Here is a 115,343-nt window from a genome sequence, read left to right as displayed (position 1 = left end):
ATGCGAGCTTGACCAGGACGAACGACAGCGGCATGAAATGGCCCTGGTGAACCCGGAAATACCAGGCCGCGTCGTCCTGATCGGTGGCGATGTCCGAGAGAAAGTAGAAGTCGTCGACCAGGAACCAACTCTGGCTGACGTAGATCGCCCGCCAGGCGACTTGCGCAGCGATCAGCCCCAACGCGACGATCGTGACCCAGCGTCCAGCGGGAATGTGCCGAGCGCGCGCGATCGTGGCCGTCAGGAACCGCGGCGCTGCGGGGGGAGTCACGGGGTCAGATCCTGCCACATTGACGGGTCAGGGCCCGGCGAATTATGACGCCGAAAGTCTCGTGAGAATCGTCATCAAACGGCAACGTTCGTATGGGCAAGTAGTGACCCCCCTCACTGGTAAAGTTGTGCTGATTAATACAGGTGGAGGGAGCCCACTGTGGGAAAAAAATTCGGGACGTCTGCGCTTTTTCTGGGCGCATTTTTGCTGGCACTCGCCGGCTTGTCCAAGTTCTACATGTATGACCGCCTCGCGGTCGTACCTCTGAACACTGAAACGACCAGTCACTCAAGCACGGCGCCAGGGGCCGACGCTGAGTACCTTGACGTCGCTGCAGGTCTCAAGATCACCAACGGCCCGTTGGCCAACACCAAGGTCGTCACGGGTGACGTGGAGGCCAGCAAGAAGGCCAGCGAAAAGCTCGGCAAGGACGTTGCAGTCTGGAACATCTACGACTGCACCGACACACCGGACTTCAACTGTGGCAGCGGTGAGACACCGCTGAGCGGCACAACTGACCGCGTGGCGTTCGATGCCAACACGGGCGAGACCGTGGAGTACGAAGACACCAGTAGCGAGGCCGACGGTGAAATCACCAAGCCGTTCTCGTTCGAGGGTCTCTACTTCAAGTTCCCGTTCGATGCGCAGAAGAAGACGTACCAGTTCTGGGACGGCACACTGCGCGAGGCAACCCCCGCCACGTACGTCGGCGAGGGCAAGGTCAAAGGCATGAAGGTCTACAAGTACGAGCAGGTCATCGAGCCGGTCAAGACCGGCACGATCGATGTGCCCGGCGACCTTGTCGGATCTGACGAGGCCACCGTCACCGCTGATCGCATCTACTCGAGCATCAGCACGTACAGCGTCGACCCGGTCACGGGCGTAGTCATCGTGGGCCAGACGGCGCAGGACAGCTACCTCGAGCTCAACGGTGAGCGTGTTCTGACGACGACCAAGGCAACACTCGGCTACACCGATGCACAGACCCAGAAGGTCGTCGACGAGTACAAGAGCAAGGCAATGCTGCTCACGGCCGTCAAGACCTGGATCCCCGTCTACGGCGGAATCCTGAGCCTCGTGCTCATCGCAGTTGGTCTGATGAGCCGTCGCGGCAACGCCGCTGGCGCTCGCAAGGTCGAAAAGGGAGAGCTCGTCGGCTCACGCTGACCCGATTTCCTTCCACCACTGGTGCCGCGTCCCCTAAGGGGCGCGGCACTCGTGCGTCCGGCGCATCTAGGGTGGTGCCATGGTTCTCGCCGCTGCCGCCGATTTGTGCACCTTCGTTGACCAGTCGCCGACGCCGTTCCATGTCTGCGCGACCGTGGCAGCCCGGCTCGATGCCGGGGGATTTGTGCAGCTCGACGAGCGTGACGAGTGGCCTGCTGACCAAGGTCGCTACTACGTCGTACGCGGCGGTTCGCTCGTCGCGTGGTCGACTGAGGCGAGCACCGCTCCAGCGGATGGCTTTCGAGTGGTCGGCGGTCATACCGACAGCCCCAATCTCCGCCTCAAGCAGCACCACGACCTGACAAGCGATGGGCTCGGCGTCGTCGCGCTCGAACCGTATGGCGGGGCGTGGCTCAACTCATGGCTCGACCGTGACCTCGGCATTGCCGGCCGGCTGGCTCTGAAGGACGGCAGCTTCGCGCTCGTGCACGTCAACGAGCCGATCCTGCGGGTCCCGCAGCTTGCGATCCACCTGTCGGCCGAGCGCAAGAGCGTCGAACTCGATCCACAGCGGCACGTCAACGCGATCTGGTCGACAGCAGCTGGGACGTTCCTTGACTGGGTCGCCGACCAGGCTGGCGTCGCGAGCGATGACATCGCCGGATTCGAGCTGATGACCCATGACACCTCGCCCAGCCGCCTCACGGGATCCGAATCGGGCCTGGTGTCGGCCCCACGCCTCGACAACCAGGTGACCTGCTTTTCCGGCCTCCAAGCGCTCCTCAGCGCTGAGCCGGTGGCAGGAGTACGCCCAGTGCTCGCGCTGTTCGACCACGAAGAGGTCGGCAGCGTGTCTGAGCGTGGCGCTCAGTCCGATCTGCTCGCGACCGTCCTCGAGCGGATCGTGTTGGCAGCAGGCGGCACCCGTGACGATTACCACCGCGCAATAGCCGCTTCTGTGTGCGCATCCGGCGACATGGCCCACGCGACGCACCCCAGCTACGCCGACCGTCACGAGCCGCTGCACCGCATCACGGTGGGCGGGGGACCAGTACTCAAGGTCAACGTCAACCTTCGGTACGCCACCGACGCCGCTGGCGCTGCCTCATTCGTTCGGGCGTGCGAGCAGGCAGACGTGCCATTGCAGCGGTACGAACACCGCGCCGATCTCCCGTGCGGATCGACCATCGGACCGCTCAGCGCGGCTCGCACGGGCATGTTGACGGTCGACGTGGGGGCACCACAGCTGGCGATGCACTCGGCACGCGAACTGATGGGTGCCGACGATGTTGACCTGTACGCACGTGCCCTCGCTGCTTTCCTTGCCCCGACTTCGCGCTGAAGGCCCTCGTCCCGTACGCTTGTAGGTGCGCTGAACGTCTGTATAGACCTCGGACCTAGCGGGTTTGTACTCGTCGCCCTGTCGGGCTCATCTCCTCGGCATCACGATCCAAGGGCTTTCATGCGTGCCCAACAATTCCACCCATCCAACGGAGCAATTCCTATATGACAAGCAGCATCGCAACTCCACCTGCACCGCAGGTTGCGGTCAACGACATCGGCTCTGAGGCAGACTTCCTCGCCGCTATCGATCTGACCATCAAGTACTTCAACGATGGCGACATCGTCGAAGGCATCATCGTCAAGGTCGACCGGGACGAAGTCCTCCTCGACATTGGCTACAAGACCGAGGGTGTTATCCCCTCCCGCGAACTTTCCATCAAGCACGACGTCGATCCCAATGACGTCGTCTCGGTTGGCGACAGCGTCGAAGCCCTCGTTCTCCAGAAGGAGGACAAGGAAGGTCGTCTCATCCTGTCCAAGAAGCGCGCACAGTACGAGCGCGCCTGGGGCGACATTGAGAAGATCAAGGCTGAAGACGGCGTTGTCGAAGGAACCGTCATCGAGGTCGTCAAGGGCGGCCTGATCATGGACATCGGTCTGCGCGGCTTCCTGCCTGCGTCGCTCGTCGAGATGCGCCGCGTGCGCGACCTCGACCCGTACATCGGTCAGAAGATCGAAGCCAAGATCATCGAGCTCGACAAGAACCGCAACAACGTGGTCCTGTCGCGCCGTGCCTGGCTCGAGCAGACTCAGTCGGCCGTTCGCCAGAACTTCCTGACCGAGCTCACCAAGGGCCAGGTCCGCAAGGGCGTCATCTCCTCGATCGTCAACTTCGGTGCCTTCGTGGACCTCGGTGGCGTCGACGGACTCGTCCACGTGTCGGAGCTGTCCTGGAAGCACATCGACCACCCGAACGAAGTCGTTCAGGTTGGCGATGAGGTCACCGTCGAGGTTCTCGACGTCGACATGGACCGCGAGCGTGTTTCGCTGTCGCTCAAGGCGACGCAGGAAGACCCGTGGCAGCACTTCGCCCGTACGCACCAGATCGGTCAGATCGTGCCCGGCAAGGTCACCAAGCTCGTTCCCTTCGGTGCGTTCGTTCGCGTCGAAGAGGGCATCGAAGGCCTGGTGCACATTTCCGAGCTCGCCGAGCGTCACGTCGAGATCCCCGAGCAGGTCGTCCAGATCGGTGACTCGGTCATGGTCAAGATCATCGACATCGACCTTGAGCGTCGCCGTATCTCGCTGTCGCTCAAGCAGGCCAACGAGACCGAGGCTTCAGTCGGCGACGACTTCGACCCGACGCTCTACGGCATGACGTCGTCCTACGACGCCGATGGCAACTACATCTACCCCGACGGTTTCGATCCTGAGACCGGCGAATGGCAGGACGGCTTCGACGAAGCCCGCGCTGCCTGGGAGAAGCAGTACGCCGAGGCTCACGAGCGCTGGGAAGCGCACAAGAAGCAGATCGAAGAGGCTGAGAAGGCCGGAGTTGAAGCCAGCGAAGCTGCCAACTACTCCTCCGACACAGCTGCCGGTGAGGACGCTCCTCAGCAGGAGGGCTCGCTTGCCTCCGATGAGGCCCTGCAGGCACTTCGCGAGAAGCTCACGGGCGGCGCTGAGTAAGCACCGTTCCAAAAACAAGAACCCCCGATCCACTGGATCGGGGGTTCTTGCGTTCCGGAGGTTGGTCAATTCGTGAGGGAGTTGGCCTCGAAGTAGTCGTAGTGGCTTCGAGGAGCGGGGCGGGAGCCATACCCGTCTTTGCGGATCTGTGCAGTGAGCACAGCTCCAGCGGCAGTCACCAGGAGGACGATCAGCACGATGTTCATGGCAGTAATTCTGCTCCTGTACAGATACCGCCACCAGTGGCAGTAATGCCAGTGTCCGTTGATTTACTGCCACATCTGTGGAAGGCTCGGCGCATGAAGACAGTTGCCGTGATCGTCCAGGACGGTGCCGAGCCCTTTGGCCTCGGATCGATTTGCGAGGTGTGGGGCGAGCCCTATCACCCAGAGGACGACAATCCCGTGTTCGACTTCCGCGTGTGCACGCCTCGCCCCGGACGGGTGCGAGGTCGGGCCGGCTTCGATCTGCACGTCGAGCTGGGCCTCGAGGCGACGCTGGACGCCGATCTCGTGTGCTTCTCGCCCAAGCACGAGTTCCTCGAACACGATCCATTGGTCATGGACGTCGCCAACGCTGCGTTTGATCGGGGCGCGATCATCTACGCCCACTGCTCGGCGGCATTCATGCTCGGCGAGGCAGGTTTGCTCGATGGACGCGAGTGCACAACCCATTGGCGCTATGGCGACCGTCTTGCGCGGATGTACCCGAAGGCGATCGTGCGCCCCGAAGTCCTCTACGTCCAGGACGGCAGCATCCTGACTGGTGCTGGAGCTGCAGCCGGCATTGACGCTTCTCTGCACCTGATGCGACAGACGTTCGGTGCCAAGGTTGCGGCAACGACAGCGCGCCGCATCGTCGTACCCCCGCACCGTGATGGCGGACAGGCACAGTTCGTGCGGACACCGATGGGACAGACCGAGTGCGACACCCTCTCGCCTCTGCTGGCGTGGGCGGTCGACCACCTTGAGGAGCCACTCTCGGTCGAACGGCTCGCAGCTCAGGCCCACATGTCGCCGCGTACGTTCGCGCGACGCTTCCGCGACGAGACCGGAACGACGCCATTGCAATGGCTCACGACACAGCGTCTACACCTCGCAGAGGAGATGCTCGAGAACTCCAATCTCGCGGTCGAACAGATTGCCACCCGGGTCGGATTTGGCAACGCAGCAACGTTGCGACACCACTTCACTGCTGCGCGGGGGACCACCCCGCAGCAGTACCGCAAGACGTTCAGCAGCATCGAGCCCGTCGGGGTCGGCGCGTAGGTGCGCGCCGTACCCACGCTGCAACTCGGACGCCAAAACGGTTACCCTCGAGTCGTGCGCAGAACAGGTCTAGAGCTCAGTAGCGCGCTGGCGGTTGCGAGTTTCATCGCAGCGGCGATGGTTGCGTGGTACTGCGACCTACCGCTGCGCGACCCTGATGGCTCGACTGGCCCGACCTTCATTCGACTGCCTGCCATCGTCCTGCTCGCACTGCTTCTCGACATCGTGCCGCGCGCGATCATCCGTGCTTCTACATGGCGATCCATCCGCGAATCCGTTGTTGAGGTCGCGCGCGAGCGTTGGCAGCTCGCGAGCCTGCGGTTCATGCTCGTGGGACTGATCGGCTGGTACGTCACGTACGCCTCGATCCGCAACCTCAAGGGCATGGTGCCGTTCGCCAACGGCGAGCTCTATGACACACAGCTCGATCGACTCGACCAAGCAATGTTTGCCGGTCATCGTCCGGCCGTGCTGCTCCATGATGTGCTCGGCACCGACATTGCGGCGCACGTGCTTTCGTTCTTCTACATCGTGTGGATCGTGGCGCTGCCGGCATCCCTGGCCGTCGCACTCGTATGGGCTCGTCGGGACCGCGTCAGCTCATGGTGGGTCACGGCGGTTTCGCTCGACTGGATCATGGGCGTCATCCTCAACTTTGCGCTGCCAACGCTTGGTCCGATCTACGATCGGCCGGGAGACTTCGCAGGACTGGCAGAGACCGGCACTACGTCGCTCCAGCAGTCGATGTGGACAGAACGACTCCAGGTTCTCGCTGATCCCGCCAACACGCATACGGTCCAGAACATTGCAGCGTTTGCCTCGCTCCACGTCGCGATCGCGACGACCGCGTGCATCGTCGCCCATCGCGCCGGACTGCATCGAGCGCTCGTCCAGGCGCTGCGCGTGTTCCTGGTGATCACCATGATTGCAACGGTCTACTTCGGCTGGCACTACGTGTCAGACGTGATTGCCGGACTGCTGGTCGGCATCGTTGCCGCGTGGGTTGCCGAGCGTTTCGCAGCTCCAGAGGAAGCCGAACGGGACGATCCAGCGGGCGAGGCAAGCCCAAAACGGGCCACCGCGCAAAATCTTGCTGCCAAACCGGGCCGTTCGTGACCTCTGTCACCCGCTACACGGGCGATGTTGCGATGAATGTGAACCGCCCGACGAAGTATGGTTCACTCGATAGTTGATCCGACAGTCGTCAATCCCTAGGTGGTCATACCGTGGCAGTTTCACGCCACAGGCATGCTGCAAGGCCCGCAATCGGGCGACGCGTTGCTTCGCACATCATCCCGACAATCGGGATGATGGCCGTTGTTACGGCCGGTACGGCAGCCGCACTCAGCGATGACCTTCCCTCGATTTCTTCGTCCAAGCCTGATCTGATCGCCGCGTCGATCGACCAGGGCGCTCCGGACGTCAGCCGTAGCGCTGACCGCGCACCGGTGCTGAACGAAGCCGCTGCCGACGAGCTCGTCAAGGATCACCAGTACGCACAGCAGGTCCTTGAGGTCCATGCCGCGGCTGGCGAGAAGTCGCCCGTCCTCGCCAAGCTGGCAGTTGGCGACAAGGTCGGCGTCACTGGCGTCACCGATGGCGACTGGGCGCAGGTCATCCACAAGGACCTGCCTCGTTGGGTTCTTGCCAAGGGGATCGCCAAGGACATGCCGCTGGGCACAGCCCCGTGTGCTTCCGGATCCGGTTCTGAGCGCGGTTTGCGCCCGGACACGATCAAGGTCCACCGCGCCGTATGTCTCCTGTTCCCGAGCGTCACTCGCTACGGCGGCGTCGCCGGCCGCGGCGAGCACGCCACTGGCCAGGCGCTCGACATCATGGTCGGTACGGGCAACCCGATTGGTTACGAAATCGCCGAGTTCCTGCAGGCGCACCGCGCCGAGCTGGGCATCGAATACATCATCTGGCACCAGCACATCTGGCGTCCGTCCACTTCTGGCGCCTGGCGCGCGATGAGCAATCGCGGTGGAGCCACGGCCAACCACATGGACCACGTGCACGTCACCACCTACGGCAACGCTGCACAGTAGGGATCTGCGCGTGCTGACGGTCGGGCTCACCGGTGGAATTGGCTCGGGCAAGAGCAGTGTGAGTGCGCTCCTGGCGTCTCACGGGGCCGTGATCATCGACTACGACAAGCTCGCTCGTGACGTCGTGGAGCCTGGCAGCCCTGCCCTTCAGGCAATCGCTGATCGATTCGGTCCAGGCGTGATTGCACCCGACGGAACTCTCGACCGTCCTGCCCTCGGTGCCGTTGTGTTCGCTGACGCCGATGCGCGCAAGGACCTCGAAGGCATCACCCACCCCGCGATCCGTGACCTCGCAGTCCAGCGACAGGTTGCTGCGGGCGAGGATGCGATCGTCATTCACGACAACCCGCTACTTGTGGAAATGGGCGCTGCCGCCTACTGCGAGGTTGTGATCGTCGTCGACGTACCGGTTGAGGTGCAGGTCGAACGGCTCAAGTCGACGCGTGGCATGACCGAGGATGAGGCGCTGGCTCGTATCGCCACACAGGCCTCCCGAGAAGTACGGACCGGTGCCGCCGATCTGGTGATCGACAACACCGGTCCGATTGACGAGCTCGACTCCATCGTCGGGGGGATCTGGGACGAGCTCGTGCTCAGAGCTGCCGGCAAGGACAGCACGTCCAACTAGGCAGCGATGTCCGGATCAGCGATTCGGCGCAGGGTTGCCAGGGCTTCACGCTCGAGCTGACGTACGCGCTCGGCTGAGATGCCGTGACGCTTGCCGATGTCAGCAAGCTTCTGCTGACGTCCGTCAAGCAGGCCGTAGCGCGCTCGTACGATGTCGGCTTCGCGCTCGCCAAGATGATCGACCAGCGTCGCGATGAGCTGGCGTGACTCGTCGTCGAGGACGGCGAAGTCAGGGCCGGGTGATGTCTCGCGGGCAATCAGGTCACCGAGCGATGTGTCGCCGTCCTCATCCACGGGGGAGTCGAGGCTGACGTGGTCACGTCCCCAGGCCATCAGGTCGATGACGCGGTCGATATCCATGCCGAGCTCGAGAGCGATCTCCTGCGGCTCGGGGTCGTAGCCGAGCTGGCGCTCGAGGTTGCGGCGAGCAGCCGTCACCTGGTTGAGCTCCTCGACAACGTGCACCGGGAGGCGTACGACGCGTGCCTGCTGGGCAATACCGCGGGTGATCGCCTGACGTACCCACCAGGTGGCATACGTGGAGAACTTGAAGCCCTTCGCGTAGTCGAACTTCTCGACGGCGCGGATCAGGCCGGTGTTGCCCTCCTGGACCAGATCAAGCATCGGCATGGCCGAGCGCCCGTACTTGCGGGCGATCGACACGACGAGTCGGAGATTGGCCTGGATGAACTCCTGTACGGCCAGATCGCCCTGCTCGGCAAGCCAGGAGAGCTCTTCCTCGGTGGCGAACTTCGGCGCTCCACCCTTGCGACGGCCAACGCGGCCCTCGGCAAGGAGGTGGCGGGCGAAGAGTCCGGCCTCGACGGTCTTGCTGAGCTCGACCTCACGTGCGGCGTCGAGCAGGGGAGTGCGAGCGATTTCGGCGAGGTACATGCCGACGCTGTCCTTGCCTTCGGTCTTGGTATTCAACTGAACGCCTCCCATCAGAGTCTGTACTGATGTGAACGGGCAACGAGCACCAAGAATTCCGCTCTCAGGTGGTTCTTACTTACGTTTGTTGGCCCCTGCGGTTTCGATGATCCAGGCGAGCTCCCACGCACGCTCTTTCCAGGAGGCGTAGCGACCGCTGACACCGCCGTGACCTGCGTGCATCTCCGTCTTGAGCAGAATCGGCGCATCGCCGGTCGCGGTGGCCCGCAGGCGTGCCACCCACTTGGCCGGCTCGACGTAGAGCACCCGGGTGTCGTGCAGGCTCGTCACCGCGAGGATTGCGGGGTAGGGGTGCTCGCCGACGTTCTCGTAGGGCGCATACGACTTCATGTAGGCGTAGACCTCGGGATCTTCGAGCGGGTTGCCCCACTCGTCCCATTCGATGACCGTCAGCGGCAGGCTCGGATCGAGGATGGTGGTGAGGTTGTCGACAAACGGCACGCTCGCCACGATGCCGGCGAACGCATCGGGCGCAAGGTTGGCAATGGCGCCCATCAGCAGGCCGCCAGCGCTGCCGCCCTCGGCGATGAGCCGGTCGGGTGACGTCCATCCCTCATCGACCAAGTGGCGGGCGCTCGCGATGAAGTCTGTGAACGTATTGCGCTTGCGGAGCATCTTGCCGTCGTCGTACCAATGGCGGCCGAGCTCGCCGCCGCCTCGCACATGGGCGATCGAGAACACGAATCCGCGATCCAGCAGGGACAGTCTGGCGATCGACATACCGGGATCCATGCTGGCTTCGTAGGAGCCATAGCCGTAGATGAGCGCCGGCGCAGTGCCGTCGCGAGGCGTGTCCTTGCGGCACACGACGGAGACGGGCACACGTACGCCGTCGTCCGCGATGGCCCAGCTGCGGTGCTGCTCGTAGTCGGCCGGGTCGTAGCCGCCGAGTACGGGCGCCTGCTTGCGCAGAATCAGCTCGCCGGTCGCGACGACGTAGTCGTAGACGGATGCGGGGGTGATGAATGATCCGACACCGACGCGGATCAGCGGCTGCACCCATTCGGCGTTGGCGCCCACTCCGCACGTAAACAACTCTTCGTCGAACAGAATCTCCTGCAGCGGGCCGATGCCGTCGGGGATTCGCTCGTCGATCAGCATGATGCCGATCCGCGTAAGGGCATCGCGGCGGTAGGAGAGGACGAGTTGTCCTTCAAACACGTCGACGTCCTCGAGTCGTACGTCATCGCCTCCTGGGATGAGCACCGTTCGAGTAGTCGGGTCGTTCGCCGGAACGGAGACCAGCTCGAAGTTGATCGCGTCTTCGTTGTGCAAGACAAGGAAGACGTCTTCGCCGGAGATCACCGCGTGCTCGAGGGAGTACTCGATTCCATCGCGGCGGGGGAGCACCACCCTGAACTCGCCCTCGGGATCGTCGGCTTCGAGCACGCGAACTTCACTGGTGATCTTGGACGACAGGCCGATGACCAGGTACTTGTCGGACTGCGTACGGCCGACGCCAACGAAGAAGCGTTCGTCGGGCTCTTCGAAGACCAGCACATCATCGCCGGTCGTGCCGAGCGTGTGGCGCCACACCTTGTGGGGTCGCCACGCCTCATCGACCGTCGTATAGAAGAGGTGTGTCGCGCCGATGGACCAGGTGGCGCCGCCACTGGTCGCCGTGATCTCGTCGGGGAGCACCTCGCCGGTGCGGAGATCCTTCACCTTGATCGTGTAGCGCTCGTCGCCCTGAACGTCGACGGACCAGGCGAGGAGGTTGCCATCGTCGGTCACGCTGAACGCGCCGAGTGAGAAGAATTCGTGGCCGTCTGCCTCGACGTTCGAGTCGAGCAGCACCTGCTCACCGGCAATCGCCGTCTCGGCGTCGAGCGACGGTGGGTTCCAGTCTTCGACGTCGTCGATGGGGCATCGACAACGGATTGAGTACTGCTGCCCTTCGACCGTACGCGCGTAGTACCACCAGTTGCCGCGTCGAACGGGCACCGACAGATCGGTCTCAAGGGTGCGGGCCTTGATCTCGTCAAAGATCTGCTGACGCAACGGTTCGAGGTGTGCCGTCGACTCGTCAGTGTAGGCGTTCTCGGCCTCGAGATAGGACAGCGTCGCCGGGTCTTCCTTGTCACGCAGCCACTCGTAGTCGTCAACGAAATCGTCGCCGTGGTGACTCCGGATGATGGATCGGATTTCGGCTTGGGGAATCGGCGCGCTCATGCCGCAAACGTACCGGTGTGACCCGCACCGAGAGCGGGGTCGTCGTACTGGAACGTGTGGACCGGACCGGGCGGTGTGTGGCGCGTCTCGAACCGTACGGTGACCTGACCCAAACCGGAGCCCCAGACCCACCCGTCGCCGTGCTCAGCGTGGTGCACGTCCATGCCGGGATACCAACGTGTCGGTCGCGCGGCTTTGGCCGCCTCAGCTGCTTCGTCCTCCTCGAAGTCGTCGTCTTCGGAGGCGAACAGATCTTCCTGGACCCAGTCAGCGAGACCGCTCACGCCGACGCCGAGAAGGCGGAGTCCATTGGTGACGTCTTCGGCTTCAAGCAGGGCTCGAGCGGTCGCGCCAAGAATGCGGGCGTTGTCAGTCGGATTGGCCAGGGTCGACGACCGTGTGTGGGTCTCGAAGTCGTGGTGGCGCAGCTTCAGCGTGACAGTGCGGCCCGACAGTCCGTTCTTGCGAAGCCTCCCGGACACCGACCGAGCCATCCGGTCGACGATGACCTCGAGCTGAGCGCGGTCAGAGATGTCCTGCTCGAAGGTGTCCTCGACGCTCACCGACTTCGTCTCACGGTCGGGCTCAACGGTTCGCTCGTCATCTGCACGGGCCAGTCGAAAGAGTGAGCGGCCCGACGATTGGCCGAGCAGGCGTACGAGTTCGTCCTCGCTGGGAGATCGCAGATCCTCAACAGTGGCAATGCCGATGCGCCGGAGCTTTTCGGCTGTCGCAGGCCCGACACCCGGGATTGCTGTCGCCTGCATGGGGCCGAGTACGTCGGCCTCTGTTCCTGGAGCGACGATGAACACGCCGTTCGGCTTGTTGATCTCGCTGGCGATCTTGGCCATCAGCTTGGACGAGGCGACGCCGACAGAGGCTGTCAGCCCGCCGGTGAGATCGGCAATGTCGCGGCGGATGTCAGCCACGACCTGCTCGACAGCGTCTGGGTCGAAGTCGGGTCCCGCGGCCAAGTCGACGAATGCTTCGTCGAGTGAGAGCGGCTCGACGAGTGGCGAAGCCTCGCGCAGCCGGGTCATGACCAGGAGGCTCGCCTCCCGATAGGCATCGAAGCGCCCTCCGAGGAACGCGGCGTGCGGGCACCTGGCGCGCGCCTCGGCCGTGCGCATCGCGGAACGAACTCCATGCACCCGCGCCTCGTACGAGGCCGTGGCAACGACGCCGCGAGGTCCAATGCCACCGACGATCACCGGTTTGCCGCGCAGCGATGGCTTGTCTCGCTGCTCAACGGAAGCGAAAAAGGCGTCGAGATCGAGATGCATGATCGATGCCGTGGACCGCATGGACACAGTCTGTCGTGCCGCGGTGACAGGTCTGTGCACAGATCCGGCGTGGCTTGGACGCGCTCCACAGGAGTTCTTCCGGAGGGCGCAGCTGTAGGTGGCGTCGTACGAGCGTTGCCCGCATGACTGACGCGCCGACGATCTTCACCGCCCACGACATCCCTGACCTCCTCAACGCGCTGCCGACGCTGTTCGGCTTCCGGCCGAGCGAATCGCTGGTCGCAGTCGCAACACAGGGACCGAGACGTCGGTTCGGGTTCCGCCTGCGCGTCGACATTCCGCCCGCTCACCACACCGAGGAGCTGGCCGAGCTCGTTGCAGGACACCTGCGCCGCCAGGGCGCAGAGGGCGCGATCCTGGTCGCCGTCACGGAGGAGCAAGAGATCGCACGTACGTTGCTCGCCGCTATTGATTCGTATCTGCAGGACGTTGAACTGGTCGTCGCCGTACGTGCAGACGGATCGCACTACTGGGTCGACGTGCCGGACTTCCCTGACGAGGGGATCGCGTACGACACCTCCGATCACCATCTTTCGATCGTCAAGGCTGTCGCGGCCGGACAACAGATCCTTCCCGACCGCGCGGCGCTGGCAGCTCGCTTCGCGCCGGTGGACGGGGAGCGCAGACACGAGATTCAGAAGATCACAGACGCGGTCGTGGCCGAGATCGGGCAGACACCCGAACTCAGTCGCATCGTCGAGAACGGCGAGCGTCTGACAGACATGGATGCGGTCCGACTGGCGGTGTGGGTTTCCGACCAGCACGTACGCGACGCGTTTTGGGCGTTGATCTCTCGCGACAACGCGGCCGAGATGTTGGCGATCCTGACGCGAGTCTCGAACGTGGTCGTGCCACCGTTCGAGCCGGCGGTGCTCAGCCTGACGGCGTTCGCGGCGTGGTTGTCGGGTGACGGCGCTCAAGCGCTGATTGCGGTCGAGAGGGCCCTCGAGGCCGACCCGTCATATGGCATGGCGCGCGGCGTTCTGGCGTTGCTCGAAGGGGGAGTGTCCCCAGTGCACTGGGGCGAATTCTGAGCCGACTCTTCCACTCGCCCCTAGTGTGGACGCATGGGACAGGACGTCGAGGCACGGGAGTTCAGCCGCGAGGACCGAACGCTTTATCGCGCCAAGGTCCGGCGCTGTCTCGATGTGTTCGCGCGCATGCTTAGCGATCGTGACTTCTCCGTCGAGCACACCCACGTCGGCATCGAGATCGAGTTCAACCTGGTCGACGACGGCGCGGACCCAGCGCTCAAGAATGTCGAGACGCTCGAGGCGATCGCCGATGACGCCTTCCAGACCGAGCTTGGACTGTTCAACATCGAGATCAACGTCCCGCCGACCTTGGTCGAGGGCAGTGGACTGGACGAACTCGAGTCGACGCTTCGTGATGATCTGAACGCAGCGCAGGCGAAGTCGTCTGAGGTCGGTGCACATCTGGTGATGATCGGTATTCTCCCGACGCTCCAGGACGGACACCTGAGCCGAGACTCGCTGTCGGCCAACCCTCGCTACCACTTGCTGTCTGACCAGATCCTGGCCGCGCGGGGTGAGGACATCGAGATCGTGATCGAGGGTGTCGACCGGTTGAGCACAACAGCGGACACGATCATCCCCGAGGCAGCATGCACCAGCACGCAGCTACACCTGCAGGTTGAGCCCGAGGACTTCGCGCCGATGTGGAACGCTGCGCAAGCCATCTCCGGCACACAGGTGGCAATCGGGGCCAACTCCCCATTCCTGCTGGGTCAGCAGCTCTGGCACGAGACCCGCATCGCGCTGTTCGAGCAGGCGACCGACACGCGTAGCGAAGAACTGAAGGCGCAAGGCGTACGACCGCGAGTGTTCTTCGGCGAACGCTGGATCACTTCGGTATTCGACTTGTTCGAGGAGAACGTCCGCTACTTCCCGGCCCTACTGCCGATCGTTGACGACGAGGATCCGGTCGAAGAGCTGGAAGCCGGCCGAATCCCGAGCTTGTCTGAGCTCCGTCTCCACAACGGCACGATCTATCGCTGGAACCGGCCGATCTATGACATCGCCGACGGCCGCCCGCATCTTCGCATCGAGAACCGTCTCCTGCCGGCAGGACCGACGGTCGTTGACACCATGGCCAACGCAGCCCTGTTCTACGGCCTGGTCAAGATGCTCGGGACCAGTGAGCGCCCCGTGTGGTCCCAACTGTCCTTCAAGACAGCGGAGGACAACTTCCACGAAGCGGCTCGATTCGGGATCGAGACAGAGCTCTATTGGCCCCTGGTCGGCCAGGTCCCGGCGCGTGACCTCGTATTGCGCCACCTGCTGCCCCAGGCACATGCCGGCTTGGAACTACTCGGCGTCGACCAGTCCGTACGCGATCGCCTGCTGGGGATCATCGAGAGCAGGTGCACGACGGGGCGAAATGGCTCCACCTGGTTGATCCAGGAATTTGAGCACCAGAAGCGCAGCGCGGCCGATCGTACGGCGGCGATGCGGGCGACAACGCGGGCCTACGAAGAACTGATGCACGCGGGCGAACCGGTGCACAGCTGGGCGACACGCGGCTGAGAGTTGCCCTGAGTCGCGAACCCTTGGTCGTACGTGTCACACTTGAGCAAGAGGTTGACCACAGGCCTCATTGTTGCGCCCTTCTACCGATTTGTGAGGCTGACGTGCCGGTGAATCCCGCAGCTGGGTCCCGCCTCAGAGCGGTCACCAAACGCCTGAGCGGCGGCACCAAGGAACAACCCGATACGAAGACGGCAACACCCGCGAAGCCGGCCACGCCGGCCGCCACGTCTGCACCTGCAAAGCCTGCTGCCAAGAAGGCAACTCCAGCCAAGAAGGCGCCTGCAAAGGCGGCTCCAGCCAAGAAGACAGCGGCCACCAAGGCCGCACCCGCTGCAAAGAAGGCACCAGCCAAGAAGGCAGCACCCCAGTCCACGCCCAAGACCACTGCGAAAACAGAAACGACCGTGACGAAGACCGCATCCAGCACTGCCAAAAAGACCACCGCTCCCGCCAAGAAGGCAGCGCCCGCAGCCAAGAAGGCCGCCGCACCTGCCAAGAAGGCAGCGGCCAAGAAGGCTGCACCCGCCAAGAAGGCCGAGGCTGACGCGACCGATGAGTCGCACATCCCCGCTGCTGTTGATCTGACCGACGCCCTGGTCGTCGACGCGGACGGCAAGAAGGTCCTGCCTGACATTCCGGACGAGGAGTTCGAGAAGGATCTGGCAACGGACCCGACGCTGAAGGAGGACGAGAAGTCGTCCTACACGATCTCGGCTGCCGATGAGTCCGACGAGCCTGTCCAGCAGGTCATGGTCGCCGGCGCCACGGCCGACCCGGTCAAGGACTACCTCAAGCAGATCGGCAAGGTCTCGCTGCTGACCGCCGGCCAAGAGGTCGAGCTTGCCAAGCGCATCGAAGCCGGCCTGTTCGCCGAAGAGAAGCTCGCCAAGGGTGGCCGCATCTCGGCCAAGATGCTCGAAGAGCTTGAGTGGATCACGGTCGACGGTCGTCGCGCCAAGAACCACCTCCTCGAAGCCAACCTTCGTCTCGTCGTCTCGCTGGCCAAGCGCTACACCGGCCGCGGCATGCTGTTCCTGGACCTGATCCAGGAAGGCAACCTCGGCCTCATCCGTGCAGTCGAGAAGTTCGACTACACCAAGGGCTTCAAGTTCTCGACCTACGCGACATGGTGGATTCGCCAGGCGATTACCCGCGCCATGGCCGACCAGGCTCGTACGATCCGTATCCCGGTTCACATGGTCGAAGTCATCAACAAGCTCGCGCGTGTCCAGCGCCAGATGCTGCAGGACCTCGGCCGCGAGCCCACTCCTGAAGAGCTGGCCATCGAGCTGGACATGACGCCCGAGAAGGTCGTTGAGGTCCAGAAGTACGGTCGCGAGCCGATCAGCCTCCACACGCCTCTCGGCGAGGACGGCGACTCGGAGTTCGGCGACCTGATCGAAGACTCCGAAGCGATCGTCCCGGCTGACGCCGTGTCGTTCACGCTTCTGCAGGAGCAGCTGCACGCAGTTCTCGACACGCTTTCGGAGCGCGAGTCCGGCGTTGTCTCGATGCGCTTCGGCCTGACCGACGGTCAGCCCAAGACGCTCGACGAGATCGGCAAGGTCTACGGCGTGACGCGCGAGCGCATCCGTCAGATCGAGTCCAAGACGATGAGCAAGCTGCGTCACCCGTCTCGTTCACAGGTCCTGCGCGACTACCTCGACTGATCAGCCTCCGCCAGGCAACAACCTGGCGAAAGCGAAGAGCCCGCCAGTTGCCTGGCGGGCTCTTCTCATGTCTGGGTAGTTGAGATCAGATCTCGTCGACCAGTACGGGTGAGGGCGCGAGCCGCTCGCTTTCGTCGTGGATCTCGGCTGACATCTCACGAAGCTTTTCCTCGTGCTGGCGCGCGTGGTGGGCACAGAACATCAGCTCACCACCGCCGCCCAAGGTCACGCGTACGTAGGCCTGAGCACCACAACGGTCGCAGCGGTCAAGCGAGCTCAGCATGGGGGCTGTCAGTGTGTTCACGGTGACCTTCTCTCTGAGCCTTGGGTCTTCTGGTCTTGTCAACATCCAACCATGAGGCGGTATTCCTCGTGGCCGTTGGTGACCTATGCCATACATACTCCTTGGCGGGTCCAAACGGACGTAGGCGCGCTGTTGGCAGCGTGTCACGGGCGTGTCGCATGGTCGCGATCGTTAGTCTTGGAGAAGGCCACGAACCCGAAAGGCACCTGATCATCGACAGCACGTACGACGCCCGAAATCTCCTCGTCCTCGAGGGTTTGGAGGCCGTCCGCAAGCGCCCCGGCATGTATGTCGGCTCGACCGACACCCGCGGGCTCATGCACTGCCTCTGGGAAATCATCGACAACTCAGTTGACGAGGCGCTCTCGGGATTCGGTTCGCACATCAGGGTCGCTCTCAACGATGACGGCTCGGTCGAAGTGCAGGACGACGGTCGTGGCGTACCAGTCGACATCGAGAAGAAGACCGGGCTCACCGGAGTCGAGGTCGTCTACACAAAGCTTCACGCAGGCGGCAAGTTCGGCGGCGGTTCCTACGTCGCCACAGGCGGTCTGCATGGTGTCGGCGCATCCGTCGTCAACGCGTTGTCGTCGCGTCTCGACGTCGAGGTCGACAAGGGCGGCGCGACCTGGGCCATGTCGTTCCGGCGCGGCGAGCCTGGCGTGTTTGCTGGTGACTCTCCCGACTCGGACTTCACTCCGACCAACGAACTCCGCAAGATCGGCAAGGTCGCCAAGACCAAGACCGGCACCCGGGTCCGCTACTGGGCTGACCCGCAGATCTTCATCAAGGGCGCCAAGTTCGCGTACGAAGAGCTCGTCGCTCGTGCCCGCCAGACATCGTTCCTCGTGCCGGGGCTCGAGATCGTCATCACCGACACCCGAGGCGACGAGCCACACGAGGAGAAGTTCCGCCACGACGGCGGAATCGCCGAGTTCTGTGAGTTCCTCGCACCCGACGAAGCGGTGACTGATGTGCTGCGTTTGCAGGGCGAGGACGTCTTCACCGAGACAGTGCCGCTGCTCGATGACAAGGGGCACATGACGCCGCAGGACATCGAGCGCACGCTGGGTGTCGACATCGCCGTCCGCTGGGGCAATGCCTACGACACCGAGATTCAGTCGTTCGTCAACATCATTGCGACGCCCAAGGGTGGCACTCACCTCAATGGCTTTGAGCGCGGTATGACCAAGACGTTCAACGAGGTGCTCAAGACCACGCGCCTGCTCAAAGCCGGCGATCCAGACATCATCAAGGACGACCTCCTCGAAGGCATGACGGCGGTCGTGACCGTACGTCTTGCCGAGCCACAGTTCGAAGGCCAGACCAAGGAAGTGCTCGGCACTCCGGCGGTCACCAAGATCGTCAACCAGGTCGTGTCCCGTGAGCTCAAGCGATTCCTGACGTCCAACAAGACGGCTGAGAAGGCCAAGTCACGACTCGTCATGCAGAAGGTCGTCGATGCGTCGAGGACGCGTCTGGCGGCACGTCAGCAGCGCGACACCCAGCGTCGAAAGAATGCTCTCGAGTCGAGCGCGTTGCCGGCGAAGCTCGCAGACTGTCGCAGCAACGATGTCGAGCGTTCCGAACTGTTCATCGTCGAGGGTGACTCCGCACTCGGCACCGCGAAGTCTGCGCGCGACTCAGAGTTCCAGGCGCTGTTGCCGATCCGCGGCAAGATCCTCAACGTCCAGAAGGCCAGCATCGGCGACATGCTCAAGAACGTCGAGTGCTCGTCGATCATCCAGGTTGTGGGTGCCGGCAGTGGACGCACGTTCGACCTCGATGCTGCGCGCTACGGCCGCATCATCTTCATGGCCGACGCCGACTCCGATGGCGCACACATTCGTTGCCTGCTGGCCACGCTGTTCTTCCGCTACATGCGCGAGCTGGTCGACGCCGGGCGCGTCTACACCGCCGTTCCGCCGTTGCACCGCATCGAGTTGGTCAATCCCAAGAAGGGCCAGGAGAAGTACGTCTACACGTACTCCGATCCTGAGCTCGTCCGCAAGCTCGCCGAACTGCAGCGCAAGGGCGTCAAGTGGAAGGACCCCGTACAGCGCTACAAGGGTCTCGGTGAGATGGACGCCGGTCAGCTGGCGGAGACCACGATGGACCCGCGCCACCGCACGCTACGCCGCCTGACCGTCGACGACGGCATCGAGGCCGAGGCCGTGTTCGAGCTCCTGATGGGCAACGACGTGCCGCCGCGCAAGGAGTTCATCGTGCAGGGGGCCTACGAGATCGACGCCGACCGCATCGACGCCTAGTCGACGGGCTGGAGCAAGCCAGTTTCGACGTCGTACAGGAACCCGCCGACCAGGACGTCTTCGCTGATCAGCGGGTGACTGCGGACGCGCTGAACGTCGGCGCGGATAGTGGCCATCTGATCGACGATCGCACCCAGCGTCATCCACGACGCGTCTTCGCCGGCGGCTTGGCCGAGCTTGTCCTTGAGCTCGTCTTCGGTCGACTTCGCCATCGCGCAACTGGTGTGCTCGATGACGAGCACACGGTTGACCTTCAGCAGATTGACGCCGAGTACGAGAGCAACCAAGGCCTGGTCGGTGACTCGGCCGCCAGGGTTGCGGAGGATCTTCGCATCGCCAGGAGCCAGACCGATCATGCGCAACGGATCGATGCGCGAATCCATGCAGGTCACCATGGCGACTCCGGCGTGGGCAATGCCATCGAAACCGGACAGCTCAAAGGACTCGGCGAACGTACGGTTTGCGGCAAGCAGGTCGTCAAAGTCGCGCATGGCCGAAATCCTAGTCAGTCAGCGTCGACCGTTCGGTCATTGGTGTCGCGCAGGAGAACGAGAGCCAGCACCGCGGCGATGAGCGCGCACACGGCTGCGCCCACGAAGACCGTGTGAAGCTGGGTGATTCCGGCATCGCGAACGGCATCCTTGTACGCCTTGCAGGCTGCTGCCACACCGTCGCAGAGCTCTTCTGCCGGGGCGATCTTGTCGGACGCGGCGTAAAACGCACGCAAGCCGATCGTGGTGAGCGCTGAGATGCCCAACAGCATTCCGACCATGCGCGCCACGATCAGCAACGCGGAAGTGACGCCGTGCACCGCGTCGGCGGTGTGCGCGAGCAACGCAGCGTTGACGGGTGCGATCGCCAGGCCGAATCCGAGCCCGCCGAGTACGAGTGAGAGCGTCTCCGTCTCGTGGTTGAGCGATGTCGCGTCCCAGGTCGCCATGTGCAGGAACGCCACCGCGCTGAGGACCATCGCGATAGGAGTGAGCACCCAGGCCGGCACACGGCGAAGTAACCACCCGCCGAGCACTGCGCCGATGGGGAGGGCGATTAGGAAACGTACGAGCACCAGCGCGGCATCAAGCTGCGAGTCGCGATAGACCGTCAGGCGGGCAAAGAAGGGGATGTCGACCAAAGCGGCGATGAGAGCCGCGCCGATGAAGAAAGACACGGCGAGAGCGCCCCACGCGGGCCGTGAACTCAGCGCCCCACGCGGAATGAGCGGACGCTCGGCCCGCTGCTGGCGGAGGAAGAAGCCGATGAACGCGGCGGCCGCGAGCGGCAGGAGCCACGGTGCCTGGGACGAGATTGCAGCCTTCTCGGGCTCCGCGGAAGCAAACGTGAGAATGACGGCGCCGAGCCCGACCGTGAGAAGCAGAGCGCCCCAGATGTCGGTCTCACGCGCGAGAGCGCCCCAGCCGCGCCATCCAATGAGCGGATACCTGGCTGTCACCTGCCTCAGCAGGAACAGCAGGAACAGACCCCCGGTCGTCAGGGCCAGGGGAGTGAGCCAGCGAGAGTCGCCCGTGACGGGCAAGAACGCGCGACCGACGGTGACTCCCTGTGTGAGCCGGAGGGGCTCGAGCATGACGAGGGTCAGGCCCGCCAACGTCAGAGCCGCGAGTGCCATCCCCAGGTAGTCGCGGCCAGCGACGCGTACGGCTCCGGGTCCAACCGGATCGCGGTGGCGCAGCATGGCCGCTGCCAGGACGAGACCAATCGCGCAGTTGAGCCAGAAGATGTCGCGCCAGTCCCCGAACGCCAGCACGACCGCACCGTAGAGCGGCCCTACGACGCTGCCGAGCTCCTGGACGGCACCGACGATGCCAAGGGGAAGTCCGCGGCGCTTGGGCGGCCACATATCTGCAACGAGCGCCAGCGTCGGAGGGATGAGCCCGCCACCGCCGATGCCCTGTATCAAGCGGCCGGTGACGATCGTCTCGAGGTTGTACGCCGCTGCGGTGATGAGCGAACCGACTGCGAAGACGGCGAGCGATCCCAGCAGCACCGGCACCCGACCGCGCAGGTCAGAAATGCGCCCGATCAGCGGAAGAACGGCAACATAGCCGAGCAGGAATCCCGAAACAATCGGTGCCGCCCGCTGGAGCTCATCGAGCTCAAGGCCCGTGCTGCTCATCATGTCGGGCAGGGCGAGCACCACGACGTACGTGTCGGCAGCGGCGAACGCAATGGCGACGGCCGCAAGGCCGAGCAGGACCCGAGATGCCGGACGGGTCCCTTCGCCCGTGGTCACGCGCCGCCGGGGCGGGACGGGGCTTCGATCGTCACTGGTGTGTCGGACGTCGTGAGCTTGACCGTGTAGGTGACATTTCCAGCATTGCCATAGAACGGGCCGCTCAGCGTGGCATCGCGCAGTACGTCATTGTCATCGAGTCGGTAGGTCACCTTGAACGCCGCACTGGTGTCAGCCGACGGAATGATCGTCTTGACCACGCTGCCGGGCAGAGTGCCCTTGATCGTGGTGAGGACATCTTCGCCGTCGCGCGACTTGCCGCCGTCTGAGAGCTTGGTCGTCTTGACCAGGATCTGGGTGATGCCGTTGGTCCTGTCGAACAGGGCCGCCGGGTCAGGCGCCTTCAGCGTCGCAGGATCAATCGACAGATAGACCGGAGCGAAACTCGTCTTGGCGAGAACATCGCCGTCGACCGCGATGACGTCGGCGCCGAGGCTGGTGCCGCCCGTGACCACGGTGACCTTGCCCTTGAACGCCGGCGAGTGGTTGCCCTGACCCTTGGCCGACAGCAACCCGCTCACACCCGACGGGATCTTCTCCGTCGCCAGCGAGATGGTGATCGTTTCAGCGCCGTCGAGCGTCGCCTTGGCGGTCGCGAGGCGTGCCTGCAGCTTGGACGTGTCTGCTGGAGAGTCCTTCTTGTCGCCCGAGCAACCACTCAGACCGATGACGGCAGCAACGAGTACGACGGCGAGGAGGGGTTTGGTACGCACAGAGTCAGTCTTGCACGGGGGTGTGTCGCTCGACATCGACTCCGAAGACCCCTGGAAGTGCTGCTGCCGAGGACGAAACCGCGAGGATTGGCTGCGCGGCAGGGACACCTGAACCATCTCGACGATCGGCCGGTTCGGGCAGATCGACAGGTGAACCACTTGTCGCGCACGCCAGCGGGACACCGTCGCCGACCCAGGCGAGCAGGAGCGTGTCCTCGCCCTTGAGTAGGCGGTGGCACCGTACGCCACCTGTCGCACGTCCCTTGGCGGGATAGATCGATAGCGGGCTGACCTTGACGGCACCGTTCTGCGTGCCGGGAAGTGCCTCGCCTGAACCAGCGACGGTGACGACGTATGCGGACTCGATGTCGGCAATCGCGCCGAAGGAGACGGCTCGAGCACCGGGGGACAGCTTGATGCCAGCCACACCGCCGCCGGAGCGTCCCTGCGGGCGTACGAGCGATGCGGGGAAATGCAGCAGTTGAGCGTCTGATGTCACGAAGGCGAGCTCTTCGTTGCCGGTAGCCAGTGCGACCGCTCCAACGACGACATCGCCATCGGCGAGGGAGATGAGCTCCCACTGGTCGCGACTGAGGTGATCGGGCTTCACGCGCTTGACCGTGCCGTCCCGCGTACCCAGCGCGATACCGGGGTTGTTGTCGTCGAGCGTCATCAGCGCCAACGGTGTGCCATCAAGATCGGCGATCTCCCGCAGCGGTACGCCGCCCTGGAGATTGGGCGACTGGGCCGTCGGTGGGAGCGCTGGCAGGTCGAGAACGTTGAGGCGTCGCACCTGGCCCGACGAGGAGACGATGCCGATCTCGCCACGGGCGGTCGTACGTACGGCCGAGATGATCGTGTCGTGCTTGACCCTCCGGTCGACGTCGCCGAGTGGGTTGTCGTCCGAGGTACGTGCCATCAGTCCGGTGGCCGACAGGAGCGCCCAGCACGGGTCGTCCGCGACCTCCAGCGGAGCAGCGGCCGTCGCGGTCTGGCCGGAAGACTCGAGAAGGACGGTGCGGCGAGGTGTGCCGAACTGCTGCGCCATGTCGTTGAGCTCATCGCCCACAACCTTGCGGAGCAGCTGCGCGTCTCCGAGGATCGCGTCAAGCTCCTCGATGATCTTGCGCAACTCCTCGGCCTCACGCTCGATCTCGATCGAGGACAGCCGCGTCAGGCTGCCGAGGGTGCGGTCGAGAATGTAGTCGGCCTGGATTTCAGTGAGGTCGAAGACAGAGATGAGTCGCTCGCGTGCATCGGCCCTGGTGTCGCTCGAGCGGATGAGCTGAATCACCTCATCGATGTCGACCAGCGCGATCAGGAGGCCTTGGAGCAGGTGCAGACGGTCGGCGGCCTTGGCTCGGCGGAACTCGGTGCGTCGGCGTACGACCACGAGGCGGTGCTCGAGGTAGACCTCAAGCATCTCCTTGAGACCGAGCGTGCGCGGCTGTCCATCGACCAACGCCACGGCGTTGATGCCGAAGGAGGTCTCCATCGGAGTTGAGCGGTAGAGCTGCTCGAGGATCGTCTCAGGGATAAAGCCGTTCTTCACTTCGATCACCAGGTGGAGACCCTTGTGGCGGTCCGTGAGGTTCTTGATGTCGGAGATGCCTTGGAGCTTCTTGGCCTGGACGAGCTTCTTGATCGCCTCGATGACCTTCTCGGGGCCGACGTTGTAGGGCAGCTCGGTGACAACGATGCCCTTGCGGCGAGCCGTCACAGAGTCGATGCGGGCGGTCGCACGCATACGGAACGAGCCGTTGCCGGTCGCGTACGCATCCCGTACGCCTTCGAGGCCGACGATCTTGCCGCCCGTGGGCAGGTCAGGCCCGGGGATGAACTTCATGATGTCGTCGAGCGAGGCGTCGGGGTGCTTGATGAGGTGACGCAGAGCCTGCACAACCTCGATGAGGTTGTGGGGGGCGATATTGGTCGCCATACCCACGGCGATGCCGGCCGCACCATTGACCAGCAGATTCGGCAGCGCAGCGGGGAGAACTGAAGGTTCGGTCTCCCGGCCGTCGTAGTTGGGCTTGAAATCAACCGTGTTCTCGTTGATCGACGCCGTCATAGCCTCGGCTGCCGCGTGCATGCGGACCTCGGTGTAACGCATCGCGGCCGGGGGGTCGTCGGGCGAGCCGAAGTTGCCGTGGCCATCTGCGAGAGGCAGGCGCAGCGACCAGTGCTGGATCAGTCGTACGAGGGCGTCGTAGATCGCGCCATCGCCGTGTGGGTGCAAGCGACCCATGACCTCACCCACGACGCGGGCGCTTTTGACGTGCCCGCGATCGGACCGCAGACCGAGGTCGTCCATCGTGTAGAGAATGCGGCGCTGAACTGGCTTGAGGCCGTCGCGCGCGTCAGGCAGGGCGCGCGAGTAGATGACCGAGTAGGCGTACTCGAGGAAACTCGAGCGCATCTCGTCACCGACATCGGTGTCGACGATGTGTTCTTCGAAGTCCTCTTCAGGCGCCTGCTTGCTGCTCCGGGCCATGCATCCTCTTCTGTGTCACGGTTCTGAACCGTCATTTTCCCTCGTGGGGACGTACGTGGACTCGTCGCCACGCCGTGCGCGCCTCCGATAGGTTGTCTTCGTGACCACTGAGGTGCACCCCGTCGCCCACTGGGAGGCCGATGTCCTCCTGAAGGACGGTCGGGTTGCCCAGCTTCGCCCCATTCTTCAGAGCGACGCCGAGCGTTTCGTTGAGTTCTACTCCAGAGTCTCCGAACAGTCCAAGTACTTCCGGTTCTTCTCGTCCTACCCGACGCTGTCCGAAAAGGACGTCGTTCGGTTCACGACGGTCGATCATGACCGCCGCGTCGCCTTCGTCGTGACGCTGCACAACGAGATCATCGGCGTCGGGCGCTACGACGCGGACGGCGACGAAGCAGAGGTCGCGTTCCTCGTCGAGGATGCGCACCAGGGCCGCGGAGTCGGCCAGCTGCTCCTGGAGCATCTCGCTCAGGCCGGACGCGAGCGCGGGATCCAACGCTTCACCGCCGACGTCCTCCCGTCCAACACCCGGATGCAGCAGATCTTCCGCGAAATGGGCTACTTGATCGACGGATCGGTCGACGAGGGCGTTCAGCGCTTTGCGTTCCAGATCGAACCGACTGACTCGGCGATGGGCGTGATGCGAGCTCGCGAGCAGCGAGCTGAAGCCGCATCGATCGAGCGCATCTTCCGCGCACGCAGCATCGCAGTGATCGGCGCCAGCCGTCGTACGGATTCGATCGGCCAGGCGATGGTGCGCAACCTGGTGCTCGGAGACTTCAGCGGCGCTGTGTATGCCGTCAACTCGCAGGCCGAAGCCGTGTCAGGTCTGCCGGCATACAAGACCGTTCAGGACATTCCGGACGAAGTCGACATCGCCATCGTGGCTGTCCCCGCCGACTCGGTGAAGGACGTCGTACTCGACTGCGCGGCCAAGGGCGTGCACGGACTGATCGTGATCTCCGCCGGATTCGCCGAAGAGGGCCCCGAAGGTCGCCAGCGCCAGCGCGAGCTGCTTGGTCTCAGCCGGAGCTACGGACTGCGTCTCGTTGGCCCCAACTGCCTGGGCATCATCAATACGGCACCTGACCTGCAGCTCAACGCCTCCCTTTCGCCGCGAATGCCTCCGCAGGGCCGTGTCGGCTTCTTCTGTCAGTCCGGTGCCCTCGGTACGGCAATCCTCGAGTCGGTGTCCGAGCGTGGACTCGGCCTGTCGACGTTCGTCTCCGCAGGCAACCGTGCAGACGTCTCGGGCAACGACCTTCTCCAGTACTGGCAGGAGGATGACGCAACCGAGGTCATCCTGCTTTACCTCGAGTCGATCGGTAACCCGCGCAAGTTCTCGCGCATCGCTCGGCGCGTATCCCGGACCAAGCCGATCGTGGCCGTGAAGTCCGGTCGGTCCACCCAGGGAGTTCCCGCCGGCCACGCCGTCAAGCGCAGCGCGGCTCCGCAGGCTGCGGTCGATGCGATGTTCCGGCAGGCGGGAGTCATCCAGGTCGACAGCCTTGACGAGATGTTCGACGTTGCCCAGCTCCTCGCTCACCAACCGCTGCCTCGCGGAAACCGGATCTCGATCGTCGGCAACTCCGATGCTGTTGCCTTGATCGTCGCTGACTCGGCAGCAGCATCGGGGCTCCAGGTCGTCGAGGCCGTTTCACTCGGCGCCGACGCCAACTCGGATGACTTCGAGGCGGCGATCGAGTCTGAGCTCGCCAATGACAACGTCGATGCCCTGGTCGCGATCTATATCCCTCCGCTCAACACCACCGGCGAAGATGTCGCCAACGTTCTGGCCGCAGTGGGTGAGCAGTCGGACAAGCCGATCGTCTCGACTTTCCTCGGCAGCCAGGGTGTACCCGTACTCCTACGTGTTCCTGACCTCCTCGGCGGTTCGGCAGGCCGTGGTTCCGTGCCTTCGTACTCCGCGCCCGAAGCGGCCGTACGAGCGCTGGCCCGCGTGGTCAACTACGCCGAATGGGTGGCTCGCGATCACGGAGAGTTCCACATCGCGCTGGACCACCGCACGGGTGACGCGCGAGCCCTCGTACGACAGGTGCTCGCGGCGGCGCCTCGAGGAGCCGTGCTCTCGACAGATCAGGTCCACGCGCTTCTCGCGTGCTACGGGATTGACCTCTGGACCTGGGTCAACGTCCACACCAAGGAAGAAGCGATCGCAGCGGGGGAGTCATTCGGCTGGGACGTCGTCCTCAAGGCGGGCAGTGAGCACCTGCGCACCCGGCCCGATCTCGCGCACGTGTGGCGCGACATCCACAGTGCCGACGACATGGCTGCTGCGTGGGACCACATCAAGGACTGGACCGGCATCCGCAAGGACACCAAGTTCTTCGTTCAGAAGGCAGCTCCAGACGGTATCCACGTGAGCTTCAGCGTCGCGGAGGACCCGCTGTTCGGTCCGCTTGTCTCGTTCGGACTCGCTGGAGCGCCGAGTGAGCTGCTGGGCGATCGTTCGTACGGCATCCCTCCGCTGACCGACCTCGACGCCGAAAACATGATTCGCAACCTTCGGTCTGCTCCGCTGCTCTACGGCTATCGCGGCTCCGAGCCGGTTGATGTCGACGCGCTGCAGGACATCGTCGTGCGTCTCGCCGCCATGAAGGACGACCTCCCCGAGATCGCCGAGCTCGACCTCGAACCCGTGGTTGTGCACGGCAAGGGGCTCACTGCCCTGAGTGCTCGCGCCAAGGTTGTGCCCTCCGCTGATCGGCGTGGTGAGTGGTATGTCCGGCGGCTCAGTCAGCCTGGAGTCACGGGAGATACGCTGGCGTAATGACGATCGATCACACCGACGAGCTCGCGAGCGAGGTTTCCCGCAGCGGCTACTACCCGGAGATCGTTGCCGAAGGTCTCGGCGACGCACTCGCCGGCGAGAGTGTGATGGCGTACGTGCTGCACCACGAGCCGACGTTCGATCGTGACGAGATCCGACGCCACATGACCGTGCTGGCGCTGACGCCGACACGCTTGGTCCTGGTGCACACCGACGAGCATCCCGGCGATGACCTGCTGCCCAAGCCTTATACGTCGACGACGTCCGAGGCGGTGTCGGTGTCGCAGGTGCGATCCGTCGTCGTCACGCGCATGGTGACCTCGACGTCCAAGCAGCTTGAGGAAGCCGTTCTGACGATTGGCTGGGGCGTTGTCTCTCGAGTCGAGCTCGAGCCGGCCCGCTGCTCAGATCCTGAGTGCGAAGCCGATCACGGCTACACCGGCAGCGTCACAGGCGACGACTTCTCGCTTCGCATCAGCGCCGTCGCCGATGGCGGAGCGGCGGTCGAGCGATTGCTGAACTTCGCGCGTACGTTGTCCGCTGCGACGAGCGCTGGAGCGCCAGCCGGGCACACCGGATGACACAGGCCGGTCTGGCACTGCCAGGACTGGCTGGTCGCCGCACGATCGACCAGGTCATGCCGTCCGTCGCGGCAGCACTGGGCAGCCGGGGATTCGCCAACACTCTCGAACTGCCAGAGGCGCCGCGCTACGTCGTCCTTTTGGTCGACGGTCTCGGACAGACTCTGCTCGAGGCTCACGCGGCTGAGGCCCCGTTCCTGGCCTCGCTCGGGGGCGTCAGTGACGTCGTGTGCGGCGTCCCGTCGACCACGGCGACCAGCTTGACGTCGCTGGGAACCGGAGTTTCAGCCGGCAGCCACGGAATGGTCGGCTACACCTCCCGAGACCCAGAGACGGGGCTGCGGCTCAACGCCCTCCGGTGGGATCTGCCAATCGATCCGGTCGTCTGGCAGCCACGGCCGACTGTCCTTGAGTTGCTTCAGGCCGACGGCATTGAAGCATCCTCGGTCAACGACGCGAAGTTCGTCGACACGGGCCTCACGCTGTGCAGTCAACGTGGCGTGCCGTTCCATGGGGTCAATTCGGTGTGGGAGCGACTCGATGTCATCGTCGAGGTCATCGAGGCGGCGCCACGCTCGGTGACGTACGCGTACGAGTCCCGGCTTGACCACACGGGTCACGCCTACGGGTGTGGTTCGGAGAAGTGGCGCGAGATGCTCACGACCGTCGACCAGGAGATTGCCGACCTGCGTGCCGAGCTCCCCAACGACTGCGTTCTGATCGTCACGGCGGACCACGGAATGATCGACCTCCCGATGGAGAACCGTTTCGACGTCAACCAGCACCCGGCGTTGCTCAACGACGTCACGATGTTGGCTGGCGAGGCCCGGTTCCGTCATCTCTACACGCGCAACGGATCTGCGGACGACGTCGCAGCACGATGGGCTGAGAAGCTCGGCGATCGCGCGGTCGTGCGTACGCAGGACGGTATCGAGGACTGGTTCGGTCCGATCGCTCCCGAGGTCCGCGGCCGCATCGGCGATGTCGTGGTGGCATCACTCGGCGACTTCGCAGTGTTTTCCACGGCAGACTTCGTGATCGAGATGAAGATGACCGGTTTCCATGGCTCGATCACCGAGCCTGAGCTGCGCATACCCGTGCTGGTTGCACAGTGACGCTGGCAGGATGGATCCGTGGCTGATCTGAACTTCTACACCGGCACGATGGACTGCGGTAAGTCCACGCTCGCGCTGCAGGTCGACCACAACCACAGGGCGCGCGGACGAGTCGGTCTGGTGTTCACCTCCCACGACCGTGCCGGCAAGTCGACGCTGTCGAGTCGACTCGGTCTGTCCGTCGAGGCGATCGAAGTCGGCGATGAGTTCCACTTTTGGCACTACACGGTCGATCAGCTGACGCAGGGCGGCCGCATCGACTACTTCGTGTGCGACGAGGCACAGTTCTACACCGTCGATCAGATCGACCAGCTCTCCAAGATCGTCGACGAGCTCTCGATCGATGTGTTTGCGTTCGGGATCCTGACTGACTTCCGTACGCAACTGTTCTCAGGCTCAGCTCGGTTGATCGAGCTCGCAGACCGCGTTCATACGCTCCAGGTCGAGGCGCTGTGCTGGTGCGGAGAGCGTGCGACCCACAACGCCCGTACGGAAGACGGCGTGATGGTCATCGAAGGCGAGGTCATCGTCGTCGGCGATGTCGAGCACGACCTCACGCCGGACAGCGATGTGGTCGAGAAGGTCGTGGGCTATGAAGTCCTGTGCCGCCGTCACCATCGCCGCCGCATGACAGCAGCCACGGCCAACGCCGCGGCGATGTCACCCGACGTCCTGCCGTTTTAGCGAGCCGAGTCAGTCCTGCTTGTCGCCGAACATGATCTCGTCCCAGCTGGGGACGCGACGGCGCTCGTGGCGCTTCTTGCGGGGGCCCATCGTGTCGGGCACGGCGACATCGTGCTCGATTGAGTCTTCGAAGTCGTCTTCGTGCTGAGCCTGCTCAACTTGGGGCTGCTCGGCTTCCTCCGCATCGAGGGCGAGCTGCTCGAGAGCCCGACGGTCACGAGCTTCCTTGATCGACGACACAGCTGACGGAACCTCAGTGAGGTCGTCGGTGGACTCGGTGACGCTCTCAACCTCGTCGATGATCTCGTCGACCAGGTCCTCGGTCTCGATCGGAGCCTTGCGCGACGTCGTGCGTACGGCGTCTGCGATCGCCATGTCTGCGGAATCTGGGAGGGCAACGTCGCCGACCAGTCCGTGAGCGAATTCGTCAGCCGGAACGACGTAGCGACCCTTGACGTCGAACAGGAAGCTGGCCGGATGATCGCCATCTGGGGTCACGGTGACGGTCCAGCGGCCGTCCTCGCGTCGCCAGGAGTCCCACGTCGCGGACTCGGGCACGCCTCCGTCTGCTGCAATGTTCTCGCTCACCAGGACGCCAAGCAGCACACCGGTGCCGCCCACATGCTTGCGTCGGATCGTGGTCTTGCGGGCCTGCTCGCACATGTATTCACGCTCCGCGAGGACTGGACCGGCGAACCGGTCGATCTGATCCACGGGCACGCCGGCGGACTCGGCGACCGACTCGACGGTCTCGCCGCGGCGTATGCGCGTCTGGATGTCACGGGGACTGAGCGAACTTTCCATCTTGATCTCCAACTGGCCTGCGGGGATACCGCTGCGGGAAGACTTCGCGACCAGGGAAGAAAGGCGGTGGTCGACTGGGATGTGGAATGCCTCTTGCGTGGCAGAGTCGCGCGCGACGAGGAACCGTCCATCCTCGCTCAGTCCATCGAGACCGAGTTCGCGCATTGGCGCCGCCTCCAATTGCTGTGCATCAGCCCTCGTTCGCGGGGGCTGACTTCATCCTAGGCTTGCCCGTGCCGAACCTGCGGTGACGCGCCGACACCAGATACGGTCGTCGACGTGTCCGACACGCTTCTTCTGATCCTCGACCTTGCCGGAATTGCGGTGTTTGCCGCAACCGGTGCGCTGGTCGGCGTACGCAAGGAGCTTGACCTCTTCGGCGTCATGGTGCTGGCCCTGATCACGGGTCTAGGCGGCGGCGTGCTCCGTGATGTGCTGATCGGTGCCGTGCCGCCCGCGGCACTCGACGACTGGCGCTACCTCGTCGTGCCGGCAGCAACGGCGGTGCTGGTGTTCTACTTCCACCCGACGATCGGGCGCATGGAGAAGCAGATCATGGTGCTCGACGCGATCGGTCTTTCGCTGTTCTGTGTCACGGGAGCCGTGAAGGCAGACGACGCCGGGCTCAACATCCTCGCTGCGTCCGTTCTGGGTTTACTGACCGGCGTCGGCGGCGGCATGATGCGAGACGTCGCAGCGGGGCGCGTACCGGTCATCTTCCGAGGCGAGTTGTACGCGACGCCGGCCTTTGCAGGCGCGTTGATGGCATCGGTCATTGCCCACGAGAACTATGCGTCCGCTTGGTACGGACTCGCCGCTGCGGTGTGCCTGGTGTGGAGGCTCGCTGCGCTGGCGCGTGGCTGGACTGCGCCGATCGCGCCGGGCGCCGATCGCGGTTAGCGGGGGAGAACCCACTCGAACTCGGCATCGCGGTTGCCGAAGCGGTGGTTGGTGATCGAGATGGCCTGCTCCTTGAGGAACGGCAGAGCCTCGACGCGGCCCGACAATGTCACCGCGCCTGCGTAGATCGCGACATCCGGATCGCCACCAACAGCAACGGCGATGTCCTTGGCCTTCGCCTTGGTACCGATGAGGCGTACGCGCGCTGGGCGTTCCGCAGCGACGTACGCCAGCCAGTCGTTGTGCGCCTCGATGCGCGGCCGTTGGACGAGCTTTTCGGGCAGTTCGGTCGGCGAGCTCACGGTGACCTGGGCGCCGGTACGCGCTGCTGCAATGAGTACGCGTACGAGCTCAAAGTTGGATCCTTCGAACCGGATGGTCACCGGAACCGGTACGTAGCGGAACACGTTGCGCTCAACACCGAGAGCCGAGACGTCCTTCATGACGCCGTACTCGCGCTTCCACGCCTTCTCATCCGAGCCGGCAGCTTCCCGCAGCTCGCGGAGTTGCGTGGGCGTGACCAATGACTTCGCTGCGTCGAGGATTGCCTCGACCTCGGGAAGGACCTTTACCTTCGGTGCGCTTCGCAACGGTCGCGACTTCCAGGAACCGAGGTGGGTCAGGTAGTTCGGCCCTCCCGCCTTGGCAGTGGTGCCGACGGACGAACGCTTCCAACCGCCGAAGGGCTGACGCTGAACGATCGCGCCGGTGGTGCCTCGGTTGACGTAGAGATTGCCGGCCTGGACCTCGTCGATCCAGGTGTTGACCTCGTCGGCGTCAAGAGAGTGGATGCCAGCGGTGAGGCCGTAGTCGGTTGCGTTCTGCCATTCGATGGCTTGGGCAAGCGACTTGGCGTGCATGACGCCGAGGATCGGGCCGAAGTACTCCGTCCCATGGAACGTGCTGCCGGGGCGTACGCCGTCACGGATGCCCGGGGTCCATACGCGGGGGTCGCTGCCCTGCTGGTTGGGAGCCAGCAACCAGGTCTCGCCGCGACCGAGCGTGGTGAGCCCTTCGGCGAGCTTGCCGAGCGGCGGTTCGATGATGGGGCCCATCGCGACTTCAGGGTCGGTGGGGAATCCGACCCGCAGCGACGACGCGGCGTCAACGAGCTGACGGCGGAACCGCTCCGAGTGACCAACCGACCCGACGAGGATCACGAGGCTCGCCGCCGAACACTTCTGTCCGGCGTGGCCGAAGGCACTCTTGACGACATCTGCGACGGCGAGGTCGAGGTCGGCGCTGGGAGTCACGATGATGGCGTTCTTGCCGCTGGTCTCGGCAAGCAGAGGAAGCTCGGGCCGCCATGAGCGGAACAGGTTTGCTGTCTCCCACGCACCGGTCAAGATGACCCGGTCAACGTCGGAGTGCGAAATCAGGGCCTTGCTCAGCGGGCCCTCATCGATCGTCACGTAGCGCAAGACATCCCGCGGGACACCCGCTTGCCACAGCGCTTCGACCATGACGGCGGCGCTGCGCGGAGTCTGCGGAGCGGCCTTGATGATGACGCCGCTGCCGACCGCGAGAGCGGCGAGCACCGAGCCGGCCGGGATCGCGACCGGGAAGTTCCACGGGGGAGTGACGACGGTCAGACGGTCGGGTTGGAACTCGGCGCCGTCAACGACGTCGAGTCGGCGAGCCGACTCCGCGTAGTAGTTGGCGAAGTCGATCGCTTCGCTGACCTCAACATCGCCCTCGGCGATGGTCTTGCCGGCTTCGGCTGCCATGACCGAGATCAGGTCGCCGCGGCGCGCACCCAGCGCGCTGGCGGCTTCGTGCAGGATCCACGCGCGTACGTCCGAGCCACGAGCCTGCCAAGCCTGCGCAGCGGCGCACGTCTCCTGGATGAGGGTCTCGAGGTTCGCCGGACCAAGGAGCTTGTTGGACCGCACGGTCTCCGCGCCGAGCTGCGTGTATATCGACCGGCTGAGTGCCAGTCGACCCCACTCGCGGTTCTCGCTGGTGGAAGGGTCTGTGTCGGGAGTGTTGGCGAATGAGTCCGTGCCTGCCGACGGCGTCTCAGTCAGACGGTTCTGGTTGCGATGGGGCGAAGGAACGGTCTCGTCGAGATTCTTGACCGACTCAAGGAATCGCTGAATCTCGCGTGACAACAGTTCGGGGTTGTCGCCGATCTCGAAGGCTGCGGACATGAAGTTGTCGCTGCTGGCGTTCTCTTCGAGCCGCCGTACGAGGTAGGAGATCGCGACATCGAACTCTGCAGGCTTCACGACTGGCGTGTAGAGCAGCAGCTGCTCGATGTCATTGCGAACCGCGTCGGTCGGACCCGTGTCCATACCGAGCAACATCTCGAACTCAACCGCATCGCGTACGCCGCGATCGCCCGCCAGCAACCACGCGTAGGCGATGTCGAACAGGTTTTGACCCGCGACGCCGATACGAACCCCATCGACACGCTCGGAGGTCATCGCCCAATCAAGTACGCGCTTGTAGTTGGTGTCGGTCTCCTGCTTGGTCGACCACGTGGCCAGCGGCCAGCCATGAATGGCTGCATCGACACGTTCCATCGCGAGGTTTGCGCCCTTGACGACGCGGACCTTGATGGGCGCGCCACCGTTGGAGCGACGCTTGGCTGCCCATTCCTGCAGCTCCTGCATCGCGGAAAGCGCATCGGGGAGGTAGGCCTGCAGGACGATGCCAGCTTCGAGATCGGGGAACGAGTCGAGGAGGTGGGTGAACACGGCGACCGTCAGGTCGAGGTCGTGGTACTCCTCCATGTCCAGGTTGATGAACGTCGGTTCGCCCGTCGAGGCACGTTCGTACAGCGGCGTGAGCTGCTTGACGACACGGGTGACGGACTCGTCGAATGCCCACATCGAGAGCTGGCTGGCAACTGAGGAGACCTTGACCGAGACGTAGTCGACGTCATCGCGCTCGAGGAGTTCCATCGTGCCGTCGCGGCGGTGTGCAGCTTCGCGCTCGCCCAGGACTGCTTCGCCGAGGAGGTTGAGGTTGAGGCGATCGCCGCCAGCGCGGAGACGCTTGATCGCCTTGCCGAGCTGCTGTGGGCGCGCGTCGATGACGAGATGGCCGACCATACGGCGGAGGGTGTTGCGAGCGATCTTGACGACCAGCCCCGGAAACACGATTGCGGCGAACGCACCGAGCTTGAGAAGCAGACGCTGGCCCCACGGCAGGAAGGCTGGGGTGTGAGCGGCGAGCGTACGGAGATTGCGGGCAGCAACTCGCGAATCGTCAGGTCGTACGACGCGGTCCACGAACCCGATCGTGAACTCGAGACCTCGCGGATCCTTGAGGAGATTGGCGAGTCGCTCGGCGGCGGGGTCAGTGCGCTGCGCTGCTCGGCGCTGTGGTTCGAGCCAGGTTCGGACGAGCTCAACGCTGCGTTCGGCAAGGGTCAATTCGGTCATCTCATCGCCAAGGCTAATGCCATTCGGGTGCACGTTCACGCCGCGGCTGGTTCGGCCTGCGGTCGCAGGGTGAAGGCGACGATTGAGCCTGCAAGCCCGGCGACCAAAGGCACCATGAAAGCCGCGGAAGCATCGTGATTGTCGACAACCCAACCAGCGATGGCAGCGCCCGGCGCGACGCCAACCATGAGTCCTGTCGTTCCCCACGTGAGGGCCTCAGTGAGCCGTGATGGTGCCACGTACAGCTCGACCAGGCTGGCGCTCGCGATGAGAGTCGGAGAGATCATGAAACCGGTCAGGAACATGCCGACGGCGAGCCAGACGAGGCCTGACACAAAGAGCAGTGGCACGAAAAGCAAGCTCAGTGCGAGCAGCGATGTACGCCAACGCTTCAGCGGATCGCGTGATCTCGGCAGCGCGCCGACCAGCAAGCCGGCAATCAAGCTGCCTGCCGCCCAGATGGCGAGTACGACGCCCGACGCACCGCGCTGACCTTCCTCGGTCGCGAAGGCAACGACGATCACCTCGGCTGAGCCGAAAAGCACGCCAAGACCGACGGAGGCAAAGACGACGCGGCCCAGCAAGAACCACGACAGGTGAGCGCGCGTGGTCGAGGTGTGCTCGGACGCCGCAGGAGCGGTCGCACGCTGTGCCGCGAGCGCCCAGGAGCCGATCGCAGCGGCCACTGCAGCGACCACCAGTCCGGAGAAGTCGGAGACCTGGATCGTGAGGAACGTGACCACGACTGGACCCACGAGGAACACGACCTCATCCAGGATGGCTTCGATCGAGAACGCAGTGTTGAGCTGCGTGCGGTCGGTGACGACATGCGTCCACCGCGCCCGCACCATGCTGCCTGTCTGCGGCATGACCGCGCCGGCCAGAGCCGCGCAGACATGAACCCACGGTGTCTCCCAGTCGCGATCGATGGCGACGAGCGTCAGCGATATTCCGACGGCGTAAAGCGCTCCAACTACAAGCAGAACCGGAGCCTGACCGAGCTTGTCAGTCAGCCTGCCCTGGGTCGGCCCTAACGCGGCGGATGCGAGTACGTACGCCGCCGCAACACTGCCGGCGTGGCCGTACGAGCCGGTGCGATCTGACACCACCAGCACGAGTCCCAGACCGACCATCGAGAGCGGGAAGCGCGAGATCATTCCGGTGAACGAGAACAGCGCTGCACCGGGTCGTGAGAGCACGTCGCGGTAGGTACCAAGCATGGGCTCAGAACCCTATCCGCTGCCGTGAGAAACTAGGAGCATGGATCCCCGGCCATTCGACGCGATCTTGCTTGTTTCCTTCGGAGGCCCGGAGCGCCCCGAGGACGTCGTCCCATTCCTGGAGAACGTCACGTCCGGACGAGGCATCCCGCGTGAACGGCTTGAGGAAGTCGGGCAGCACTATTCGCTGTTCGGTGGGAAGTCGCCGATCAACGAGCTGAACCTGGAGCTTCTTGAGGCTCTGCGCAAGGACTTCGCTGATCACGGTCTTGATCTGCCGATCTATTGGGGCAACCGCAACTGGGACCCGTACCTCCGCGATGCCGCACGCCAGATGGCGTCCGACGGCGTCACTCACGCGGCGTGCTTCGTCACCAGTGCCTACTCGTCGTACTCAGGCTGTCGTCAGTACCGCGAAGACTTGTACGACGCCACCAACGGTCTCGACGTGAAGCTGAGCCGACTTCGCCACTACTTCAATCACCCCGGTTTCGTTGGCCCTCTGACGGAGGCCACGAAGGCGGGCCTCGAGCATCTGCCCGACTCTCACGTCATCTTCGTGACGCACTCAATTCCCGACTCCATGAACGAGGCCAGCGGGGGACCGGGGAAGAAGGCGTACGAGCTCCAGCACCACGAGGTCGCCTCGATCGTCTCGAACGGTGCAGGTGTTGAGAAGTGGTCGCTCGCGTACTGCTCACGCTCTGGCTCGCCCCACACCCGTTGGCTCGAGCCGGACATCAACGATCACCTTCGCGACCTGCACGAGGGCGGCGTCAGGTCTGTAGTCGTCGTCCCGATCGGCTTCGTGTCGGACCACATGGAGGTCATCTACGACCTCGACACGGAAGCCATGGCGACGGCCAAGGAGCTCGGTATGGCATTCGAGCGCGTCGACACCCCAGGCACCCACCCCGACTTCGTGGCGATGGTCCGTGACTTGGTGCTCGAGCGGGCCGCAGCAGAACGAGGCGAGCCCGTGGCGCGACTGACGGTCGGCGACTTCGGCCCGTCGCACGATCGCTGTCCAGCGGATTGCTGCTTCAACGCGCGCGCCGATCATCCGACCATCGCATGAGCGAAGGACTGCTCGAACTCGCTCGTACGGTCGGTCTTGAGGCGGCGGCGTTCGTCAAGGCCAGTAGGCCAGCAGGCCGAGTCGAGGTTGCCGATACCAAGTCGAGCCCGACAGATGTCGTGACGCAGATCGATCGGGCCAGCGAAGAATTGATCAGGGCCCGGATCAAGTCAGCTCGACCCGACGACGGCTTTGTCGGCGAGGAGGGCGCTGACCTGATCGGTACCTCGGGGATTGACTGGGTCGTCGACCCCATCGACGGCACTGTCAACTTCGTCTACGGCATACCGACGTACGCAGTGTCGATCGCCGCGCGCCAGGACGGTGTCGTGGTTGTCGGCTACGTCGTCAATATCGCATCTGGTGCTGAGTGGGGTGCGATTCGCGGGGCCGGATCCTGGCGGTACGAAGGATCCGAGCGGATCACGTTGGCTGCGCCCGCCGTTGCGCGCGTTGATCACGCGCTCGTCGCAACGGGCTTCAACTACGTGCCTGAGGTGCGAACCAAGCAGGCCGAGGCGATGGCCCGCTTCCTGCCGCACATACGTGACATCCGTCGCACCGGGTCAGCCGCGCTCGACCTGTGCGGACTCGCCGAAGGGCACTTCGACGCGTACGTCGAGCAGGGTCTGAAGGAGTGGGATCTGGCCGCTGGAGGCTTGGTTGCCAGCGAATCTGGCCTGCTGTTGAGCGGACTCGACGGGGTACCGAACGAGCGGCTCGTGATGGTGGCTCACCCGTCGATTGCCGAGGAATATTTTGCCCTCGTGCGCGCTTGTGGCTTCTGAGTGTGATTACGCCCTGACTTGTGGCACAATCGCGCCGGTTGTTACGCACACGATGGAGAGTTGATGGCTACCGATTACGACGCCCCCCGCAAGACAGAAGAAGAGCAGTCTGAAGACAGCATTGAAGAGCTCAAGGCGCGTCGCCACGAGAAGAACTCCGGCAAGGTCGACGAAGACGAGACCGAAGCGGCGGAGTCATTCGAGCTGCCCGGAGCCGATCTCTCGCATGAAGAACTGGCCGTACAGGTAGTCCCGAAGCAGCTTGACGAGTTCACCTGCTCGTCCTGCTTCCTGGTTCACCACCGCAGCCAGTTGGCGTCAGAGAAGAAGAAGGGCGTCTTCATCTGCCGCGATTGCGCAGACTGAACTTTCGTACTTTTTGTGGAGCCGGTTCCGTGGGGACCGGCTCCTTTTGATTGTCCGAAATCTTCGCAAGGGGCTTCATACCCGGAGGCAGGTTCCCGGTCGACCTGACCCAGTAGGTCGCCGTACCGCGTCGAACCGCCACCTTCACGAGCTCGATGGTCGCGCCGCCGATGATCGCCCACGCAACGGCGTCCTTGGTGCTGACATCGGGATGGCGTCCGTTGACCGGGGGCTTCTTGCCGGTCGCGGCCTTCCACGTGAGGGCCGAGATCCGGCTGGCCAACGCGCCGGCTGCCACCGAGGATCCGCGATCCATGAGTCTCCAGGCGCTCTTGCCGGGACCTTTGGTCTTGGCCGGAGGCGCGTCGTCGAGCAAGCGCCGCTGTTCAGCCTTCTTGGACTTCTTCGACATGCGTCGCCTCTTCCCCAATATCGGATGCAGCCGTAGGTCCAGTGTGTCCCAGCGCCGCCGCGAGTGCTTCCGGACGACGGCTGGAGAGCAGCCAGTAAGGCGTCGGGTCGCCCGAGTCGTTCACGTGCACCAGTACGCCGCGATCAAGATAGGGGCGCGTCACCAGGTAGGCACGCGCGTCGGCGCCGACTCCAAGGCGGGCTCGGTATTCAGCTCGGTGCAGGATCTCGACGTCACCCAGACTCTTGTCGTCCAGGAGGGCAGAGCCAGCACGAAGGCCGCTGCCGTCAACGCTGAGTCGCAATGATCCGAAGCGCCACACGCCGTACAGGCAGAGCGAAGAGACAATGAGCGCGGTCACGATGGCTATCGTCCACGTCGTTGCAACGAGAAGGATCCAGCCCCATACGAGGCCAAAAGCCAGGGCGCTCAACCACCAGGAGATCGGCGCGGTGAGTCGCTCGTTGTATGTCGTCACGTTCCCAGCCTGCCTCATGCTGTCGACCCTCCACGCGGAGGTAGGGTCGGCGGCATGAACGAGCGCAGCGAGGGAACATCCAGGCTGTCATGCCGGTTCGGCCGTATCGTGCCTTTCCTAGCGGTCGTGGCGGCATGACTGAGGTCAGTGTCACGCGGCTCGACGCGGGGGTACCGCTACCCACGTACGCGCATCCTGGCGATGCCGGTGCCGATCTCGTCACGACAGTCGATGTCACCCTCGCGCCGGGCGAACGTGCTCTGGTGCCGACCGGGATTGCCATCGCTCTGCCCGAAGGCTTCGCGGCATTCGTGCACCCACGGTCCGGCCTCGCTCTTCGGCACGGTCTATCGATCGTGAACACGCCCGGCACGATCGACGCGGGCTATCGCGGTGAGATCAAGGTCCTGCTCGTCAATCACGACCTCAACGACTCGATCCACCTCGCGAGGGGTGATCGAGTGGCCCAGTTGGTGATCCAGCGGGTGGAGCACGTCGTCTTCGCCGAGGTCGCAGAGCTTTCGGACACTGTCCGTGGTGCCGGGGGCTACGGTTCAACGGGTGGTCACGCGGCCACCGCACCCCGCGAAGAGAGAAGCTGATGGCCCGCCTGCGCAAGAAGGACAGACAAGAAGTCGAGGACGTCGTCGTCGCGACTCCTGAGGAGGCGCCAGGCGTACGCGACCAGGGCCCCTGGGACTCGACTGAGAAGTCCGGGACCGAAGAGCAGGGCTACATCGATCTCGGATCACTCCTCGTACGTGGCGAAGAAGGCTTCGCGCTCCAGCTGCCTGCTGACAACGAAGAGGGCGACATCGGATCCGTCATGTTGGTCGCTGAAGATTCAGCGCTTGAGCTTCGTGCCTTTGCTGCCACCCGTTCTGGTGGCCTGTGGGACGAAGTGCGCGCTGACATCCTCGAAGAGGTGTCGCGGCTCGGCGGCGAATACGCTGAAGAAGAAGGTCCGTATGGCACCGAGCTGCAGGTCACGATGCCGGCGACCATGCCCGACGGCGAGACCGGAGTGCAGCCCAGCCGCATCATCGGCATCGAAGGACCGCGCTGGATGCTTCGTGCGACCTTGCTCGGTCAGGCTGCTCTGTTCCCCGAAGAGCACGCGCTGATGGCAGCGCTTCGGGACGTCATCGTCGTACGCGGTGCGGAGCCGCGGATCCAACGCGAACCGCTCCTGCTGACGATTCCACCTAACGCCATCGCGGCCCCCGTCGAGGACTAGAATCGAAGTATGGGACGCATTAGCAAGACGCTCGAGAAGCTTTCGAGCGAGCACCAGGAGTCCAGCGAACTCAAGTTGGATGCGGCGAAGGCCGGCTGCAAGCTCATCGCGAGCCAGCCCGACCGCGCTGTTGTCACCCTCCATGGAGTTCTGCGTTCCGTCACCCTTCGCCCGGTTGATGGCGTCACGGCTCTTGAGGCCGAGCTGTACGACGGATCGGGCAGCGTCACGTTGATCTGGCTTGGCCGTCGCAAGATCGAAGGCATCTCTGCTGGACGCCAGCTCAAGGCCTTCGGCCGTATCGGCACCCGCAACGGATGTCGCGTGATCTACAACCCCCGTTACGAACTCGAGGCATGACGACGCCGCACGAGACCGTCGAGGAGCTCGTACGCGCCAGATTGGCGACAGCACTCGGCGGTCGACGTGGAGTTGCCGAAAGCGCAGCGCCCATTGCGTTGTTCACCTTGTGCTGGATCACGACGCGCAGTCTGAAGTTCTCGCTGACGGCGAGCGTGTCAGTTGCCGTCGCGCTGCTGCTCGTACGAGTGGTTCAGCGATCGAACGTCCAGTTCGTCGTCAACGCATTGTTTGGCATCGGCATCGCAACACTGTTCGCGGCTCGCTCCGGCGAGGCGCGCGACGTGTTCCTTCCGGGAATCCTGATCAACGGTGGCTACGGCGTCGCGTTCATTGCGTCGATCGTGATCGGTTGGCCGATCGTCGGCTTCATGATCGGCAGCCTTGTCGGCGATCCGACTGGATGGCACGACGACAAGCCACTGGTGAAGCTGTGCTCGCAGTTGACCTGGATCCTGGCGCTGCCGTGTGTGCTCCGCGTGGCCGTGCAATATCCGCTCTATGCAACAGACCACGTCGCGCTGCTCGGCACCGCCAAGCTTGCGCTCGGCTGGCCGTTGCAGTTGGCAGCGTTCGCGGCCATGGCCTGGCTACTCGGCCGCAACCGGACGCCAGCAGATGATGAGACCCGCTCAGCCCTTGGGTGAGAGAAGCTCGCCGAGGCGATCTTCGGCGTCCTCGGGAGTCACGAACAACAGTTCGTCACCGGCCTCGAGCGAGCGATCGCTGTCGGGCGTCTGGATCGACTGATCCCGCAGAATTGCGACCAGCACGACATCGTCCGGCCACGGAACTTCGCGGACGCGCTTGCCGACGAACGGTGAATCCTCGGGCATCGTGAGCTCAACCAGGTTGGCGTTGCTCTGCCGGAACGTGAAGAGGCGTACGAGGTCACCGATCGCGACAGCCTCCTCGACGAGGGCCGCCATGAGGCGCGGCGTCGACACGGATACGTCGACTCCCCAGGACTCGCTGAACAACCACTCGTTGCTGGGGTGGTTGACGCGGCCGACCGTACGAGGAACCGCGAACTCGGTCTTTGCGAGCAGCGAGATGACGAGATTGGCTTTGTCGTCTCCGGTCGAGGAGATCACGACATCGGCTGACTCGAGTTGTGCCTCGGCGAGCGACGAGAGCTCGCACGCGTCGGCAAGCAACCACTGTGCGTCAGGGACGATGTCCGACCTGATCGACGAGGGGGACTTGTCGATGAGCAGGACGGTATGACCGTTGTCGATCAGTTCCTGCGCAACGGAACGCCCGACAGCGCCTGCACCTGCGATGACGACGCGCATCAGTCCTCCACCGGTCCAGCCTCGATGGCAGCGTGGGCGCGATCCGCGGCGTCTTCACGCATGAATACGCTCAGGAAGTCGCCCTCTTGGATCACGGTGTCGCCTGTGGCAATAAGACCTGAGCCGAGACGGGTGAGGTATGCGACACGTACTCCGGCGGCCTCTTCGAACCGATCGATCTTCTGACCGATCCAACCGAACGGCACAAACACGGTGTCGAGTCGGACATCGCCGGACTGGTCACGCCAGGCAGGCTCTGATCCGGCGGGTACGAGGCGACGAAGCACCTGGTCGGCTGCCCAGGGGACAGTCGCCACCGTGGGTACGCCGAGACGTTCGTAGACCTCGGCACGGCCCGGGTCGTAGATCCGTGCGACGACGGTGTCGACCTTGAACTGCTCGCGGGCAACGCGCGCGGAGATGATGTTGGAGTTGTCACCACTGGAGACTGCAGCGAATCCGTCGGCTCGTTCGATGCCGGCTTCCTTGAGCACTTCGCGGTCGAAGCCAAGGCCCGTGACTGTGAGGCCTCGGAAGCCTGGCCCGAGACGGCGAAACGCGTCAGGGTTGGAGTCGATCACGGCTGTGGTGTGGCCGCGTTCTTCGAGGCTGTGGGTGAGAGTCGAGCCGACGCGGCCGCAACCCATGATCACGATGTGCACGCAGGCGACGCTACACCGCAGCGAGACCGACTGCGCAGGCAATGTGACGCACACCGCCGAGCTTGTTCGGACGTTGGCGCGGCATTGGCCGAGATGCGGGTCTAGCATCGTCACTCGTGGGCATCATCGAGGCGACAAAACGCGCACTGGTCGGACGCAAACTTCGCAGCGAGCAGCTCGGCGAGACGCTTCTGCCCAAGCGCATTGCGCTTCCGGTCTTCGCCAGTGACGCGCTTTCCTCTGTGGCCTACGCACCCGACGAGATCTTCCTGACTCTGTCCCTTGGAGGGCTCACCGCATACGCCTACAACTGGAAGATCGGCATAGCCGTTGCTCTGGTACTGGCAATAGTTGTGGCGTCGTATCGACAGAACGTGCACGCCTATCCCAGTGGCGGTGGCGATTACGAAGTCGCGACTGTCAACCTCGGGCCGACGGCCGGACTCACAGTTGGCAGTGCCCTGCTCGTCGACTACGTCCTGACGGTCGCGGTGTCCGTGTCCTCCGGAGTCCAGAATGCGGCTTCGGCATTGCCCTGGCTCGACGGCCACGAAGCAGCCGCCGCATCGGCGTTGGTCTTCATCCTGATGGCGATGAACCTCCGCGGGACGAAGGAATCCGGCAAGGCATTCGCCATCCCGTCCTATCTCTTCATGGTGTCGATCCTGCTCATGGGTCTGTGGGGTTACGCGCGGTACGTCTCGGGCAACCTGCCTGAGGTGCCAAGCGCCGAGTTCGATATCTCGGCTGAAGGCCAATATGAGCAGGGGCTGAGCGGAGTCGCGATGGTGTTCCTGCTGGCCCGGGCATTCTCTTCCGGATGTGCCGCGCTCACAGGTGTTGAGGCGATCAGCAACGGAGTTCCCGCATTCAAGAAGCCCAAGAGCAAGAACGCCGCGACGACACTGTTCCTCCTCGGCACGCTGTCGATCACGATGCTGATGAGCATTGTCGTGCTCGCCGATCTGATGAAGTTGCGGTACGTGGAGGATCCCGCGCACCAGCTGCTCAAGAACGGCGTACCGGTAGGCAACTCGTATGAGCAGGACACGGTGATCGGCCAGCTCGCCAAAACTCTCTACAGCGACTTCACCCCGCTCTTCTACTTCACGATCGCGTGCACGGGTGTCATTTTGATCCTGGCTGCCAACACGGCATTCAACGGGTTCCCAGTTCTCGGATCAATCCTTGCGCGTGACGGATTCCTCCCGCGACAGCTTGATACCCGTGGAGATCGCCTGACTTTCAGCAACGGCATCATCCTGCTCGCCGTCGCGGCCATCGTGCTCATCCAGGCATTCGATGCTGAGGTGACAAGGCTGATCCAGCTGTACATCGTTGGCGTATTCGTCTCGTTCAACCTCAGCCAGCTCGGCATGATCAGACACTGGACCCGTCACCTCAAGACGGAGAAGGATCCGGAAGTGCGCTCCAAGATGATCCGGTCGCGCATTGTCAACGCGATTGGCCTGGGCATGACAGCGATAGTGCTGGTGATTGTGCTGCTCACGAAGTTCCTGGCTGGTGCGTGGATCGCGATCGCCGCGATGGTCGCCATCTTCCTGCTCATGCGCGGTATAGGCCGTCACTACGAGCGCGTCTCTACTGAGCTCGCGATCGACGACTCGGACGTCGGTCTTCCGTCGCGCGTGCACGCGATCGTGCTGGTCAGCAAGCTGCACAAGCCGACCATGCGGGCACTTGCTTATGCGCGGGTGTCGCGTCCCAACACGATCGAGGCGTTGACGGTCGAGTTCGATCCAGCCGAGACCGAGAAGTTGATGCAGCGCTGGGATGAGCTTGAGATCCCGGTACCCCTCAAAGTCATCAACTCGCCGTTCCGTGAGCTCGTACGACCGGTGCTCCGGTACGTGAAGGAGCTACGCAAGGCCAGCCCGCGCGACGTGATCACGGTCTACATCCCCGAATACGTCGTCGGCCGCTGGTGGGAGCAACTGCTTCACAACCAGACCGCCCTGCGCCTCAAGGGTCGACTGCTGTTCATGCCCGGCGTGATGGTCACGAGTGTTCCCTATCAGCTGGACTCCGCTGGGCTGGCAAAGGAACGCCTGAGCAAGGAACGACCGGCGGCGGGTGACGTGCGGCGTGGCTTCCGAGGCGACTGACCACGTGGATGATGTCGTAGTCGACGTCGGTCCGATCGCTCACGGAGGTCACTGTGTTGCGCGCGTCGACGGGCAGGTCGTATTCGTACGACACGCGTTGCCGGGCGAGCGCGTGCGCATCCAGATCACTGACAGCTCCAAGTCATTTCTGCGGGCCGACGCTGTAGAAATCATTGACCCCGCGCCAGGCCGGGTGACACCACCCTGCGCGTACGCCGGACAGTGCGGCGGGTGCGACTTCCAGCACGTGGATCCTGCCGTACAACGATCACTTCTCGGCGACGTCGTAAGCGAACAGCTCCAGCGTCTCGCCGGTATCGATTGGGCTGGCGAGGTTGAAGCCGTGGAGCCTGCCGATCTGGGCTGGCGGACGCGGGTGACCTTCGCGGTTGACGGGAACGGCAAGCCAGGGCTGCGCAAGCACCGATCGCACGACGTCGTACCGGTGGACCAGTGCGTGATCGCGCACCCCGGTATCCCGCCAGTCCTGGGTCATACGTGGGACGCCGAGTCGGTTGAGTCAATCGTGTCGTCGACGGGGGAGCGCGTGCTCGTCACGGATGCTTCGATCTCCGACGAAGTAGAAGCCGCAGTGGACGGTGTCGTCGCCGTCGATGGAACGACTCGGGGTGGCCGGGGTGCACTCACCGAGCGGGTGCATGACAAGGATTTCCGTGTCTCCGGGTCGGGCTTCTGGCAGGTGCACCCGGCCGCCGCATCGACCTTGGTCGACGCTGTGCTTGCAGGTGCGGGCGCCAAAGAAGGCGAAGTTGTCGCTGACCTCTACGCCGGCGTGGGACTGTTCACCGCATTCCTTGCCGACGTGGTGGGGGAGGCCGGGACGGTGATCAGCGTCGAGTCCGATCAGCATGCCGCGAAGGACGCACGACGCAATTTGCATGGATCGCCACAGGTCAAGCTGGTGGGAGCCACCGTTGAGCGCGCACTGCGAGAAGGACTCGTGGGTGTGCACGCAGACGTCGTCGTTCTGGACCCGCCTCGAACAGGCGCCAAGAAGGTCGTTCCAGCGATTGTCGAACTCTCGCCCCGCCGAGTTGTCTATGTCGCGTGCGACCCAGCCGCCCTCGCGCGCGACCTCGCCACCTTCGAAGCTCTCGGATACACGCTGGACGGCTTGCGGGCATTCGCGTTGTTCCCGATGACCCATCACGTCGAATGCGTGGCGGTTCTCGTACGGAACTGAGCGAACTCCGTGCCAGAGTGAGGCATGCGCTTCGCCGATCCGTCCGTGTGCCCGAGCTGCGCCGCCCCGATCAGTGGGCGATCGATCTGCACGAAGTGCGGGTTCGACCTCAACTCACAGGCTGCGCGAGAGTTGTGGCAGACGTTGCTTCACGCTGACAAGCTGCTGGAACAGGCGCGCTCAACGATTGCGCCGATTCCAACGCCGGAAATCCAGGCGGTCACCCTTCCCAAGGCGCCTGAGCGTCTGGATCCTCAAGTTCGCCGCAAGATGTCGACTGGTTCGATCCTGTTGGCACTCGGCGCGCTCTTCATCCTCGTCGCGGGGATCATCTTCGTCTCCGTGTCGTGGGGGTCGCTCGGTGTCACCGGTCGTGCGCTTGTGTTGCTGGCGTTCACTGCGGTGGTCGGGCTTCTCGCCACCTTCATCACTCGTCGCGGTCTGAGGGCATCGGCTGAGGCGTTGTGGACGGTGTTCCTTGGACTCGTGACAGTCGACTGGTTCGCGGCTTGGGATCAGGGCCTGTTCGGTCTGGATGCGTTGTCACCGGTTGCCGCGGCAGCTGGCTGGTCGACCGTGATGTTCGCGGTCGGCTCGTTTGTCGTGCATTGGGCCAAGCCGCGCCTCGACGGCACAGATGGGGGTCCCCCCAACAAAGATGGCGTAGCCGTTGGGGGACTGGTCGCGCCGATGGTCCTCGCGGGTGTCGCTCCCTGGGTCGGCGCAGTGGCGATCGGTGTCCAGCTCTTCGATGACGCCGACTGGACCCCGTTCTGGTCAGGCCTGGTCGCCGCTGCATTCGTGGTCGTGTTCCTGCTCGTCGCGCTCAAACTCAAGCACCAACTCACGTCGATCCTGCTCGCGCTCGCGGGTGCTGCTGGCGTGGCTGTTTTGGCGATCTCGGCGTTGGTCGAGGCGTTTGAGAACCCCAGTGCCACGCAGCTCTTCAACGAGCGCCATGGTCTTCCATTGCTTGTGGTCGTCCTGCTCACGATTGCCGTCGGCATCATTGAACGTCGCGCCGCACTCGTTGCCTCTACGATCGCCGTGCTGGGTCTGGCGACGCTGATCATCCTGCCGGTGGAAACGGGCAACGAAGGTCGCGGAGCCATGCTCGCCGTGGCCGGGCTGGTCGTTCTTGGCGGGCTGGTGCTCAGGCGAGTCGACCCGTGGTCGGCCGGTGCACGCGTCGGCACGGGGATTCTCGGCACAGGACTCGCCGTTGCCGCTCTGGCATGGCTTGAGCCATTCGGATCGCTGGTCGGGGAATCCTTCGATTCGATGGACGGGTTGAAGGAGTTTTGGTCGCGTCCAACCAGCATCGACGAGAGTCCAGGCCCGTGGTGGCTCGCGGCGATCGTCTTCGGCGCTCTCACGGTCGGTGTCTTCCTTGTCCGATGGTGGCCAGAGGCCAAGTCCGTACGTACGTGGCTCGCGCCAGCAGCCATGCTCATCGCCCTGATCGGCGCCATGGTTGGGCTGGCCGCGGGCGAGGTGCCTTTCACTGTCACGGCACTCGTGGCAATCGCATTGGGCGCTGCGTTGTCCGAAGCTCCGCCTCGCGACAACCTCGCTTGGAGTCTGGTCGGTCCAACAGTCGTTGCACTGGCTCCCGTGCTGCCACTGCCCTCGCGGTCAGCGACCCTCGTCGTCTGGCTCATCGCTTCCGCCGTGCTCGCCGCAATAGTGATCCGGTCCAAGGACGAATGGCGGCGAGAACTGACTGCGTTCGCGGCCGCTGGTTGGGTTCTCGGAGCCGTTGGCATCGCGACCGATCTGGCAGATCAACCCGATCGGTACATCGCGCTGTCGCTGGTCATCGCCGCCGGCGTCGGTCTCGCTGTTGCTTCCTTGCAGCTGCGGTCGGTGATCGGCCGCCGTGGAGTCGAAGCTGCGACGCTCCTGGTTGCAACCGCCGGCATCGGTATTGCCAGCGTGGGCGATGTGTCCCTCGGCTGGCTCGCCGCAATCTGGACGGTTCTCGGTGCGTCTGTCTCGTTGATCTCGCTGTTCGCCCCGGATCGACCCTACTTCCGTTGGGTCGGATTCGGTGCCCTCGGATTCGCGTACGTACTGCGCCTTGTGGCGAGCGATGTCGAGACGGTCGAGGCCTACACGCTCCCGTTCGGTGCCGTACTCCTGGTGGCCGGTCTGTGGTGGATGCGCGGCAAGCCCGAGGTCACCACAGTCAGAGCACTCGGGTCAGGACTCCTACTCGCTCTGTTGCCGAGCCTTCCGCTCGCGCTGGACGAGCCGACGGGACTCCGAGCGTTGCTGCTCGGCATTGGTGCGTTTGTCTCCCTGGCGATCGGGGTTGCCAAGAAGTGGAAGGCGCCGTTCATCATCGGTGCGGCGATCCTGCTCCTGCTCGTGATCGTGAACGTCGGACCACTTGCACTCGCCCTGCCTCGCTGGGTGCTGATCGCATCGGCCGGCACGCTGTTGCTTGGCGCCGGCGTCACGTGGGAAGACCGTGTCCGCAACGGTCGCGCCGTCACCACATATGTGGCTTCCATGCGGTAGGACAGTTCTATGGACGAGTTCCGTACGACAAAGCAGTTGCGGCGCGACGCGCTCGTGCAGGATGCACTGCTGTTCAGCCTCGCTTTCACGATCGGCGCGCTGCTGTATTTTGCCGGTCGAGGAGTGCATGCTCTGGTCGCCGACAGCACCAGCGACTTCTGGACGATCAGCCTCTCGGACGATCTCCTGCTCAGCGGTCTCATTGCCGGAGAGCTGTTTCTGATCTGGAACAACGGACTGCGCCAGGGCATCCGTGGCCACAGCATCGGCAAGCACCGGATGGGCCTCAAAGTGGTCGATGTCGGCGATGACGCGCCGACCGGTCCGTGGAGAGGCCTGCTCCGTGGACTCGTCATGGCAGCACTGGTCGATCTCTCGGTTGCCGCCATCCCGATCGGCTTGCCCACGGCGTTGCGACGCTTGACTCCGGAGAGTTGGCATTTCGGGGGAGCGGCCTATCTTGCGCTTCTCGTGATCCTGATTCCGCTGCTCCTGCCGACAGGACGAGGGTTTGCCGACTGGGTCACCCGCACCAAGGTCGTACGTGCTGAAGGCGCTGACGCAGTCACAGCTTCGAGTCGGCGCCGTGCTCTGGTTGCGCTGGACGTAGCCGGTGTCGCGGGAGTTCTTGGAGTCGCGCTGCTTTACATCTTCTTCTTCTCGCCGTTCTTGTTGCAGTTCCCGCGCGTGTTCTAGAACATCTCGATATCATGTATCTTGATATCAAGACAGTTCGAATGAGATTGGCTAGTTAGGGCAACCTGACCATGCATTCCGAGCGGATGCTGGGCAGGATGGGACCTGACAGCGCGAAGGAGAAAACCATGGCCGTCGACAGTTTTCAGTCCAAGGACTCACTCAAGGTCGGGGACACCTCCTACGACTACTACCGCCTCGAAGCGGTGACAGGTGAGGGACTCGACGTCTCCACCCTCCCGTTCAGCCTGAAGGTCCTCCTCGAGTCGCTGCTCCGTACCGAGGACGGCGCCGACATCACGAAGGCCGACATTGAGGCGCTTGCCGGCTGGGATGCCAATGCCGAGCCCAGCAAGGAAATTCAGTTCACGCCCGCCCGCGTGATCATGCAGGACTTCACCGGCGTCCCGTGCGTCGTAGACCTCGCCACGATGCGTGAGGCCATGGCAGACCTCGGGGGAGACGCCACCAAGATCAACCCGCTCGCTCCCGCCGAGATGGTCATCGACCACTCCGTGATCGCTGACGTCTTCGGTACGCCGGAAGCGTTCGAGCGTAACGTCGAGATCGAGTACGAGCGCAACCGCGAGCGCTACCAGTTCCTTCGTTGGGGCCAAGGCGCGTTCGACGACTTCAAGGTCGTCCCGCCGGGCACTGGAATCGTGCACCAGGTCAACATCGAGAAGCTGGCCCGCGTCGTGTTCGACAAGAACGGAACGGTCTACCCCGACTCCTGCGTCGGCACCGACTCGCACACCACGATGGTCAACGGCCTGGGTGTCGTCGGCTGGGGCGTTGGTGGCATCGAGGCTGAGGCCGCAATGCTCGGTCAGCCGATCAGCATGCTGATCCCGCGCGTCGTCGGCTTCAAGCTGTCCGGCGAGCTCCCGTCCGGTGCCACTGCTACCGACCTCGTGCTCGTCATCACCGAGATGCTGCGCAAGCACGGTGTTGTCGGCAAGTTCGTCGAGTTCTACGGATCCGGCGTCGGCGCAGTGCCACTGGCCAACCGCGCCACGATCGGCAATATGAGCCCCGAGTACGGCTCCACGATCGCCGTCTTCCCCATCGACGACGAGACCACCAAGTACCTCCGACTGACCGGCCGCACCGAAGACGAGATCGCTCTCGTCGAGGCGTACGCGAGGGCTCAGGGTCTGTGGCACAACGCTGACAACGAGCCGCGCTTCTCCGAGTACCTCGAGCTGGATCTGGGCGATGTCGTCCCCTCGATCGCCGGCCCCAAGCGTCCTCAGGACCGTGTCTCGCTCACTGATTCGGTGTCGTCCTTCAAGACCGCACTCGCGGACTACGCCGGCACCTCCGACGCCAGCAACAAGCAGTCGGTGACGCTCGAGGACGGTACGACGTTCGAGCTCGACCACGGCGCAGTCACGATCGCTGCGATCACGTCGTGCACCAACACGTCCAACCCGTCGGTCATGATCGGCGCCGGACTGCTCGCCAAGAAGGCCGTCGAGAAGGGTCTGCAGCGCAAGCCATGGGTCAAGACGACGCTGGCACCGGGTTCCAAGGTCGTCACGGAGTACTACTCGAAGTCCGGCCTGGACGTCTATCTCGACAAGCTCGGATTCAACCTCGTCGGTTATGGCTGCACAACCTGCATCGGCAACTCCGGCCCGCTGATCCCCGAGGTCAGCAAGGCCGTCAACGATGGCGACCTCGCCGTCACCGCCGTGCTGTCGGGCAACCGCAACTTCGAAGGACGCATCAACCCCGACATCAAGATGAACTACCTGGCCTCCCCGCCGCTTGTCATCGCGTACGCGCTGGCCGGCTCGATGGACGTCGACCTCTACACCGACCCACTCGGCCAGGACACTGACGGCAACGACGTGTTCATGAAGGACATCTGGCCGACGCCGCAGGAGATCGAGGATGTCATCGCGTCGTCGATCGACTCCGACACCTTCAGCCGTGAGTACGCCGACGTGTTCGCCGGTGACGAGCGCTGGCAGAACCTCCCGACGCCCGATGGCGACGTATTCGAATGGGATCCCAACTCGACCTACGTTCGCAAGGCGCCGTACTTCGACGGTATGGGCCTCGAGCCTGACCCGGTCACTGAGGTCAGCGGAGCTCGTGTGCTCCTCAAGCTCGGCGACTCGGTCACAACTGACCACATCAGCCCGGCTGGTGCGATCAAGAAGGACAGCCCGGCCGGGACGTACCTCTCAGAGCACGGCATCGAGCCTCGCGACTTCAACTCGTACGGATCGCGTCGCGGCAACCACGAGGTCATGATTCGCGGCACGTTCGCCAACATCCGCCTGCGCAACCAGCTGGCTCCGGGCACCGAGGGTGGCTTCACCCGCGACCTGCTAGCCGATGGCACGCCGGTCACGACGGTGTTTGAGGCATCTGAGAAGTACATCGACGCAGGCATCCCGCTGGTCGTCCTGTCGGGCAAGGAATACGGCTCCGGCTCGTCGCGTGACTGGGCTGCCAAGGGCACCGCGCTCCTAGGTGTCAAGGTAGTCATCGCCGAGTCCTACGAGCGCATCCACCGCTCCAACTTGCTGGGCATGGGCGTCCTCCCGCTGCAGTACCCGGCCGGCCAGACCGCCGAGTCGCTGGGGCTGACGGGGGAGGAGACGTTCGACTTCACCGGCATCACCGAGCTGAACGAAGGACGCATCCCCAAGACAGTTCACGTGAAGGCCGGGGAGGTCGAGTTCGACGCTGTTGTCCGAATCGACACACCCGGTGAGGCCAACTATTACCGCAACGGCGGCATCATGCCGTACGTTCTGCGGAGCCTTCTCGACTGACATCACCGCAGGTCAGGGGCATCATCGGCGACGATGGTGCCCCTTTTGCGTTGCCCGAATCAGGCCGCGACACGCCTGAAAGAATTTGTTGTCTGCGAGGCTGGACGTGACGGCGATCACGCTATACGTTGTTTCAAACAACAATTGCGCGCCGATGACCAACTCATGTCCATCGCGTGACGCACTACTGGAGAATGAGGAGGCGGTCTGTGTGAAGCGGACACGCAATCTGGTACTTGCGACAGTCATGGGTGCGACCCTCGCGCTCGCTGGCTGTGGCAGCTCTGACAGCGGTGGAAGTGACGGCGGCGGCAAGGCAGACGGCAAGATCGGCGTCATCCTTCCCGACACGAAGTCCTCGGTTCGGTGGGAATCCGCTGACCGTCCGGCTCTCGAGAAGGCATTCAAGGCTGCTGGAGTCGACTACGACATCCAGAACGCTGAGGGTGACGCAGACAAGATGGCCACCATTGCTGACGGCATGATCGCCGACGGCGTGACGGTCCTCGCGATCGTCAACCTCGACTCTGACTCGGGTGCGGCAATCGAGGAGAAGGCGGCCAAGCAGGGCGTCAAGACCATCGACTACGACCGCCTCACCCTTGGTGGTTCGGCCGATGTCTACATCTCCTACGACAACGCGAAGGTCGGCGCCCTCCAGGGTGAAGGTCTCGCCAAGTGCCTCGGAGAAAAGGATGCCAACATCATCTACCTGAACGGCTCGCCGACCGACAACAACGCCACGTTGTTCTCGCAGGGTGCGCACAGCGTTCTCGACAAGATCTCGACGTACAAGAACGTTGCCGAGCAGGCTGTCCCGGACTGGGACAACGAGAAGGCCGTCACGATCTTCGAGCAGCTCTACACCAAGGTCGACGGCAAGGTTGACGGTGTGTACGCCGCCAACGACGGCCTCGCCGGCGGTGTTATCTCGATCCTGAAGAAGAACGGTCAGGCCGGCAAGGTCCCCGTCACTGGTCAGGACGCGACAGTTGAGGGTCTGCAGAACATCCTTGCGGGCACTCAGTGCATGACGATCGCGAAGTCGGCAACGGGCCAGGCTGGTGCGCTTGCTGAGGCTGCCATCGCCATGGTCAACGGCGACAAGGCTGCGACGACTGGCACAGTCAAGGACGACACCGGCAAGCGTGATGTGCCGGCGGTCCTGCTCGATCCGGTTGCTGTCGACAAGTCGAACGTCGGTGCTCCGATCGAGGCTGGCGACATGAAGGCCTCGGACGTGTGCACTGGCGACTTCGCCAAGCTGTGCACTGACGCTGGCATCAGCTAACAGCAACGGGTGTGATCTTCCGGGACACTCCGGAAGGTCACACCCAACGCTGTGAGTAGCATCGCCACGTCACGAACACTGCACTCTCGGAAGGTACGTCATGAGTGAAAAGTCGCCGATCCTTCATCTGCGCGGAATCAACAAAAGCTTCGGCGTCGCCCACGTCCTCCACGACGTCGACCTCGCCATCTATCCCGGTGAAGTCACCGCCCTCGTCGGTGACAACGGCGCCGGCAAGTCGACGCTGGTCAAGGCAATCGCCGGCATCTACCCGGCAGACACGGGCGAATACTTCTTCGAAGGAAAGCCCCAGCACGTCACCAGCGCCAAAGACGCTGCGGCGCTCGGCATCGAGGTCGTCTACCAGGACCTTGCCCTGTGCGAGAACCTCGACATCGTCGAGAACATGTTCCTCGGCCGCGAGAAGAAGAACGGCCTCGTCCTCGACGAGACGACAATGGAGTCCAAAGCCCGCGAGGCACTCACCTCGCTCTCGGTCCGCACCGTCAAGTCCGTGCGCCAGAGCGTCGCGAGCCTGTCAGGCGGCCAGCGGCAGACCGTAGCGATTGCCAAGTCAGTGCTGTGGAACTCCAAGGTCGTATTGCTCGACGAACCCACGGCGGCCCTGGGTGTCGCGCAGACCCGTCAGGTGCTCGACCTCGTGCGTCGTCTCGCCGACTCCGGCGTGGGCGTGCTGCTGATCTCGCACAACCTGACCGATGTGTTCGAGGTCGCTGACCGGATCACGGCGCTCTATCTCGGCCGGGTCGCTGCAGACGTCGCCACCAAGGATGTGACGTCGACGCAGGTCGTCGAGCTCATCACGACCGGCCAGTCCGCTGGCATTGCCGGCCCCGCCACGAAGGCTGTGACCTCATGACCGACATCATCACCGATTCCGAAGAGGCGGGCTTCGCGTCCGACCTCACCCAGTCCAACACGTTGGGTGAGTCCGTGCGCGCCTACATCACCCGCGTGCGTGGTGGCGACATGGGCGCTCTTCCCTCGATCGCGGGTCTCGTAGTCCTGTTCATCGTCTTCAACTTCGCCAACGATCGGTTCCTTTCGAACCTCAACATGGCGAACCTGATCACCCAGTCTGGCTCGATCATCATCCTCGCGATGGGGCTGGTCATGGTCCTACTGCTGGGCGAGATCGACCTGTCGGCCGGCTTTGCGGGCGGTGTGTCCGCATGTGTCATGGGTGTCCTGATGGTGGAGCACACCCAGAACTGGGTCGTCGCGGTGCTCGCGGCAATGCTGTTCGGAGCGGCGATCGGCTTGTCCATCGGACTCCTCGTGGCGAAGCTCGGCATTCCGTCGTTCGTCGTCACGCTGGCGTACTTCCTCGCCCTGCAGGGCGTGGCCCTCTGGCTGATTGGCGAGGGCGGCTCCGTCCGTATCGATCAGGACGTGATTAGCGGCATCGCCAATGACAACATGAGCGTGGCAGCAGGTTGGATCTCCGCCGTTGTGCTCATCGCCGTGCTCACCGTGCTGAGGCTGCTGCAACACCGGCGCAAGGTCTCTCTTGGTCTGCAGCACCAGCCGTTGGCTCTCGTCGCGGTGCAGATCGCTGTCGTAGCGACAGTGCTGCTCGTCGTGACATATGTGCTCAATCAGAACCGCAGCGTCAACCCGACCTTCCCCATCAAGGGCATTCCGTATGTCCTGCCGATGGTCATAGTTCTTCTGGTCTTCTGGACGTTCATGCTCGGCCGTACGAGCTGGGGCCGGCACGTCTATGCCGTTGGCGGCAATCCCGAAGCCGCCCGTCGAGCCGGCATCAACGTCGACCGCATTCGTATCTCGGTGTTCATCATCTGCTCCGCGATGGCGGCGCTGAGCGGCATCGTCCAGGCGTCGTACGTTGGCAAGGTCTCGACCTCGTCGGGCGGTAGCTACACGCTGCTGTTCGCTGTTGGCGCGGCTGTCATCGGCGGAACGAGCTTGTTCGGCGGCAAGGGCAAGGCCAGCGATGCGGTGATCGGTGGTCTCGTGATCGCGACGATCGCCAACGGCCTGGGTCTGCTGGCGCAGAAGTCGTACATCACCTTCCTCGTGACCGGCGGCGTGCTTCTGCTCGCGGCCAGCGTCGACGCGATCTCGCGCAGGCGGCGGTCCGCAACAGGTCTCGGCTGAGTCGCATGCCCTCCGCGGGACGCACTGGCGTCGGAACAAACCAGGAGGATGTGCGGCGACACAACCTGGGCACCGTTCTGGGGCATGTGCACCGCGCAGGGCGCATTTCGCGCGCCGAGCTGACGGCTCGTATGGGACTCAACCGCAGCACGATCGCGGGGTTGGTCACCGAGCTCGAGTCGTTGGGTCTTACTGAGCAGGTCAAGCCGTCCGGCACGCGCATCAGCGCAGGACGACCGTCAGTGGACGTACGTACGCGTGCTGGTGCGTACGTACTCGCCACGGACGTGCGAGTCGACGGATTGACGGTTGCTCGGGTCGGCATCGGCGGTGCCGTCGAGGCGCGAGCGACTGGACCGATCCCGTCTTCGCATGATCCGGAGGCGATTGGAGACTCCGTCGTCGAGCTCATGCGACTCGTCGTCAAGGACGTCAAAGCCGACGCGGCGTTGGTCGGGATCGGCGTCAGCGTTCCCGGCATCATCCGCGCGGAAGACGGACTCGTACGGTTCGCGCCCAACCTCGGCTGGCATGACGTGCCATTCGCCCAGATTCTCGCGGACCGGATCACCACCCCCGGGCGCCCGGTGCTCGGCAACGATGCCGACCTCGGTGCGCTCGCTGAGCACCTTCGCGGTGCAGGAGTTGGCGTCGATGACCTCATCTATCTGTCTGGTGAGGTTGGCGTCGGTGCCGGCGTGATCGTTGGTGGCAGGCCGCTCGAAGGATCCGGCGGCTACGCAGGCGAGATCGGCCACCTGCCGTTCACCCCGGACGGCAAACTCTGTCACTGCGGTAGCCGCGGTTGCTGGGAAACAGAAATAGGTGCTCCGGCGATCGCACTCGCCGTCGGCTGTCCACCCGATCGAGTTGCCGCGCTGGACGAGTTCCTCAACGGCGTCAGCGAAGCCTCGCCCGATCTGCGCACTGTTGGACGCAACCTGGGACGTGGGCTCGCCGCCGCGGTCAACTTGCTCAACCCAAGAGTGATCGTGCTGGGTGGCTACCTGCGTGCGCTCTACCCGCTGGTCAGCGAGGACGTGGATGCGGGACTGGGCGCACATGCACTGACCGCGCCCCGAGAACTGGTGAAGGTGAGCGTTCCTGGCCTGGGCGGTGACTCAGTGTTGTTGGGTGCTGCCGAACTCGCCTTCGGTGCGCTCCTCAGAGATCCCGTCGCATGCCTTGCAACCGCCTGCCACGACGTCGAGAGTGTTCTCGCGTCCTAGACACGCCCTAGATCGACACGGCGCCGGCGTAGACGCCGGCCAGTGATCCCTCTGCGGCCCCGAGTGCAGCGGCGTGAATGCCGAGTGAGCTGAGCCGTATCTCCGGCAGGTGCTTGTCAGCTGCCGGCAGCCGGGCAGCGAGCACCGTCTCGGCCGCGGGCACGACGTACTGGCCAAGCGGTACGAAATAGCCGCCCAGGACGATGACAGACGGATCGATGACAGTCGCCAGCGTGGCGAGTCCGGTGCCGAGGTTCGTGCCGAGCTCGGCCAGGGCGGCACGGATGCCTGCATCCTCAGCTGCGCGCTCGGCGACCGACACGGCCGTACTCAGCGGAGTCTCGCTCTCGTCCATGCCGACTGCCTTGAGCATGGCGCGAAGGCCGACTGAGGCTTCCCAGCAGCCGGTGCGACCGCACCCGCATACCGAGGATTCGTCGCCGATCGGCATGTGCCCGACCTCGCCGGCGAATCCGGCGCCGCCGCGTAGGAGCCTGCCGTCCTGCACGATTCCGGCGCCGATTCCAACCGTTCCGGTGATGTAGAGCGAGTGCTGGACGTCTGTCGTCACTCCGTGGGATGCCTCCGCGAGTGCTGCGCAGTTGGCGTCGTTGTCCACCGTGACTGGGCAGGTGCCGCCGAGCGCGGACTCGAGCTTCGCCGCAAGCTGGACGTTGTCCCAGCCAAGGTTGGGTGCCCACGCGATCGTACGGTTGTCGTGCTCGACGAGGCCGGGCACCGCCACCGTGGCTCCGACGATGCTGTGGCCAGCCGCGAGCATCGAATCGCGTATCTCGGTGACGAGGCTCAACACTTCGTCGATCGTCGGCGGTCCAGCGCTCTCCACCTGGCGAATCGTCGAGATGCGTGCGTTGCCCCCAAGGTCGAGGGCGACTGCGGCGAGGTAGTCGACGTTGACCTCGAAGCCCAGCCCGATGATCGATTCACCCGTAAGGGTGACGGGTCGACCGGGCCGGCCACGACCAGACGGCGCCGACTGGTCCTCGCTGACGGCGCCACCAGTGCCGAGCTCAGCAACGATCGTGCCGATGGTTGCCTTGGCGAGACCGGTGCGCCGGGCGAGCTCCGTACGAGTTGCTGCGCCCTCAGTACGCAGCGAACGAAGCACGAGCGCAGTGTTCTGCCTGCGCAGGTGCTCCGTACCGCCCGGACGGGTGGCCGTCACTAGCCGCGAACTCCGTAGAGGTGCTCGAGAGCAAGCTGGTCGAGCTTCTCAAAGCCTGCGCCGTACGCAGCCAGCTCGTCCGCCGACGGACCGGTCGACGCCTCGAGCTCGCTCCACGTCTCGCCCTCGTTGAGCGTCGGCTTCGCGAGCTCAGGGAGCTTGGCAGCAACCAGCGCTGCCTGGACTTCAGGATCGGCACGGAAGGCAATCGCCTTCTCGCGCAGGATCAGGTAGTTGGTCATGCAGGCTTCGGCTGCAACCCACACGCCGTTGTCGTCCTCGGTGCGCGGCGTCTTGAAGTCGAAGTGCACCGGCCCGTCGTATCCACCAGCCAGTAGCGTGTCGACGACCCAGAAGGCACCGCGGGAGTTGCCGGCGCCGAAGCGGAAGTCCTGGTCGTAGCGCGGTCCGCTCTGTCCGTTGAGGTCGATGTGGAAGAGCTTGCCCTGCCACATGGCCTGCGCGTAGCCGTGCGCTGCGTTGAGGCCGGCCATCTCCTCATGCCCGATCTCCGGGTTGACGCCGACGCCTTCCTTGCGGTCGAGAGTCTCGATGAACGCCAATGCGTGCCCGATGGTCGGCAGCAGGATGTCGCCGCGGGGCTCGTTGGGCTTGGGCTCGATGGCGAACTGGATGTCGTAGCCCTTGTCGTGGACGAACTCGCCGAGGACGTTGAACGCCTCGCGGTAGCGATCGAGTGCGGCAGCGACGTCCTTGGCAGCGCCGGACTCGGCACCTTCACGGCCGCCCCAGCAGACGTAGACCTTGGCACCCAGCTCGGCGGCGAGGTCGATATTGCGCATCACCTTGCGGATCGCGAAGCGGCGGATCTCACGATCGTTGGACGTGAAGCCGCCGTCCTTGAACACGGGATGACCGAACAGGTTGGTCGTTGCAGTCGTCACCACGAGGCCAGTGTCGGCAAGACCCTTCTTCCAACGCTCGATGATCTTGTCGCGGCTCGCGTCGTCGGAGCCGAACGGGATCAGGTCGTCGTCATGGAAGTTGACGCCGTACGACCCGATCTCCTTGAGCTTCTCGAGGGCGTAGATCGGGTCCATCGGCTCACGTGTCGGCTCACCGAACGGATCGCGTCCGGGATAGGCGACAGTCCACAGTCCGAAGGAAAACTTGTCGGAAGGTGATGGGGTGGGGATGCTCATGGCAACACTTTCTTAGATGGTTTCGCGGTCGCGAAGAAGTGCGTAGGCCTCACGCACCAGAGGGGTCGGTTCTGCTTCATACGTCTCGGACGCGACCGGCGCCCAGGCTGGGGGTTCAGGCGTACCGGCGAGTGCCCAGGCTGCCTGACGTGCCGCGCCGAGGGCGACGTACTCGCCAGGGGCTGGGACGGTCACCGGGCGGCCGAAGATTGCGGGCGCGAGCGTACGTATGGCCGGATTGCTTGCCGCGCCACCCACCATCAGGATGCGTTTCGGCGAAGTGCCGGTCGTCGCGCTGAGATGGTCAATCGCATCGGCGAGCGAGCACAGGAGTGCCTCGACCGCGGCCCGGGCGAGGTCTTCGCGGGTCGTGGCGGTCGTCAGACCTGCCCAGGTACCGGTGGCGTCGGGACGACTCGGCGTACGTTCGCCGTCGTAATAGGGGAGCACCGTGAGTCCGTTGGCACCCGATGGGGCGGCGAGTGCGAGGCGCGCCAACTCGTCGTGATCGACACCGAGCAGAGTCGACTGCAGCTCGAGAATGCGGGCAGCGTTGATCGTGGCAACGAGCGGCAGGAAGCGAGAAGTCGCATCGGCAAATCCAGTGACAGATCCGGTTGGGTCGGAGACCGGTTCGTTGGTGATGGCCGAGGCGACACCGGACGTACCGATCGACACGACAACATCGCCGGGCTTCAGGTCGAGGGCGAGTGCCGCCGCCATGTTGTCGCCTGTGCCGGCCGCGACTTTGAGCCCGGAAGCGGTCACCGCGGCCACCTCTGACGAGGCGACAATGCGGGGGAGTTCGACGGGGTGACCGATGGCTGCTTCGGCCAAATCAGGTCGCCAGGCGTCGTCGCGGGTAGAGAAATAGCCAGTCCCGGAAGCGTCACCGCGATCCGTGAACGGGTCACCGCCGCCGACAATGTGGCGGGAGACGTAGTCGTGGGGGAGCAGGACTCGTGTCGTACGAGCGGCGGCATCTGGTTCATGGTCGCGAAGCCACCGCAGCTTGGTTGAGGTGAACGATGCAACGAGCACGCTGCCGACGGCCTCGGCACAGGCGGCCGGGCCACCCATCTCCTCGATCAGATCGAGCGCTTCCTGGCTGGACCGCGTGTCGTTCCACAGGATCGCGTCATGTACGGGGGAGTCGGCGTCGTCGAGCGCCACCATGCCGTGTTGCTGGCCACCAACGGCGATGGCCTCAGCCCGCTCAACCAACCCAGCCGACGCCTTGTCGAAGGCATCGAGCCAGCCCCGTGGATCGACCGAAGTGCCGGTCGGATGTGGCGCATGCTGGCTCTCCAGAACGGCTCCGGAATCGGCGTCCACCAGAAGTGCCTTCGTCGACTGCGTAGAGGAGTCGACGCCGATCACCAAGGTCATAGAACAGGTTTAGTATGAGTCGTGAATTAAGTCAAGAGCGACAGACCGTACGCTGACATCGTGACAATTCATTCTGACCACCCGTTCCTACCGCCCAGTGGAGATCGTGATCCTTTGCGGCAGCTACGAGGACGCATGCCGGCGCCCGTCACGGTCTGGGCAAGCGGCGTGGATGCGAGCCGTTCAGGCCTCACGGTCTCGTCCGTGATCGTCGCGAATGGTGAACCCGCCCATGTTCTGGCAGTCATCGATGCTGACTCCAACTGGTGGACTTCAGGCCCCGAGACTGTGGCCGTCAACGTATTGGCTGAGGATCATCGCTTCCTTGCCGATGCGTTCGCAGGCACGGCTCCTGCACCGGGAGGGCCCTTCACATTGGGCACCTGGACCGAGAGCACCTGGGGCCCAGTCCTCGCTGACAGCGCTGGATGGCTCGGCATACGCCTTCTCGAAGAGACGCGCGAGGTCGGTTGGGGACTGCTCGTCGAGGGTGTCGTGGAGCATGTCGAGCCAGGCGAGGCGGACGCACTGATCCACCTTCGCGGTCGCTACGAGGTCTGAGCCACGACCTTCTTGCCCGTGGCAAGGAGCGCCAGCGCGTACGCGGCGACGATGGCTGCGTGGAAGACCAGGTCGCGTGTCGTCGGCAGGTTGAACAAGCCGAACGGGATCGTGTCGAACAGCATCCAGATCACGACGGGCAGGTTGGTCGCGATGATCAACCAGGCGAACAGCTTGGACAGGTCGGCACGTGGGGCGACTGCGAGGGCCGTGGCCCACAGGAAGATGCCAGAAAGGGCATGCCACCCGTTCCAGTCCATCCAAAGGAAGGTTTCCGCGGTCGCGTTGTCGCCAACAGCGAAGTCGGGATTGACGATCAATCCACCGATCGAGTGCGCGAGGAAGACCACCCCGAGGACGAGGTTCATCTTCTGAAGAAACGTCCAGCTTTTCATGTCGGCTCCGATCCACATTCAGCATAGTGACGTGGCATGCTCGGCGGATGACTCTCATTGATGCCAACGGTGTGAAGATCAACATCACAGACTCGGGCGCTCCTGCGGGCAACGCAGATGCTGCGACGGTCGTGTTCGGACATGGCCTGCTCTTCAGCGGGCACATGTTCGAGGCTCAGATCGAGCGCCTTCGGTCGACGTACCGCTGCGTGACGATCGACTGGCGCGGACAGGGCAAGACTCCCGCCACGGATGACGGGTACGACATGGACACGCTGTCGCTCGACGCAGCTGCAGTCATTGAGAGTCTCGGCGTCGGGCCGGTGCACTACGTCGGTCTGTCTATGGGTGGGTTCGTCGGTATGCGCCTCGCCGCGCGTCGGCCGGAGCTGCTGCGCTCGCTCGCACTCCTCGATACCAGCGCAGGGCCCGAGGACCCGGCGATGGCGAAGCAGGATCGACTGCTGTGCAAGGTCTATCGAGTTGTTGGAATCAAGCCGCTCGCGGGCAAGGTCGGAAAACTGATGTTCGGACCCACCTTCCTCGCTGATCCGGCGTCGAAGCCGGACATCGAACGCTGGAAGGCCGGAGTCTCCGCCGTCGAACGTCCTGGACTCGTGAAGGCGATTCTCGGCGTCGTGGACCGCCTCCCCGTGACGGCCGAGCTCGACAAGATCTCGACTCCGACGTTGATCGTCGTCGGCGAGGACGATGTGGCCACTCCTGTGTCCAGGTCGGAAGCCATCGCAGCCGGAATCAAGGGGTCTGTGCTCAAGAAGGTCAAGGATTGCGGGCATTCCAGCACGGTCGAGCAGCCGGAGATCTTGGCTGACCTGATCGAGGAGTTCCTGACTGCGCAGGACAAGGGCGACTCGATAGACTGACCCAATGGCCGACGCGCAGCAGGATGTTCTTGCGAAACTGACCGGGCCCGCCGATCTGCGCGGACTCGATGAAGCAGCGCTCGGTCAGCTCGCGAAGGAGATTCGTGAGCTGCTCATCTCTTCGGTGGCCTCCAACGGTGGCCACCTCGGGCCAAACCTCGGCGTCGTAGAGCTGGGGATCGCGATCCACCGAGTGTTCGAATCTCCCAACGACCGCGTCGTGTGGGACACCGGCCACCAGGCGTACGTGCACAAGATGCTGACGGGTCGTGCTGGCCAGTTCGGTGAGCTGCGTCGCGAGGGCGGGCTGTCGGGCTACCCGAGCCGTGCCGAGTCCGAGCACGACTGGGTCGAGAACTCGCACGCGTCGACGAGCCTGTCGTACGCCGACGGTATGGCCAAGGCCAACTACCTGCTCGGCAAGGACGACCACGTGGTTGCCGTGATCGGTGACGGTGCCCTCACCGGCGGCATGGCGTGGGAAGCGCTCAACAACATCGCTGCTGACAACGACCGCAAGCTGGTCGTGATCGTCAACGACAACGGCCGGTCCTACACGCCGACTGTTGGTGGACTGGCGAACCGGCTGACCGAGATCCGCACCAACCCGCGCTACGAGCCAGCGTTGGGCGCGATCAAGGATCGACTCAACCGATCCCGGCGTGTCGGGCCCGCGACATACGAGGCCCTCCACGCGATCAAGAAGGGCGTCAAGGACGCCTTGGCCCCTCAGGGGATGTTCGAGGACCTCGGGCTCAAGTACATCGGCCCCGTTGACGGGCATGATCGACCTGCCGTCGAACGCGCACTCACGGCCGCCAAGAAGTTCGGCGGCCCGGTTTTGGTGCACGTGCTGACGACCAAGGGTCAGGGCTACGACATTGCCGTCGCCAACGAGAACGACCAGATGCATCAAGCCAACCCGTTCGACGTACAGACCGGCGAAGCCGTCAGCGTCGCACCGGCGGGCTGGACCTCGGTGTTCCGCGACGAGATAGTGCGTATCGCCGATGAGCGTCCGGATGTCGTGGCCATCACCGCGGCGATGCTCTACCCGGTGGGCCTCGACGCATTCGCCGACAAGTTCCCCGACCGCGTTTTTGACGTCGGCATCGCCGAGCAGCATGCGGTCACCAGCGCGGCTGGACTCGCGATGGGCGGCCTCCATCCGGTCGTCGCCGTCTATGCGACGTTCCTCAACCGCGCGTTCGACCAGGTGCTGCTCGATGTCGCTCTGCACAAGTGCGGCGTGACCTTCGTTCTCGACCGGGCTGGCGTGACGGGCGATGACGGTGCCAGCCACAACGGCATGTGGGACATGTCGCTGATGCAGATGGTGCCGGGCCTCCACCTGGCCACACCTCGCGACGGTGTTCAGCTCCGCGAATTGCTTCGCGAGGCGGTCGACATCGAGAACGCTCCGAGCGTTGTTCGATTCTCCAAAGGTGCTGTGTGTGACGACCTCCCGGCGATCGAGCGCATCGGCACGTACGACGTGCTCTCACGCGACAAGGCGAAGGACGTACTGATCATCGCCATCGGCGCGTTCGGACATCTGGGCGCCGCAACAGCCGACCTGGTTCGCGCAGAAGGCCACGGCGTCACTGTGGTTGATCCCCGGTGGGTCAAGCCGCTCGACCCCAAGCTCGTGCAGTTGGCGGCGGAATACTCGCTGGTCGTGACGATCGAGGACAACGGCCGCCACGGTGGCGTCGGCTCCGCCATCACGCAGGCCGTACGTGATGCCGACATCCTCACCCCGATCGAGGTGCACGGTGTCGAGCAGGAGTTCCTCGACCACGCCAAGCGTGACGTCATCCTCGAGCGTCTCGGCCTCACCCCGAAGGCGATCGCAGATGACACCATCGCAGCCCTCGCCCGGAATACCCGCAAGCTGTGAGTAGTTGATCTAGACGTGGCCTGGAACCCCCGCAACCGTAAGTCCGCTGCCGAGCCCGGCACCGGACCGGTGCTGATTCACGCCCTGGACGGTTTCCTCGGTGCGGGTTCTGCCTCGCGCCTTGCCGCCAATCAGCTGCGTTCTGGCAACGGCAAGATCATGCACGAGTTCGACCTCGACGCGATGTTCGACTACCGAGCACGCCGGCCGATGATCGCGTTCAGCGAGGACCGCTACGTCGAGTACGCCGACCCGACGCTGCAGATCGTCCTCGAGCACGACGCCAACGGCACCCCGTACCTTCTCCTCGCCGGTCCCGAACCTGATTTCGCGTGGGAGGCGTTCATCGCCGAGACCCACGAGGTCATCGAAGACCTTGGTGTCCCGCTGACGCTTGGGCTCGGTGCCGTTCCGATGGGCGTTCCGCACACCCGGCCGCCGATGATCACGGCTCATGGCACTCGTCCGGAACTGGTCGATCGCAAGAACCTCTGGTCCGCGCAGGTCACTGTGCCCTCGTCGGCACAGTCGCTGCTTGAATTTCGACTCGGTCAGTGGGGGCATGACGCGGCTGGCTACGTCGTGCACGTGCCGCACTACCTCGCAGGCATTGACTACCCGCCTGCAGCCATTGCCTTGATCGATGCGCTCGTCGACCGTACGGGCCTCAGCATCGACGTCGAAGGTCTGCGTTCGCGGCAGAACGATGCGATTGCGGAGATCGAGGAGCAGATCGAGCAGCAGGGTGGCGCCGAAGTGCTGTCGGGCCTTGAGGAGCAGTACGACGCGTTCACGCGAGGTGCTGCCGAGTCGCTGCTGGCCAGCGACGAAGAGCTGCCCAGCGGTGACGAACTGGCCGACCAGTTCGAACAGTTCCTTGCGCGTCAGCGCAAGAACGATCAGGGCTGACCCCCGCTAGTCTTGGCCTGTGCCTGGATCCCTGAGTGAAGTTGTCGGCCTGCTTGAGCTCGAACAGCTGGAGGTAGGCCTCTATCGAGGCTCGCAGCCCGAGACATCGTCGATGACGCGCGTCTTTGGCGGCCAGGTGGCTGCGCAGGCGTTGATGGCAGCTCAGTTGACTGTGCCCGAAGATCGCTCGGTCCATTCGCTGCACATCTACTTCATCCTCGGCGGCGACCCGAGCATCCCGATCGTCTACGACGTCGAGAAGATCCGTGACGGCCGTTCCTTCACGACTCGGCGTGTCGCCGCCCGTCAGCACGGCGCGATCATCTTCTACATGACCGCTTCATTCCAAGTGGAGGAAGAAGGGTTCAACCACCAGGATTCGATGCCCGATGTGCCGTCGCCCGAGGACTCAACTCCGCTGATCGACATGATCAACACGAGCGGTCAGGAAGGTCAGGACATCTGGGATCAGGAATGGGCCTCGTTCGACCTTCGATACGTCGGCGACAACCGGGCGCCTGATGACCCGCAGCGTGAGCTCGTACCCGTGGTCCAGCGCATATGGTTCCGTGCCAACGGAGAGCTGCCCGCATCGCCGGCGATCCACAACGCGGCGTTCACCTACATCAGTGACTTCAGCCTGCTCGGCGCCTCACTGCTCCCGCATGGCGTCTTCATCGGCCAGCCTGAGGTTCAGGCAGCGTCGATCGACCACGCGATCTGGTTCCACCATCCGATGAAGGTCGACGAATGGCTTCTGTATGACCAGAAGTCTCCGTCGGCATCTGGCGCACGCGGACTGAGCACCGCCCGGGTGTTTGCCCAGGACGGCACTCTTGTCGCCACCGTGGCGCAAGAGGGTCTGATTCGCCCCGTCACGCCGCGCTGATCACTTGACGGTCGGAAGCGCCCCGACGCTCGGGAAGTTGATCGTCGACGGATACTTCGCCGAGCTGTGAACCGTCATGACCGTCAGTACACCGAGCAGATCCGGCAGCGAGGGCAGCAGGTGTGGCACGTCGAACGCTTGCACCGAAATACGGAGCTTGTGACCCGGCAGGATCTTGGCGCGCGTCGGGAAGATCTCGACGTCGATCGGTGCAACCTCACCGGCGGCGAGCTTCTTCTGCGCTGCCTTGGTGAATGGGTGGAACGGCTGGATCAGCACATTGTCGAGATAGCGCGACTTCGTCTTGTCTAGTGCGCGGTGCGAGATGACCTGCCAACCGCCGGAAAGGCGGCTGACCGTGCCGTCAGGTGCCTCGTCCTCGATCGCGACGGACAACATGCCGTCACCACCGATGCTTGAGGTGTAGAGGCGAGCGTTGATCGGACCCTGGAGCGTGACGGCCTTGGCGAGCGGCTTCGACGAGAAGACCGCACCAAGCTTGTCGTTGTACTGGTTGTCCGAGAAGCAAGGCAGGCTCGCCAGCAACAGGTTCGGGATTCCGGCAGTCCACTGGTTCGCCGACCGTGTGCAGAGACCCTGAACCGGAATCGGATAGATGTCGGAGGTGCCGTCAACGCGCGCGCCGGATGTGATGCCGCCAGGAGCGCCGCCAGTCGCGGATGATCCGCTGACCTTGAGCTTTGCGCCCTCCAGCGACGAGCCGATCCACTTCGAGTCCCGAGCCCACTTGCCGGTGCCCTGTTCGTAGTACGTCAGGTTGGCGATGTCGCTGTTGAGCCGAGCATCGTCCTTGCCCTTGAGGTAGTGGTCAAACCAGCGAAGTTGAACCTGAGCGAGCGAGCCATAGCCCGCCTTGTCGAAGCCAGTGCCGCCAGATGCCTGCAAGTGATCCCACGGTCCGATGACCAGCTTGGTCGGAATCTTGCGCTTGTTGAGGTTCTCGAAGAGCAGGGGAGTGCCGCGCTGGAACAGGTCGTACTCGCCCGACACGAAGAACGCCGGGACCTTGACCTTGTCGATCACGTTCTTGACGGATCGTTCCTTGTAGAAGTCTCCGTCGTACGCGGGCTCGCCGCCTCCGAGTGCCTGGACCAGTAGGGGCACGGTGAACGTACCCGCGCCCGTCAGGTGGTTCAGCAGTTCGGTCATGGCCGACTGCGGATCTGACGCCCCGACTGATGGCGGGATGAGGCCGGTCGCGGTGACCAGACCGAGCCACAAGGGGATGAATCCGACGTCGAGCTGGCCGCCGGAGGCAACGACGTCACGGTAGACATCCGCGCCGGGCACCTGCGGGAAGATCGCCTTGAGACCGGGAGGGTTGGCCGCAGCGGCCCACAGCTGGCTGATGCCCATGTAGGACGGTCCGCTCATACCGGTGATGCCGTTGCTCCACGGGCGCTTCGAAGAGTGCGCCCAGGTCATGACCTCGCCGCCATCCTTGTTCTCGCGGGCATCGAATGCCCGCCAAATGCCTTCGGAGCTTCCAGTACCGCGGGCATCAACCGTGAGCTGTACGTAGCCACGTTTCACGAGGTAGTCGGCCGGGGTGCCACCGAGTCCGCCAGCAGAACCGAGCGCGGTCTTGTTGTAGGCGGTGATGGTCACAATGACCGGGAGCCGCTTGGCGATTGCCTTGCCGTCTGCATCAGCTGGTCGGACGACGTCGCCGCGCAGGATGACGCCATCGGACATCGGGATGGCGACGTCCTTCTCGACAACCGTGTTGGGGTACTGCTCGCCACGAGGCTTCCAGGTCGTTACCGCAGACGCAGAGGTGAACGTCAGCATGCCGCCAACAAGGGCGAACGATGCGAAAAGCGAGAGCAGGCGTGCAAAGCGACGGGTAGTCAACGGAATCCCTCCAGAGTCGTTAGTTGATCAACGACACTGTGCAACTCAGAGTTACGAACCGGTAACAATCCGTCCAACGAGGTGTGTCACGGGCTTCTTGCTGCCCTTGACGCCAAATGCGATGCCCTTGTCATCCGCCTCGGATCCGAAGACAACGGTGCCGGGAAGGAAGATCGGCTTACGGAACTCGACCTCGGCCGTGAAGGCGTCAGGCAGCTTGTTCTGCAGTGCTGACAGGCTCCGAGCGAGAGTCCACATGCCATGGGCGATGTTGGTCTGGAAGCCGAACGCCTTGGCGGTGACGGGGTAGAGGTGAATCGGGTTGCGGTCACCCGACACCGCGCCATAGCGACGGCCGAGGTCGCCAGAGAGCTTCCAGTGCACGACACCGCTGGGGGCATCGATGCCAGTCAAGGGAGCGGCGGTCTTCTCGGCCGCACCACCCTTGTGGCGGGAGAACAGTGTGGTCACTTCGTCCCACACGATCGTTCCGTCGATACGGATCTCGGTGATGAGGTCGACTAGCGAGCCCTTGGGATGTGTACGCAGGTCAGACGCACGTACGGACACGTCGAAGGTTTCGTCAACGCCGATCGGGCGGTGCTGGGTGATGCTGTTGCGCAGGTGCACCAGCCCCATCGGGGCAAACGGGAATGCTGTATCGGTCATCAGGTTCATGTGGAGCCCGAAAGCAGCCATGTGCGGGTAGGTCGCAGGCAGTACGTCGCCGCGAGGGAATCCGCACACTTCGTTGTAGGCCTCGAGGTGTGCGCGATCAGTGGTGACACCGGCGCGCTCAAGGACCAAGTCGGGAACCGAGCCCTTGGCATGCTTGACGCCAGGAAGCCCGCCGATCACCGGAAGTGCCGGTAGGACGGCCTTGAGCATCATGGGCAGCGTCGATGGTGCCTTGCTGAACGTGCGAGTCGTCGTCATGTCAGGCGCCGATCAGAGCCTGGCCGCAGACACGGACGGTGTTGCCCGAGATCGCAGAGGAACCGGGGTTGGCGTACCAAGCAATGGCTTCGGCGACATCGATCGGCAGTCCGCCCTGCGACACCGAGCTCAGTCGACGACCGGCCTCACGGATGCCGAGAGGCATCGTCTTGACCATGTCGGTCTCGATGAAGCCCGGAGCGATCGCGTTGACCGTGATGCCGTCCTTGGCGACGCGCTTCGACAAGTCGTTGACGAAGCCGATGACGCCGGCCTTGGCTGTGCCGTAGCTCGTCTGACCGTTGTTGCCTGCGATGCCGGCAATCGAGGAGATGCCGATGACGCGGCCGCCCTTACCCAGCAACTTCTGCTTGAGCAGTTCAGCGGTGATGCGCTGCGGAGCGCCGACACTGATATCGATGACGAGGTTCCAGTTCTCGGTCTTCATGTTCTTGAGGCGCTTGTCGCGGGTGATGCCCGCGTTGTGAACGACGATGTCGACGCGACCGTGGGCATCCTTGATCGCCTTGGCGATGACCTTGGGGGCGTCGGCGGCGGTGATGTCCTCGGCGATTGAGGTGCCACCGAGCTCAGCCATCACGGCGTCGAGCTCGCTGGACAGCTGCGGTACGTCGAGGCCGACGATCGAGGCGCCATCGCGGTGCAGAGTGCGCGCCATGGCGGCACCGAGTCCGCGCGATGCACCGGTGATGAGTGCAACCTTGCCGGCCAGCGGCTTGGCGGGGTCGTAAGCATCTGCCGTGACCAGCTCGGTCAGGCCGAGGCGGATGACCTGGCCGGAGACGAACGCCGACTTGGGGGAGAGAAGGAACTCAAGGGTCGAGCCGAGCGCGTCCTCGGCGCCTGCACCGACGTACACGAGGTTGGCCGTGCTGCCGTTGCCGCCGACTTCCTTGCCAGTGGAGCGTACGAAGCCTTCGAGTGCGCGCTGTGCGATCGCGGCGGTCTCGGTGGCTGCCTGGTCGGGCAGGGCGCCGATGACGATCAGGCGGCCGGAGCTCTGGAGGCTGCGCAGGGCAGGAGTGAAGAACTGCTGCATGTCGGCGAGGCCTGCGGTGTCAGCAATGCCGGTCGCGTCAAAGACGAGAGCCTTGTAGCGCTTGTCGTCCGCACGTACGCCGACCGTAGTGATGCCACTGGCCTTGAGAGTCGCGTTGAGCTTCGCGCCGAGCGAGCCGCCCTTGGCGGAGCCGATGAGCACGGTGCCCTTGACGAGCGGATCACCTTCGGTCCAACGCTCCAACACCGGAGGGTTGGGAAGACCCAGGCTGTTGACGACGAACTTGCCGATCGGGTTGTGCGCGAGCGACTGGTAACGGTCGGTCATGGCTTGGGTGTGTCCTATCTCTCGGATACCGTGGGTATCTGGAATGCCGTTCTGAACTGTAACGTCGCTATCAGCGCCAGTCCACCAACAGGGTATGCGGCGCTCGTCACGTTCAGAACAACTCGCACACGAACACTGAGAAGACCTGAGGAGACCGCCATGGCGGAGACACCGGCCACAAAGGCACCCGCGAAGCAGACCGTACGACGGGTCGCCGTGATTGGCGGCAACCGCATTCCGTTCGCTCGCTCCAACAGCGTTTACACCAACGCATCCAACCAAGAGATGCTCACAGCAGCACTGGACGGACTCGTAACTCGTTACGGGCTCGAAGGTGAGCGCGTCGGTGAATTCGCCGCAGGTGCAGTGCTCAAGCACAGCCGTGACTTCAACCTGGCCCGCGAGACGGTGCTCGGCTCCAAGCTGTCGCCCGATACGCCCGCGTTCGACGTCCAGCAGGCGTGTGACACCGGCATCCAGGCAGCGATTCTCGTTGCCAACAAGATTTCTCTGGGCAAGATCGAGTCCGGCATCGCCGGCGGCACCGACACAACGTCAGACGCTCCGCTCGCCATCGGCGACAAGCTCCGCAAGATCCTGCTCGAGGCAAACCGCGCCAAGGACACCAAGGGCCGCGTTGCCGCGCTGCTGAAGGTTCGCCCGGCACACCTGGCGCCTGACCAGCCGCGCAACTCCGAGCCGCGTACCGGACTGTCGATGGGTGACAGCCAAGCCATCACAACCCTCGAGTGGGGTATCACTCGCGAGGCTCAAGACGAGCTCGCCGCGACGTCGCACCACAACCTCGCCAAGTCATACGACGAGGGCTGGCAGGACGATCTGGTCACGCCGTTCCTCGGTGTCGAGAAGGACAACAACCTGCGTCCCGACTCGACTGTCGAGAAGCTGGCCAAGCTCAAGCCTGTCTTCGGTCGTGGCGAAGGCGCCACGATGACCGCTGGCAACTCGACGCCGCTGTCGGATGGTGCGTCGGCGGTGCTGCTCGCCTCGGATGATGAGGCCAAGAAGCACGGTTGGACGCCGCTGGCGTACTTCGTTGACTACGAGACAGCTGCTGTCGACTACGTATCCGGCGCCGAGGGCCTGCTGATGGCTCCCGCGTACGCCGTACCGCGCATGCTCGAGCGCCAGGGCCTCACGCTCCAGGACTTCGACTTCTATGAGATCCACGAAGCATTCGCCGGCCAGGTGCTGACGACCCTCGCGGCGTGGGAAGACGCGGACTTCTGCAAGCAGAAGCTCGGCCTCGACAAGCCGCTCGGTTCGATCGACCGCTCGAAGCTCAACGTCAAGGGCTCATCGCTCGCAACGGCTCACCCGTTCGCGGCAACCGGTGGCCGCATCGTCGCCAACCTCGCCAAACTGCTGCACGAGAAGGGTTCAGGCCGCGGTCTGATCTCGATCTGCGCAGCCGGTGGCCAGGGCGTCGTAGCAATCCTCGAAGCCTGATCTACTGCGGCGCGTCGCCTCTGGCCATAGCCACGGCGCCGCGCTGCAGGTAGGCCTTCACCTCGTCGAACGGCACCGCGTCCACAGCTGGCAGTCCGGGGTTCTCGCCGCGTACTGACAGCTGCAGGGTCGCAAGGTTGAGTACGCCGAGCGCCTGCGTATAGAAGATGTTGGCCAGCAGGTACGGGTCGCGTACATGGAACTCGCCTGTGGCCGAGCCGGCTTCGAGTACGCGAACGACGTGGGACAGGCACGACGTCATACCGACGCCGAGCTTGAGCATGACCGACTCGCTGACCTCTTCGAGCAGTTCATCACCACGACGCCGCAGCAGCGCCTGAGCGCAGTCAACGAACGCGGGAAGCCCCGATCCGAAGTCGAGGAAGGCGTCGGTGATCGCTTCGAGCCTTGCGGATGGCGACGTGCTCGGGTCATCTGCTGCTGCCAAGGCCTGATCGAGTTCGGCGAGGTAGTCCACCAGCGTCATGGCGAACAACTCCTCCTTGCCGGAGAAGTGCCGATAGATGATCGCCCGGTTGATGCCGACGGCCTGGGCGATGTCCTCAATCTGGGCGTCTCGTACGCCGCGCTCGTCGAACAGTGCGCGTGTTGCATCGAGGATCTCGCGCTTGCGCTCTGCGCGACGCTGCGATGCTGGCATGAGCGCAATCCTAGAGGCTTTGTCAGTGCCACCACGTAGGCTCGACGGCATGAGGTCCGTGTCTGAACTGCGCCGTCAGGTGGCGCCATTTGAGGTCGTCTCCGACTTCTCGCCCGGTGGCGATCAGCCAGCGGCAATTGACGATCTTGAGCGTCGTATCAACGCTGGTGAGCAGGACGTCGTATTGATGGGTGCGACCGGCACAGGCAAGACGGCCACAGTCGCCTGGCTGACCGAACGGCTGCAGCGTCCGACGTTGGTGATCATGCCCAACAAGACTCTGGCTTCGCAGTTCGCGACCGAGCTGCGCGACCTGTTTCCCAACAACGCGGTCGAATACTTCGTCTCCTACTACGACTACTACCAACCCGAGGCCTACATCGCGCAGAGCGATACGTACATCGAGAAGGATTCCTCGGTCAACGAGGAGGTTGAGCGTCTCCGCCACTCGGCTACCTGGTCATTGCTGACCCGTCGGGACGTCATCGTGGTGGCTTCGGTGTCCTGCATCTACGGCCTCGGATCGGCACAGGAATACCTCAACCGCATGATCGGCTTCAAGGTTGGCGAGCAGCTCCCACGAGAGCAACTGCTTCGCACACTCGTGCAGGCTCAATACGTACGCAACGACGTCGCTTCGACCCGTGGCACGTTCCGGGTCAAGGGCGACACCGTCGAGATCTTCCCGGTCTACCAAGAGATGGCCGTACGGGTTGAGTTCTTCGGCGACGAGATCGAGCGACTCATGACTCTCCACCCGCTGACGGGCGAAGTTCTGAGCGAGGACCAAGAGCTGTTCGTCGGTGCTGCGACCCACTACGCCGCCGGCAACGACGTCATGAAGCGTGCGATCCAGACGATCGGCGTTGAGCTCGAAGAACGGCTGGCCGAGCTTGAGGGCGAAGGCAAGCTGCTCGAGGCACAGCGGCTGCGCATGCGTACGACCTACGACATCGAAATGATGGAGCAGATCGGCACCTGTGCCGGCATTGAGAACTACTCACTTCATATGGATGGTCGCGAGCCAGGTTCGGCGCCCAACTGCCTGCTCGACTATTTCCCTGAAGACTTCATGCTCGTCATTGATGAGTCGCATGTGACGGTGCCCCAGATCGGCGCGATGTACGAAGGCGACATGTCGCGCAAGCGCTCGTTGGTTGAGCACGGCTTTCGACTCCCGAGCGCCATGGACAACCGCCCGCTCAAATGGAACGAGTTCCTTCAGCGCATTGGCCAGACCGTCTACTTGTCAGCAACGCCAGGCACGTACGAGATGGAGAAGGTCAACGAGGACGTCGTCGAGCAGATCATCCGCCCGACCGGTCTGGTCGACCCCGAGGTCATCGTCAAGCCGACCAAGGGCCAAATCGACGACCTGATCGGCCAGATCCGGCTGCGAGTGGAGCGCAACGAGCGCGTGCTCGTCACGACTCTGACCAAGAAGATGTCCGAGGACCTCACCGACTACCTTCTCGAGGCCGGCATCCGTACGCGCTACCTCCACAGCGAGGTCGATACGTTGCGTCGCGTCGAGCTGCTCCGCGAGCTGCGCATGGGCGAATACGACGTGTTGGTTGGCATCAACCTCCTCCGTGAGGGTCTTGACCTTCCCGAGGTGAGCCTCGTGGCGATTCTCGATGCCGACAAGGAAGGCTTCCTACGATCAGGTCGCTCGCTGATCCAGACGATCGGTCGTGCCGCCCGCAACGTGTCGGGCCAGGTCATCATGTACGCCGACCGCATCACCGACTCGATGGAGATGGCGATCGAGGAGACCAACCGACGCCGGGCGAAGCAGGTTGCCTACAACACGGCCAACAACATCGACCCGACACCGTTGCGCAAGAAGATCGGTGACATCACCGACATGCTCGCTCGCGAGGATGCCGATACCGAGAAGCTTCTCGCCGCGACCGGCGATCACCGACGCAGGGGAGCGCCCGTACCGCTTGGGCAGCACACCGCTGACCTCGCCAACCTTCCATCGGGCGAGCTGGCTGATCTGATCGAGCAGCTCAGCGAGCAGATGCGAGCTGCTGCAGCCGAGCTCCAGTTCGAGGTTGCCGCGCGACTGCGTGACGAGATCGGTGACCTCAAGAAGGAGCTGCGCAGCATGCTCCAGGCTGGCGTCTGAGGTCTCGATACATTCGCTCGTCCCGCCCCCGCAAGCGGGAGGTGCCCCCAGCGGAAACCGACCACCGGTAGTGGAGACTGGTCGCGTGACTGACGTCCTCGACAATGGCCGAGTCCAGGCTGCGATCGATCCTTCGCGTGGCGCCCGACTGACCTCCCTGGTCATCGACGGTCACGAATTGCTCGCCGATGACGGCAGTTTCCCGATGGTTCCGTGGGCTGGCCGCGTCCGCGACGGCCTGCTGACGGTCAACGGTGAGACCTACCAGTTGCCGTTGGCCAAGGACGGCAATGCGATCCACGGACTGGGTCGAAACGTCGCCTGGGAACGTACGGCCGAGGGTATCTATCAGTGCGAGATCGGTGATCCGTGGCCGACCACAGGCATCGCAGCGTTGCAATACGAGCTCCTCCCAGGTGGCATCCGTACGACGCTCAGCTGGAATGACGGCACCGACCTACCGTGCTCGATGGGTTTGCACCCCTGGTTCCGCAGGCGTCTCGATGTCGGTGGCGACGTGCACCTGACCTTCGATCCTGACGCGATGGTGGAGCGGGGCGACGATGCGTTGCCCACCGGACGGCTCGTCAATCCGACAGCGGGACCGTGGGACGACTGCTTCCGTTTCAATGGCGCACCCGTGCTCACATGGCCCAACGCGCTGTCCATCAGCTTGACGTCGTCGTCGCCCTGGTGGGTCGTCTACGACATCCCGAACGACACGGTCTGTGTCGAGCCGCAGACCGCACCGGCTGACGCGTTCGGGCATCCCGAGCTGGAGCCAGATGGCCCGTGGCCACGCTCGATGTCGTTCGAGATCAACGCGGTCGACGAGGCACTCTGATCGGTTGGCTGCAACAATGTGTCGCGGAGGGGAGTATTCCCCGATCACAGCGTCGTCATCACGGTGGTTCCCAGCAATCACCCGGTGTTGTGGGCCCGCCAGAAGTCAAGATTGGTGCGGCGGAAGAGACCTCCGGCTCTGACCGGAGGACTCTCGTGTATCTAGCCCAAGCCGCAACAGAGAACGTCAGCATGTCGGTGTCGCAGACCGAATGGTTCGTGACCATCGCTGTCACCGTCGCTGTTCTGCTGTTCGACGTCGTCGTCGTTGCCCGCAAACCCCACGAGCCCACGCTCAAGGAATGTGCGATCTACCTCGCCGGCTATGTCGGCCTGGCCATTGCTTTCGGCATCTGGGTCACGGTTCACCACGACGTGTCCGGCAAGGGTGGCGACTTCGGCCTGCAATTCTTCGCGGGCTGGCTCACCGAATACAGCCTGTCAATCGACAATCTGTTCATCTTCTTGATCATCATGGCGAGCTTCAAGGTGCCCAGGAAGCTCCAGCAGGAAGCTCTGCTCGTCGGCATCATCATCGCTTTGGTCTTCCGCGGAATCTTCATCGCGCTCGGTGCGGTCGCGATCAACAACTTCTCGTGGGTCTTCTACATCTTCGGAGCGTTCCTGCTCTGGACGGCTTGGACTCTCGCCAAGGACACTGACCACGATGACGACGGCGAGAACGGCGTGGTCCGTTTTGCTCGCCGGTTCTTCAACACCAAGAACGAGTGGCACGGTCTGAAGCTGTTCATCAAGGAGAACAAGAAGACCTACATCACGCCGATGTTCTTGGTCATCCTGTCGCTCGGCACGACCGACCTGCTGTTCGCGCTCGATTCGATCCCCGCGATCTACGGCCTCACCCAGGAGCCGTACCTGGTCTTCACGGCGAATGTGTTCGCATTGATGGGACTTCGCCAGCTCTACTTCCTGCTCGGCGACCTGCTCAAGAAGCTCATCTACCTGTCGCAGGGTCTCGCCGTCTTGCTGGCGTTCATCGGCGTCAAGCTCGTGCTGCACGCGTTGCACACCAACGAGTTGCCCTTCATCAACGACGGCAAGCACATCGACGTACCCGAGATCCCGACACTGCTGAGCCTCGGCGTGATCGTCGGAATCCTGTCGATCACGGCGATCGTCAGCCTGACCGTGTCGAGCCGACGCGAGCGCGAAGCACGGGGTTAGTCGACTACTGGGCTAGGGGATGTCATGCGGGGGAATGTCGTCGGGATCTGTGATCTCGAGGTCTTCTCCCTGGCTACGACGGTGCAGGTAGATCGGAACCGAGAGCACCAGGCCGATTCCAAGCAAGATGCCTGCCACCTCGTACTGCTCGCCATCGCGCCCTGACAACGGAGTCACCAAGTAGAGACAGGTGATCGCGCCCAGGACGGCGATCATGGTGCGCGTGCGGAAGTGATCGTGTTCGACACGGTCGTAGCGCAGCACCAACACGGCGACGTTGACCACAGCAAACACGCCAAGCAGCAGCAATGCAGTCGTCCCGCCGAGTACGGCGATGGCGTCGTCGCTGGCGTTCGACACGTACGCGATCAGCCCGTACGAGAGTGCTGTGGTGAAAAGGATCGCGGCCCACGGAGTCCGGTTCTTCTGGTGCACCTTCGAAAGCGACTTGGGCAGCACGCCTTGACGCGACATTCCGTAGAGGAGCCGGCTCGCCATCATCATGTTGATGAGTGCCGAGTTGGCCACCGCAAACATGGAGATGAACGGCAAGATCTTGTCCATCGGGAAGTCTGGTGCGCCGGCCTTGACGACCTCGACCAGGGGAGTGTCGCTCGCTGCGAGCTCACCAACCGGGACGAGTGCGACAGCGAAGATCGACACCAGGATGTAGATGACGCCGGTGATGCCGAGCCCGGTGAGCATCATCTTGGGGAAGATCTTGGCGGGCTCGTGGCATTCCTCGGCCATGTTCACGGAGTCCTCGAAGCCGACCATCGCGAAGAATGCCAACGACGTTGCAGTAGTCACCGCGAGGAACACGTTCTTGTCGTCCGGGGTGTCGAAAGCCACCGCTCGACTGAAGTCGGCATCACCGATTGCGTAGAAGCCAATCAGGATCACGATGAGCAGGCCGGAGAGTTCGACGAGAGTCAGTACGACATTGGCCTTGACGCTCTCGCTGACGCCTCGGAGGTTGATGGCCATCACCAGGGTCATGAAGGCGAGGGCGATCAGCATGATCTGGGTATTGCTGGCTTCCCATTCGATACCCGTCGCCAGGTTGGCCGCAAAGGCACGGGAGGCCGTCGATGCTGACGTGATACCCGAACACATCACCGCGAACGCGACGATGAAGGTGAAGAAGTGGACGCCGAACGCCTTGTGCACGTAGAGCGCCGCGCCGGCAGCCTGCGGGTACTTCGTGACGAGCTCGAGGTAGGAGAAGGCCGTCAGCGTTGCAACGATGAATGCCACCAGGAACGGCAGCCATGCAGCGCCGCCAACTTCCGCAGCGACTTGTCCGGTGAGCGCGTACACGCCAGTGCCGAGGATGTCGCCGACGATGAACAGCAGCAGGAGCTTTGGACCCATCACTCTGCGAAGAGTGGTGTCCTGTTGTCCGCTGCCTGCCGTGTCGACGCTCATGTCCGCTACCCCCAATAAGCCGCGGGATGCCCCGCGTGTTGTTCTCACCTTTAACCGGTTGGCACGGGCTCGCAACCGCTCGGTGTAGTTTCAACTCCGTGATTCAGGTCAAATCTCGCGTCGCCGGATGGGTCGGCAAGCTCGTTGTGCGACGCATTCAGAAGAAGGGGATTGACCTTTCACGCCTGTCCTTCATCCCGGAGAAGACAAAGGTGCCGCTGCAGCGCACGGGTCTCGACCCGGTTCCGCGCATTGCTGAGATCCGCAAGACGACGCCGATGCATCGCCTCGATCTGCCGTTCAACTTCAACATCTACCTGGTGACCGGGTACGAGGAATCGCGCCGGATCCTGACGGACCGCGACTCGTACTCCAACGACATTCGCCACATGTTCCACGGCGACGGCCCAGCCACGTCTGATGACATCGGCGGTCTGGGATTCACCGATCCGCCGCTGCACACCCGTCTCCGAAAGATCGTCACCCCAGAGTTCACGATGCGTCGTCTGGCACGCCTCGAGCCCATGATCAGCGACATCGTCGACAGCCGACTTGATGCATTGGCTGCAGAGGGCTCCGGCGCGGACCTCGCCAAACACGTTGCTTTCCCGGTGCCTTTCCAGACAATCTGTGCGCTCCTCGGACTCGACTACGAGGACCGAGACGCGTTCGAGAAGCTGGGCAGTGCGCGCTTCGACGCCACCAATGGCGGCGCCGCGGCCTTTGGTGCGGTGTCGGAGCAGCGCGAGTTCCTCTTCGCGACGGTCGCCAAGCAGCGCAAGGAGCCGGGTCCCGGACTGATTGGGCAGATCCTGCTCGATGAGGGCGACTTGATCAGTGACGTCGACCTCGCGGGTCTCGCCGACGGCGTGTTCACGGGCGGGTTCGAAACCACAGCCGGGATGATCGCGCTCGGCACGATCGTGTTGCTGCGCGACCCCGCGTACGCAGACATGATCCGCAACGGTTCCCCCGAGGACGTTGACCGGGTCGTCGAAGAACTGCTCCGTTACCTGTCAGTCGTGCAGGTCGCGTTCCCTCGTTTCGCCAAGCAGGACATGTTGCTGTTCGGCAAGAAGATCAAGGCCGGCGACGTCGTGCTTGCGTCGCTGAGTGGCGCGAACCGTGATCCCAAGGTCGTGGGGGAGCGACCTGAGGAGTTCGACCCCTACCGCGTGCCGGAGAGCGGTCACCTGGCATTCGGGCATGGCATCCACCGCTGCATCGGTGCCGAGCTCGCTCGTATGGAACTGCGCATAGCGCTCCCGCGTCTGTTCCAACGCTTCCCGGATCTCGCATTGGCGAAGCCGCAAGAAGAGCTGAGCTTCCGTCAGCTGTCATTCGTGTACGGCGTAGATGAACTCCCCGTCACGTTCTAGGTCAGCGTCTCGTCCGGCTCGTCAATGGGACTGCCATCGGTGCACTGCCCCAGAGTGATCGCCTTATTGCGTGCGAAGTGCTCTGACGAGCGCGCCGCTTCCGGATAGGCGGCCGGCTCGAGATTGGCGTAGTACTCGACGGCATCGAGCAAGGCGTCTGCCTCCGGCTCGGGATCTTCTTTCGCGTTGATCTTCGCCGGCTTCTTGGCCTTCACGAAATGGCGCACGGTCTCGGCGTAGTCCTGCCGGTTGAACGCGTTGATGCCTTTTCGGACCTCTGTACAGACTTGCTGTTGCAGCTCAGCAGGTGTCGGATCGTTGCTGTCGGACCTCCCGGACGAACATGCCGCCAACGTCAACAGCAGCGCGATCCCGAGAGCCCTCATACCTACGACGCTAGGTGCTGGGCGAGGATGCGCCAGTCGAAACCCGTACGAGCTACCAGCCTCGTTCGCGCCATTCGGCGAGCTGCGGGCGCTCCACCCCGAGCGTGGAGTCGTTTCCGTGTCCTGGGTAGAAGTGGGTGTCATCCGGGAAGCGGCCAAAGATCTCAGACTCGACGTCGTTGATCAGGCTGACGAAGGCATCCGCATCGCCGAAAGTGTTGCCGACGCCGCCGGGAAACAGTGAATCGCCCGTGAAGAGATGCACGATGCCGTCGGGGTCGTCATACGCGAGGGCGATCGAACCCGGCGTATGGCCGACGATGCCGATGACCTCGAGCTCACAGGAACCGACGCGTACACGCGCACCGGTCTGCACGCGTACGTCGACCGGAACAGGCAGAGCGTCGGCGTCTTCCTCGCCCGCGACTGTCTCGGCGCCCGTCGCGTCGACGACTGCTTCGAGTGCCTGCCAGTGGTCGAAATGCTGGTGGGTCGTGATGACACGAGCGAGGCCGCCATCGCCGACCAGCGCGAGCAGCGTGTCTGCCTCGTCGGCTGCGTCGATCAGCGCCTGCTCGCCGGTGAGATTGCACTTGAGCAGGTACGCGTTGTTCGACATCCCGCCGACCGCGACCTTGGTGATCTGCAGGTCACCGGCCTCCTGGACATCTGCTGGACCGCCGACCTCGACCTCACCTGTGTACGCCATGCAGGGGAGCATACGAGTCCACAGCATCGTCTCGGGACGCGCCTTTCGGAATGTTTCTGTCAGGACCCGTCGTTACGATGGTGGCCGTCAGCAGACTGCCCACATCTCGACCTCCCAGGGGAACAAGTGACCGACCGCCTCGTCATCCGTGGCGCACGTGAGCACAACCTCAAGGATGTCTCTCTCGACCTCCCACGAGACTCGCTCATCGTGTTCACCGGCTTGTCCGGTTCGGGCAAGTCATCGCTGGCATTCGACACGATCTTCGCCGAGGGACAGCGCCGCTACGTCGAGTCGCTCTCAGCGTACGCACGCCAGTTCCTGGGCCAGATGGACAAGCCGGACGTCGACTTCATCGAGGGCCTGTCACCGGCCGTCTCGATCGACCAGAAGTCCACCAGCCGCAACCCGCGCTCGACCGTCGGCACGATCACTGAGGTTTACGACTACCTGCGCCTGCTCTACGCCCGTGCCGGCCGGCCGCACTGTCCCGAGTGCGGCGAGCCCATCGCTCGGCAGACACCCCAGCAGATCGTCGATCGCATCATGTCTGGCGACGAGGGCACTCGCTTTCAGATTCTCGCGCCGATCATCCGTGGTCGTAAGGGGGAGTACGGCGAGCTGTTCCGCCAGCTGCAGTCCCAAGGGTTCAGCCGCACGATCGTCGATGGCGAGCTGCACATGCTTGCAGATGAGCCGCCCAAGCTGGAGAAGCAGAAGAAGCACACGATCGACGTGGTGGTCGACCGTCTGCAGGTCAAGGACACGATGCAGCAGCGGCTCACTGAGTCGGTCGAGACCGCGCTCAACCTCGCTGATGGTCTGGTCATCGTCGATTACGTTGATTTGTCCGACGACGACCCCAACCGCACACGTCGATTCTCCGAGAAGCTCGCCTGCCCCAACGACCACCCGCTCGCTGTCGACGAGCTGGAGCCGCGATCGTTTTCGTTCAACGCACCGTTCGGCGCGTGCCCCGAGTGCCACGGACTCGGCACCCGCATGGAAGTCGACCCCGAGCTGGTCGTCCCCGACGAGAGCAAGTCGCTCAACGAAGGCGCGGTGTCGCCGTGGTCGTCCGCGCATGTCGCCGACTACTACTCGCGGATCATTGGCGCGCTCGCCGAAGAGCTCAAGTTCAGCGCTGACACCCCGTGGGGCGACCTGCCGGAGAACGTACGCGAGGCGGTCCTGCACGGCCACCCGACCAAAGTTCACGTCAAGTACAAGAACCGCTACGGCCGCGAACGGTCTTATTACACGGCATTCGAAGGCGCGATCACGTACCTCGAACGACGTCACGACGAGACCGACTCCGAGACAAACCGTGAACGGCTTGAGGGCTTCATGCGCGAGGTTCCGTGCCCGACCTGTGGTGGCACTCGACTCAAGCCGGTCATCCTCGCTGTCCAGCTCAACTCCAAGGAGCTGGGCCCCAAGAACATCGCCGAGGTGTGCGCGCTCTCGATCTCTGACGCCGCGACCTACCTCGGCACGCTTGAGATGACCGATCGCGAGCTGCAGATTGGCGAACGCGTTCTCAAGGAGATCAACGAGCGACTGCGCTTCCTGCTCGATGTCGGTCTGGACTACCTCGCGCTCGATCGCGCTGCCGGATCTCTGTCCGGTGGTGAGGCTCAACGCATCCGTCTCGCAACCCAGATCGGCGCCGGCCTGGTAGGCGTCCTCTACGTCCTCGACGAGCCCTCGATTGGCCTGCACCAGCGCGACAACCACCGACTGATCGAGACGCTGCTCCGGCTTCGCGACCTCGGCAACACGCTGATCGTCGTCGAGCACGACGAGGACACGATCCGTGCCGCCGACTGGGCAGTCGACATCGGCCCCGGAGCTGGCGAGCACGGCGGACAGGTCATCGTCTCCGGACCAGTCAAAGAACTGCTCGAGAGCAAGGACTCCGTCACCGGCAAATACCTGTCCGGGCGTCTGTCGATCCCGCTGCCCGAGAAGCGCCGCCCAAGAGTCGAGGGTCGCGAGCTCACGGTTCACGGCGCCAAGGAGCACAACCTCCAGGACATCGACGTCACGTTCCCGCTCGGCATGTTGGTTGCCGTCACCGGTGTCTCCGGCTCGGGCAAGTCGACTCTGGTCAACGACATCCTCTACACGCAGCTCGCCCGCACGATCTACGGCGCTCGTACGATCCCGGGCCGACACCGGTCGATCAGCGGACTCGACGAGGTTGACAAGGTCATCCACGTCGACCAGTCACCCATCGGTCGTACACCGCGATCCAACCCGGCGACCTACACCGGGGTCTGGGACCACGTCCGCAAGCTGTTCGCGCAGACGCCCGAAGCCAAGATGCGCGGCTACCAGCAGGGCCGGTTCTCGTTCAACGTCAAGGGCGGCCGCTGCGAGGCCTGCTCCGGCGACGGAACGATCAAGATCGAGATGAACTTCCTCCCAGACGTCTACGTCGCTTGCGAGGTCTGCCACGGAGCTCGCTACAACCGCGAAACGCTTGAGGTGCACTACAAAGGCAAGACGGTCGCCGATGTTCTCGACATGCCGATCGAGGAGGCTGTCGAATTCTTTGAGGCCATTCCTGCCATTGCCCGCCATTTGCGCACGCTGGTCGACGTGGGGCTCGGGTACGTACGGCTTGGTCAGTCAGCTCCCACGCTGTCAGGCGGTGAGGCGCAGCGCGTCAAGCTGTCTGCCGAGCTCCAGAAGCGCTCCACCGGTCGAACGGTCTACGTACTGGACGAGCCGACCACCGGTCTGCACTTCGAGGACATCCGCAAGCTTCTCGGCGTACTCGGCCGCATCGTCGACTCTGGCAACTCGGTCATCGTCATCGAGCACAACCTCGACGTAATCAAGACAGCCGACTGGGTGATCGACATGGGACCCGAGGGCGGCAGCGGAGGCGGTCTGCTGATCGCTGAGGGCACGCCTGAAGACGTCGCCAACAACCCGGCGAGTCACACGGGCGAATTCCTCAAGCCGCTCCTCTAGGCTCATCGCATGGCTGGAGGACTGGCAGCACTGCTCGACGACATCGCGGTACTCGCGAAGACCGCTGCGGCATCCATTGACGACGTCGGGGCCGCTGCTGGTCGAGCGAGCGCCAAAGCAGCGGGTGTCGTGGTCGACGACACTGCTGTGACGCCGCAATATGTCCAGGGCGTTGCGGCCAAACGCGAGCTGCCGATGATCCGCAGGATCGCGATCGGCTCCATCCGCAACAAGATGCTGTTCATCCTTCCCGCGGCCCTTCTGCTGAGCGAGTTCCTGCCGGACCTGCTGACGCCTCTGCTGATGCTTGGCGGCACCTACCTGTGCTTCGAGGGTGCCGAGAAGATCTTTGAGCGCCTGTCCGGCCACGGGCCGGAGGCCGAGGAGACGCAGGCGTCCGACTTGACCCCTGAGGAGGAGAAGACGCTCACCTCCGGCGCAATCCGCACCGACTTCATCCTTTCGGCCGAGATCATGGTGATCGCGCTCAACGAGGTTGCGGACGAGTCCTTTGTGTCACGACTGGCGATCCTCTCAGTCGTCGCGATCGCCATCACGGTGCTCGTCTACGGCGTGGTTTCGGTGATCGTGAAGATGGACGACATCGGGCTCGCGCTCGCCCAGCGCAAGTCGGCGGCCTCCCAACGCTTCGGCGTGGGGCTCGTTAGGGCGATGCCCAAGGTGCTCGGCACAATCTCGGCCGTCGGCATCGTGGCGATGCTGTGGGTGGGAGGTCACATCCTGCTCGTCGGCGTCGACGACCTCGGTTGGCATGGGCCATACGAGCTGGTGCACGACCTGGAGCACAACGTCCATGACGCCCTCGGTGGCTTCGGAGCCGTTGGCGGATGGCTCACCAACACTGCGTTGTCAGCGGTCGTGGGCGCCGTCGTGGGCGCTGTTGTGGTCACGGCGATGCATCTGGTGCCGCGACGCCGCGGCGCGCACTGACTGTCGTACTGACCTCGTAGGCTGGCGGCGTGGCAGACCCCGCAAGTTATCGACCGGCGCAGGGGGAGATCCCGACGGCGCCAGGCGTCTACCGCTTTCGCGATGACGCCGGGCGGGTCATCTATGTCGGCAAGGCCAAGTCGCTCCGACCACGTCTGAGTTCCTACTTCCAGGACGTCTCGGGCCTGCATCAGCGCACCCAGCAGATGGTGCTCACCGCGAGCTCGGTCGACTGGACCGTCGTCGACACCGAGGTTGAAGCCCTGGCTCTCGAATACTCGTGGATCAAGGAGTTCGACCCTCGATTCAACGTCAAGTACCGCGACGACAAGTCCTACCCATGGCTCGCAGTCACGGTCAGCGAAGAGTTCCCTCGCGTCACTGTGATGCGAGGCGCCCAGCGCAAGGGTGTTCGCTACTTCGGTCCATACGGCCACGCATGGGCGATCCGCGACACGGTCGACACACTCCTGCGCGTCTTCCCCATGCGTTCGTGCTCACAAGGTGTATTCCGGCGAGCGGCAGCGATCGGGCGTCCGTGTCTGCTCGGAGACATCGGCAAATGCGCAGCGCCCTGTGTTGGACGCGTGAGCGCAGACGAGCACCGCGCGATCGTCGACGACTTCCTCGCATTCATGGGCGGTCAGACCGCCGGCTTCACCAAGCGCATCGAAAAACGTATGCGCGAGGCGTCTGATGCCGAGGAGTTCGAGCTCGCTGCCAAGCTGCGTGACGATCTGGCGGCGATGCAGCGCGTACTCGAGAAGCAGACCGTCGTGCTTGGCGACGGCACCGACGCCGATGTGCTGGGCTTCGTCGACGACCCGCTCGAGGTTGCCGTACAAATCTTCTCCGTACGAGGTGGACGCATCCGGGGCCAGCGAGGCTGGGTTGCTGACAAGACGGATGAAGCCCCGTTCAGCGACCTCGTGCAAAGCGCGCTCATGACGCTTTACGAAGACGCCATCCCGTCGGCAATTCCGAGAGACGTTCTCGTACCGACGCTCCCGTCCGATGCCAACATCGTCACCGAGTTGCTCAGCGAACGTCGCGGGGGACCGGTGACGATTCGAGTTCCGCGCCGTGGTGACAAGCGGGCGCTGATGGCGACCGTCGAGCAGAACGCCAAGGAGTCGATGGTCCGCCACAAGATGAAGCGGTCCTCCGACCTGACGGCGCGCAGTCTTGCTCTGGAGGAGATCCAGGAGGCGCTTGGCCTCCCGACTGCACCCCTGCGCATCGAGTGTTACGACATCTCCAACCTGGGCGAGACAGAGACCGTGGCATCGATGGTCGTCTTCGAAGACGGCCTGCCGCGCAAATCCGAATACCGCCGTTTCACGATCCGCCACGAGGGTCAGAGCGACGTGGCGGCGATGCACGAGGTCATCACTCGCCGATTCAGCCAGTTGCTCAGGGCCCGCGAGGGCAATGACGAGGACGGGCCCGGCATTGATCCCGAGACCGGCAAGCCACGACGCTTCGCCTACACGCCGGCGTTGGTCGTCGTCGACGGCGGTCCGCCACAGGTTGCCGCAGCCAAGGCGGCCATGAGCGAGCTGGGCATCAGCGACATTGCGTTGGTGGGCCTGGCCAAACGGCTCGAAGAAGTGTGGATGCCCAATGATCCGGACCCGGTGATCATGCCGCGCACCAGCGAGGGCCTCTACCTCCTGCAGCGGATTCGCGATGAGGCTCACCGTTTCGCGATCACTCATCACCGCGCACGCCGCAGCAAGTCGATGATCGACAGCGTGCTCGATCCCGTGAGCGGACTCGGGCCGACGCGACGCAAAGCGCTGCTCAAGACGTTCGGCTCGGTAAAGAAGCTTCGCCAAGCGAGTGCAGAAGAGATCGCAACTGTGCCCGGCATCGGTCCGGCTACGGCACAATCCATCGTGGAGGCACTCGCAGCGGGCGAGTCCTCACCGGCCGTCAACACCGCGACCGGCGAGATCCTGGAGGACCGTTGACCACGTTGTCGGAGATCGTCGTCGTCACCGGTATGACCGGCGCGGGGCGCGGCTCGGCAGCCAAGGTCCTGGAGAAGCTTGGCTACTACGTCGTCGACAACATCCCGCCCACGCTGATCAAGGCTGTCGTCGATACGGCAGAGGCGTCCGAGTTTGAGCAGCTCGCCGTCGTGGTCGACGCACGGTCCCGTGAGTTCTTCTCCCGCCTCGTCGAGGAGCTCGAGGATCTCCGCGAGCGCGGAGTCAGCGCGCGCATCCTCTACCTCGAGGCATCTGATGAGGTCCTCGTACGTCGCCAGGAGGCCGCGCGTCGGCCTCACCCGTTGAGTCGTGAAGAGCGACTCATGGACGGGTTTGATCGCGAACGCGAGTTGCTGAGACGCATACGCGGGCGTGCCGACCTGGTGCTCGACACCACCAACCTCAACGTCCATCAGCTGGGGCAGCGCATCCGTGCAGCCTTCGAAGACCCGACCAGCGGTGGTCTGCGTGCCTCGGTGATGTCATTCGGCTTCAAGTACGGGTTGCCGATCGACGCCGACATGGTCGCCGACCTTCGATTCCTACCCAATCCCTACTGGGTTGATGAGCTGCGCCCACTCAGCGGTCTCGACGAGCCCGTCCGTGACTTCGTCCGTAGCCAGCCGCTGTCCGAGCAGTTCCTCGAGAAGTACGACGAGCTGGTCGCGATCCTGACCGACGGTTACCTGCGCGAGGATCAGCACTTCCTGTCGATCGCCCTCGGCTGCACCGGTGGGCGACACCGCAGCGTTGCCATGGCTGAGGCGCTGGGCGAGCGACTGCGAGCCCACGGCGTACGAGTTCTCGTCGTCCACCGCGATCTGGGGCGCGAATGACCGGCGCCACGCCTGAGACGTCGCATCCCAAGATTGTTGCCTTGGGAGGCGGACACGGCCTTGCGGCGAGTCTCGCGGCTCTCCGTCACCTGACACGCGATCTCACAGGTGTGGTCACCGTTGCCGACAACGGCGGGTCGTCCGGGCGCTTGCGCGAGGAACTCGGCATCCTGCCGCCGGGCGACCTACGTATGGCACTTGCGGCTCTGTGTGGCGACGACGACTGGGGTCGTACCTGGGCTGGCGTCCTGCAGCACCGGTTCACCAGCGAAGGACCGTTGAAGGACCACGCAGTCGGCAACCTGCTCATTGCAGCGATCTGGGATCAACTCGGCGATCACGTGGCCGGTCTTGATCTCGTCGCTGAGCTGCTGGGTGCTCAGGGTCGGGTACTGCCGATGGCCGCCGTGCCCCTCGACATCGAGGCCGATGTGCACCTCAGGTCTGCCCCCGATCGGTTGACCGTCGTGCGCGGCCAGTCGCAGGTTGCTTCAGTCGACGGACAGGTCGTGAGTGTCCGGCTCGATCCGCTCGATCCGCCTGCCTGTCCCGAGGCCGTGGCAGCCGTCAAGGATGCCGACTGGATCACCGTTGGACCCGGCTCGTGGTTCACGAGCGTCATGCCGACGCTGTTGGTGCCGGAGCTTCGCGATGCACTGGTCAGCTCCACGGCCCAACGCGTACTGGTGCTCAACCTGGGCGAGCAAGCCGGCGAGACCGAAGGACTCACCCCTGTCGACCACCTCGAGGTGCTGGCGGCGCACGCACCTGAGCTGGGGCTTGACCTCGTCATCGCCGACACGTCGCTCGTCGACACCCGTGGCAACCTTGAGGCAATGGCTCGATCACTCGGTGCGAAGCTCGTCGTCGCGGAAGTTGCGACGTCGCCAGGCTCTGACCAGCACGACCCAATCAGGCTCGCAGCCGCGTTCAGTCGCGCCATGAAACAGGCATAGAGTGACCCCGGGAACATCGACGGATAGAGGTTCAACCCGATGGCAATGACTGCTCAGGTGAAGGCAGAGCTCGCCAACACCGCGATCACCAAGTCGTGCTGTCGCAAGGCAGAGGTCTCGTCGATCCTGCGATTCGCTGGCGGCCTGCACATCGTTGCCGGACGCATTGTCATTGAGGCTGAGCTCGACACCGGAGCTGCCGCACGCCGTCTCCGCAAGGACATTGCCGAGGTCTACGGGCATGACAGCGAAATGCTCGTCATGCAGAACGCTGGCATCCGCAAGGCCACTCATTACGTCGTACGTGTTGCCAAGGACGGCGACGCCCTGGCTCGCCAGACTGGTCTGATCGATGCGAGCGGCCGCCCGATTCGTGGCCTGCCTCCTCAGGTCGTATCCGGTTCCTCCTGTGACGCCGTCGCCGCCTGGCGTGGCGCCTTCCTCGCCCATGGATCGCTCACGGAGCCGGGACGTTCGTCGGCCCTCGAAGTCAGCTGTCCTGGCCCAGAAGCCGCTCTCGCTCTGGTTGGCGCTGCCCGCCGCTTGGGCATCAGCGCCAAGGCACGCGAAGTCCGCGGCATCGATCGCGTCGTGATCCGTGATGGTGAGGCCATCGGAGCGCTTCTCACGCGCCTCGGCGCACACGAGTCGCTGTTGGCCTGGGAAGAACGACGTATGCGTCGCGAGGTCCGCGCCACAGCCAACCGCCTGGCCAACTTCGATGACGCCAACCTTCGTCGCTCGGCGCGCGCAGCAGTTGCCGCCGGAGCGCGAGCGCAGCGTGCACTCGAGATCCTCGGCGACGAAGTCCCCGACCACCTCAAGATGGCCGGCAGTCTGCGCGTGGAGCATCGTCAGGCGAGTCTCGAAGAGCTCGGACAGCTCCACGAGCCCGCGTTGACCAAGGACGCGATCGCTGGCCGCATACGCCGCCTCCTCGCGATGGCGGACAAGCGCGCCGAGGAACTGGGCATCCCTGACACCGAGTCGAGCCTCAACGAAGAGTCTCTCGCCGAGTAGGTGACTCGCGGGTAGCAGAAGCACCTCGGTAGAGTGAGGTCGTTACCCACACCAATCCCGCAGGAGACCCGTCCCCGTGACTGTTCGCGTAGGCATCAATGGATTTGGCCGCATCGGCCGCAACTTCTTCCGTGCGGCCCGCGCCGCCGGAGCAGACATCGAGATCGTCGCCGTCAACGACCTGACGGACAACAAGACGCTCGCCCATTTGCTCAAGTACGACTCGACTCTCGGCCGTCTCGACGGGGACGTGACGTATGACGACACGTCGATCTCCGTCGACGGCAAGTCATTCGCCGCTTTTGCTGAGCGCGATCCTGCCAAGCTCGACTGGGCTGCTGTTGGCGCCGACATCGTCATCGAGTCCACGGGCTTCTTCACCGACGCGACCAAGGCCAAGGCCCACGTCGACGGCGGTGCCAAGAAGGTCATCATCTCCGCACCTGCGAAGAACGAGGACGCCACGTTCGTCATGGGTGTCAACCACGACACGTACGACGCCGACGCGCACACGATCATCTCCAACGCCTCGTGTACGACCAACTGCCTCGCGCCGATGGCTAAAGCTCTGAACGACGGTCTCGGCATCGAGCGTGGACTCATGACCACGATCCACGCCTACACGGGTGACCAGAACCTGCTGGACGCTCCGCACGACGACCTGCGTCGCGCCCGTTCGGCGGCCGTCAATATCGTCCCCACCTCAACGGGTGCGGCCAAGGCCGTCAGCCTCGTTCTGCCCGAGCTCAAGGGCAAGCTCGACGGCTTCGCCTTCCGTGTCCCCGTGCCGACCGGCTCGGCGACGGACCTGACGTTCACAGCATCGCGCGAGACCACCGTCGAAGAGGTCAACCAGATCGTCAAGGCCGCAGCAGAGGGCCCTCTCAAGGGCTTCCTCGTCTACACCGAGGACCCGATCGTGTCGACCGATATCGTGACGGATCCTGCGTCGTGCATCTTCGACGCCGGCCTCACCAAGGTGATCGGCGACCAGGTCAAGGTTGTCGGCTGGTACGACAACGAGTGGGGCTACTCCAACCGCCTCGTCGACCTCACGGTCCTCGTCGGCACCTCGCTCTGACCTGTGAAGACGATCAGCGACCTGGGTGACCTGCGCGGCAAGCGCGTGCTCGTCCGAAGCGACCTCAACGTCCCTCTTGACGGTACGACGATCACTGACGACGGCCGCGTACGCGCGAGCATCCCGACGATCGTTCAGCTCGCCGATGCAGGCGCCCAGGTGCTGGTCGTCGCCCACCTCGGTCGACCTGAGGGCAAGCCAGACGCGAAGTATTCGCTGGGGCCGGTAGCCACCCGCCTGGGTGAGCTCATCGAGCCGCAGGTCTACTTCGCCACGGACACCGTTGGCGACGACGCGAAGAACCAGATCGCGAGCCTCGCCGACGGCGATGTGCTCGTGCTGGAGAACGTACGGTTCAACGCTGGCGAGACCAGCAAGGACGATGACGTACGCGGAAAGTTCGCTGACGAACTGGCAGACCTCGCAGATGTGTTCGTGTCCGATGGTTTTGGCGTCGTGCACCGCAAGCAGGCCAGCGTCTATGACATCGCCACGCGCTTGCCTGCCGCCGTTGGTGGACTGGTCGAGGCCGAGGTCAAGGTGCTCAAGCGCCTCACCGCGACACCGGAGCGGCCCTACACGGTCGTTCTGGGCGGTTCGAAGGTGTCCGACAAGCTCGGCGTCATCGACAACCTGCTCGACAAGGCTGACAACCTGTTGATCGGTGGCGGAATGGTCTTCACCTTCCTCAAGGCGCAGGGCCACGAAGTCGGCAAGTCGCTCCTCGAAGAGGACCAGCTCGACATCGCGCGCGACTACATCACTCAGGCTGAAGCCAAGGGCGTCAAGCTCGTGCTCCCGACCGACATCGTGGTGGCTCCGGAGTTCAAGGACGCCAACGCCTCGACGGTTGCGGCCGACGCGATCCCGGCCGACCAGTTGGGCCTCGACATCGGTCCTGACAGCGGTGCGGCGTTCGCTGAGCTCATCAAGGGCTCGAAGACGGTGTTCTGGAATGGCCCGATGGGTGTGTTCGAGATGTCGTCCTTCGAGGCTGGCACTCGTGCGGTCGCACAGGCGCTCACTGAAGTCGATGGCCTGTCGGTCGTCGGTGGCGGTGACTCGGCCGCAGCGGTACGACAGCTCGGCTTCGAAGACTCAGACTTCGGTCACATCTCCACCGGTGGTGGAGCAAGTCTCGAATACCTCGAGGGCAAGACGCTCCCGGGCCTCGACATCCTTGAAGGGAACTGATCATGGCCGCAGCGCGAAAGCCACTGATGGCAGGCAACTGGAAGTCCAACCTCAACCACCAGGAAGCCGTGGTTCTCGTCCAGAAGCTCGCGTGGACGTTGCAGGACAAGAAGCACGACTACGAGAAGTCCGAAGTCGTTGTGATCCCTCCGTTCACCGACATCCGCAGCGTGCAGACTCTGGTCGACGGTGACCACCTGGCGATCGGCTACGGCGCTCAGAACGTCTCCGAACACGATGGCGGCGCCTACACCGGCGAGATCGCGGCATCGATGCTCGCCAAGCTCGGCTGCTCGTACGTCGTCGTCGGCCACTCCGAGCGCCGCGAATACCACGGCGAATCAGACGCCCTCGTCAACACGAAGGCCGCCAAGTCGCTTGCCGCTGGCATGACGCCGATCGTGTGCGTCGGCGAAGGTCTCGAGGTGCGTCAGTCGGGCGAGCACGTGGCCTACACGCTGGCTCAGATCGACGGATCGCTCGCCGGATTCAGTGCCGAGCAGATCGCGTCGCTGGTCGTGGCCTATGAGCCCGTATGGGCAATTGGCACCGGCGAAGTTGCTACTCCCGAAGACGCGCAGGAGGTCTGCGCGGCGATTCGTGCGCGAGTTGCCGAGACCTGGTCTGCCGATGCTGCAGACTCATTGCGTATCCTTTACGGCGGATCAGTGAAAGCGGCGAACATCGCCGCCATCATGGCGAAGTCGGACGTCGACGGAGCCTTGGTCGGCGGTGCAAGTCTCCAAGCGGAGGAGTTCGCCGGGATCGCTCGGTTCTACGACATGCCGGATCTTTCCGGCGCCTGACAACGAAGGTCCACCCGTGATTTTGACGTTCTCCATAATCCTCACGATCAGCAGCCTGCTGATGATCGTGCTGGTTCTCATGCACAAGGGCCGTGGGGGTGGCCTCTCCGACATGTTCGGTGGCGGTGTCTCCAGCTCGTTGGGCGGCTCGTCCGTTGCTGAGCGCAACCTTGACCGCATCACGGTCGGCATCGCTGTCGTCTGGGTCGTGTGCATCTTCGCACTCGGCCTGCTCCTGAAGGTGAGCAACTAGTGGCAGCAGGCGCGATCCGGGGCAGCCGCATCGGGGCTGGACCCATGGGAGAAGCAGAGCGCGGCGAATCAGCTCCGCGCCAGTCGGTCTCGTACTTCTGCATGAATGAGCACACGACCGTCCTTCAGTTCGCTGTCGAGGCCGAAGCGCCCGAGACGTGGGACTGCCCGCGCTGCGGACTTCCTGCAGGCGTCGACGCCGAGAACCTCCAGTCGGCTCTCAAGGTTGCGCCCTACAAGACGCACCTCGCCTACGTGAAGGAGCGCCGTTCCGAGACCGAAGCGGCCGAGATCCTCACCGAGGCCATCGAGATGCTGCGCACCAAGCGCAAGACCGGCGAAGTCATCTTCTAAAGTTGCGAAGCCGCTGCTTCATCGAGCAGCCACAGCGTTTCCGTCGCGCCCGTCACTCCGGTGGCGGGCGTGTCGTCGATTGTGCCGTCACCCAGTGCGCGTGCCACAGCTGCCGCCTTGCCGTCCCCTGAAACCAGGAACCACACGGCATCGGCGTTGTTGAGCGCTGAGAACGTCATCGTGATGCGCTCCGGCGGCGGCTTGGGGGAGCCGAAGACCTCGACGACCCGGCGCTCGGTCTCATGCAGTTGAGCGAAACCGGGGAACAGCGATGCGACATGACCATCGGGACCTACGCCGAGGAGCACAACGTCGAACGGATCCCGCGGGAGCTTGTCGCCGTACCCATTGGCCGCGTCGGCCATGCTGAGGTCGCACCCATGCGCAGGCATCGAATGAATGTGCTCCGCCGGGACTTCCAATCGAGTCAGGAAAGAATCCCTGGCCTGCTGATCGTTGCGATCGGCATGACCCTCCGGAACGAATCGCTCATCGCCCCAGTAGAAGTCGACGTTGTTCCAGTCGACCGCACCTGCCTCGAACGCTTCGTAGATCGCGATCGCGATCGTTCCGCCGGTGAGGACGACGCTCGGCCGCCGACCGGTTGCCTGTACGTCCGCGATGCGGATCGACAGGAGTGAGGCAACTGTCGATGCCAGGGTTGCCGCGTCGGGTACGACCTCGACGCGCCTCATGACTTGAGGAGGTGGCGAATGGTCGCCTCGTAGATGTCGTCGGAGTCCAGGCGGCGCAGATCCTCGGCAAGCAGTTCAGCGAGCGTACGAGCTCCGAGTGGCACCTCACGAGGCGAGGAGCCCGGCACGCTGAAGTGGCAGGACGTCGGGCCGATGCGTTCGATCCGCACGTCGCCCGCCGTGGAATGCAGCACGACGGAGGAGATCTGCTCGATATCGCCCTTGCGGAGCGAGATCGGCACTTTGAGGCGACTTTCGAGCCATGCGACAAGCAGAGTCGCTGCTGGGTTGCCCGTACCAGCGACCACAGTGCCGCCGGTGACCCTGCTGGTGGATTGGTCGAGGGCAGCAGCCAGAAGGGCACGCCACGGCGTCAGGCGGGTCCAGGACAGGTCCGTGTCGCCTGGAGCGAACTCGCGCGCGACGGCCTTGAGCGAGCGAATCGGCGAGTCGGTTGCCTCGGCGTCGGTGAGCCGACGCTGGGCCAGTTGGCCGATGGCATCCGCCGACGGCTTCGTTGGAGGCTTTCCGGGCCACCAGACCACCACGGGGGAGTCGGGAAGGAGGAGAGGCAGCACGACGGACTCTGCGTGCTTGGTGAGCTCACCGGAGATGCGCAGCAGAATCGACTCACCTGATGAGTTCTCGCCGACGCGCACCTTGGCGTTGAGTTCGGCGGCTCCACGGCCATCGCCCAGGATCACGCCGATTACGCGGGACGGATGCTCGCGCGACAAAGTTGTCGCGGTCTTGAGTGCTTCACCAACGTTGTGATCGTCTGTCACGACGAGCAGCGTGAGCACCATGTCCATCGCTGGACTGCCGGCGGCACGACGGGCCTTGACGAGGGCGCGAGCGATGCGCGCCGCATTGGTCTTCTCGAGTGCGATCTCCATGACTAGGGACGCCTCCAAGCTCGGCCATCGCGTTCGAGCATCTTGTCGGCGGACACCGGACCCCATGTACCCGAAGGATAGGTGTCGACCGACTTCTGCTTGCTCCAGTGCTGGATCACGGGGTCGAGGATCTCCCAAGCAAGCTCCACCTCTTCGCGATGCGGGAACAGCGGTGGATCGCCGAGCAGCACGTCGAGGATGAGTCGTTCGTACGCCTCGGGGCTGCTCTCGACGAAGGCGCCGCCGTAGGCGAAGTCCATGTTGACGTCGCGGATCTCCATCGTCGTACCGGGCACCTTGGCTCCGAAGCGCAATGTCACGCCTTCATCGGGCTGGATACGCATGACGAGCGCGTTCTGGCCGAGCTCCTCAACGTCGTGCTTGCTGAATGGCTGGTGCGGGGCCCGCTTGAAGACGACGGCAAGCTCGGTGACTCGACGGCCCAGACGCTTGCCGGTACGCAGGTAGAACGGCACGCCAGCCCAGCGGCGGGTGCTGATGTCGATACGCATCGCGGCGTACGTCTCGGTGGTCGAGCCCTTGGGGATGCCCGCCTCCTCGTGGTAACCGAGCACCTTCTCGCCACCGGCCCAGCCACCTTCGTACTGAGCGTGAGCCGTGTGGAGGTCGATGCGGGCGGGAGGGCGCGCGTTGGCGAGGATCTTCTGCTTCTCGATGCGCAGGCTCTTGGCGTTGAACGAGACGGGTTCTTCCATGGCGATCAGAGCCATCAACTGGAGCAGGTGGTTCTGGATGACATCGCGCGCTGCACCAATGCCGTCGTAGTAGCCGGCGCGGGATCCGATGCCAATGTCCTCGGCCATCGTGATCTGTACGTGGTCGACGTAGTGGTTGTTCCAGATCGGCTCGAACATCCCGTTGGCGAAACGGAACGCCAGGATGTTCTGGACGGTCTCTTTGCCGAGGTAGTGGTCGATGCGGAACACCGACTGGCTCGGGAAGACGTCGGCAACGATTTGGTTGAGCTCCTGGGCCGAAGCGAGGTCGTGCCCGAACGGCTTCTCGATGACGACGCGACGCCAACCCTGTGACGACTCAGCAAGTCCGTGCTTCTTGATCTGGGAGACGACAACCGGGAAAAGTCCGGGCGGGATCGACAGGTAGAACGCGTGGTTGCCGCCTGTGCCCTGCTGCTCGTCGAGCTCCTTCATGGTCTTGCCGAGGCGTTCCCAGGCGTCATCATCGTCGAATTCGCCTGGAACGAAGCGGATGCCAGCAGCGAGCTGCTTCCATACGGTTTCGCTCCACGCCGTACGCGCGCCGTCCTTGGCTGCCTGCTTGATCATCTTCGAGAACGCCTGCTTGCCGAAGTCCTGGCGCGCGAAGCCGACCAGGGCGAACCCGGGCGGCAACAGGCCGCGGTTGGCGAGGTCATAGACCGCGGGGATGAGCTTCTTCTTGGCGAGGTCGCCCGTGACGCCGAACAGGATCAGGCTGCAAGGCCCGGCGATCCGGGGGAGTCGGCGGTCGCGAGGATCGCGGAGTGGGTTGGTAGTCACTCGTCGCCCTTGCCCGCGAGAACTGTGCGAAGCAGCCGCAGACCAGCCGGTACGTCCTTGAGGTGCAGACGTACGACGGGGCGTCCGCGCTCCCGCAAAACCGCCGCGTCACCTGCTGCTTGCGACTGGATGAACGAACCGAAGGTGAACTCGCGGCCTGGCACTTCGAGGTCTTCGACGGGGTCACCGGTGACCTGAAGGAAGACTCCAGTTCCGGGGCCGCCCTTGTGATACTGACCTGTCGAGTGGAGGAATCGAGGACCCCAGCCGAAGGTGGTCGGACGTCCGGTCCTTTGCGCGACGATCTCACGCGCGCCAGCGAAGTCGGCGTGGTCAAAGCGGTCGAGGTAGACCTGCAGGGCGACATAGCCATGATCTAGGTCCAACTGGCTGAACAGTGAGCTGACCGCATCGGCCACGGTGGTGCCCTCGGCGCCGTAGACGTCGATGCCATCAGCGGTGAAGTCGGGTGTGGGCACTTCTCCCGCGCCACCGAGCATGTCGCGTGCGGCCTGCTTAGCGCTCTCGACGTCAGGTTGGTCGAACGGGTTGATGCCGATGACACTGCCGGCGACAGCTACGGCCGTCTCCCACACGAGCATTTCTGCGCCCAAGGCAGCTCTGATCGCGATGCCGTACCCGGACTGAGCTTCGGGTGCGTCGTCGGCGTCGATGGAAAGCAGAATCGAGTCAGCGGTGCTGGGGTTGAAGTTGACGGCGTTCTCGAATGGAACGACGACAGGCAGGATTCCCTTGCCGTTCTTGCCCGTCGACTCGGCGACGAGTTGCTCGATCCAATCGCCGAAGCCGTGCCTCGACTGATCAGCCATCACAAGCTTGTCGACGCGGTGACGGTGGGCGACGCCGAGCAGAACGCCGAGTCGGAGCGCCGGGTTGTCGGCACCGTCCAGTGCGACGTTGTCCTGCACCGACGCTGCCTGGTCGAGGAGCTCGCCGACGTCGGCCCCAGCAAGACCGCTCGGGACGAGGCCAAATGCGGTGAGTGCGGAGTAGCGGCCACCGACGTTGGGATCAGCGTGGAACACGCGATATCCGGCGGCGGTAGCTTCCTTGTCGAGCGGCGAGCCCGGATCCGTCACGACAATGATGTGGTCGGTGGGAGTGAGGCCCGCCTCTGTGAACGCCTTCTCGTACGCGCGTCGCTGGCTGTCAGTCTCGATCGTGCCGCCTGACTTGCTGGCAACAACGACGATGCTGCGATCCAGCCGGTCTGCGATGGCTGACCGCACCATGTCGGGCTGGGACGAATCGAGGACGGTCAGCGGCACGCCGTACGTGTGACAGATGACCTCGGGCGCCAGCGATGATCCGCCCATGCCACAGAGAACAACGTGGTCGAGTCCCCTGGCGCCGAGGCTGTCACGGAGCTCAATGATCTCCGCGATGAGCGGACGGGACGACTCAGCGAGCCCAGTCCAGCTCAATCGGATCGAGGCCTCCGAAACCGCGTCCGGACCCCATTCGGTCGGATCGTTCTCGGCGATGCGTGAGGCGATCCCACTGTCGATGGCGTTCTTCAACGCACCTTCGTACTCGTGCTGCGATGGCGCGGTGAGGAAGAGCTCGACCACGTGTCAGGCCTTGTCGAGCTCGTTGGAAACGGTCTCGAGAAGTTCTGCCCATGAGGCATCGAACTTGTCGAGTCCCTCGACCTCGAGCAGCTCGACTACTTCGTCGTAGCTGATTCCTACGGCTTCAAGATCGGCGATCACCTGGCGTGCGTCGTCATACGTGCCGGTGACGGCGTCGCCATGAAGCTCGCCGTGGTCAGCGAACGCCTGGAGCGTCTTCTCGGGCATCGTGTTGACCGTGTTGGCGACGACGAGCTCGGTGACGTAGAGGGTGTCGGAGTAGGCCGGATCCTTGACGCCGGTCGATGCCCACAGCGGACGCTGTGCGTTGGCGCCCTTGGCGGCGAGAGCCGCAAAACGGTCTGAACTGAAGACCTCTTCGTACGCCTCGTAGGCGAGACGAGCGTTGGCGACGGCCGCCTTGCCGCGAAGCGGGCTGTCGTCTGCGAGGCGCTTGTCGACTTCCGAGTCAACGCGGCTCACGAAGAATGACGCAACGGAGTGGATCTTCGAGAGGTCCTTGCCATCGGCGACCGCTTCCTCGAGTCCGTCGAGGTAGGCATTCATGACGCCGCGGTAGCGATCGAGCGAAAAGATCAGCGTGACGTTGACGCTGATGCCGGCAGCGATGGACTGGGCAATGGCCGGCAGTCCTTCGACCGTGGCGGGGATCTTGATCAGAGTGTTGGGCTGTCCGACCTTGTTCCAGAGCGTCTGTGCCATGGCGACTGTTGCATCGGTGTCGCGTGCGAGACCGGGCTCGACTTCGATCGACACCCGTCCGTCAGCACCGTTCGTGGCGTCGTAGACCGGGCGAAGAATCTCGGCGGCGTCCTTGACATCCTTGGTGGTGAGCTCGAAGACCGTGGTGTCGACATCGGCACCGGCAGCCTTGAGCTCTTTGATCTGAGGTGCGTACTTCTCGCCATCCGAGAGCGCCGAGGCAAAGATCGAAGGGTTGGTGGTCACGCCGACCACTCCGGACTCATCGATGAGCTTCTGGAGGTTGCCGGTCTCGATGCGTTCGCGCGAGAGGTCGTCGAGCCAGATCGAGACTCCGGCATCGGCGAGGGCCTTCAAGCGGTCGTTCATGGTGTCTCCTTGGTGAGGAATCAGACGTCAGTGTGGGGCGTCAGGGTTATCAGAGGGGCCGACTGCTCCAGCGGGTCGCGCATGGAACGGTGCGGTAGGTGCAGCTCCTGCTGCGGCGATCGACTCGCGAGCGGCCGCGGCAACGGCGTCGGGCGTGACGCCGAACTTCTCGTACAACGTCGCGAAGGCAGCCGAGGCGCCGTAATGCTCGATGCTGACGATGCGGCCGGCGTCGCCGACCACGTCGCGCCAGCCGAACGCCACGCCAGCCTCAACCACAACACGAGCGCGCAGGCCAGCCGGGATGATGTTCTCGCGGTATGCCTCGTCCTGCTGCTCGAACCACTCGCGGCACGGCATGGAGACGACGCGGGCCTTGATGCCTTCGGCAGCGAGCAGCTCGCGTGCCTTGACGGCAATCTGCACTTCGGAGCCCGTACCGACGAGGATCACGTCGGGTTCGCCGTCGGTGTCGAGGAGTGTGTATGCGCCCTTCGACGTCAGATCGGCACTGGCGAAGCCGTCAGTACCGCGCGGGAACGTCGGAACGTTCTGACGGCTCAGAGCCAATGCAGTCGGACGGTTGGTGATCGCGAGAACCGCCTTCCACGCAGCGACCGTCTCGTTGGCATCCGCCGGGCGGATGACGTCGAGGCCGGGGATCGCCCGCAACGCAGCGAGATGCTCGATGGGCTGGTGTGTCGGTCCGTCCTCGCCGAGTCCGATCGAGTCGTGGGTCCACACGTACGTGACGGGCAGCTCCTGCAGAGCCGCCAGGCGTACCGAGGGGCGCATGTAGTCGCTGAACACGAGGAACGTTCCGCCGTACGGGCGAGTGGGCCCGTGAAGGGCGATGCCGTTGAGCACCGCACCCATCGCGTGCTCACGGATACCGAAGTGCAGGACGCGGCCATAGAGGTTGCCCTGGAACGACTTCGTCGAATGCTCCGGGGGCAGGAACGACGGCTCACCCTTGGGCGTCGTGTTGTTGGAGCCCGCGAGGTCGGCAGAGCCACCCCACAGCTCAGCAAGCTTCGGCGCAGCGGCCGTCAGGAACTCGCCCGACGCGACGCGAGTCGCGACGCCCTTTTCGCTGGCCTCGTACGTCGGCACGTCGGCGTCCCAACCCGCGGGAAGAGTGCGGCTGTTGAGGCGGTCGAGAAGCGCCGCGCCATCAGCGTGCTTGGTCTTCCACGCGTCGAAGGATGCCTGCCATTCGCTCTGCAGGTCATTGCCGCGCGTACGGGCTGCCTGCGTGTGCGCCAGCACGTCGTCGGCGACCTGGAAGGCCTGGTCGGGATCGAAGCCGAGCAGCGTCTTGGTCGCAGCGATCTCATCGGCGCCCAGAGCGGAGCCGTGTGAGGCGCCGGTGTTCTGCTTGGTCGGTGCGGGCCAGGCGATGATCGTGCGGAGCTGGATGAAGCTCGGCTTGTCGGTGACCGCCGCAGCTGCCTGGAACGCGTCATAGAGCGCCTGGACGTTCTCGACGTAACCGGTGCCGCCGTTGGTCCAGTCGATCTTCTGCACGTGCCAGCCGTACGACTCGTAGCGCGCAGCAACGTCTTCGCTGAAGGCGACGTTGGTGTCGTCCTCGATCGAGATGTGGTTGTCGTCGTACAAGACGGTCAGGTTGCCGAGCTTCTGGTGGCCGGCGAGCGACGAGGCCTCAGAGGCGATGCCTTCTTCGAGGTCACCATCAGAGGCGATGACGTAGATGTCGTGATCGAACAGGCTATGTCCAGTGACCGCGTCCGGATCGAACAGGCCGCGCTCGCGGCGAGCAGCCATGGCCATACCGACTGCGTTGCCGACGCCCTGGCCCAGCGGGCCAGTCGTGACCTCGACGCCGGGCGTGTGGTTGTGCTCCGGGTGGCCTGGAGTGAGGCTGCCCCACGTACGAAGTGCCTTGAGGTCGTCAAGGCTCACGTCGTAGCCGGCGAGGAACAGCTGGATGTACTGGGTGAGGCTCGAGTGACCGCAGGAGAGGACGAAGCGGTCGCGGCCGATCCAGTGCGGATCGGCGGGGTTGTGGCGCATGAGCTTCTGGTAGATCAGGTAGGCCGCAGGGGCCAGGCTCATCGCGGTACCGGGGTGTCCGTGTCCGGCCTTTTCGACCGCATCGGCGGCGAGGAGGCGGGCGGTGTCCACGGCCTGCTTGTCGAGGTCAGTCCAGTCGAGTGGGGTGGGGGCTGTCGTCACAGCTCGGGCTCCTGAATCGTCGATCACGGGCGTCGGCCGGCCATGCCCAACCGTCGGTGACGACACTACTCGCGTGGCCCACGTCCCGCGCAGGTGCGTGGTGCTGATGAGACCTGACATTCCAAGTCCCAACCGTCGGTACGTCGCCGGTCGGGTAGCACTAGACTCACCCTCGTGACTGCCGTGCATGTGACGCCGACTGAGGGCGTCGATCAACCCACCGTGCTGCCGGCCTCCCGTCGTGACGTTGTCCTCTCGTACATTGCGCTGACGAAGCCGCGCATCATCGAGCTGCTGCTCCTGACGACCGTGCCTGTCATGTTCCTGGCGGCACAGGACGTGCCGCCGCTGTGGCTCGTCGTTGCCACGGTTGTCGGCGGCACTCTGTCGGCAGGTAGCGCCAACGCCCTCAACTGCGTTGTCGACGCCGACATCGACCAGCTAATGCGCCGCACCTCACGCCGACCGCTTCCGCGCCACCAGGTCTCGACGAATGGCGCGCTCTACTTCGGTCTCGCGCTGGGCGTCGTATCGACTGTCTGGCTGTGGACCCTGGTCAACCCGCTCTCGGCGATGCTGGCTCTCGCAGCGAACGTCTTCTATGTCATCGGCTACACGATGATCCTCAAGCGCCGTACGACCCAGAACATCGTCTGGGGAGGCGCCGCGGGCTGCTTCCCGGCCCTGATCGGCTGGACGGCCGTGACCAACGAACTCGCCTGGGCTCCGGTCGTGCTCTTCATGGTCGTGTTCTTCTGGACTCCGCCGCACTTCTGGGCTCTGGCGATGCGCTATCGCGAGGACTACGCCGCCGCGAGTGTTCCGATGCTCCCGTCGGTGGCCAGCTCGGACGAAGTGTCACGGCAGATCGTCATCTATTCCTGGGTCATGGTTGCGACATCACTGCTGCTCTGGCCCTACACCGGTTGGTTCTACCCGGCGATGGCCATCACGCTCGGCATCATCTTCCTGATCGAGGCGTACGACCTTCGCTCGCGCGCCCGTGACACCGAGGATCTTTCGATCATCAAGCCGATGCGGCTCTTCCACTTCTCCAACGCGTACCTCGCGCTGCTGTTCGTCGCGGCCGCCATCGACCCGTTCGTCAAGTGATCGCTGGGGCCTTCGCATGAACGCGGTGGGCAAGGGCATCATGGCCTTCTTCGGCGGGGTCGGTGTGCTGATGGTCCTCGTTGGCCGCGAGTTCGAGGATCGTGGGGGACAGGCCGGCGACGCCGCGAGCGTCTTCGTCCTGATCGGCATGATCTGGACCGGCGTGGCTCTCCTGTTGCTTGCCCTGTTCGTCCTCGTCGGACGATCAACGGCCCGCAACGCGGCGCGTCAGGCCGAGCAGCTCCGGGACCCGACGGAGGGCTCAGATGGCTCTGCATGAGCTGAGCCCCAAGGCCTACAGGCTGGTCGAAGCAGCGCGCTCGACAAACCTGAAGGAGCGATTCTTCATGCGCTATGCGCGAGTAGGACTGCGCGGACTACTGGCTGACACCAATCGCGTCGCAACCTGGGACAGAGTGCCCGGGGAGGCGGCACTGGGCGGCTATGCCTGGCAGCAGGGTGACTTCCGGACCAAACGCTGGATCCCGCAGGGCATCACCACCTCGTCCGACGCGTTCGGACCCGATCCGACCGCCGGAACTGTCGGCGGTCGTCATCTCGTGCTCGTCAGCTGGTACGCCCGCAACCTCTGGGGCTTCTTCTTCGGCTCCCGGATCTCGGTCATGGATTGCACCGACGAGACCCACGCGCCCTACCGGCACGTCCTGCTCGTCAATCCCCGCCGACTGTTCGGGATCAACTGGCTCACCACAATTCGGGTCCACGCTGGCGGCATCGTTTGGTACGGCCAGTACCTCTACGTGGCAGGCGGACAGCACGGCATCCGGGTGTTCCGACTCGACGACCTCGTGCGCGTTCGCAATCGCCTTCGTACCAAGACCTACCGCTACGTGCTGCCGCAGTTCACGGCCTACGACGCTGATCATGACAAGGCGGTCGGCGAGATGATGTATTCGTTCATGTCGCTCGACCGCTCCGGAAATCAGGACCACCTGATCGCGGGGGAGTACGGACGCAAAGGCGGTAGCCACCGCTTGATGCGCTTCCCGCTCGATCGTGAAACGGAGCTGCTCCGACGCGACGACCGCGGGTGGGCGGTGCCAGCCGAGCTGTACGACCGTCAGGTCGAGCGTATGCAGGGCGCCACGCTGGTCGACGGGACGTGGGTCATCACCGCGAGCAACGGCAAGGGCAATCCCGGCGACCTGTGGGTCGGACGCCCCGGCGATTACGTACAACACGCCGGCGTCCTCCCAACTGGTCCCGAGGACATTGCCTACTGGCCTCAGCGGCGACAGCTCTGGACGCTGTCCGAGTGGCCCAAACTTCGCTGGGTCTATGCGATCGACGCTGAGAAGTGGGCAAAACCGGCTGCTCCGGCCGATGGTCCTGACCCGCACGACAGCTGACGGAGTCCTTACGTAGACCCGCTTGCCCGCCCTAGGATGCGGGCATGTCGAAGACGTTCTTCACGCAGATCCTTCCCTTGCTGTTCAGCGTGTTCAGTGTGGTGCTGTCGGGCTACATGTCGGTACGCCAGCAGCGCATCAGCGCCAAGCTGCGGCTGGAGGAGAACAGGCGCGAGAAGCAGGAGTCGGCGCTCGCGGCTGCCCAGCGTGTGTACGAGCCCATGGCGCAGGCCGCTGCCGAGCTCCAATCCCGCATCTACAACATCGTCGAGAACGACTGGGTCACGCTGACCAAGCGCTACGAGGGCCATGGCGACTATCCGACCAAGAGCACGGCGTTCCTGTTCGCCCACTACTTCGGTTGGGTCGAAGCGCGACGGCAGTCTGTGCTCGACTCCAGCGGCAAGGGTGGACGCGACGACACGGTCCAGAACCTGATCGACGGCGTCACAAAGATCATGCGCCGTGGTGATGACAGCGAGGGCTTCTCGTTCTTCAGCGCAGAGCAACGGGCCATTGGTGAGCTGATGTTCTTCTGGGAGGTCGTGCCCGACAGCGGTCTCCGTATCCCTCACGTCCTCGGATACGCCGCGTTCTCAACGCGCTACAAGGACGATCCGGCTTTCCGTGAATGGTTCAGCCCGGTTGACGCTGGAATGGCCCGGGTTGCCGAAGGTGACAACACCCGACTGATCGACATTCAGGGCGCACTCGTTCACTTGATCCTCGAGCTCGATCCCAACCAGCGCTACACGACGGGCTACGACCTCAAGCCCATTGGAGCCGAAGCTGGATGGAAGCCGCCTGTACCTACGGACGTGCCTGCGGAGGAGCAGCCGACTCAGTAGCAGTCGCCTCGAGGAGCAGCCGAGTTGCGGCTGCGACCAGGACGGCCGCACCAACCAGGTGAGCTGCGACCAGTGCGATTGGCAGGTCAGTGAAGTACTGAACGAAGCCAATCGTGCCCTGCGCCAGCTCCACGCCTAGCAAAATGACCGCCAGTCGCCGCATTGGCCCGCGCGCCACGATGGCCAACAGGATCGTCAGTGCGACCAGGACGTACACCGACACAGCGTGGACGTGGCTCATCACCTGTGGATCAAGACCGTTGCGTGGTGCGTCGGTGTCTCCTGCGTGAGGACCACTGCCGGTCACGATCGTGCCCAGATAGACGACAACCCAGACAACCGCGTATGTGGCGATCACGTTCGTGACGTGCGAACGCGAACCGGCGAGGCCACCCCGGACCTTCACCAGCAGCACGGTCGATGCCGCGATCAATCCCATCGACAGGATCAGGTGCAATGAGACAACCCAGGGGTTGAGGTCGGTGAGCACGCTGATGCCACCGATGACGGCCTGGAACGGTACGCCGAGAGCAATGATGAGCGCCAAGCGGCGCGTGGTCTGTGTCGATCTTGACCAGCGCCACACCGCGATGAGCGCGGAAATGACGACGAAGACCAGAACATACGTGAGCATCCGATTGCCGAACTCGATGACGCCGTGCGTACCGAGTGCGCGGTGTGGCACGAACGAATCGTCGGTGCACTTGGGCCACGTCGGGCAGCCCAGACCGGAGCCGGTGAGCCGTACGAGACCGCCGGTCAGGACGATCAGCGTGTTGGCCGCGAGTGTCGCCCAGGCCCAGAGTTCAACAGAGGTTCGATCGGGATTGCGGATGCCGAGAGTCACTCCCACTTGAACGTCCTCGACACCCCGAGGCCACAGCAAACCGACCACATGATCAATACGACGACGGAGAACGAACCGAGACCGTCACCAGCGAACACGTCGCGCAGTCCCTGCCCAAGAGCGCCTGATGGCAGTACCTGGAGCGCGTGGCTCGCAGCTTCGGGATAGCGGCTCAATGGGACGATCAAACCGCCTCCGACGAGCAACAACACGTACACGAGGTTGGCGACGGCCAGCGTTGCTTCGGCGCGCATGATGCCGGCGATGAGCAGGCCGAGCGATCCAAAGGCAGCCGTGCCGAGGACGACGAGGAGCAGCGCCTGGGCAATCGCTGTGATGCCACCGTTCGGCTCCCAGCCCAGCAGCAGACCAACGATGGAGAGGATTGCCAGCTGGATCACTTCGATGATCGCGATGGCACCGATCTTGCCGACCAGAAGTCCCCAGCGTGGCAGCGGCGACGCGCCCAGCCGCTTGATGACCCCGTAGCGGCGTTCGAACCCGGTTGCGATGGCCAGTGAGGTGAACGACGTCGACAGCACAGCGAGCGCCAAGATGCCCGGCGTGATGATGTCGATCGGACGACCAGGGCCGAGATCAACGATCTTGTCGGCACGTGCGCCGAGGATCAGCAGCACCAACGGAATGATCAAAGTCAGTAGCAGTTGCTCGCCATTGCGAGAAAGCAGGCGCAGCTCCATCGAGATCTGTGACCGCAGCATGGCCGTACGTGGCGCAGCCCCGGGCTTGGGTGACAGGTCGAGCGCGGTCATCGCAGGGCCTTCCCGGTCAGCTCGAGGAACCTGTCCTCGAGTGTTTGGCGTTCGACGAGTACGGACTCGGTGAGTACGCCGTGTGTGGCGCACCAAGCGGTAAACGTGGCGAGAAGTGCGGGATCGACGTGCCCGGCGATGACATACGAGCCGGGGGACACCTCGTCCACCTTTACGTCGTCGGGCAACGCCAGCATGAGGCTCTCGACGTCGATGCCGGGTCGCGCGGTGAACCGTACGGTGTTCTGAGCACCTGAGGCGGCGAGCTCCTGAGGCGTGCCGGAAGCAATGACCTGACCTTCGTCGACGATGTGGACGACATCGGCCAGCGCTTCGGCTTCGTCCATGAAGTGCGTAGTCAGGACAACGGTGACGCCGCTGGAGCGCAGCTCGCTGATGAGCTCCCAGGTCGAACGTCGTGCCTGAGGGTCAAGGCCTGCAGTCGGCTCGTCGAGGAACACGAGTTCGGGGCGACCGACGATCGCCATCGCGAGGCTCAGTCGCTGCTGCTGGCCACCGGACAGCCTGCGATAGGGCGTGCGACCGTACGACTGCATGCCGAGTCGCTCGATCAGCAGGTCAACGTCAAGGGGATGGGCGTGAAGCGAAGCGATGTGTCGGAGCATCTCGTACGCCCGCGAGCCAGACCAGGCACCGCCGGACTGCAGCATGACTCCGACCCGAGGGCGAAGCTGGTGGGCATCTGCGATCGGGTCGAGGCCGAGAACCCGTACTGAACCGCTCTGCGGACGCCGAAAGCCTTCGCAGGTCTCGATGGTGGTCGTCTTGCCGGCTCCGTTGGGGCCGAGGATCGCCGTGACCGTGCCAGGCTCGACGGTGAGGTTGAGCCCGTTGACGGCGGTGACAGATCCGTACTTCATGACGAGGTCCCTGACCTCGACAGCGGGCACCTCTCTCACTGGCTCAGACACCCGCTCAGTGTAGGTGTGGGGGTTCTAGGCTGTTGGCATGGACCTACCCGTCATGCCGCCGGTGCAACCCATGCTCGCGAAGTCCGTGAAAGGGGTGCCCGCTCAGGACTCGGTCGATGGCGGGCTGTCTTATGAGCCGAAGTGGGATGGGTTCAGATGCATCGTGTTCCGCGACGGCGACGAGGTCGTACTGGCGAGCCGCTCGACCAAGGAGCTGACTCGCTACTTCCCGGACGTTGTGGCGGCCGCCAAGGCTGAGCTGCCCGACCGCATCGTTCTCGACGGTGAGATATTCCTGGCGATCAACGGACGTCTCGAATTCGATGCGTTGTCCCAGCGAATCCACCCCGCTGATTCCCGCGTGCAGATGCTGGCCACTGAGACGCCGGCGTCTTTCGTGGCATTCGACCTGCTGGCGATTGGCGACGAATCGTTGATGGACCAGCCGTTTGCCGTACGACGCGCTCGCCTGGAGAAGGCGCTCGCCAAGTCGGGCGACCCGATCCACGTCACCCGCACCACGACGGACGCCGTAGAGGCCGAGCAGTGGTTCAACACGTTCGAAGGCGCGGGGCTCGACGGCATCGTCGCGAAGGCGCTCAGCAAGTCGTATGCGCCGAACGGGCGCACGATGCTCAAGATCAAGCACTCCCGAACTGCCGACGTGGTGGTCGCGGGCTACCGCCTGCACAAGACATCGACCGACGAACGTCCACTGCTCGGTTCACTGCTGCTCGGCTTGTATGCCGACAACGGCGACTTGCAGCACGTTGGGGTCGCGGCGTCGTTCACCGAAGCGCGACGAGCCGAGCTGATCGACGAATTGAAGCCGCTGATCGTCGACACAGCTGACCACCCGTGGGGGCAGTGGCAAGACGCCTCGGCACACGCGAGCTCCCGGTTGCCTGGCGGTCAGAGTCGCTGGACCGGTACGAAGGACCTCTCGTTCGTCACGCTCGACCCAACACGAGTCGCCGAAGTGGGCTACGAACACATGGAGGGCACGCGCTTCCGGCACACGGCTCAGTTCAAGCGTTGGAGGCCGGATCGGGAGCCGAAATCGTGCACCTACGAGCAGCTCGAAGAAGTCGCAAAATACAACCTCAAGGACGTTCTCTCGTAACCAAAAGTGTCAGTGTCGACGCCTAGATTCAAGGCATGGACGTCCTCGATGTGGCAGATCGGATTCAGCCCTATTCGGCCGAGGATTGGGGCTTCTGGCTCAGGTCTGTCGGCGAACGAACTGACGGCGTCTGGCTGGTGCTTTGGCGCCGTGGATCAGGTCGTCGAGTCATCTGCCATGACGACGCCCTGCTCGAGGCAGTCGCCGTTGGTTGGACCGATGGAGAGACTCGCCGGCTCGATGAAGACCGCTCGATGGTGTGGTTCGCACCGCGCTGCCCTGACGACATCTGGTCGTCAACCGACCAGGAGCGCGCGGATCGGCTCGACCGCGACGGCCGCATGACGTCAGCCGGACGTCGCGCAGTTGAACTTGCCAAAACCTCGGGTTGCTGGGCCGAGAGGTGACCATTCAGGCCTTCTTGTTGCGAGTGTCCTTGCTGGGTTGCACGCGCTTGGGTTCACCGGGCATCTTCGGATACTCCGGGGGATAGGGCATCTCGGTCGGATCAGAAGCCCACCACTCCAACAGTGTGTCCAGCGAGTGTTCGACATCGTCGATCTCCGCCCACGCGTCACCGTCGCCCGCGAGCTTGGCCGGGACGGTGTGCAGTGTGAATTCCTGCGGACCTGTCAGCCCTGCCAGTTCGTCCCACGACACGGGAGTGGAGACAGTGGCGCCAGGCGTCGGTCGCAGGCTGTACGCCGACGCGATCGTACGGTCGCGGCAGTTCTGGTTGAAGTCCACGAACACGTTGTCGCCGCGCTCTTCCTTCCACCACTTGGTGGTGACGCCATCCGTACGCTTCTCGAGCTCTCGCGCAAAGGCGATGGCGGCGTGCCGGACCTCTGTAAATGTCCACTTCGGCGCAACCCGGGCGTACACGTGGATGCCGCGCTTGCCACTGGTCTTCGCGAAGGCTCGGATGCCCGCCTCGGCGAACAGCTCACGTGCGACGTCGGCAATGCGCACGGCGTCAGCAAATGTCGCCTTGCCGAACGGGTCAAGGTCGATGCGCAGCTCGTCGGGCCGGTCGTTGTCCGTTCGACGCGTGGGCCACGGGTGAAACGTGATGGCACCCATGTGTGCGGCCCAGGCGGCGACCGCGATCTCGGTCATGCAGATCTCGTCGGCGGGCCGACCAGAGGGAAACAGAATGCGCGTGCTCTCGACGTACGGGGGAGCGCCTCGCATCATCCGCTTTTGATAGAACGCATCGCCGTGGCTGTCGGCGCGCGTCGACATGACCATGCCCTCGCGCACGCCTTTGGGCCAACGCTCCAGCGCAACCGGACGGTTCTGCAGGGCACGCATTAGTCCATCGGCGACGGCGACGTAGTACTCGGCAACCATCACCTTGGTCACTTCAGGCGAGAAGTCCGTGGCCTCGTAGATCACTCGCGTCGGGCTGGAAACCCGTACGGATCGCCCTCCAGCGTCGATTTCGACCGCATCAGATGCCATATGTTCACCTTAGAGGCGCCGACACGCTCCCGCCCCCGTGGAAAACGCGCGACGAACATGACTACGTTGAAGTCATGTTTGCTTCGCTCGGTCAATACGTAGCCCGCAACCCTTGGAAGATCATCCTCGCGTGGATCGTGGTCGCCGTCGTGGTCGTGATGACTGCGCCAAAGCTTTCCTCCACGACCGACGAAGCTGAGTTCTTGCCGGGTCACTATGAGTCGATCAAGGCGATCGATGTCCAGACCTCGGCCTTCCCGGACCGTACGGACATCGGCGCCATCATCGTGTTCGACCGCAAGGACGGCGAACCATTGACGGCCGCGGACTCCGCCGACATCGAGAAGATCGCTGCGACCCTGAGCAGTAAGAACATCCCTCAGTTCGGTGCGATCGTTGCCGCGCCACCGTCGGAGAACAAGCTCGTTCAGACTGCGATCGTCAGTCTCGGCAAGGACGCCGATCCGTTTGGGACCGCGATCCTCGACAGTGCCAAGGAGCTCCGCACAGACCTGAAGCCATTGGTCGCCGATACCGATCTCAAAGCTGGCACGACCGGATCGGTGCCGCAGAGCCTGGACCAACAGGAGTCCTCGGAGAGCGCACTGGTCATCGTCGGCATCGCCACGATCGGCCTGATCCTGATCCTGCTGCTATTGATCTTCCGCAGTCCGATCATCGCGTTTCTGCCGATTGCGGTGGTGGCTGTGGTCTCGCAGATCGCCACAGGTCTCATCGGCTTCGCGAATGACGCGTTCAACCTGAAGGCGGACTCCTCGATCCAAGTGATCCTGCTGGTCGTCCTCTATGGCATCGGCACCGACTACATCCTGTTCTTCCTGTTCCGCTATCGGGAGTTCCTGCGCAAGGGCCACGAGAGCAAGGAAGCCGTGGCACTCGCGGTCGAACGCGCCGGCGAGGCGATCACCTCCGCTGGTGGTGCCGTGATCGTGGCGTTCATGGCGCTGATCCTGTCGACGCTGAGCATCTTCCGCTCGATCGGTCCGGCGTTGGCGATAGCTGTCGCTGTCACGGTTCTCGCGTCGCTGACGCTCGTACCGGCGATCATTTCACTGCTTGGCACCAAGGTGTTCTGGCCGTCGAAGGCCTGGAAGGTCGAGCCCAAGGGCGCACGCTTCGGCGCAGTCGGCGATTCGCTGGGTCGCCACCCGCTTCGTTACGCGATTGCGTCTGGCCTGGTTCTCGCTGCGCTGGCGGTATTCGCCCTCGGCTTCAAGCCGACCTTCGATCTGGGAGACACAGGATCGTCCAGTACTGCTGAATCGTCGGTTGCGCTCAAGACCCTTGAGAAGGGTCTTCCACCCGGCGCGACTGATCCTTCGGCTGTCTTCCTGAAGAGCAAGGACGGATCACCGCTCGACGAGGCAGCGGTTGCCACCTATGGCACCGAACTGGCCAAGGCCAAAGGCATCGCCCAGGTTGCGCCGCCGACGTTCTCCGAGGACAAATCGACCGCCGTGTTCACGACGGTGCTCGACACCGACCCTGCGACAGACGCAGCCATGGCAAACATGAAGGACATCATTCGGCCAGCCGCACATGCCGCGGCTCCAGATGGCACCGAGGCGCTCGTGGGCGGTACGACATCAGTGTTTGTCGACCTACAGAGAGCCATGAACCGCGACTATTCGGTCGTGTTCCCGGTCGCAGCCGTGATCATCATGGTGATCCTCGCGCTGCTGCTTCGTAGCCTCGTGGCTCCCTGGTACCTCATGGCATCGGTAGGCCTCGGCTTCGGTGCCACGCTTGGCGCAGCGGTGCTCCTGTTCCAGAACATCCAGGGGCAGGACGGCTTGATCTTCATGCTGCCGATCTACATCTATTTGTTCGTCGTGGCACTCGGCACCGACTACAACATCCTGATGATTGCCCGATTGCGGGAGGAATCACGTCAGGGCAAGGGCTCTCGAGAGGCGGCGGCGCAAGCCGTACGCCACGCGGGCCCGACTGTGGCCGCAGCGGGAGTTATCCTGGCCGGCACCTTCGCCTCGCTCATGCTGGGCGGCAACTCGCTGCTCGTGTCGATGGGCTTCGCGATCTCGTTCGGCATCTTCGTGTCGGCCTTCGTCATGGCGATGTTCTTCACGCCAGCGCTGACCGCGCTCATCGGGCATGCCGCCTGGTGGCCTGGCCACGGCGACGAAACAGCGGAGGAGAAGGCTGCCCGTACTGGGTAAGGCTCACCTTCGTTGAAACGCCTTGGTGAATAAAGGCACACTTGTCTTGTGAAATACACCGGGCTGGACGAAGCGTCGTTGGTTGACGACGCTCCAACCCGTGAGCGCGTGGCCAACACGATCCTGGAGCACGGACCGTCTACGGCGGCAGATCTGGCTCATGAGCTGCATCTGACGCCCGCCGCGATCCGTCGGCACCTCGACCAGCTGTTGGCTGATGGTGTGCTGATGACACGCGAACAGCGTGTCATCGGACAGCGTGGCCGAGGCCGTCCGGCCAAGGTCTACGTGATCACCGATTCAGGTCGCGACCACTTCAAGCACTCGTACGACGAGCTTGCGGCTGGCGCCCTGCGCTTTCTCAAGGAGACCGGGGGAGACGACGCCGTCATGGCGTTTGCCCGTCACCGGTTGACCGAGAGCGAAGATCGCTACCGGCCGCTGCTGGCCAGCGCCAAGCCCGAGGATCGCGTCGAGGTGCTTGCCAAGGCTCTCAGCGAGGACGGCTACGCAGCGTCCGTCGGCAGCACGCCTGCCGGCACCCAGATGTGCCAGAACCACTGCCCGGTCGCCCATGTGGCCGAGGAGTTTCCCCAGATGTGTGAAGCCGAGACCGAGATGTTCGCTCGTCTCCTCGGCACACACGTACAACGACTTGCGACGATCGCCCACGGCGACGGCGTCTGTACTACCCACTTGCCCCATACAACCGCAGAGAGGTTGACCTCATGACGACCACGTCAGAGACCCCCAACGCCATCGAAGAGGCCAACCCAGGCCTCAAGGACGTTGGACGATACGAGTTCGGCTGGTCCGACAAGAACGATGTCGGCGCCACCTCCAAGCGTGGGCTGAGCGAAGACGTCGTACGCAACATCTCGGCGCTCAAGAACGAGCCCGAGTGGATGCTCGACCTCCGCCTGAAGGGCCTGAAGCTCTTCGGTCGCAAGCCCATGCCGACGTGGGGCTCCGACCTCAGCGGCATCGACTTCGACAACATCAAGTACTTCGTCCGGTCGACCGAGAAGGTCGCTGCGACCTGGGACGACCTGCCTGACGACATCAAGAACACGTACGACCGCCTGGGCATCCCCGAGGCAGAGAAGCAGCGCCTTGTGTCCGGTGTCGCGGCTCAGTACGAGTCCGAGGTCGTCTACCACTCGATCCGTGAGGATCTTGAGGAGCAGGGCGTCCTCTTCCTCGACACCGACACGGCTCTCAAGGAGCACCCCGAGCTGTTCAAGGAGTACTTCGCGACGATCATCCCGGTCGGCGACAACAAGTTCTCCGCGCTCAACTCCGCCGTGTGGTCCGGTGGCTCGTTCATCTACGTGCCCAAGGGCGTCCACGTCGACATCCCGCTGCAGGCCTACTTCCGCATCAACACGGAGAACATGGGTCAGTTCGAGCGCACGCTGATCATCGCGGATGAGGGCTCGTACGTTCACTACGTCGAGGGCTGCACCGCTCCGATCTACTCGAGCGACTCGCTGCACTCGGCCGTCGTAGAGATCGTCGTCAAGAAGGGCGCCCGCGTCCGCTACACAACGATCCAGAACTGGTCCAACAACGTCTACAACCTCGTCACCAAGCGCGCTGTCTGCGAAGAGGGCGCCACGATGGAGTGGGTTGACGGCAACATTGGCTCCAAGGTCACGATGAAGTACCCCGCGGTCTACCTCATGGGCGAGCACGCTCGTGGCGAGACGCTGTCGATCGCCTTCGCTGGCGAGGGTCAGCACCAGGACGCCGGCGCCAAGATGGTGCACGCAGCGCCCAACACGTCGAGCTCGATCCTGAGCAAGTCGGTTGCGCGTGGCGGCGGACGTACGTCCTACCGCGGCCTCCTGCAGGTCCTCGAAGGCGCTGAAGGCTCGGCCAGCACGGTCAAGTGCGACGCGCTCCTGGTCGACCAGATCAGTCGCTCGGACACCTACCCGTACGTCGACGTCCGCGAGGACGACGTGACTCTTGGCCACGAGGCCACTGTGTCCAAGCTCAGCGACGACCAGCTCTTCTACTTCATGTCACGTGGCATGGAGGAGGACGAGGCCATGGCGATGATCGTCCGTGGATTCGTTGAGCCCATCGCACGCGAGCTCCCCATGGAGTACGCGCTTGAGCTGAACCGTCTCATCGAACTTCAAATGGAGGGTGCAGTCGGTTGAGTATCGCCGAAGCCCTGGAGCTGTCTCCAGTCGAATCACATCTTCACCCGGTGGGGTCATTCGACCTCGCTGACCACGACGTGCCCACGGGCATGGAGGAGATCTGGCGGTTCACCCCGCTCAAGCGTCTCCGTGGTCTGCACCAGGACACCCCGCTCGACGGTGAAGACTTCAAGGTCGAGGTCGACGCTGCTGAGGGAGTGAGCGCCGTATCGGTGCCTGCTGCCGACTCGGCACGCGGTGTCTCCGGCTACGTCCCGGTTGACCGTGTCTCGGCACGCGCCTGGGATGCTGCGAAGTCCGTCTTCGAGGTCACGATCCCGGCCAACGCCGAGATTGCCGACCCGACCACGATCCGCCTGCACGGTGGTGGCCTGGAGAAGGCTGCTGCTGGTCACCTGCTCGTACGCGCTGGCGCGTTCAGCAAGGCCGTTGTCGTCGTCGACTACGACGGCTCCGCCACCTGGGCCGAGAACATTGAAGTCGTCCTCGAGGACGGCGCTCAGCTGACGTTCGTGACGGTCCAGGACTGGAACGACGACAGCGTTCACGTTGTCACCCAGCACGCTCGGGTTGGCCGTGACGCCTCGCTGCGCCACATTGGCGTCTCGCTCGGCGGTGACGTCGTACGCGCCAGCACCTCTGCCGACTACATCGGCACCGGCGGCAGTGTCGAGATGCTCGGCGTCTACTTCGCCGACGAGGGCCAGCACATTGAGCACCGCCTGTTCGTGGACCACACGGCACCGCGTACCAAGAGCAACGTCGAGTACAAGGGCGCGCTCCAGGGCAAGGATGCTCACACGGTCTGGATCGGCAATGTTCTGATCCGCAAGGAAGCCGAAGGCATCCTCACGTACGAGAGCAACGACAACCTCGTGCTGACCGACGGCGCGAAGGCCGACTCGGTGCCCAACCTCGAGATCGAGACCGGCGACATCGAAGGTGCGGGACACGCATCGACGACAGGCCGATTCGACGACGAGCACCTGTTCTACCTGCAGAGCCGTGGCATCCAAGAGGAAGAAGCACGTCGTCTCGTCGTGCACGGCTTCTTCAACGACATCATCCGCCGCATCGGCGTCCCGTCCCTCCAGGAGCGTCTCGTCGCTTCGATCGAAGAGGAGCTGGCCGCGCACGTAGGACGTCTGGCATGACCTATGTTCACGCAGCGCAGCTCGCAGACGTACCGAGCGGAGGTGTCCTCGCCGTCGAGATCGACGGTCAAGAGGTCGCCCTCGTACGGGACGGCGACGACGTCT

102 protein-coding genes (2 of these 102 running past the window's edge) are annotated in these 115,343 nt (G+C 63.9%); 64 read left to right on the top strand and 38 right to left on the bottom strand.

The window, feature by feature from the left end:
* Positions 1 to 271, bottom strand: partial view of a hypothetical protein gene (locus J2X11_RS09820; protein ID WP_309970123.1) — the 5' portion only. 1,574 nt of this gene lie to the left of the window's left edge; only the first 271 of its 1,845 coding nucleotides appear in the window; its start codon is at positions 269 to 271; the stop codon falls past the left edge of the window.
* A gap of 159 nt (positions 272 to 430) precedes the next feature.
* On the opposite strand from J2X11_RS09820, the gene pgfA reads away from it, so the two are divergent.
* The 3 genes from pgfA to rpsA all read left to right on the top strand — a co-directional run bounded on the left by pgfA (position 431) and on the right by rpsA (position 4,411).
* Entirely contained in the window at positions 431 to 1,438 is a 1,008-nt protein-coding gene (gene pgfA / locus J2X11_RS09815; protein WP_309970120.1) for a cell envelope lipid trafficking protein PgfA, read from the top strand.
* Between the two features lie 79 nt (positions 1,439 to 1,517).
* A complete protein-coding gene (locus J2X11_RS09810) occupies positions 1,518 to 2,780 on the top strand; it encodes a M18 family aminopeptidase (RefSeq protein ID WP_309970117.1) in 1,263 nt (420 codons plus the stop codon).
* A 164-nt stretch (positions 2,781 to 2,944) separates the two neighbouring features.
* Entirely contained in the window at positions 2,945 to 4,411 is a 1,467-nt protein-coding gene (rpsA, locus tag J2X11_RS09805; RefSeq protein ID WP_309970115.1) for a 30S ribosomal protein S1, read from the top strand.
* A gap of 65 nt (positions 4,412 to 4,476) precedes the next feature.
* Here the strand turns inward: rpsA and J2X11_RS09800 are convergent, their stop codons facing one another.
* A complete protein-coding gene (locus tag J2X11_RS09800; RefSeq protein ID WP_309970112.1) occupies positions 4,477 to 4,617 on the bottom strand; it encodes a hypothetical protein in 141 nt (46 codons plus the stop codon).
* A gap of 93 nt (positions 4,618 to 4,710) precedes the next feature.
* Here J2X11_RS09800 and J2X11_RS09795 point away from each other — a divergent pair, with 93 nt between their 5' ends.
* The 4 genes from J2X11_RS09795 to coaE all read left to right on the top strand — a co-directional run bounded on the left by J2X11_RS09795 (position 4,711) and on the right by coaE (position 8,355).
* Positions 4,711 to 5,679, top strand: coding sequence for a GlxA family transcriptional regulator (locus tag J2X11_RS09795; RefSeq protein ID WP_309970109.1), 969 nt, complete (start codon positions 4,711 to 4,713; stop codon positions 5,677 to 5,679).
* A 54-nt stretch (positions 5,680 to 5,733) separates the two neighbouring features.
* Positions 5,734 to 6,795: a phosphatase PAP2 family protein gene (locus tag J2X11_RS09790; RefSeq protein WP_309970107.1), complete on the top strand. Its 1,062-nt coding sequence runs from the start codon at positions 5,734 to 5,736 to the stop codon at positions 6,793 to 6,795.
* A 194-nt stretch (positions 6,796 to 6,989) separates the two neighbouring features.
* Entirely contained in the window at positions 6,990 to 7,727 is a 738-nt protein-coding gene (locus J2X11_RS09785) for an SH3 domain-containing protein (protein ID WP_309970104.1), read from the top strand.
* A gap of 10 nt (positions 7,728 to 7,737) precedes the next feature.
* Positions 7,738 to 8,355 (top strand): dephospho-CoA kinase, encoded by a 618-nt coding sequence (gene coaE, locus J2X11_RS09780; protein WP_309970101.1) that lies wholly within the window; start codon positions 7,738 to 7,740, stop codon positions 8,353 to 8,355.
* Here the strand turns inward: coaE and J2X11_RS09775 are convergent.
* The 3 genes from J2X11_RS09775 to J2X11_RS09765 are packed head-to-tail and all read right to left on the bottom strand — an operon-like array spanning position 8,352 to position 12,781.
* Positions 8,352 to 9,299 carry an RNA polymerase sigma factor RpoD/SigA gene (locus J2X11_RS09775; RefSeq protein WP_396127854.1) on the bottom strand — a complete coding sequence of 316 codons (948 nt, stop codon included), beginning with the start codon at positions 9,297 to 9,299 and terminating at the stop codon, positions 8,352 to 8,354. The genes coaE and J2X11_RS09775 overlap by 4 nt on opposite strands.
* A 60-nt stretch (positions 9,300 to 9,359) precedes the next feature.
* Positions 9,360 to 11,477 carry a S9 family peptidase gene (locus J2X11_RS09770; RefSeq protein ID WP_309970098.1) on the bottom strand — a complete coding sequence of 706 codons (2,118 nt, stop codon included), beginning with the start codon at positions 11,475 to 11,477 and terminating at the stop codon, positions 9,360 to 9,362.
* Positions 11,474 to 12,781, bottom strand: coding sequence for a DNA polymerase IV (locus tag J2X11_RS09765; protein ID WP_309970095.1), 1,308 nt, complete (start codon positions 12,779 to 12,781; stop codon positions 11,474 to 11,476). Before J2X11_RS09765 ends, J2X11_RS09770 begins: the two co-directional genes overlap by 4 nt.
* 122 nt (positions 12,782 to 12,903) lie before the next feature.
* Between J2X11_RS09765 and J2X11_RS09760 the strand changes: the two genes are divergently transcribed.
* The 3 genes from J2X11_RS09760 to J2X11_RS09750 all read left to right on the top strand — a co-directional run bounded on the left by J2X11_RS09760 (position 12,904) and on the right by J2X11_RS09750 (position 17,000).
* Entirely contained in the window at positions 12,904 to 13,815 is a 912-nt protein-coding gene (locus J2X11_RS09760; RefSeq protein WP_309970092.1) for a DUF4192 domain-containing protein, read from the top strand.
* A gap of 33 nt (positions 13,816 to 13,848) precedes the next feature.
* The gene (locus J2X11_RS09755) at positions 13,849 to 15,327 is read left to right on the top strand and encodes a glutamate--cysteine ligase (RefSeq protein WP_309970089.1); all 1,479 of its coding nucleotides are present in this window, start codon (positions 13,849 to 13,851) and stop codon (positions 15,325 to 15,327) included.
* A gap of 110 nt (positions 15,328 to 15,437) precedes the next feature.
* Positions 15,438 to 17,000 (top strand): RNA polymerase sigma factor, encoded by a 1,563-nt coding sequence (locus tag J2X11_RS09750; RefSeq protein ID WP_396127875.1) that lies wholly within the window; start codon positions 15,438 to 15,440, stop codon positions 16,998 to 17,000.
* A gap of 85 nt (positions 17,001 to 17,085) precedes the next feature.
* Here the strand turns inward: J2X11_RS09750 and J2X11_RS09745 are convergent, their stop codons facing one another.
* Positions 17,086 to 17,304 carry a DUF7455 domain-containing protein gene (locus J2X11_RS09745; protein ID WP_396127853.1) on the bottom strand — a complete coding sequence of 73 codons (219 nt, stop codon included), beginning with the start codon at positions 17,302 to 17,304 and terminating at the stop codon, positions 17,086 to 17,088.
* A gap of 158 nt (positions 17,305 to 17,462) precedes the next feature.
* On the opposite strand from J2X11_RS09745, the gene J2X11_RS09740 reads away from it, so the two are divergent.
* A complete protein-coding gene (locus tag J2X11_RS09740) occupies positions 17,463 to 19,574 on the top strand; it encodes a DNA gyrase/topoisomerase IV subunit B (RefSeq protein WP_309970084.1) in 2,112 nt (703 codons plus the stop codon).
* On the opposite strand, the gene J2X11_RS09735 is transcribed toward J2X11_RS09740, so the two are convergent.
* From J2X11_RS09735 to J2X11_RS09720, 4 genes are read right to left on the bottom strand one after another with little or no spacing between them, the layout of a single operon-like run.
* Complete coding sequence (locus J2X11_RS09735) at positions 19,571 to 20,065, bottom strand: beta-class carbonic anhydrase (protein ID WP_309970081.1); 495 nt, start codon at positions 20,063 to 20,065, stop codon at positions 19,571 to 19,573. The two genes, J2X11_RS09740 and J2X11_RS09735, sit on opposite strands and share 4 nt — an antisense overlap.
* A gap of 14 nt (positions 20,066 to 20,079) precedes the next feature.
* A complete protein-coding gene (locus J2X11_RS09730; RefSeq protein WP_309970079.1) occupies positions 20,080 to 21,825 on the bottom strand; it encodes an MFS transporter in 1,746 nt (581 codons plus the stop codon).
* Complete coding sequence (locus J2X11_RS09725; protein ID WP_309970077.1) at positions 21,822 to 22,538, bottom strand: LppX_LprAFG lipoprotein; 717 nt, start codon at positions 22,536 to 22,538, stop codon at positions 21,822 to 21,824. Before J2X11_RS09725 ends, J2X11_RS09730 begins: the two co-directional genes overlap by 4 nt.
* A 4-nt stretch (positions 22,539 to 22,542) precedes the next feature.
* Positions 22,543 to 25,032, bottom strand: coding sequence for a DNA gyrase/topoisomerase IV subunit A (locus J2X11_RS09720; RefSeq protein WP_309970075.1), 2,490 nt, complete (start codon positions 25,030 to 25,032; stop codon positions 22,543 to 22,545).
* Between the two features lie 100 nt (positions 25,033 to 25,132).
* Here J2X11_RS09720 and J2X11_RS09715 point away from each other — a divergent pair, with 100 nt between their 5' ends.
* The 4 genes from J2X11_RS09715 to J2X11_RS09700 are packed head-to-tail and all read left to right on the top strand — an operon-like array spanning position 25,133 to position 30,203.
* Entirely contained in the window at positions 25,133 to 27,823 is a 2,691-nt protein-coding gene (locus J2X11_RS09715) for a bifunctional acetate--CoA ligase family protein/GNAT family N-acetyltransferase (protein ID WP_309970073.1), read from the top strand.
* Positions 27,823 to 28,404 carry a DUF5998 family protein gene (locus J2X11_RS09710; RefSeq protein WP_309970070.1) on the top strand — a complete coding sequence of 194 codons (582 nt, stop codon included), beginning with the start codon at positions 27,823 to 27,825 and terminating at the stop codon, positions 28,402 to 28,404. The genes J2X11_RS09715 and J2X11_RS09710 overlap by 1 nt, the downstream gene beginning before the upstream one ends.
* The gene (locus J2X11_RS09705) at positions 28,401 to 29,519 is read left to right on the top strand and encodes an alkaline phosphatase family protein (RefSeq protein ID WP_309970067.1); all 1,119 of its coding nucleotides are present in this window, start codon (positions 28,401 to 28,403) and stop codon (positions 29,517 to 29,519) included. Before J2X11_RS09710 ends, J2X11_RS09705 begins: the two co-directional genes overlap by 4 nt.
* Positions 29,520 to 29,537: 18 nt before the next feature.
* On the top strand, positions 29,538 to 30,203 hold the full coding sequence (locus J2X11_RS09700) for a thymidine kinase (RefSeq protein WP_309970066.1): 666 nt from the start codon (positions 29,538 to 29,540) through the stop codon (positions 30,201 to 30,203).
* Between the two features lie 9 nt (positions 30,204 to 30,212).
* On the opposite strand, the gene sepH is transcribed toward J2X11_RS09700, so the two are convergent.
* Positions 30,213 to 31,172 (bottom strand): septation protein SepH, encoded by a 960-nt coding sequence (sepH, locus tag J2X11_RS09695; RefSeq protein WP_309970064.1) that lies wholly within the window; start codon positions 31,170 to 31,172, stop codon positions 30,213 to 30,215.
* Positions 31,173 to 31,286: 114 nt separating this feature from the next.
* Between sepH and J2X11_RS09690 the strand changes: the two genes are divergently transcribed.
* Entirely contained in the window at positions 31,287 to 31,907 is a 621-nt protein-coding gene (locus tag J2X11_RS09690; RefSeq protein ID WP_309970062.1) for a trimeric intracellular cation channel family protein, read from the top strand.
* Here the strand turns inward: J2X11_RS09690 and J2X11_RS09685 are convergent.
* Positions 31,904 to 35,296 (bottom strand): bifunctional proline dehydrogenase/L-glutamate gamma-semialdehyde dehydrogenase, encoded by a 3,393-nt coding sequence (locus tag J2X11_RS09685; protein WP_309970060.1) that lies wholly within the window; start codon positions 35,294 to 35,296, stop codon positions 31,904 to 31,906. The two genes, J2X11_RS09690 and J2X11_RS09685, sit on opposite strands and share 4 nt — an antisense overlap.
* 35 nt (positions 35,297 to 35,331) lie before the next feature.
* Positions 35,332 to 36,516: an MFS transporter gene (locus tag J2X11_RS09680; RefSeq protein WP_309970059.1), complete on the bottom strand. Its 1,185-nt coding sequence runs from the start codon at positions 36,514 to 36,516 to the stop codon at positions 35,332 to 35,334.
* A 40-nt stretch (positions 36,517 to 36,556) separates the two neighbouring features.
* On the opposite strand from J2X11_RS09680, the gene J2X11_RS09675 reads away from it, so the two are divergent.
* The 3 genes from J2X11_RS09675 to J2X11_RS09665 all read left to right on the top strand — a co-directional run bounded on the left by J2X11_RS09675 (position 36,557) and on the right by J2X11_RS09665 (position 38,748).
* Positions 36,557 to 37,594 (top strand): ferrochelatase, encoded by a 1,038-nt coding sequence (locus J2X11_RS09675; protein WP_309970056.1) that lies wholly within the window; start codon positions 36,557 to 36,559, stop codon positions 37,592 to 37,594.
* A complete protein-coding gene (locus tag J2X11_RS09670; RefSeq protein WP_309970054.1) occupies positions 37,591 to 38,382 on the top strand; it encodes an inositol monophosphatase family protein in 792 nt (263 codons plus the stop codon). The genes J2X11_RS09675 and J2X11_RS09670 overlap by 4 nt, the downstream gene beginning before the upstream one ends.
* 63 nt (positions 38,383 to 38,445) lie before the next feature.
* Positions 38,446 to 38,748, top strand: a complete 303-nt coding sequence (locus J2X11_RS09665; RefSeq protein ID WP_309970051.1) for a DUF4193 domain-containing protein — start codon at positions 38,446 to 38,448, stop codon at positions 38,746 to 38,748.
* On the opposite strand, the gene J2X11_RS09660 is transcribed toward J2X11_RS09665, so the two are convergent.
* Positions 38,723 to 39,160, bottom strand: coding sequence for a DUF4235 domain-containing protein (locus tag J2X11_RS09660; protein ID WP_309970049.1), 438 nt, complete (start codon positions 39,158 to 39,160; stop codon positions 38,723 to 38,725). The genes J2X11_RS09665 and J2X11_RS09660 overlap by 26 nt on opposite strands.
* On the bottom strand, positions 39,135 to 39,638 hold the full coding sequence (locus tag J2X11_RS09655; RefSeq protein ID WP_309970046.1) for a DUF3093 domain-containing protein: 504 nt from the start codon (positions 39,636 to 39,638) through the stop codon (positions 39,135 to 39,137). Before J2X11_RS09655 ends, J2X11_RS09660 begins: the two co-directional genes overlap by 26 nt.
* Positions 39,639 to 39,772: 134 nt before the next feature.
* On the opposite strand from J2X11_RS09655, the gene dut reads away from it, so the two are divergent.
* From dut to J2X11_RS09635, 4 genes are read left to right on the top strand one after another with little or no spacing between them, the layout of a single operon-like run.
* Positions 39,773 to 40,240 (top strand): dUTP diphosphatase, encoded by a 468-nt coding sequence (gene dut / locus J2X11_RS09650; protein ID WP_309970044.1) that lies wholly within the window; start codon positions 39,773 to 39,775, stop codon positions 40,238 to 40,240.
* Entirely contained in the window at positions 40,240 to 40,875 is a 636-nt protein-coding gene (locus tag J2X11_RS09645) for a DUF3710 domain-containing protein (protein ID WP_309970040.1), read from the top strand. The genes dut and J2X11_RS09645 overlap by 1 nt, the downstream gene beginning before the upstream one ends.
* A 9-nt stretch (positions 40,876 to 40,884) precedes the next feature.
* Positions 40,885 to 41,235 carry an OB-fold nucleic acid binding domain-containing protein gene (locus J2X11_RS09640; protein ID WP_309970038.1) on the top strand — a complete coding sequence of 117 codons (351 nt, stop codon included), beginning with the start codon at positions 40,885 to 40,887 and terminating at the stop codon, positions 41,233 to 41,235.
* Positions 41,232 to 41,882 (top strand): DUF3159 domain-containing protein, encoded by a 651-nt coding sequence (locus J2X11_RS09635; protein WP_309970036.1) that lies wholly within the window; start codon positions 41,232 to 41,234, stop codon positions 41,880 to 41,882. Before J2X11_RS09640 ends, J2X11_RS09635 begins: the two co-directional genes overlap by 4 nt.
* On the opposite strand, the gene J2X11_RS09630 is transcribed toward J2X11_RS09635, so the two are convergent.
* Both J2X11_RS09630 and J2X11_RS09625 read right to left on the bottom strand, forming a co-directional pair.
* Positions 41,868 to 42,530, bottom strand: coding sequence for a potassium channel family protein (locus J2X11_RS09630; protein ID WP_309970034.1), 663 nt, complete (start codon positions 42,528 to 42,530; stop codon positions 41,868 to 41,870). The two genes, J2X11_RS09635 and J2X11_RS09630, sit on opposite strands and share 15 nt — an antisense overlap.
* Entirely contained in the window at positions 42,530 to 43,177 is a 648-nt protein-coding gene (locus tag J2X11_RS09625; protein ID WP_309972326.1) for a potassium channel family protein, read from the bottom strand. Before J2X11_RS09625 ends, J2X11_RS09630 begins: the two co-directional genes overlap by 1 nt.
* Positions 43,178 to 43,308: 131 nt before the next feature.
* Between J2X11_RS09625 and J2X11_RS09620 the strand changes: the two genes are divergently transcribed.
* From J2X11_RS09620 to J2X11_RS09580, 9 genes are all read left to right on the top strand, one after another.
* Positions 43,309 to 45,318 (top strand): APC family permease, encoded by a 2,010-nt coding sequence (locus tag J2X11_RS09620; RefSeq protein ID WP_309970032.1) that lies wholly within the window; start codon positions 43,309 to 43,311, stop codon positions 45,316 to 45,318.
* A gap of 4 nt (positions 45,319 to 45,322) precedes the next feature.
* Positions 45,323 to 46,522, top strand: coding sequence for a class I SAM-dependent RNA methyltransferase (locus J2X11_RS09615; RefSeq protein WP_309970029.1), 1,200 nt, complete (start codon positions 45,323 to 45,325; stop codon positions 46,520 to 46,522).
* Between the two features lie 24 nt (positions 46,523 to 46,546).
* Positions 46,547 to 49,045 carry an SCO7613 C-terminal domain-containing membrane protein gene (locus J2X11_RS09610; protein WP_309970026.1) on the top strand — a complete coding sequence of 833 codons (2,499 nt, stop codon included), beginning with the start codon at positions 46,547 to 46,549 and terminating at the stop codon, positions 49,043 to 49,045.
* Between the two features lie 9 nt (positions 49,046 to 49,054).
* Positions 49,055 to 49,741 (top strand): RDD family protein, encoded by a 687-nt coding sequence (locus J2X11_RS09605; protein ID WP_309970022.1) that lies wholly within the window; start codon positions 49,055 to 49,057, stop codon positions 49,739 to 49,741.
* 128 nt (positions 49,742 to 49,869) lie between these two features.
* Positions 49,870 to 52,533 (top strand): aconitate hydratase AcnA, encoded by a 2,664-nt coding sequence (gene acnA / locus J2X11_RS09600; protein ID WP_309970020.1) that lies wholly within the window; start codon positions 49,870 to 49,872, stop codon positions 52,531 to 52,533.
* 211 nt (positions 52,534 to 52,744) lie between these two features.
* Complete coding sequence (locus J2X11_RS09595; protein WP_309970019.1) at positions 52,745 to 53,824, top strand: sugar ABC transporter substrate-binding protein; 1,080 nt, start codon at positions 52,745 to 52,747, stop codon at positions 53,822 to 53,824.
* Positions 53,825 to 53,924: 100 nt separating this feature from the next.
* Positions 53,925 to 54,704, top strand: coding sequence for an ATP-binding cassette domain-containing protein (locus J2X11_RS09590; RefSeq protein ID WP_309970016.1), 780 nt, complete (start codon positions 53,925 to 53,927; stop codon positions 54,702 to 54,704).
* Positions 54,701 to 55,966: a sugar ABC transporter permease gene (locus J2X11_RS09585; protein ID WP_309970013.1), complete on the top strand. Its 1,266-nt coding sequence runs from the start codon at positions 54,701 to 54,703 to the stop codon at positions 55,964 to 55,966. The genes J2X11_RS09590 and J2X11_RS09585 overlap by 4 nt, the downstream gene beginning before the upstream one ends.
* Before the next feature lie 5 nt (positions 55,967 to 55,971).
* On the top strand, positions 55,972 to 57,195 hold the full coding sequence (locus J2X11_RS09580) for an ROK family transcriptional regulator (RefSeq protein WP_309970010.1): 1,224 nt from the start codon (positions 55,972 to 55,974) through the stop codon (positions 57,193 to 57,195).
* A gap of 7 nt (positions 57,196 to 57,202) precedes the next feature.
* Here J2X11_RS09580 and J2X11_RS09575 read toward each other — a convergent pair whose 3' ends face one another.
* The 3 genes from J2X11_RS09575 to xylB are packed head-to-tail and all read right to left on the bottom strand — an operon-like array spanning position 57,203 to position 60,933.
* Complete coding sequence (locus J2X11_RS09575; RefSeq protein WP_309970007.1) at positions 57,203 to 58,324, bottom strand: ROK family protein; 1,122 nt, start codon at positions 58,322 to 58,324, stop codon at positions 57,203 to 57,205.
* 56 nt (positions 58,325 to 58,380) lie between these two features.
* On the bottom strand, positions 58,381 to 59,544 hold the full coding sequence (xylA, locus tag J2X11_RS09570; protein WP_309970004.1) for a xylose isomerase: 1,164 nt from the start codon (positions 59,542 to 59,544) through the stop codon (positions 58,381 to 58,383).
* Positions 59,545 to 59,556: 12 nt separating this feature from the next.
* Positions 59,557 to 60,933 carry a xylulokinase gene (gene xylB, locus J2X11_RS09565; RefSeq protein ID WP_309970001.1) on the bottom strand — a complete coding sequence of 459 codons (1,377 nt, stop codon included), beginning with the start codon at positions 60,931 to 60,933 and terminating at the stop codon, positions 59,557 to 59,559.
* Between the two features lie 135 nt (positions 60,934 to 61,068).
* Here xylB and J2X11_RS09560 point away from each other — a divergent pair, with 135 nt between their 5' ends.
* The gene (locus J2X11_RS09560) at positions 61,069 to 61,494 is read left to right on the top strand and encodes a flavin reductase family protein (protein ID WP_309969999.1); all 426 of its coding nucleotides are present in this window, start codon (positions 61,069 to 61,071) and stop codon (positions 61,492 to 61,494) included.
* On the opposite strand, the gene J2X11_RS09555 is transcribed toward J2X11_RS09560, so the two are convergent.
* Entirely contained in the window at positions 61,482 to 61,862 is a 381-nt protein-coding gene (locus J2X11_RS09555; RefSeq protein ID WP_309969996.1) for a DUF4383 domain-containing protein, read from the bottom strand. The two genes, J2X11_RS09560 and J2X11_RS09555, sit on opposite strands and share 13 nt — an antisense overlap.
* Before the next feature lie 74 nt (positions 61,863 to 61,936).
* On the opposite strand from J2X11_RS09555, the gene J2X11_RS09550 reads away from it, so the two are divergent.
* Genes J2X11_RS09550 through J2X11_RS09535 form a run of 4 tightly spaced genes read left to right on the top strand, consistent with a single transcriptional unit; the run spans position 61,937 to position 66,471 of the window.
* Positions 61,937 to 62,773 (top strand): alpha/beta fold hydrolase, encoded by an 837-nt coding sequence (locus J2X11_RS09550; RefSeq protein ID WP_309969993.1) that lies wholly within the window; start codon positions 61,937 to 61,939, stop codon positions 62,771 to 62,773.
* 4 nt (positions 62,774 to 62,777) lie between these two features.
* Positions 62,778 to 64,673 (top strand): 1-deoxy-D-xylulose-5-phosphate synthase, encoded by a 1,896-nt coding sequence (gene dxs, locus J2X11_RS09545; RefSeq protein WP_309969990.1) that lies wholly within the window; start codon positions 62,778 to 62,780, stop codon positions 64,671 to 64,673.
* 15 nt (positions 64,674 to 64,688) lie between these two features.
* Complete coding sequence (locus tag J2X11_RS09540; RefSeq protein ID WP_309969988.1) at positions 64,689 to 65,582, top strand: proteasome assembly chaperone family protein; 894 nt, start codon at positions 64,689 to 64,691, stop codon at positions 65,580 to 65,582.
* Between the two features lie 19 nt (positions 65,583 to 65,601).
* Entirely contained in the window at positions 65,602 to 66,471 is an 870-nt protein-coding gene (locus J2X11_RS09535; RefSeq protein WP_309969986.1) for an acyl-CoA thioesterase, read from the top strand.
* Here the strand turns inward: J2X11_RS09535 and J2X11_RS09530 are convergent, their stop codons facing one another.
* From J2X11_RS09530 to J2X11_RS09520, 3 genes are read right to left on the bottom strand one after another with little or no spacing between them, the layout of a single operon-like run.
* Positions 66,472 to 68,346, bottom strand: coding sequence for a CocE/NonD family hydrolase (locus J2X11_RS09530; RefSeq protein ID WP_309969984.1), 1,875 nt, complete (start codon positions 68,344 to 68,346; stop codon positions 66,472 to 66,474). It abuts the gene before it with no gap.
* Positions 68,347 to 68,397: 51 nt separating this feature from the next.
* Entirely contained in the window at positions 68,398 to 69,282 is an 885-nt protein-coding gene (locus tag J2X11_RS09525) for a MaoC family dehydratase (RefSeq protein WP_309969981.1), read from the bottom strand.
* Position 69,283: 1 nt separating this feature from the next.
* Complete coding sequence (locus J2X11_RS09520; RefSeq protein ID WP_309969977.1) at positions 69,284 to 70,630, bottom strand: 3-oxoacyl-ACP reductase; 1,347 nt, start codon at positions 70,628 to 70,630, stop codon at positions 69,284 to 69,286.
* A 159-nt stretch (positions 70,631 to 70,789) separates the two neighbouring features.
* Here J2X11_RS09520 and J2X11_RS09515 point away from each other — a divergent pair, with 159 nt between their 5' ends.
* Positions 70,790 to 72,100: an acetyl-CoA C-acetyltransferase gene (locus J2X11_RS09515; protein ID WP_309969974.1), complete on the top strand. Its 1,311-nt coding sequence runs from the start codon at positions 70,790 to 70,792 to the stop codon at positions 72,098 to 72,100.
* Between the two features lies 1 nt (position 72,101).
* On the opposite strand, the gene J2X11_RS09510 is transcribed toward J2X11_RS09515, so the two are convergent.
* The gene (locus tag J2X11_RS09510) at positions 72,102 to 72,761 is read right to left on the bottom strand and encodes a TetR/AcrR family transcriptional regulator (protein ID WP_309969972.1); all 660 of its coding nucleotides are present in this window, start codon (positions 72,759 to 72,761) and stop codon (positions 72,102 to 72,104) included.
* Between the two features lie 49 nt (positions 72,762 to 72,810).
* Here J2X11_RS09510 and uvrB point away from each other — a divergent pair, with 49 nt between their 5' ends.
* The 3 genes from uvrB to J2X11_RS09495 all read left to right on the top strand — a co-directional run bounded on the left by uvrB (position 72,811) and on the right by J2X11_RS09495 (position 76,923).
* Positions 72,811 to 74,895 (top strand): excinuclease ABC subunit UvrB, encoded by a 2,085-nt coding sequence (gene uvrB, locus J2X11_RS09505; RefSeq protein ID WP_309969968.1) that lies wholly within the window; start codon positions 72,811 to 72,813, stop codon positions 74,893 to 74,895.
* An 85-nt stretch (positions 74,896 to 74,980) separates the two neighbouring features.
* On the top strand, positions 74,981 to 75,739 hold the full coding sequence (locus tag J2X11_RS09500) for an aldose 1-epimerase (protein WP_309969966.1): 759 nt from the start codon (positions 74,981 to 74,983) through the stop codon (positions 75,737 to 75,739).
* 191 nt (positions 75,740 to 75,930) lie between these two features.
* Entirely contained in the window at positions 75,931 to 76,923 is a 993-nt protein-coding gene (locus J2X11_RS09495) for a TerC family protein (RefSeq protein WP_309969962.1), read from the top strand.
* 12 nt (positions 76,924 to 76,935) lie between these two features.
* On the opposite strand, the gene J2X11_RS09490 is transcribed toward J2X11_RS09495, so the two are convergent.
* The gene (locus tag J2X11_RS09490; RefSeq protein ID WP_309969958.1) at positions 76,936 to 78,351 is read right to left on the bottom strand and encodes an APC family permease; all 1,416 of its coding nucleotides are present in this window, start codon (positions 78,349 to 78,351) and stop codon (positions 76,936 to 76,938) included.
* 98 nt (positions 78,352 to 78,449) lie between these two features.
* Between J2X11_RS09490 and J2X11_RS09485 the strand changes: the two genes are divergently transcribed.
* Complete coding sequence (locus J2X11_RS09485; RefSeq protein ID WP_309969955.1) at positions 78,450 to 79,730, top strand: cytochrome P450; 1,281 nt, start codon at positions 78,450 to 78,452, stop codon at positions 79,728 to 79,730.
* Here J2X11_RS09485 and J2X11_RS09480 read toward each other — a convergent pair.
* Together J2X11_RS09480 and J2X11_RS09475 are read right to left on the bottom strand one after the other, a co-directional pair.
* Positions 79,727 to 80,116: a hypothetical protein gene (locus J2X11_RS09480; RefSeq protein ID WP_309969952.1), complete on the bottom strand. Its 390-nt coding sequence runs from the start codon at positions 80,114 to 80,116 to the stop codon at positions 79,727 to 79,729. The genes J2X11_RS09485 and J2X11_RS09480 overlap by 4 nt on opposite strands.
* Before the next feature lie 52 nt (positions 80,117 to 80,168).
* A complete protein-coding gene (locus tag J2X11_RS09475) occupies positions 80,169 to 80,825 on the bottom strand; it encodes an MBL fold metallo-hydrolase (RefSeq protein ID WP_309969950.1) in 657 nt (218 codons plus the stop codon).
* 126 nt (positions 80,826 to 80,951) lie between these two features.
* On the opposite strand from J2X11_RS09475, the gene uvrA reads away from it, so the two are divergent.
* From uvrA to J2X11_RS09420, 11 genes are all read left to right on the top strand, one after another.
* On the top strand, positions 80,952 to 83,807 hold the full coding sequence (uvrA, locus tag J2X11_RS09470) for an excinuclease ABC subunit UvrA (RefSeq protein WP_309969947.1): 2,856 nt from the start codon (positions 80,952 to 80,954) through the stop codon (positions 83,805 to 83,807).
* A 9-nt stretch (positions 83,808 to 83,816) separates the two neighbouring features.
* Entirely contained in the window at positions 83,817 to 84,758 is a 942-nt protein-coding gene (locus J2X11_RS09465; RefSeq protein ID WP_309969945.1) for a DUF808 domain-containing protein, read from the top strand.
* Positions 84,759 to 84,787: 29 nt separating this feature from the next.
* Complete coding sequence (gene uvrC / locus J2X11_RS09460) at positions 84,788 to 86,731, top strand: excinuclease ABC subunit UvrC (RefSeq protein WP_309969942.1); 1,944 nt, start codon at positions 84,788 to 84,790, stop codon at positions 86,729 to 86,731.
* Entirely contained in the window at positions 86,728 to 87,588 is an 861-nt protein-coding gene (gene rapZ / locus J2X11_RS09455) for an RNase adapter RapZ (RefSeq protein WP_309969939.1), read from the top strand. The genes uvrC and rapZ overlap by 4 nt, the downstream gene beginning before the upstream one ends.
* Complete coding sequence (locus J2X11_RS09450; protein ID WP_309969936.1) at positions 87,585 to 88,544, top strand: gluconeogenesis factor YvcK family protein; 960 nt, start codon at positions 87,585 to 87,587, stop codon at positions 88,542 to 88,544. Before rapZ ends, J2X11_RS09450 begins: the two co-directional genes overlap by 4 nt.
* Before the next feature lie 39 nt (positions 88,545 to 88,583).
* On the top strand, positions 88,584 to 89,564 hold the full coding sequence (gene whiA, locus J2X11_RS09445; RefSeq protein ID WP_309969934.1) for a DNA-binding protein WhiA: 981 nt from the start codon (positions 88,584 to 88,586) through the stop codon (positions 89,562 to 89,564).
* 76 nt (positions 89,565 to 89,640) lie between these two features.
* Positions 89,641 to 90,645: a type I glyceraldehyde-3-phosphate dehydrogenase gene (gap, locus tag J2X11_RS09440; protein WP_309969931.1), complete on the top strand. Its 1,005-nt coding sequence runs from the start codon at positions 89,641 to 89,643 to the stop codon at positions 90,643 to 90,645.
* A 3-nt stretch (positions 90,646 to 90,648) separates the two neighbouring features.
* Positions 90,649 to 91,839 carry a phosphoglycerate kinase gene (locus J2X11_RS09435; RefSeq protein WP_309969928.1) on the top strand — a complete coding sequence of 397 codons (1,191 nt, stop codon included), beginning with the start codon at positions 90,649 to 90,651 and terminating at the stop codon, positions 91,837 to 91,839.
* A 2-nt stretch (positions 91,840 to 91,841) separates the two neighbouring features.
* On the top strand, positions 91,842 to 92,645 hold the full coding sequence (tpiA, locus tag J2X11_RS09430; protein ID WP_309969924.1) for a triose-phosphate isomerase: 804 nt from the start codon (positions 91,842 to 91,844) through the stop codon (positions 92,643 to 92,645).
* Positions 92,646 to 92,661: 16 nt separating this feature from the next.
* Positions 92,662 to 92,898, top strand: coding sequence for a preprotein translocase subunit SecG (gene secG, locus J2X11_RS09425; RefSeq protein WP_309969921.1), 237 nt, complete (start codon positions 92,662 to 92,664; stop codon positions 92,896 to 92,898).
* Positions 92,898 to 93,251 carry an RNA polymerase-binding protein RbpA gene (locus J2X11_RS09420; protein WP_309969916.1) on the top strand — a complete coding sequence of 118 codons (354 nt, stop codon included), beginning with the start codon at positions 92,898 to 92,900 and terminating at the stop codon, positions 93,249 to 93,251. Before secG ends, J2X11_RS09420 begins: the two co-directional genes overlap by 1 nt.
* On the opposite strand, the gene pgl is transcribed toward J2X11_RS09420, so the two are convergent.
* Genes pgl through tkt form a run of 6 tightly spaced genes read right to left on the bottom strand, consistent with a single transcriptional unit; the run spans position 93,248 to position 101,245 of the window.
* Entirely contained in the window at positions 93,248 to 93,946 is a 699-nt protein-coding gene (pgl, locus tag J2X11_RS09415) for a 6-phosphogluconolactonase (protein WP_309969912.1), read from the bottom strand. The genes J2X11_RS09420 and pgl overlap by 4 nt on opposite strands.
* Positions 93,943 to 94,842 (bottom strand): glucose-6-phosphate dehydrogenase assembly protein OpcA, encoded by a 900-nt coding sequence (locus J2X11_RS09410; RefSeq protein WP_309969909.1) that lies wholly within the window; start codon positions 94,840 to 94,842, stop codon positions 93,943 to 93,945. The genes pgl and J2X11_RS09410 overlap by 4 nt, the downstream gene beginning before the upstream one ends.
* Before the next feature lie 2 nt (positions 94,843 to 94,844).
* Positions 94,845 to 96,362 (bottom strand): glucose-6-phosphate dehydrogenase, encoded by a 1,518-nt coding sequence (gene zwf, locus J2X11_RS09405; RefSeq protein WP_309969907.1) that lies wholly within the window; start codon positions 96,360 to 96,362, stop codon positions 94,845 to 94,847.
* Positions 96,359 to 97,954, bottom strand: a complete 1,596-nt coding sequence (locus J2X11_RS09400; protein ID WP_309969905.1) for a glucose-6-phosphate isomerase — start codon at positions 97,952 to 97,954, stop codon at positions 96,359 to 96,361. The genes zwf and J2X11_RS09400 overlap by 4 nt, the downstream gene beginning before the upstream one ends.
* A gap of 3 nt (positions 97,955 to 97,957) precedes the next feature.
* Positions 97,958 to 99,046, bottom strand: coding sequence for a transaldolase (gene tal, locus J2X11_RS09395; protein ID WP_309969900.1), 1,089 nt, complete (start codon positions 99,044 to 99,046; stop codon positions 97,958 to 97,960).
* Positions 99,047 to 99,073: 27 nt separating this feature from the next.
* A complete protein-coding gene (gene tkt / locus J2X11_RS09390) occupies positions 99,074 to 101,245 on the bottom strand; it encodes a transketolase (protein ID WP_309969898.1) in 2,172 nt (723 codons plus the stop codon).
* A gap of 183 nt (positions 101,246 to 101,428) precedes the next feature.
* On the opposite strand from tkt, the gene J2X11_RS09385 reads away from it, so the two are divergent.
* The 4 genes from J2X11_RS09385 to J2X11_RS09370 are packed head-to-tail and all read left to right on the top strand — an operon-like array spanning position 101,429 to position 104,576.
* Positions 101,429 to 102,358, top strand: coding sequence for a heme o synthase (locus J2X11_RS09385; RefSeq protein ID WP_309972324.1), 930 nt, complete (start codon positions 101,429 to 101,431; stop codon positions 102,356 to 102,358).
* Positions 102,359 to 102,374: 16 nt separating this feature from the next.
* Positions 102,375 to 102,638 carry a hypothetical protein gene (locus tag J2X11_RS09380; RefSeq protein WP_309969896.1) on the top strand — a complete coding sequence of 88 codons (264 nt, stop codon included), beginning with the start codon at positions 102,375 to 102,377 and terminating at the stop codon, positions 102,636 to 102,638.
* The gene (locus tag J2X11_RS09375) at positions 102,625 to 103,728 is read left to right on the top strand and encodes a hypothetical protein (protein ID WP_309969893.1); all 1,104 of its coding nucleotides are present in this window, start codon (positions 102,625 to 102,627) and stop codon (positions 103,726 to 103,728) included. The genes J2X11_RS09380 and J2X11_RS09375 overlap by 14 nt, the downstream gene beginning before the upstream one ends.
* 44 nt (positions 103,729 to 103,772) lie before the next feature.
* Positions 103,773 to 104,576 carry a hypothetical protein gene (locus J2X11_RS09370; RefSeq protein ID WP_309969891.1) on the top strand — a complete coding sequence of 268 codons (804 nt, stop codon included), beginning with the start codon at positions 103,773 to 103,775 and terminating at the stop codon, positions 104,574 to 104,576.
* On the opposite strand, the gene J2X11_RS09365 is transcribed toward J2X11_RS09370, so the two are convergent.
* The 3 genes from J2X11_RS09365 to J2X11_RS09355 are packed head-to-tail and all read right to left on the bottom strand — an operon-like array spanning position 104,539 to position 107,128.
* Positions 104,539 to 105,429 (bottom strand): COX15/CtaA family protein, encoded by an 891-nt coding sequence (locus J2X11_RS09365; protein ID WP_309969888.1) that lies wholly within the window; start codon positions 105,427 to 105,429, stop codon positions 104,539 to 104,541. The two genes, J2X11_RS09370 and J2X11_RS09365, sit on opposite strands and share 38 nt — an antisense overlap.
* Positions 105,420 to 106,196 (bottom strand): ABC transporter permease, encoded by a 777-nt coding sequence (locus tag J2X11_RS09360; RefSeq protein WP_309969887.1) that lies wholly within the window; start codon positions 106,194 to 106,196, stop codon positions 105,420 to 105,422. Before J2X11_RS09360 ends, J2X11_RS09365 begins: the two co-directional genes overlap by 10 nt.
* Positions 106,193 to 107,128 (bottom strand): ABC transporter ATP-binding protein, encoded by a 936-nt coding sequence (locus J2X11_RS09355; RefSeq protein ID WP_309969884.1) that lies wholly within the window; start codon positions 107,126 to 107,128, stop codon positions 106,193 to 106,195. The genes J2X11_RS09360 and J2X11_RS09355 overlap by 4 nt, the downstream gene beginning before the upstream one ends.
* Before the next feature lie 37 nt (positions 107,129 to 107,165).
* On the opposite strand from J2X11_RS09355, the gene J2X11_RS09350 reads away from it, so the two are divergent.
* Together J2X11_RS09350 and J2X11_RS09345 are read left to right on the top strand one after the other, a co-directional pair.
* Positions 107,166 to 108,251: an ATP-dependent DNA ligase gene (locus J2X11_RS09350; protein WP_309969881.1), complete on the top strand. Its 1,086-nt coding sequence runs from the start codon at positions 107,166 to 107,168 to the stop codon at positions 108,249 to 108,251.
* A 35-nt stretch (positions 108,252 to 108,286) separates the two neighbouring features.
* The gene (locus tag J2X11_RS09345) at positions 108,287 to 108,658 is read left to right on the top strand and encodes a YdeI/OmpD-associated family protein (protein ID WP_309969878.1); all 372 of its coding nucleotides are present in this window, start codon (positions 108,287 to 108,289) and stop codon (positions 108,656 to 108,658) included.
* 4 nt (positions 108,659 to 108,662) lie between these two features.
* On the opposite strand, the gene J2X11_RS09340 is transcribed toward J2X11_RS09345, so the two are convergent.
* Positions 108,663 to 109,715 carry a DNA polymerase domain-containing protein gene (locus tag J2X11_RS09340; protein ID WP_309969875.1) on the bottom strand — a complete coding sequence of 351 codons (1,053 nt, stop codon included), beginning with the start codon at positions 109,713 to 109,715 and terminating at the stop codon, positions 108,663 to 108,665.
* 74 nt (positions 109,716 to 109,789) lie between these two features.
* On the opposite strand from J2X11_RS09340, the gene J2X11_RS09335 reads away from it, so the two are divergent.
* The 5 genes in view from J2X11_RS09335 to J2X11_RS09315 are tightly spaced (at most 50 nt apart) and all read left to right on the top strand, a layout consistent with a single transcriptional unit that may run on beyond the window.
* A complete protein-coding gene (locus tag J2X11_RS09335; protein WP_309969873.1) occupies positions 109,790 to 111,913 on the top strand; it encodes an MMPL family transporter in 2,124 nt (707 codons plus the stop codon).
* A 48-nt stretch (positions 111,914 to 111,961) separates the two neighbouring features.
* Positions 111,962 to 112,645 carry a helix-turn-helix transcriptional regulator gene (locus J2X11_RS09330; RefSeq protein ID WP_309969869.1) on the top strand — a complete coding sequence of 228 codons (684 nt, stop codon included), beginning with the start codon at positions 111,962 to 111,964 and terminating at the stop codon, positions 112,643 to 112,645.
* Positions 112,642 to 114,081: a Fe-S cluster assembly protein SufB gene (gene sufB, locus J2X11_RS09325; protein WP_309969866.1), complete on the top strand. Its 1,440-nt coding sequence runs from the start codon at positions 112,642 to 112,644 to the stop codon at positions 114,079 to 114,081. Before J2X11_RS09330 ends, sufB begins: the two co-directional genes overlap by 4 nt.
* 50 nt (positions 114,082 to 114,131) lie before the next feature.
* On the top strand, positions 114,132 to 115,238 hold the full coding sequence (gene sufD, locus J2X11_RS09320; RefSeq protein WP_309969863.1) for a Fe-S cluster assembly protein SufD: 1,107 nt from the start codon (positions 114,132 to 114,134) through the stop codon (positions 115,236 to 115,238).
* Positions 115,235 to 115,343, top strand: partial view of a non-heme iron oxygenase ferredoxin subunit gene (locus tag J2X11_RS09315; RefSeq protein WP_309969860.1) — the 5' portion only. 242 nt of this gene lie beyond the right edge of the window; 109 of the gene's 351 nt are visible here — the first part of the coding sequence; its start codon is at positions 115,235 to 115,237; its stop codon lies off the right edge, out of view. The genes sufD and J2X11_RS09315 overlap by 4 nt, the downstream gene beginning before the upstream one ends.

This window comes from Aeromicrobium panaciterrae, from assembly GCF_031457275.1.
Classification (GTDB): Bacteria; Actinomycetota; Actinomycetes; order Propionibacteriales; family Nocardioidaceae; genus Aeromicrobium; species Aeromicrobium panaciterrae_A.
The sequence above is the reverse complement of the archived record's forward strand: the minus strand, read 5'-3'. Positions and strand labels throughout refer to the sequence as shown.

Coding starts and splice junctions, on each gene's coding strand:
- J2X11_RS09810 (WP_309970117.1), top strand. CDS start 1,518: ATGGTTCTCGCCGCTGCCGCCGATTTGTGCACCTTCGTTGACCAGTCG.
- rpsA (WP_309970115.1), top strand. CDS start 2,945: ATGACAAGCAGCATCGCAACTCCACCTGCACCGCAGGTTGCGGTCAAC.
- J2X11_RS09800 (WP_309970112.1), bottom strand. CDS start 4,617: ATGAACATCGTGCTGATCGTCCTCCTGGTGACTGCCGCTGGAGCTGTG.
- J2X11_RS09795 (WP_309970109.1), top strand. CDS start 4,711: ATGAAGACAGTTGCCGTGATCGTCCAGGACGGTGCCGAGCCCTTTGGC.
- J2X11_RS09785 (WP_309970104.1), top strand. CDS start 6,990: ATGGCCGTTGTTACGGCCGGTACGGCAGCCGCACTCAGCGATGACCTT.
- J2X11_RS09775 (WP_396127854.1), bottom strand. CDS start 9,299: ATGGGAGGCGTTCAGTTGAATACCAAGACCGAAGGCAAGGACAGCGTC.
- J2X11_RS09770 (WP_309970098.1), bottom strand. CDS start 11,477: ATGAGCGCGCCGATTCCCCAAGCCGAAATCCGATCCATCATCCGGAGT.
- J2X11_RS09765 (WP_309970095.1), bottom strand. CDS start 12,781: ATGCGGTCCACGGCATCGATCATGCATCTCGATCTCGACGCCTTTTTC.
- J2X11_RS09760 (WP_309970092.1), top strand. CDS start 12,904: ATGACTGACGCGCCGACGATCTTCACCGCCCACGACATCCCTGACCTC.
- J2X11_RS09755 (WP_309970089.1), top strand. CDS start 13,849: ATGGGACAGGACGTCGAGGCACGGGAGTTCAGCCGCGAGGACCGAACG.
- J2X11_RS09740 (WP_309970084.1), top strand. CDS start 17,463: ATGGTCGCGATCGTTAGTCTTGGAGAAGGCCACGAACCCGAAAGGCAC.
- J2X11_RS09735 (WP_309970081.1), bottom strand. CDS start 20,065: ATGCGCGACTTTGACGACCTGCTTGCCGCAAACCGTACGTTCGCCGAG.
- J2X11_RS09720 (WP_309970075.1), bottom strand. CDS start 25,032: ATGGCCCGGAGCAGCAAGCAGGCGCCTGAAGAGGACTTCGAAGAACAC.
- J2X11_RS09710 (WP_309970070.1), top strand. CDS start 27,823: ATGACGATCGATCACACCGACGAGCTCGCGAGCGAGGTTTCCCGCAGC.
- J2X11_RS09705 (WP_309970067.1), top strand. CDS start 28,401: ATGACACAGGCCGGTCTGGCACTGCCAGGACTGGCTGGTCGCCGCACG.
- sepH (WP_309970064.1), bottom strand. CDS start 31,172: ATGCGCGAACTCGGTCTCGATGGACTGAGCGAGGATGGACGGTTCCTC.
- J2X11_RS09685 (WP_309970060.1), bottom strand. CDS start 35,296: ATGACCGAATTGACCCTTGCCGAACGCAGCGTTGAGCTCGTCCGAACC.
- J2X11_RS09680 (WP_309970059.1), bottom strand. CDS start 36,516: ATGCTTGGTACCTACCGCGACGTGCTCTCACGACCCGGTGCAGCGCTG.
- J2X11_RS09675 (WP_309970056.1), top strand. CDS start 36,557: ATGGATCCCCGGCCATTCGACGCGATCTTGCTTGTTTCCTTCGGAGGC.
- J2X11_RS09670 (WP_309970054.1), top strand. CDS start 37,591: ATGAGCGAAGGACTGCTCGAACTCGCTCGTACGGTCGGTCTTGAGGCG.
- J2X11_RS09665 (WP_309970051.1), top strand. CDS start 38,446: ATGGCTACCGATTACGACGCCCCCCGCAAGACAGAAGAAGAGCAGTCT.
- J2X11_RS09660 (WP_309970049.1), bottom strand. CDS start 39,160: ATGTCGAAGAAGTCCAAGAAGGCTGAACAGCGGCGCTTGCTCGACGAC.
- dut (WP_309970044.1), top strand. CDS start 39,773: ATGACTGAGGTCAGTGTCACGCGGCTCGACGCGGGGGTACCGCTACCC.
- J2X11_RS09645 (WP_309970040.1), top strand. CDS start 40,240: ATGGCCCGCCTGCGCAAGAAGGACAGACAAGAAGTCGAGGACGTCGTC.
- J2X11_RS09640 (WP_309970038.1), top strand. CDS start 40,885: ATGGGACGCATTAGCAAGACGCTCGAGAAGCTTTCGAGCGAGCACCAG.
- J2X11_RS09635 (WP_309970036.1), top strand. CDS start 41,232: ATGACGACGCCGCACGAGACCGTCGAGGAGCTCGTACGCGCCAGATTG.
- J2X11_RS09630 (WP_309970034.1), bottom strand. CDS start 42,530: ATGCGCGTCGTCATCGCAGGTGCAGGCGCTGTCGGGCGTTCCGTTGCG.
- J2X11_RS09625 (WP_309972326.1), bottom strand. CDS start 43,177: ATGGGTTGCGGCCGCGTCGGCTCGACTCTCACCCACAGCCTCGAAGAA.
- J2X11_RS09610 (WP_309970026.1), top strand. CDS start 46,547: ATGCGCTTCGCCGATCCGTCCGTGTGCCCGAGCTGCGCCGCCCCGATC.
- J2X11_RS09605 (WP_309970022.1), top strand. CDS start 49,055: ATGGACGAGTTCCGTACGACAAAGCAGTTGCGGCGCGACGCGCTCGTG.
- acnA (WP_309970020.1), top strand. CDS start 49,870: ATGGCCGTCGACAGTTTTCAGTCCAAGGACTCACTCAAGGTCGGGGAC.
- J2X11_RS09590 (WP_309970016.1), top strand. CDS start 53,925: ATGAGTGAAAAGTCGCCGATCCTTCATCTGCGCGGAATCAACAAAAGC.
- J2X11_RS09585 (WP_309970013.1), top strand. CDS start 54,701: ATGACCGACATCATCACCGATTCCGAAGAGGCGGGCTTCGCGTCCGAC.
- J2X11_RS09580 (WP_309970010.1), top strand. CDS start 55,972: ATGCCCTCCGCGGGACGCACTGGCGTCGGAACAAACCAGGAGGATGTG.
- xylA (WP_309970004.1), bottom strand. CDS start 59,544: ATGAGCATCCCCACCCCATCACCTTCCGACAAGTTTTCCTTCGGACTG.
- xylB (WP_309970001.1), bottom strand. CDS start 60,933: ATGACCTTGGTGATCGGCGTCGACTCCTCTACGCAGTCGACGAAGGCA.
- J2X11_RS09560 (WP_309969999.1), top strand. CDS start 61,069: ATGCCGGCGCCCGTCACGGTCTGGGCAAGCGGCGTGGATGCGAGCCGT.
- J2X11_RS09555 (WP_309969996.1), bottom strand. CDS start 61,862: ATGAACCTCGTCCTCGGGGTGGTCTTCCTCGCGCACTCGATCGGTGGA.
- J2X11_RS09550 (WP_309969993.1), top strand. CDS start 61,937: ATGACTCTCATTGATGCCAACGGTGTGAAGATCAACATCACAGACTCG.
- dxs (WP_309969990.1), top strand. CDS start 62,778: ATGGCCGACGCGCAGCAGGATGTTCTTGCGAAACTGACCGGGCCCGCC.
- J2X11_RS09525 (WP_309969981.1), bottom strand. CDS start 69,282: ATGACGACGACTCGCACGTTCAGCAAGGCACCATCGACGCTGCCCATG.
- J2X11_RS09520 (WP_309969977.1), bottom strand. CDS start 70,630: ATGACCGACCGTTACCAGTCGCTCGCGCACAACCCGATCGGCAAGTTC.
- J2X11_RS09515 (WP_309969974.1), top strand. CDS start 70,790: ATGGCGGAGACACCGGCCACAAAGGCACCCGCGAAGCAGACCGTACGA.
- J2X11_RS09510 (WP_309969972.1), bottom strand. CDS start 72,761: ATGCCAGCATCGCAGCGTCGCGCAGAGCGCAAGCGCGAGATCCTCGAT.
- uvrB (WP_309969968.1), top strand. CDS start 72,811: ATGAGGTCCGTGTCTGAACTGCGCCGTCAGGTGGCGCCATTTGAGGTC.
- J2X11_RS09495 (WP_309969962.1), top strand. CDS start 75,931: ATGTCGGTGTCGCAGACCGAATGGTTCGTGACCATCGCTGTCACCGTC.
- J2X11_RS09490 (WP_309969958.1), bottom strand. CDS start 78,351: ATGAGCGTCGACACGGCAGGCAGCGGACAACAGGACACCACTCTTCGC.
- J2X11_RS09480 (WP_309969952.1), bottom strand. CDS start 80,116: ATGAGGGCTCTCGGGATCGCGCTGCTGTTGACGTTGGCGGCATGTTCG.
- J2X11_RS09475 (WP_309969950.1), bottom strand. CDS start 80,825: ATGGCGTACACAGGTGAGGTCGAGGTCGGCGGTCCAGCAGATGTCCAG.
- J2X11_RS09465 (WP_309969945.1), top strand. CDS start 83,817: ATGGCTGGAGGACTGGCAGCACTGCTCGACGACATCGCGGTACTCGCG.
- J2X11_RS09450 (WP_309969936.1), top strand. CDS start 87,585: ATGACCGGCGCCACGCCTGAGACGTCGCATCCCAAGATTGTTGCCTTG.
- whiA (WP_309969934.1), top strand. CDS start 88,584: ATGGCAATGACTGCTCAGGTGAAGGCAGAGCTCGCCAACACCGCGATC.
- tpiA (WP_309969924.1), top strand. CDS start 91,842: ATGGCCGCAGCGCGAAAGCCACTGATGGCAGGCAACTGGAAGTCCAAC.
- pgl (WP_309969912.1), bottom strand. CDS start 93,946: ATGAGGCGCGTCGAGGTCGTACCCGACGCGGCAACCCTGGCATCGACA.
- J2X11_RS09410 (WP_309969909.1), bottom strand. CDS start 94,842: ATGGAGATCGCACTCGAGAAGACCAATGCGGCGCGCATCGCTCGCGCC.
- tal (WP_309969900.1), bottom strand. CDS start 99,046: ATGAACGACCGCTTGAAGGCCCTCGCCGATGCCGGAGTCTCGATCTGG.
- J2X11_RS09380 (WP_309969896.1), top strand. CDS start 102,375: ATGAACGCGGTGGGCAAGGGCATCATGGCCTTCTTCGGCGGGGTCGGT.
- J2X11_RS09375 (WP_309969893.1), top strand. CDS start 102,625: ATGGCTCTGCATGAGCTGAGCCCCAAGGCCTACAGGCTGGTCGAAGCA.
- J2X11_RS09370 (WP_309969891.1), top strand. CDS start 103,773: ATGTCGAAGACGTTCTTCACGCAGATCCTTCCCTTGCTGTTCAGCGTG.
- J2X11_RS09360 (WP_309969887.1), bottom strand. CDS start 106,196: ATGACCGCGCTCGACCTGTCACCCAAGCCCGGGGCTGCGCCACGTACG.
- J2X11_RS09350 (WP_309969881.1), top strand. CDS start 107,166: ATGGACCTACCCGTCATGCCGCCGGTGCAACCCATGCTCGCGAAGTCC.
- J2X11_RS09345 (WP_309969878.1), top strand. CDS start 108,287: ATGGACGTCCTCGATGTGGCAGATCGGATTCAGCCCTATTCGGCCGAG.
- J2X11_RS09340 (WP_309969875.1), bottom strand. CDS start 109,715: ATGGCATCTGATGCGGTCGAAATCGACGCTGGAGGGCGATCCGTACGG.
- J2X11_RS09335 (WP_309969873.1), top strand. CDS start 109,790: ATGTTTGCTTCGCTCGGTCAATACGTAGCCCGCAACCCTTGGAAGATC.
- sufB (WP_309969866.1), top strand. CDS start 112,642: ATGACGACCACGTCAGAGACCCCCAACGCCATCGAAGAGGCCAACCCA.